Origin of the sequence: Petrotoga sp. 8T1HF07.NaAc.6.1 (assembly GCF_016772115.1) — a bacterium.
Classification (GTDB): Bacteria; Thermotogota; Thermotogae; order Petrotogales; family Petrotogaceae; genus Petrotoga; species Petrotoga mobilis.
Genome location: NZ_AUPG01000001.1, coordinates 173,015 through 288,357, shown reverse-complemented (window position 1 = coordinate 288,357; position 115,343 = coordinate 173,015). Strand labels below are relative to the sequence as shown.

The following is a 115,343-nucleotide window of genomic DNA, read 5'->3' as shown; positions in this document are numbered from 1 at the left end:
GAATATAAGTAAGTTACAATTAAGTAAAAATATAAAATTAAAAATCTTTTAAGATATTTTATAATATAATTAGTTTGCTAATAGTATGTTTTCAAAAATCTTGTGGGGGGACGTTTAAAAATTTTTGAATTCTAGAAATTCTCTTTAAAATAGGTTTTAGAATTTCTAAAAGCTGTATAATAAAATATAGTGAGATTGGAGGTGAAAACTTTGAATGAAAATGAGAAGAAATGGGAAGCTATAGATAAGAAAGCTTTATTAGACTTGGTATATGAGATTAAAAAAAGAAGGTTACAAATGGGAATTACACAAAAAGATTTAGCTGAGAGGATGGGGACAACGCAGGCGATAATTTCTAAATTTGAAAAAGGGAACTACAATCCAACATATTTGTTTTTGCAAAGATTGGCAGAGGTATTGGAGGGGAATATCAAATTGTATTTTGAATTTAAAGATAATAAAGAGATAAACACAGATGAGTTTTCTACAAATGATAATTTTGAAAAAATCTTTCACATAAAATTATAAAAAGCCGTTATATATAAAGTTTTAGAATTTCTAAAGACAATAATTGATAAACTGTGGGAGGAGTTTTATGAAAAATGATGAAAAAAAAATAAACCTATTGAAAGACATAATTCTAAAGAATATATTTTTGGAAAGTGAATTTTTGGAGAGAACAAGCAAAGAAGTAGTTGAAAAAATTACTGAAATAGCGATCGAAAGAGGATATGTATATGAACAAAAAAATAGAGACTTAAACTTAATTGTTACTTACAGAATTTTTTTAGAAGGAGAAAAAAAGAGGATAGCTTACTACGTTCTAACCTTCAGAGAAATTTTCGAAACGGATATGGATTTCGAAAGTTTTTCAAAAAACAAAAGGGCCAAAAAGTATTTCCTTAAAAATTTTGTTGATGATGTTCTTTGGCCCTATATTAGAATATATTTGAACGAAATTTTAATGAAGTCGGCATTGCCAAATGTTGTACTACCGTTAAGTACGGGTAATCAACAAATTGATCTTCAAGATAACAAACATTAATTATTAAGCTTTTTTTGAATTTCGAGAACTATTGCTTCAGCGGATGCTAAATTAGTAGCAAGTGGAATATTGTGTACATCGCAAATCCGTAAAACAGCGGATACATCAGGTTCATGGGGTTGGGCAGTCAATGGATCCCTTAAAAAGATCACAAAATCTATTTTCCCACTGACAGCTAGAGCGCCTATTTGTAAGTCTCCTCCCAATGGTCCAGATTCAAAAGTTTGTATCTCTAACCCCACTTTTTCTTTTAAAATCTTTCCAGTGGTTTTTGTAGCATAAAGTTTGCAATTTTTAAATACATCCTTCCATTCTTTGGCAAAGAGCGCAAGGTCTAACTTCTTTTTATCGTGAGCTATTAACGCTACATTGACCATGATTTTCCTCCTCAAACGTAAAAAATAAGCTTCTAAAAATTCGTTTTACTAAGCGTATTCAACAGTTTCACCGTGTTTTCAACATCGCTATAGGATAACATCTCGTGAGGTGAATGTATGTATCTAGTAGGAATAGAAATAGTACCACTAGGAATTCCAGATTTAGTTCTTTGATAGCCCGCGGCATTTGTTCCTCCGAAGGTTAATACCTCGAACTGATAGGGTATGTTGTTTGCCAAAGCAGCATTTTTTATCCATTCTACAACTTCTCTGTCACTTACAGAAAGATTGTCTTTTATTTTAATACAAGGTCCTTTTCCCAAAGCCATGCTCATTCTTTTAAGAGCCTTAGGAGTATCCAAGGAATCCGTGACATCTATAGCTATTGCTCTGTCGACTTCGTAATCATAAGCCGAAACAAAAGATCCGACTAAACCTACTTCTTCTTGGACAGTAAAAGCAAATAAAACTGTGTGTTGATTATCTTTCATATTTTTGATAGTTTCTATTAAAATAGCGCATCCAATCCTGTCATCCATGGCTTTTGACATACAATAATTACCATAATCGACAAAACCTTCGGCAAAGGTTCCAAAAGTGCCAATAGGGGCAATTTTTTCCGCTTCTTCTTTTGAAGATACGCCTATGTCAACAAATATATTGTCTAAAGATAAGTTTTTATAATTATCTTTTAATTCTTTTTCACTTTCTCCCTCAACTCCAACAACCCCTATTCTTCCATTAAAAATCAACCTGGAACCGATCAAATTTACAGGGTTTTGACCGCCGACTTGTTCTACTTTTAAAAAGCCTTTGTCTAAAATGTGTGTAACAACAACCCCTATTTCATCCATGTGAGCGTCAAATAATATGGTTTTTCCAGAGTTGCCTTTTTTTGTGGCGATAAGATTTCCTAACTTGTCTGTTTTAATATCATCCACATGATCTTTGATCTGTTCTTTTATAAAATCTCTCACTTGATCTTCTCTTCCACTTGGTCCATAAAGTTCCGTAATATTTTTTATTAGCTCTTTCAATTTTTTTGCCACCTCTCTTAAAATGGTGTATTAACGACTAATTGTTTTACCAATTGGTAGGTATTTTCATAATCTTGTAAATTCATTATAGATTGTGGAGAATGAATATATCGGCATGGAACGGATATTACCCCTGCTGGAATTCCATAAAGGGTCTTTGCGAGTCTGGCGGCGTTTGTTCCTCCTGCTGTTCGCATTTTGTATTGAAATTTAATACCTAATTTCTTTGCAGTATCTACAATTTTTTCGAAGATTTCTTTGTTGAGTACTAAACCGCTATGCATGAATGTTAAGACGGGCCCATTTCCGATATGGGTTGCCCATTTATCCGGGGTGTTTTCAGGGTTGTCACCAGCAGTTGTACCTTCTAATACGATAGCGAAATTTGGCTGTATTTTTGAAGCTGCAGTTCCTGTACCTCTCAACCCCGTTTCTTCCTGAGTAGCAAAATTGAAGTATGTATCGTAAAGAGGTTTCTCGTTGTTCTCAAAAAAATAGTCAATTATATCCATCATAATAGAACATCCAACCCTATCATCAAAGGCTTTGGCTACAGCATAGCTATTTTCCTCATAATAAGTAGTATCAAATGTAACCATATCGCCCAAATGGACCTTTTTAGATGCTTCCTCTTTGTTGGAAAATCCAGCGTAGACCTTTATACTTTCATACTGTTCAACTTTGTCGGTTTCTTTTTCTAAGTGAATGGGTGTAGAATTGACAACAGCAGATATTTTTTCTTCGATTTTTAATCTCTGACTTTTTACTACCCTTGGGTCAACTCCTCCAACGGGAGATATGCCAAAAGTACCGTCTTCATTTATTCTGGTGATCATAAAGCCAACTTCATCCATGTGTGCGTCAAGCATTAATTTTTTGGAAGAATCTTTACCTTTAATTAAACAAATTAGGTTTCCCATGTTGTCTTCGGTAATTTCATCGACCTTGTTGGCAACATTTGATTTGATGTACTCTCTTATTTTTTCTTCTCTTGAAGATATACCGGCAAGATTAGTTAAGTCTTTTAAATATTTCCTCATAAATTTCTACTTCCTTTCCAAGTTAAGCTGGTGTTTAAAGCAAAGAAAGATAATAATTTTGCGCTTTCTTCCACATCTTTTACATCTACAACCTCGTTGGGAGAATGCATGTTAAGGATTGGAACTGAAACAACACCTGTTTTTACTCCGGTAGAAGATATTTGAACTACATCCGCTTCGGTGCCACTGCCTCTAGTAAAAGTTTCTAATTGGTATTTGATATTGTTACTTTTTGCAGTTTTTGTTAGTTCTTCGAAAATACTTCTGGTAACGGTGGTACCTATACCTATAACTGGTCCTTCACCAAGCTTGATAGGCTCAAAGTTTTCTGGTAGTTTTTCGCCAAAAGTTACATCAACTACTATGGCAAAATCTGGTTTTCGGTGGTGAGCGCTACCTTGTGCTCCAACTAATCCCACTTCCTCACCTTTGTTAAAAGACAAAGTCAATTGTCCTTCAAATTTAAGATTTTGTAGGTACTCCAAAGACTTAATTAGTACCGCAGCACCTACTCTGTTGTCTAAAGATTTATTTGATATCTTTCCATTTTCAAGTTCAACAGCCTGGACTTGTATAACGCCCATATCACCAACGTTGATATTGCTTGTTCCCCCTGAAATTGAAAAATCGACGAAAAGCTCATCAAAGGAGGGAGATTTTTCTCTATCTTCCTTTTTTTGAAGGTGAGGGGCTAAAAACCCTATTACACCTATTTTTTCTGCATCTTTCGTTTTAAAAAGAACCCTTTTTCCTACCAAGGTTCTTGGATCGACTCCACCAACGGGAGAAATACGAGCGAAGTGTTCATCGATTATTTTTGATATAACTATTCCAATTTCGTCTACATGTGCGAAAAAGGCAATTTTGGGACTCTCATTTCCATAAGTTGCCACTAAATTACCTATTCCTACTTTTTCTAATTTTATATCTGGTGAGATGTTTTTTAATTCTTCTTCAATCAAAGGAAAGGTGTAATTTTCAAAAGAAGACACCCCAAAAGTATTGGATAAATTTTTTAGTAAAGTAGAAGTATCCATTCGTGACCTCCTTTTTGGTTTTAACACAGCATAAATAGTGTTTTAAAGATTAAAAAAAATTGATTTAATATCTCTTTGCTCCACTATATTTTTACAGTTCAACCGGTTCAACCAATGCTTTATTTTCTTCTATTCTTATAGAAACAGGTGACTTTGGCCATTCATAGTTGAAGAAAGGGATACCCGCTATTTCTACTAATGGTGAATTCAATTCGTAGGCTATAATGAAAGCGTTTTTTTTGTTGGTAATTCCTGCTCTTAAGGTTCCAAATACCTTTCCAAATATTATAATACTTCCACCCGCGTTGACTTCTGCGCCTTGGTTTACATTTCCAAAAACTATTATGTCTCCAGGATTTTGTATTACTTGGCCGGATCTTAAATGTTTTCTATAAATTTGGGTACTCGAAAGGGTTAACTCTTTGTTTCCTACTTTCCCTTCGGGAAGCTTTCCAAAATATGCTCCAGCAACGTTCAATTCAAGACTGTTGGCAAATTTTACGATTTTATTTAATAAATTATGCTGAGAGCCGTCTTCAAAATATACGTAAAAACTATCCCCAATGTTAAAAAAACTTTTCATCTTAACAAGTTCTTTTTGAAAATGTTCGAAAAGATCTTTTTGCGTGTTTCCCTTTGAAAAATAAAAGATTATGTCTCCGTCCATAATTTTTGCGTATACGGGTTCATCCATCTAAACCCCCCCTAATACAATTTTAAGTCACCATAAAAAATTTATGACCATATATATAATAACATAAAATATAAGAAATATTACATAAACAAAAATTATTTGACAAGTTGGTTGTAAAGAATTCATTGACCATAAAAGAAAAATATGATACAATCTAACAGTAAGCAATTTTTGCATTAACTTATATTATAACAAAAACGCTTAACGACAAAATTCTTTAAAGAATAATTTTGGAGGTGTATTTATGTTAGAAAGAGTATTAAATTTTATAAACTTTGGCCCAGCAGGCGCTACTGATGCTGCCAACACGGTCGAACAAGCACAAGCGGTCCCGGCAAGTGGTGGTGGATTAAGTGGAATGTTGTTTTTTTTAATAATCATAATCTTGATGTGGGTCTTGTTGTTCCTCCCACAAAGGCGACAAGAAAAAAAGCATAAGGAAATGCTTTCTGCTTTGAAAAAAGGTGATAAAATTGTTACATCATCGGGAATCATAGGAAAGATAATATCTATAACTAACGAGAGAATCAGAATTTCAACGGCAGACAAAACAGAAATCGATATAACAAAGAATGCCATTGCAGGGGTTCTTTCTAAAAGTGATAAACCCGAAGCAACGCCAGAAGAAACTGAAACTGAAACTGAAACTGAAACTGAAGATGATAAATAGTTCTTTAACATTGATTTTGTTCAGGGGGTGAAATAGTTGAGAAATCGAAGAATAAGGATACTATTTACTGTAATAGTTTTTGTTTTTGCACTATTAGGATTAATTCTACCTTTATCGGGTAATGTGAATGATATAAGCATACTACGGTTTTTCCCAAATATTAATTTAGGCCTGGATATTCAAGGTGGGGTGCTTTTAGAATATAGCTTTGATGTACCTGAAGGTGTCAATACTTCTGAGGTTGTAGATAATGTAATCACAGTTCTAAGGAGAAGAATGGACAATGCTGGTTACACAGAGGCGATAGTTTCCGAAGTTGTTTCCGGTGGAGAAAGCAGAGTTCGGGTTGAGATTCCAGGTATATCAGATACTCAAAGGGCTGAAGAACTTATAGGTAGCAAGGGGAAACTTTACTTTGCAGAAGTATTGGAAGTTGTGGAATCTACAACAACTCCAGAAATTACAAGAAATAGAACTATACAAATAAATGGTGAAGAAATAGAAATGTATAGTTACGTTAAGGATAGTAATAACCCTAACCTTTGGTATAGGGTAAAAAATGTTTTCGAATTTGGAGATGCTCCATTTCAGATTACCGGTTTAGATGTCACTGATGCCGTAGCTTCTCTAAACAGTCAAGGAGCAGGATTCGTAGTTAATTTGAATTTTAGTAATGAAGGAAGACAAAAATTTGAATTAGCAACCGCGAATTTAGTGAATGAAAGAATTGCGATTATTTTAGATGACGAGGTTATAATTGCACCTGTTGTTAGAGAAAGGATTTCACAAGGAAGAGCCGAAATCAGCGGAATAGAAAGTATGGAAGAAGCACAAAACATTGCTGTTTTGATAAAATCTGGGAATTTACCTGTAGATTTGGTTAAATATCAAGAAAGGACACTTGGTCCTACTTTGGGAAGAGATATTGTAACTACGATTATAAACGCTGGAATCATTGGGCTTATAATAGTAATGATTTACATGATTATATTTTATAGATGGATGGGAGTAATTGCTGATATTGCGCTAATATATAATACATTTTTGTTAATGGGAATTTTAAGTTGGACAGGAGCGATATTAACTCTACCAGGTATTGCTGGTATAATTTTAACTTTTGGTACCACAGTAGATGGAAATATTATTATATACGAAAGAATAAAAGAGGAACTTAGAATAGGAAGGCCCCCTTTAACCGCAGTAAAGTTTGGATTTAATAAAGTTTTTTCAACTATTTTTGATGCCAATATAACAACTATTTTAGCAGGATTAGTTTTATTCTTTGTAACAAGTGGAAGTATTAGAGGCTTTGCGGTCACACTCATAATAGGTGTTTTAGGTGCTATGTTTACTAACTTGGTGGTTAGTAGGTTGCTATTAGAAAGTACTTCCCACTTTTTGAAGCCTGAAAAGTATGTGAAAGGAATTGTTGTGGAAAAAGGGGGGACTAAATAATGCCAAATATAGATTTTGTTGGTAAGAGGAGTTTTTTCATTTATTTATCAATTGCTTTGATACTTTTTTCTGTAATAGTGATTTTTGTAAAAGGATTCAATTTAGGTGTTGATTTTTCTGGTGGTAGTGAAATCATCGTGTCTTTTGATAAAAGTTATACAATTGATGAATTGAGAAACGGTTTACAAACGATAAATCAAGAGTATGCTACCGCTAAGATCATTCAAACTAACCCAGGTGGAGGAGCTTCTGATCAATTCTTTTACATAATTACCGTAAGAGATTCTTTCCCTACGTTGGAAGAAAAACAAATGTTCATAAATAGTTTAGAAGAATCTTTTTCTGATTCGAGCTTAAATATTGAACAATTCAACGATGTTTCAGGTTATGCTGCTAGGGAAATTCGATCGTATGCTTGGTATGCTGTAATTATTTCTCTGATAGTTTTGCTAGCTTATATAACCATCAGGTTTCAATTTTCCTACGGTGTGGGAGCGATTTTAGCTTTAGCTCATGACGTTATAATCACCTTAGGATTTTATTCCCTCTTTGGTATAGAAATGAACTTAACCGCAATAGCCGCATTTCTTACTTTAGCAGGTTATTCCCTAAACGATACTATCGTTGTTTATGATAGAATAAGGGAAAACAGATCTAAAAATCGTGGGATGGATATAGAAAGTATAACAAATAAAAGCATTAACGAAGTTATTGTAAGGTCATTGAACACTTCCTTGACAACATTCCTAGTTGTTTTTATGATGTTCCTTTTGGGAGGTAGGTCAATAGCTTCATTTGCTTTCGGATTAACTGTGGGAGTTATAATTGGGACTTATTCTTCGTTATATATTGCGAGTCCAATTGTCATAGGTATGGTAAAAAGACGTAAGAAAACACAAAAAGCTTAATTAATAAGATAATAAAATTAAAAAGCCCTCATCTTTGAGGGCTTTTTTAAAACACGACAAATGCTTTTTTAATATATCCCTCTTTGTCAATATATTCTACTTTATAAGTATCTCCTAAGACTCCTTTTAATTTTAGGATGTCTCCACGAGTTGCAATCGCTATTATTTCTCCTTCCTCGTTTGTAATTTCTGCTTGATTAGTGAATACTTGAAGATATATATTCTCAAACTTCAAATGAACGTATTTTGTGGATTTATTTCCATCGTTGTCATAAGCAGATATTTCAAGCATATTTGATGTAAGTTTTTCAGGATTTATTTCTAAAGATAGATAGTAAGATTGGCTGTTAACTAAAAAAGTTTGACCTAATATTTCAACTTTTGTAATTAGATTATTATCAAAAACGCTGAGAAGCAAAGAGTTGTTTTTATCTGATATCAAAAATTCTGACGGTACATTTATAACAGGACCCTCTAAGATAGGAATGCTTATAAATTCTTTCCTTTCGAAGGTTACAGCTTCGAAAAGGCTTATAGGATTATTTTTGTAGAAAAATTTGCTTTCTTCTTGTTCAGGGATATTAGTGGTATACTCCCCATTTTTTCTATAGGAAACAGAATAGCCTTTTTCAAAAATAATACTTTGCAAAGGTATATTGTTTTGCTGAAGATCTATAAGGCTCAATAAATTTCCTTTACTCAAGGCATACAAATACCTTTCATCATTACTCCAAGTTAAATCAACAATTTCACCATTCGAAATATTCATAGTTGATTCTAAGTTTCCATTTTTACTGTTCCATATATAGACATTTCCATCAGTTGTTCCAGTGGCTACGTAATTATCATCAGGGCTCCATTCAATTGCCTTTATTGGAGCTGTAATAATCTCAAATCTCTTATAGAATTGATTAAATCTTCCATCCCACAGTCGTAAAGCCCCTTCAAATCCTCCCATAGAAAGAAAATTTGAATTACTAGCCCAATCCAGTGACCAAATAATGTAGGGGAATTCTTCGATGTAAATTGTATTTTCAAAGTCGGGAAAAACTGATATGCTTACTTTTTTATCTAAGCTTGCCACTGCTATCTTAGTTTCGTTGTAATTAATAGAAATATCTTTTATCCAATTGCTATGAAGATTTTCAACTTCCTTATAAACGCTCAAATCAGGTAGGGTAACTACATAAACATTATTTTCCCATCCCCCTGCAATTAAAAACTTTTCCGAAGGGGAAATCTCCAAAGTGGTTAATTTAAAATCACTTATCTTCTTATTTTCTATTAATATACCCTCAGGGTCGTAAAGCGACAGGTATCCAGAATTTTCTGAAAGTATCAAATATCCATTTTTTGTTATTTCAAAGTCAACTACTTCTTCAGAAAAAGAAAAATGAGTCTCAACTACTCCTGAATCAATATTAAAAATACCTATTTCACTGTTGGAAGTTAAGTAATAAATAAGATTATTATTTCTTGTAATTTTTAGAACATCGGGTTTTTTTAATTCCAATAATTTTTCAATTGATTTTGAATAGACATTTAAAGAGTATAGACTAACTCCATCGTTTAGGTAAAGTGTATCGCTTTTGTCATGACTCCATTCAAGAGATTTTATATTAAAATTATCAAGCTTTAGTTCTTGGAGTATTTTTAAAGTTGAAGAATCAAAAAGGATGATCTGATTATTCGTAGTCAAAACAGTAAAATTTTCATTCGATGGTGAAAATGCGACCTCTTTAATTGTTAAACCTAATGAAAAAGAATTTATTATCTTCAAGTCTTTATCCAATACATAAATATTTCCATTCATTGAAAAAGCAAGTGTATTATCATTTACCATCGCTAATTTAATTATTGAATAATTATCAATTTTGATGGATCTTACTTCTTTATTGTTTAAATAATCAATCAAATAAATATTACCTAAATGGTCTGCTACCAATATTGTACCCTCATCGTAAAATTCTGCAACCGTTGGTATAGTTGAAAACCTCCGTTGAAATTCTACCCTTCTTTTGGTAATATTGTATACGTAGACCGTTTTATCTAAGGAAGTAAATACTATTTTATCTCTAAAACTGGATAAAGAGGAAATAGATTCGTCGGTTACGTTTATTTTGTAATTAAGAAGAGAGGTATCGTTGTTAAACACTTCTATTGTTCCATTACTTTCTGCGATTATAGTATATTTATTGTCGAGGATCCATTCTACATGTGTCGGTATAGAAGAAGCTGAGTAATAACGATTAATGCACTTTTCCTTCAAATCATAAGTTTTAAGGTAATTATTCTCCACAATTGTGGAAATATCGCCGGTGTTTTTATTTACAAAAAAATCAATGATGTTGGTATGTTCAAAGTTATTTACTATTAAATTGGAGAAGATGTTTACACTGAAAACAGTTAAGAAAAAAATTAAGAAGAATTTTCTCAACGCACTCAACTCTCTCTCAAAGATTTTTGATTCTCTACTAACTATTATATTATATAATAAAATGATCTTAAAAGGAATCCCAGAATAAAAACTAAAGGCTTTAGAAATTTAACAGCGCTGAAATAACTTTTGCTGTTCAATGCAAAAAACTTTTTGCTGATCTGTGCAAAATGGTCTTTTTCGTAGTGCTTTTGAATAACTTTCCTAATCTCATTTGCTTTCCAAATGATGTGTCGAATTTGGGGATCTTAAGGGGTTTACCCCTTAACGTTTGGCGAAGGGGGCGCTATATATAAAGTTTTAGGTTAAGACCAAAAGGAGGCTTTAAATTTGAGTGAAAAAGTAAAGGTAATTAAGGTAATAAAAGAAGGAGATAACTATTTTGCAACTATAGAGAATAACCCTTTTTATCCTGATGGAAAAGGGGGGCAACTTGGAGATAGGGGTAAAATTGATACTGTTGACGTTTTAAATACCACAGAAACAGGCGTTGTATTAAGCAAACATTTAAACCCCGGTGAATATTTTTATGAAATAGACGAAAAAAGAAGATACGATATAGCTCAGCAACATACTGCACAACATATATTATCAGCCGCTTTTGAAAGAATAGCTTCGTTAAAAACCCTTAGTTTCAAGATGGGTGAAGAATATTCTACTATAGATTTGGATGAACAAAATATTGGAGAAGAAACGTTAAACAAAGCAGAAGAACTTTCAAACGATATAATTTCTAAATGTATCAAGGTGGAAGAAATATTTACGGATAAAGAAGGGGCTCAGAAATACAATTTGAGGAAACCTCTAAGTGATAAAGTGAGTGGTCAAGTGAGGCTGATAAAAATCGATGATTTTGACATATCTGCTTGTGGTGGTTTTCATGTAAAAAATACAGGTAAAATCAACCTTTTAAAGATAACAAATACAGAAAGAGTAAAAGGGAATTTAACGAGGGTGTATTTTTTAGCAGGACTTAGAGCCATTAAAGATTATTCACAAAAAGATTCAATTTTAAAAAATATTTCTTCCATATTAACGTCTGGATTGTATGATTTGGAAAGCAAAGTAGAAAGTTTATTAAATGAAAATAAAGATTATAAGAATCGTATAAAAAAGTTAGCAGAAAAAAATGCATATTATCTCGCAAGAGATTTAATCGAAAAGCCTGTGGTTGTGAACAATACTAAAGTAGTTTACCATAAAAAAGAGGACGAAACAGCGGATTTCTTACACAAATACGTGGATTTAAAAGATTATACACTCATTATTGAAGATGAAAAGAACAAAACCTTTTCTATTTTCTCTAACAATATTAACTGTAAAGAGCTTATAGAAAAATTAAAAATGAATAACAACATTAAAGGCGGTGGAAGTGAAGTAAGAGGCAACATAAGCGGAGACATAAAATTCGAAGACATTCTCAAAATATTAGAAAAATAGCCCAATCATGGGCTATTTTTCAGAAATAAATTTTCTAATTCTTAGATTCAAATATTTTCACGTAAAAATTTTCTATATTTTGTTCGTTTGTATTGTTTTGAAGTAAAACTATATTTGTATATGGATCATAATTTTTACCAGGTTCATATACTTTGGAATTTGGATCCATGTCCAATAATTTTTCAATTTCATCTTTTGATAAATAAACAGTTTTTGGAAGAATATCGATATCTTTTCCCAATCCATCTTCAATAAATTTATCAAGACTAATCTCTTCATTTTTTTCATAAGAGACATATTTTAGGATATCTATAAATATCTCAGCTGGATACCCACCTGTAATTGCTCCAAAAGGATTTTGTTGTTCGTCAAAGAATACAAAGGTTGGTGTATATCTTGCACCAAAGGCATAAAACAACTGGCCATAATTATATTCTTCTCCTTGAAATGTGGCTTTTTCAGTGGTAGGAAAGATTTCAACAAAAACAAATTCTGTGCGTAGCCATTTTTGAATCTCTTCATCCAACAGTGTTGTTTCTTTGAATTGAGTACACGCTGGGCATGTAGGTGATGAAAACATGACTACTACTTTTTTGTTTGTTAATTCGGCAACTTCGAAAGCTTCATTGAAATTTTCAAAAACAAATTCCTCTAATGGGACAGAAAATATTGTAATTACTGATAAAATAAATAACGATACAACGAAAAATTTTTTCATAAGGCACACCTCCGTTTTATATTACACTTATATTGTTAAAAAGCCCAAAGGAAACCATAGTACCCACTACCATAAGCAAAATACCACCAATAATTCTCAGAGATTTTTGCCATTTTGGTTCTCCTAAGGTTACTTTAGATAATATTTTACTGACAATGCCACTAAAGAATAAAAACGGGATGGAAATACCCAGAGAATAAACAAAAAGTAAAAGAGCGCCTCTCATTGCTTCTCCAGTAGTCGTTGCTAAGGTAAGAATCGAAGCCAAAATTGGGCTTGCACACGGGATCCATACTAAAGAAATTAAAATCCCAATTAAAAAGGCGGAGAAAAAGGAATTATTTTTATTGTATTTTCTTAGGTCTATATTCTTTGCAGAAATCAAACTTTTATTCATCAAAAACAGAAATCCAAATAATATTATTAAAACACCAGCAACTATGTTAATAACGCTTTGATACATTGCAAGCATCATACCAATACTACCAGAAATACTGCCTAACAAGGCAAAAAAGAGAGAAAGGCCAAGAAAAAAACCCAAACTCCTTTTGATGACCAAAGGGGTGTTTGAGATATCAGGGATCACCAATGCAAAAAAAACGGGTATTAAAGGGAAAACACATGGGCTAAAAAATGATAATAACCCACCAGAAAACGCAGTTAAAAAACTAACAGAATTTGTTATGGCAAGAGAATTCATAGTGTTGGCTCCTTTGCTAAAATTATTAAAAGTTAGCCATACCCTACTAAGGTATTTTAATTATATCACATTAGATGGAATTTTAGCAACAAAGATGAGGATAAGGATTTCTTGAGGAAGTAGTAATGTTATTTACTCAAGGAAAGCAATAGGTGATTAGATGAAAAAACTAAAAGAAAGTTCTCGGACATATTGCAAAAAACAAATATAAGATGAGCGTTGATGAAGAAAAGATATTAAAAAATTGGGAATTTCTCTTTTTAAAGAAGTATCAATAAAATTTTTAGGCAGGAAGTAGATGATAGATTTAGTAACTTCCTGCCTAAAAAAGTTCATTCCTTTATCCAATCGAAAACTTCTTTTTTTGAAATAGTTGCCAAAGCTATGTAGTTATCCGCTCCACCATAGTAAACATAGTATTGATCAACATATTCAACCAATGCATCTGAGAATACAACGTTTGGAACTCCTCCGAAAATCTCCCAGTTTTCCTGAGGTTCCAAAATGGGTTCTTCTGTTCTTTTTAAGACCTTTGTTGGATCTTTTAAATCTAAGAGCATAAAGCCCAACCTGTAGATAGGCCTGATATCTTCTTGAACGCCATGATACAAAAACAGCCAACCATAAGGAGTTTTTAAAGGTGGGCCACCTGCTCCGATCTTTAAGTTATCCCAATAATCTTTCCTTGGTGAAGCAATTTTTACATAATTGCCCCAATGTATTAAATCATCAGAATATGCAAACCAAATATCTGGTTCCAACCTATGAATTAAAATATATTTTCCATTAACCTTTTCTGGGAACAAGGCAGCATCTTTATTAGGACTTTCGGGCAAAATACTTCCATATCTTTCCCACGTGAAGAAATTCTCTGTGGAGGCTAAGGATATTTTAACATTTTTCGGAGAATAAGCTGTGTAACACATATAATATTTTCCATCTATATGCGTTATTCTTGGGTCTTCGACACCGTATAGTTCCGATAAATCTGAGGGTTCAAATACAGGTTTTTCCATTCTATTAAAGTGTAGACCATCTACACTTACAGCATAACCAATCCGAGAAACCATATCTTCTCCTTGGGCGCGGTACAACATATGGAAGACTTTGCCGTCATAAACTACTGCAGGATTAAAAACAAACCTAGATTCCCACAAATGCATTGGATTTGGACCAAACAATGGGTTTGACAAATGCCTTTTCAACTTCAAATTCAATATATATCCCTTCCTTATAACTACAGTTTTTTAATTGTGATTATTTCAAAGACATTGAAATTCCTTGCAAAAATGCCTTTCTGAAGATTATGAAAATGAGCACCATTGGTAAAGTTTGAATCACCGAACCTGCCATTACTGGTCCAATATACGCACCGTACTCGTGATTAAAGCTTGCAAGTAAGACAGAAAGAGGCATTTTATAATAATCCTGAATAACTATGAGTGGCCACATGAAATTATCCCATACTCCGATAAATGTGAATAGCCCAACAATGGCCATAACGGAATTGTTTAAAGGTAACATAATTCTAAAAATGATGAATAGATCAGAGGCTCCATCCATTTTTGCTGCTTCGATGTAGTCGTTTGGTGTCCCTCTAAAGCTTTGAGTCATCATAAAAATGCCCCAACCGCTCATAATAAAAGGAACGATTAAAGCTGCCAGCGAATTTAACAGATGCATGTTTCTCATTAGAATGTATAAAGGTATGGTAAACATGAATCCAGGGAACACCATTTGGAAAATAATAAAATTAAATATCCCCTCTCTTGCCTTAAATCTATACTTTGATAAGGCAAAAGAAATGATGGCTGATGTTATTATAACACATACTGTAACGGTGATAGACACAAATAAACTTATGAAAAATGCCCTTATAAACGGTCTATTCATCCTTTCGGCGCTTTCTAGTATAAATCTAAAATGCTCTAAAGTGAACCTCGTTGGTAGAAATCTGGTATAGATTTCAGCAGAGGGTTTTACCGATGCCAAGAACAGCCAGGCATAAGGGTACAACCAGATTAGTGATAAAAAGAACATCACTATGTGAAGAATTACATTTCCAGCCTTTGTTTTTTTAGTTATCATACTAAATCAACTTCTCTCTCCATAGTTTTTCTTACTACCCAAATCATTGCAAAGCTTATCATAGCTACAAACACTGCCATTGTTGCAGCGTAAGTTGGGTCCATTCTTTGGAATGCTGTAGTAATCATATGCATCATCGGGGTTAAAGTACTTCTCATTGGACCACCCCCAGTTATCATATAAGGTTCTGTGAATATTCCAAAAGCCAAAGTAATAGCCAAAACCAAGACCATTATTATAGAAGGATTTAATAGTGGCAATGTAATTCTAAAAAACTTTGTAAGACTTCCTGCACCGTCCAACTCTGCTGCTTCATATAAAGATTTTGGTATAGCGGTTAAGCCGGCATATAGTATTAAGCCATAATAGCCAATGAATTTCCAAATAACAATCAACGCAATGGAAAACATCGCCCATTGTGGGCTTGTAAACCAAGGAATAGTGATACCAAAAAGACTATTTAGCGCTTTATTTACTGGTCCATTGACAGAAAAAAGGTTTGAAAACATAATTGAATAAGCAACTCCTGATGAAACATTGGCTACCAAAAAAGAAAGGGCTATAAAGGTTTTTCCATATTTTATTTTGTTCAGGGCAATGGCAAAGAGTAAAGCTCCTATTAACACAAGAGGAATATAGTACATCATAAAACGAAAAACATTGATTACTGTTTTCCAAAAAAGAGGGTCGGTTAAGACCCTCGTAATATTGCGAAAGCCAACGAATTGAGGTGACCCCACAAACCTCCATTTAGAAAAAAGAAGTATAAATAACCATACAAAAGGATAACCCCAAAATATTGCCGCATAAATTAAATATATTGAAGAAATACCAAAGCCTTTCCTTGCTTCTTTTTTTGCTAACCCTATTTTTTTACTCATTGTTTTAACCTTCCCTTACCAGAGGATTCTGTTTATAGCCTTAATTGCATCATCCAAAGCTTCTTGAACATCTTTGGTGCCATGCATTAAAGGTTCAATCAATTCAACAGTCATGATATCTTGTACGTCAACAGTTGTTGTAATTGGTGCGGGAGGAACAGCATAAGGGACATATTTGGCATATTCAGCTGCTAAAGGATTTGTCTCCCAAAAATCAGCAAATATTTCATTAGTTAATAAGTCTTCTCTTGCTGGTGGCATTTTGGTATATTCTAACCATTTCGAATCGAAATCTTCTCTCGAGAATACCCATTTAACAAATTCCCAAGCTTCTTCCAAGTTTTTTGTAGTATTAAAAATTACAAGCCCTTTTGCATCAGCAAAAGTATAAATCGGTTGATCACTTGGATAATTGTCAGGAACTGGTGGCGGTGTAATAACAATATCATCAACGACGTCTGGATACTGATTCTCGGCATAAGCGATGCTCCAAGGACCCATCAATGTTCCAGCAATAGCTCCGTTATAAAATGGATCAGAACCTAAGTCTACAGCAGTCCATTGGTTATCAAACATTGTTTTGATAAACTGAGCTACTTCTTGACCAACTTCGTCGTTGAATGTTGCTCTCATCCTATCAGTATCTATATATGATTTTCCTTGACCTGCTGCATAGTAATACGTAATAAAGTCAAACCATCTATCCCACCAATTTCTTCCTGCAATTACTTGGATGGAATATCGTTCCATGGGTACCACAAAGTTTTTAGAAAATTCGTAGATCTCTGAGTACGTTCTTGGGGGATTATCAAAGCCGGCATCTTTCAATAAAGAATCTCTCCACCACATCAGAACAGGGTTTGAATAAATAGGTATAACATATGCATTACCGTTTATTTCCCAGCCTTCTATGATACTTCCCATCTTTCTTGTTTCAACAAGTTCATCGAAACCTTCTAATTCATTTAAAGCTACTAATTGTCCTATATCCGCTAACTGTGCAGCAAATCCTGAAAAAATATTGGTGGAGATATCTGGGGCTCTTCCCGAAGCTATAGCTGTTAGTATAGCTTCTTCTGAGCTTCCTGCTGCAGGAATGGTAGACCACTCGATATCGATTTCAGGATGTAAAGTTTCATATTCAGCAACGACTTCCTTCCAAAACATTTCTTGTTGTGGATTAGGCGCGGTCCAAAAAACGAGTTTTGTCTGGGAAAAGGCAAAAACCGTCAACAATAACACAATAAAAACCACTGTTAACTTTTTCATACTGATCATACCTCCTTTGAATTATGTTACTACCCGATAATAATTTATAATTTTTTAAAATAAGTCATTTTATTTCTTATATTGCTTGATCACTATTCCTAATTCTTAGCTCTTATCGTACTATCCCTTTCGATAAAGGTGGTGAATAACGAGATCATTGCTGGATGAGGATTCTTTTCATTGATCAAATCTATTAGTCTATTTAAAGCGATATTCCCCATCTCAAACTTGAAAACTTTTACCGTTGACAGTTTAGGTTCAGAAACTGAAGAAGAGATAATATCGTCAAATCCAATTAGTTGAATATCTTTTGGGACATGAATTTTTTTCTTTTTTAAAAAATTTAAAATTATTAAAGCTATAACATCATTTGAAGCAAAAATTACATCAGGTTTTTTGGATAAAGATAAATTTAATGCATATAATATACCTTCTGGAGTTTCGTCACACTCAAATGTTTGAGGCAGCAATCCAAATTCAGTCATCGCTGCCGTGTATCCTTCAAATCTATTTCTAAATCCCCAATATGTAAGTGGACCGTGAATATGTACAATCTTTTTATATCCTCGTGAGATCATTTGTTTTATTGTATAATAGGCGCCATCAAAGCCGTTTGAGATTACGGAATCAACTTTTAAAGCAGGAATGTAATTATCTACAAGTACCTTTGGTAAATATGAATTTTCGACTAACTTAGGTAGACGGTCTCCTCCCATTATAAGCAAGCCATCTAAACCTTCCAGTAATTTTCTGTTTCCATTATCAAAGGTTTCCAATTTTATTTGGATGTTGTTTTCTTTTGCTAAACTTTCTATTCCTGCTAAAACAGTTGTGTAGAACTCTCTTATACCAAATGAATCATTCTCCTTGAGAATTTTGTCTATCCTTTTACTAATGACTAAACCAATGTTATAAAAACTTTTTTTGTTGGCTAAATTTCGAGCGATTCTCGAAGGTTTATAATCTAATTCTTCGATAGCTCGCAAAACTTTTTCTTTAGTTTTTTTTGAAACATTGTCTTTTGAATTCAAACTCTTGATACTGAGGCTATCGATACACCAGCTAATTTTGCAACATCATCTATCTTTGACATTTAGTAATACCTCCATATTGTAAGCGCTTACAAAAAAATTATAACAGCATCCTAAAAGAAAGTCAAACCTGGTTATAACCAAATAAGGCCAATTAAAGGTAATTATTCTCAATTATTTGAAAAAATCTCCATTTTTCTAATAAATCGGGTTTGAGGAAATGTATTTAGAAAATCAAAAAATAAGAAAATAGGAGATTTTGACTGCTAAAGGTCTATAATTGCTTTTAATTACATTTAAACAGTTATAATCGACTTTGCATAGATTCTTTTTAGATGCTATAATTATTAAGGAGATTGTAAGCGTTTACATAAAGATAAGACAGAAAGTCTGTTTAGTTTGGAGTATCCCAATAAATATATTTATGAAAGAGGAAAGGAGGAGGAACAAAAGTGAAAAAAGCGAGGATCTTTGTAACTTTAGTAACGGTTCTTCTTGTTACATTCACCCTTTTTGCAGAGGAAAAGGTGTTAAAAGTTTCTACCGAGCAAATGACAAACCTTGAGGTTCCATTTGTGGTGAGTTTTTCTGAGTTGTTGGATTTTGTTGGATATGATTTCGATGCGAACTGGAATTCTATCAGAATAAAAGATTCGAAAGGGAACGATCTTCCCTATCAGATTGTGGATGTAGATCAAAACGGAAGAATTTCTTCTTCAGATTTTCTCCAATTTGTATTTAAGAATGAAGCCAATATCGTTGTCTCGGATGATTGGGATTTAGACTTACTACAATTCGAACCAGCTTTCACAATCGAGGAAAAAGACGGGGAATACAATGTAATAAACAAAAATTTTATGGTCAAGGTAAATAACCACGGATTAGCAAATTTTACTAAATATGGAAATGTTGAAGGAATCTTGTACAATGAACTCGGGACAGCAAGAATTGCAGGCTGGTCAGGTAGCACATACTATGTAGACGGGAAATTAGGCAAACACGTTGAAACAACATCTATGGGATTAACCGTGAAGGATTTAAAAGTTTTTGATCCAGGACCTGTCGCTGTAACTGTTCAGGCTGTACTTTCCTATGAAGATCTTCCTGGTCTCACACAAAATTTAACCACACATATTTTTAAAACTGGTGATGTGTTAGTGGAAAATGAATTTTCATTCTCCAATTACGTGGACATAATGAAATTACAAGTTATGGCTACAGCACCTTTAACAACCGTTGATGATAGTTCTTTGCATATCACTCCTATATTTAGAAGAATGATTTGGTCAGAGCAATTAGGAGTAACTCCATATGAATATTGGAAGGAAAGAGATGCAGTAAAAATAGTTGATGGAAATGCTTATGTTGTTTTTCCAGCAATCGATTCAATGAAGCCTTTATGGTGGGGAGCAACCTATGCCTTTGTTTCTATGGAAGATTGGAGGGCTAATTTTTCTGAGAAATATAGTTTGATAGCTGCCGAAATATTACCCGAGACAGCCGTTGTTTATTCTGACCTTAAAAAATTTGTTTATAATGATTTTTGGTTTTACGAAAGTAGAGAATTTAGAGATGGAATTTTTAGATGGATCCCAGGAGAATTGAATAATTATGAAGCTACAAAAGGCACCTTTGAAGGAACTAATGAAGCTGATTGGATGATGAAATTCAAAGCCGGAGACAAAGTTACTTATACGAGATATTTCTCAATCTATTCCGCAAAGGACACTGTAGAAGCTATAAAATTGCTTGAAGGAAGAACACACGAGATACAAAACTTAAAACTTATTATTCAGTAAACCTTTTATTTCTGCAGCATTTATAAATGCTGCAGAAATATTTGTTAGCACAAAGTTTATAGGGAGGAACAATTATGAATCGGAGGAAATTCTTCATGTTTTCTTTTCTTTTTTTATCTGTAATTTCCTTTGGTGTGAAGGAGATGAATCTTAATCATCTTGAATTCTTAAGGGACGAATTCATAATAGAAGGCGAGACAAAAATTGGTTATTGGATATATGCCGAAAAATTTGGAGATACATACATTCACACAGAGGCAAAAGGCGAAGGAGTAACTTGTGTAGATGATGTAGCTAGGGTTGCAGTTTTGTACACAGAACTTTATAAACTTTATCACAACGAATTTTACCTTCAAAGAGCAAAAGAAGCTTTAGATTTTGTGATGGCACTTCAAGATTCTGATGGGGATTTCTACAACTTTATTTTTGATAATGGGAGTATTAATAAGCAAGGGGTAACGAGTAGAAAATCAGCAAATTGGTGGGCGGCTAGAGGATTTTGGGCTATCTCAAACGCACTAGAAATCTTTAATGAGGATCAGGATTTCCAAAAGAAATTAGACAATTCTGCCAAATTAGCTTATAGTTTTTTATCAAAGAGCTTGGATGAGGATTATTTTTTAAATAAAAATTCGGATGTTTCTTCCGTTTTCCTTTTAGGGGTTATTGAATATTACAAATATACGGGGTATGAAAGTGCAAAAGAATTGGCTATGAAAATTGGAGATTCAATTCTTAATACACAGATAAAAGAAGGACTATTGAAGGGCGCGTTCAACGAAGGAACGGATTACCAATTATGGCATAGTTGGGGTAGTAGACAAGGAGAATCTCTGATTGAATTGTACAAGGTAACAGGAAATACTAAATATTTAGATTCAGCAATCTTTCTAGCGGATGAATTCTATCCAATATTGCTTTCTCTAGGTCCTGTTTATGAAATAGGAAAGTATATAAAAATGTATCCTCAAATTGCTTATGCAGTTGAACCAATAATTTCAACTTTGGTTGAATTGTATCCAGTTACCCATGAAGAAAAATACGCCTACATGGCTGTATTGGTTGGAGGTTTTTTTGAAAGGAACAACCATTTATCTGTTCCTATGTACGGACCCAATGGTGAGGGTTATGATTCTTTACACTCGATATATATAAACAGCAATGCTGGTGCTGAGTCGACAATATCTGCTTTGCTAAGTTTAGTTAGATTAAATACCTTACCTTCCCAGGTTCAACCATTAACTTCATCTAAGATAGTTGGTGGACGAGAAACTCTATTGTTTGAAGCTGAGAAAATGGATACGGGCATTTATTATTTTGAATTGGACAATGCCAATAACATTCGGATTAAAACTGAGGAAAGCATAAGGATCAGACAGAAAATTGACAACTTTTATTCTGGGGAATATGAAGTTTACTTATCCGGGTCTTTTGATTCTAAAACCTACGTTAAAGCTTCTTCTGGAGATAATTCAATAGATAAAAACTTAGATCCAAATGATGGCATCATGTACATTGGAAACTTAAATATGGAGGAAAATCAAATTACTTTGTACTTAAAACCTGTAAGTGGTTTTATTCACATTGATCAAGTTATTTTGAAACCAATTGATCCCATTTTTATATTTGACTTTGACCAATCTTATTATGAATTCTCAAAGGGTAAAATTGAAAAAACAACTTATGAAACAAAAACAGAAGAAAGTTTATATACTCAAACCGCGCAAGTTGAAGGTGTTTTTATTGACAATAGCTTTTTATTGACTATAGAAGAGCTATTTAACAACGACGGTATAGTAAGTTTTTCCGACAGAAAATCCGGCAATTTTGATAATTACGATGGAATAATAGGGGCAAAATACCCATCAGAGGAGCTTATAAAATATTTAACGAATAATGTGTTCTTTTATGAAAAGGAAGATGTTTATTTTAAATTTAAAATTGATGGAAAAGACAACCTAATACTAACTTCTCAAGTTATAAATCTAAAAGATATAGAAAAAATATCTGATTACATGTACATTGTAGGAGCGAGCGACCATGGAAATTATACAGGTAAAGTAATGATCCTTTACCAAGATGGATCAACTCAAGAAGTGAACATTGCCTTTTCCGATTGGTGCCAGACTCCAATTTATGGTGAAACTGTTCTTTTGGAATTTGGTTATAGATACGATAGCTTAGGAATAACAGAAAATATAAATCCGAAAATGTACTTGTTGAAGATTCCTTTAAAATCTACGCCTGTGCAATCTATCTTTTTGCCTCAAATTCCAACGATGCATATCTTCGCCATATCTTTAAAGTGAATTCGATTTAAGAGCCCACTTATACTTTTTGAAAATAGAAAGATGAAACTCATTAATGAATAATCGATTCTTATTCAAAAAAAGACTTGGGAGTATCCCAAGTCTTTTCTAAAGGATCATATCTTTTTTGATGACACTTCCATCAATGTCGTATATTTCGAAATGGATCTTTTTTATTTTTAAGATATTTGTTGGATCGTATGTTTTCACATCTATTTTGAAATCATTACCTACTTTTGTTATATCTATCTTTAAATTACCAAACTCACCTTTTGTAAAGTTGTAAGTGGTTCCATCGTCATCATAATAATTGTAAATAGCGTGATCGCTTACCAAACCAATAACTGTTAGTTCTGTAATTTCTTTTTCACCAACATAATTCATAGGTTCGGAAAGAAGTATTAAGTTATTTTCTTTTATGAAGAGAGGAATTTCGTTTAAATCTGCCTCAATGTAATAATCTCCTGGCTCATAAACTTTCATATTTCTTTCTTCGTATTTAGAAGCCGTCCAATTTAACCAATTCACTTCCGGCAAGTGTACATATCTTCCCTTTTTGTTTTGTTCGTGAACCGGTGCCACCATCAAAGAATCTCCGTACATGTATTGATCTTCTATATCTTTCACCCTATCCCCTTCAAATACAAAAGATAACGGTTTTACAAATGGAACCGATTCTTTCACGGAGTTCATATATTCTGAGTAAGTATACGGTAGAAAAGCGTATCTGAGCCTTACTATATCCCTCATGATGTTCAATGATTCTTCATCGAACTGCCAAGGTTCTTGAGGCCTTGTATTTAGTGCAGTATGGTTTCGATAAAAAGGTGTGAACGCACCTAACTCCATCCATCTTATGACTAATTCGGCAGATGAATCTGCTCCAAAGCCACCAACATCAGCTCCCGTATAGAAAAATCCCATCATGTTTAAAGATTGCAGCATTCTTATATTAACAAGCATATGTTCCCACCAAGATTTATTATCTCCCATCCATATTGAAGCCATCCTGTGAAGACCAGGATAACTGCTTCTTGACAGTAGCAAGTATCTTTCATTCGGTAATAACTCTTTAAGCTCATCCGCAGTTGCTTTTGTCATGTTGAATCCGTATAAGTTATGAACCGTATCGTGATTTATTAAACTACCGTTGTCTAGTTTGTGGTAAAAACTTATATAATCTTCTCTGTTACTGGCTATGTTCAAAAGTGTTTCTCTTGCCAAGAAAACTTCTATACCAGCATTTTCCTTATTTTCCTCTAAATATTTTAACATTTCCAAAAGATTGTCTAAACCTTTAGGAGTATAAAATATTGAAGGTTCGTTCATATCGTTCCAAAAGCCTTTTATTCCCATATCTGTAAAGAGTTTATACTTCTTACCCCACCATCTTCTAACTTCTGAGTTCAAAAAGTTTGGAAAGTGCGTGGGCCCTGGCCAGACAGCTGCAACAAAGTTATTACCGTTTTCATCCACGCAGAAAAAGCCTTTTTCCTTACCTTCTTCGTACATTTCATAATCCTTTTCTATTTTTACTCCAGGGTCTATAATCGGTATAATTCTTATTCCCATTTCTTTTAGGTCTTTTACCATCCCTTCGTAGTTAGGAAATTTTTCTTTGTTTATGGTGAAAACCTTGTAACTATCCATGTAATCTATATCGGTGTAAATGACATCACAGGGTATTCCAGTTTCTCTGAATTTTTTTGCTACATTTCTAACTTCCTCTTCAGAGAAGTAACTCCACTTTGATTGCTGAAACCCAAAGGCCCATTTTGGAGGGATATAAGGTTTCCCAGTTAAATCAAAGTATTCCTTTATTATGGATAGCTTTTCATCAGAATCAAAGATATACAAATCAAAATCTTTTGAAGGGAGGGTTATCTGTAAAATATTTTTATCTGTGAATCCTATGTCAAAGATTATTTCGGAAGGATAATCAATGAACAATCCGAAAGTACTTTTTCCATCCAAGATCATAAAAGGATGAGAACCGTATAAAGACATCTTATCAGGGGTGTGTTCGGGATCATCCGTGTTGTAGAATCTATAAATTTTACCTCTTTTGTTCAATGCCCCTAGAGTTTCTCCTAATCCATATACAACATCTTCTTTTGACATCTTGTATATGAAATTTACTTTGTTATCTTTTTCTTCAACTTGAAAATATGGGATGGCATCGTTCTGTTGGAAATCTTTGCTTTCTAAGTCAACGATCACCGCCCCGGTTTTAAAAGGTGTGCCGCTTCTGTACAAAGTAGTGTATTGCGTTAACTGCGTCTTTGCGAACATAGATAAATCCTCCTCCAGCCAAAAAAATATGTAGTTTTTAAAAACTTTAAGACTTGATAGATAGTATTCCTACATCCTGTAGGCTTCCCTGAGGAGTTAAAGAATATTTATCTTTTCGCTCTACACTTGCTCAGGGAGAAGATGAAGTTGTAATAGTATTTCTTTTAGAATTTTTTATATTATACTATAAAAAGTATTAATGATATAAATAGAGCCATTTGATTGACAAAACTCTATCTTTGTTTTCATTTGTCTTTTCTTTAGGATAACCTATTTGAAGTTCTTGGACATTGAAATCTTTTTTTTATTTTTGAGATTTCCTTCTCATATTTTTTAATAAATAAGTTTTCATCTTTGAAATCTTTTGGATCATCGATTATCAATAAAGAATTTATCTCTTGGTTCCAATGAGGAACACCCAAAACTCCAGAGTTATTAACACTTAAAGGGATTACAGAATATTTCTTTAAAAAGATTGAGTGGAAATGCTCACCATCAAACCCGTAAGTTGAAATTTCATTTCTATGCCATTCTCCATTCCATAAATCTAACCATTCACCCTCGGGTAGTTTAAGTTGGTTTTGTTCATTTTCAAAGATTGATGGGTAAACTAAAATGTCTCTACCGAAATAATATGCTAATTTTTGACCCTTAAGATTGGGATTGATTAAAGAAATTGGAATAGTTAAAGGTAAATTATTTTGGACGCAAAATCTAGCTTCTTGTACAATATAAGGTGAAAGGTTCATTCTTAAAGAAGCACAAAATCTGTAAAAATTCATTATTTTGTAATCTTTATAATATTCGGAAATATTCCAAGGGGATCTTTCAGCACTAGGGACCGGGTTTCCAGAATCTTCGGAATGAAATTGAAAGATAGGGGTAAAAACAGCTAACTCACAAGATCTTTTATATAGATCGGGCTCTGGGAGATCACCACTAAAACCTGCAATATCCCATCCCCAAAATGGATTACCCGAAATCGATACATTTAATCCAGCTATAATGTTTGCCTCTAATGCTTCGTATTCTGAGTCTTCGTCGCCTACCCAAAATAAAGTACTCTTTGGGGAATGGATATATCCAGAACGACTAAATAAAATCTTGTCTTTATCTAAAAGTGATTTTAAGGATTGAAAATATTTTTCTGGATACAAGTTCCGAGCTTGAGAGTTTGTTTGAGGGATTTCGGTGACAGTTATATCCCTTCCCCATAAATGTTCCCCTCCATCTGTTTTGAAACCTGAAACACCCAATTCTTCTATTAAATATCTTCTTTTTTCTGCCCACCACGATGCAGCCTTTTTATTAAAAAAATTGACAACATAACTTCTTTCAAACCATCTACCTTCAGGGATTCCATATAAACTTCCGTCTGTTTTTTTTTATTAAAAAATCCATTTTAGATGCATAGATTAGATCGTTTTTGTGTTGCTTTTCAAACTCTTTATAGTATTTTATTACGGGAATTTGCCATAAAATTAATTTTATACCCATTTCATTGAGTTCTTTTATCAGTTTTTTAGGATCAGGCCATGGATCTTTGAAATGGAAATCATCTAAACAAAAATTTTCTCCTCCACTTTTTTCTTGATATTCAGCTCCATTGAAAATGTAAAAAGTTTCTTCATCAGACCATGCTTCTATAACAAGAACCGTCGCAGGGACATTATACTCTTTTACTTTCTTTAATACTTTTTCTATTTTTTTCTGGCTATTCCACTCATTTGCAGACATCCACGGTCCAAACACCCAAATGGGGGGTAGTTGGGGTTGAGAAATTTTATATATTTCTGGAATTATATCCATTGGAGTAGATCTGTTCCAAATGTAGGTTTCAATTTTTTCAGTTAAAGGATAACCTAAAGTGTCTACTTCTATTTCTATATATTTTTTTGAAAAGTTCCATTTTGTTCGAAACCCAGTGTTAAGAAAAATGCCAATACCTTTGTCAGAAAAGATAAATGGGACTGGAGCATAACCTCTTTCTTTTTGTACCTTGTATTGATCAAAAACGTGAACATGACGAACCCCATTTTGTATCTCTATTTCATCGTAATGCTCTCCTAACCCATAAAACTTCTCATTCTCATCTCTTTTAAAAAATATTTTTGTATTATAAGTATTAATCCCATCGGTTAAAGTTTGAATTTTATAAATTTTGCTTTCTTCTCCCGTTCCTTTGATGTTAAGTATTTTTTCTATAGATCCTTCTTTCCATTGTTTTACAGTATAGCTATACCATTGAGTAACTATAGAATTTTTAGTACTTCTTCCAAACCTTATTCTATATTTCACTTTCTCCCCCAATTTTGCAGGAGGTATATACCCTTCCCATAAGGCATGATTATCAACATTATTTTGAAATTGAGTCCTACACTTATAAGAGTTTTCATTAATTTTGTATTCTATCCATGCTCTTTGCCCTACCAATGGAGGTGTAGAAAAATTTATTTTAACTGATTCCTCAGCAAGAGGATCCCTGGGGTCCCTTTCAACCCCAGGGAAACTAATATAAGGATCGTCTACCCCGTAAGGTAAGTGATAAATTTTCATAAACTATCTCTCCTCACATATGTTTAGGTTATTTTTTTAATGTGATTGTTCTCTCAAGTTCAGCTTGAGCGTCGTCAAGTGCTTGTTTTGGTGATTTAACCCCATAACGTGCTGCTTCTAAATGCTTATCTACTATGTCAGCTATTTTCTGAAATTCTTCCAATTTGGGAGGAGTAACTAGGTAATTCAAGGAATCAAAAACCGCGTCTTTATTTTTTGGAGGAAAGTCACTTTTGTATAATTCAATAATGTCAGGATATAAAGCTACAGGTAATTCCCAATTGACTTTTACTCTACTTTCTGCTACTTCCTTGCTTGTAGAAAGGAAACTGAGCCATTTAAAAGCAGCTTCTGGGTTATTGGTATCTTTACTTATCACAAGGCCATTAGAAAAGAAATGTGTTGCTTTTTTCTTGTTGCCAGGTTCAACAGTTATATCCCAATCAAAGTCAACGTTTTCTTTGAAAGTTGGAAAAGCCCAGGATCCTGTAATTATCATACCTAACCTTCCTGACATGAATAAATCCCAATCTCCAATTCCTGCCAATTGGGCATCAGTAGGCATGACGTTGTATTTTAAAACTCTATCTACCATATATTGTAATGTTTCAATATTTTCAGGGGTATTGAAGGTAAAACGTGTTCCATCTTGATTTAAAAAACTACCGTTGTTTTGTTGAACCATTTTGTATAGTTCATTAAACGTAATAGGTTGATATATTCCAAAAATCATGGGATCTAAATCTCTTATTTTTTGTGCTGCATTTAACACATCTTCCCATTTCCAACTATCTGTAGGATAAGAAACACCCGCTCTATCGAAAAGATCTTTGTTGTAAATTAGAACAACCGTTGAAAAACTATACGGGAAACCGTACTGGACACCGTTACTTTGAAAGGCCTCTAAAGCGTTGCTGTTTATTATACTTGTATTTACTTTTGCATTGTTTATCAGTGGATCTAAGTTGTATAGAATGCCTTTTGAGGAATAGGTGGTAAAGTTCTCATAGTTAAGCTCATAAACGTCAGGGGCATTGCCACCAGCGATAACAGTTGCTAACTTTGTAAAATAGTCCCCATATCCTACTGTTTCTATCTCTACTTTTATATCAGGGTTTTGTTTTTCGAAAATTTTTTTCCATTCTTCAAGATACTTTTCATTGCCACCTGAAGACGAAAAATTCATGAATTTAATAGTGGTTACACTAAATACATTTACACCTATTAGAACAATAGCAAACACAACAAACCATAAGTAAACTTTTTTCATTTTAATTCCTCCTCGTATAATATGTATGAAACTTGTTCCAAAGAAAACTCGACGACCATAATATATTACATGAAGTTCATCCTTTTATGCCCCCACTAATCACCCCCGCTTCAAAATATTTTTGGGCGAATGCATACACAATTAGTATGGGGATTATAGAAATAAGGGCACCTGCCATTAGTAAATTATATTCATTCCCATATTGCCCATTCAATAAGCTAAGAGCAACTGGCATTGTCATTTTATTTTTATCTGTCAGTACTATAAGCGGCCACAGATAATCATTCCACGCTCCCATAAAGGTAATAACAGTTAGGGTAGCTAATATAGGTTTAGATAGAGGAATTATAATATTAAAAAAAATTCTCCATTGTGAAGCTCCGTCCATGACAGCTGCATCTATAAAATCATCAGGTATCTTTTTTATATGTTGACGTAACATAAAAATACCAAATATATTATAAAAAGATGGTAATACTATTCCTATATATGAATTCAACAAACCAAAATTTTTCAATATTAGATAATTAGGTATAAGAGTTACACTTCCCGGAATCATCATTGTTCCAAGGAAAATCCCAAAAAGTGCTTCTCTTCCTTTAAAAGGGATTTTAGCAAATACATAGGCTGCTAAACTTGCAGAGAATACACTAATAAAAGTAATAGAGACAGAGACAATTACAGAATTTAAAAAGGCTTTTCCAAAAGGAAATATTTCAAATAATTTAACAAAAGATTCGAAGGAGGGTTCCTTTGGGAGCCATTCTATTGGAATTGTCATAAGGGCTCCTTTATCCTTTAAGGAAGTACTGACCATCCAGAAAAATGGTAAAATCATAAATATTGAAAGGAAAAACATAACCAAGTAATATAATATTTTGTTAAATATCTTCTTACGATTCATAATGTACCCACCTTTTTTGTAGCTTCCATTGAATTATGGTCACTAATAAAATAAATATGAATAAGATCCAAGAATAAGCTGAGGCATAACCCATTTCATAGTAATCAAATGCATATGTATAAATTCTTTCCATCAAAACCTGAGTTGCTCCATAAGGCCCACCTTTTGTCATAATCATAACTTGTGGAAATAGTTGAAATGAGTTTATTAAAGTTAAAATCAAAACAAAGAAAATAGAAGAGGATAAAAGGGGAAAAGTTATATTTTTAAATTTTTCTATTTTCGTTGCCCCATCAATTTCTGCTGCTTCATAATATACTGGGTCAATATTTTGAAGCCCTGCAAGAAAGATTAAGCTGAAAAACCCTAAATCTTTCCATAGACTTGCTAATACTATAGCAGGCATAGCCCAAATAGGGTCGTATAACCAATTAGGCCCTTGAATTCCAAAATAACCAATCAAAGCATTAACTGGCCCATAATACGGACTTAAAAACCATTTCCAAACCATTGCTGCTGCTACCCAAGAGGTGAGAACAGGGATAAAAAAAATTGTTCTAAACACAACATTTAGTTTACTTTTTATATTTAGCAGCAAAGCAACCCCTATAGATAAAAATATTATTGAAGGTACATACAATGCTATATAATATAAAGTATTTTTCAAAACCCTCCAAAATTCCTGACTTTGTACAATGTTTATGAAATTTTGGAAGCCTATAAAATTAAATTCAGTTAAAATGTCCCAATCTGTAAAACTAAGTAAAAAAGAAAAAGAAATAGAAAAAACGGAAAATATACTAAATGCAATAAGAGTCGGCAGCAGAAAAATAAATATTGTTAGATTTCTTTTATGATTTCCCTTAGAACTCATTTTTTTACTCCTTTCTCAATTAAGTCGTTTCCCCATCTACATTCAAAGCAAAAGAGGAAAATATTTGATATAACATAAAAATAGTCAAACCTTGATATAAAACATCTCCTCTTGAATTACTTGATACACACCACCCAACATCCATGCTTTTGGTCCTAAGTTATCAACATCGTAAATCACCCTTTCACCTAAATTTCCGAAGGCATTTTTTCTTGCATAGTTTACAGAGTTATCTAAAAAATAATCTGAAAACTCTAAGGCTTCTCCGCCTATCAAAACGTATTCAGGAGTAAAAATATTGATTAAATTTTTTATGGCTGTTCCTATTAATGTTGAATATTCGTTGAAAACCTCGTGTGATACTTGAGGATCTTCTTTTATAGCTAATCTGATAAATTCAACTTCTGATAACTCCGTATTTTTAAACGTTTTATAATATTCTTTGAGAAGCGTGTTTTCACTTTTTGTGTAGATCTTATTAACCAAAGATTCAAACCCGGCTTCTGCTTCTAAGCATCCATAGCTGCCACAACTACATTTATTTCCATTCTCTTTTATAGTCATGTGTCCAATTTCTCCGGCGCCGCCGTTTCCAGTGTAAAGATTTCCATTTACAATAAGTGAACCCCCTATGCCTACCCCAAGAGTCATAACTAACGCATGTTTATATTTTTTTAATTTCCCTTTCCATAAGTGAGCAAGTGTGAAAGAATCAACATCGTTTATTATGTAAACAGGTACCTTTAAGATATTTTTTAAGATTTTGCCAAGTTCAACGTTTTTCCAATTTAAAATGAAAGAATCTAGAACAACACCTTTTGTTGAATCGATTGTACCTGAAACAGCTACAGAAGCTCCGACTAAATGATTTTTGTTTTTTTGTTCAACGTATTCTTTAATTAGGCAGGAAATTTTATGGGGGTCAAACTCTTCTCCAAACTCTTTTCGTTCTTGAGATAAGATATTTCCAGTTAGATCAGTTATAATTAGTTGAAGATATCCCAAACCTATCTTTGCTCCTAAAATGTTTCCGAAATCTGGATTAATGCATAATAGAATGGGTTTTCTTCCTCCGGTCGAATTGCTTTCCCCAATTACCCGGATCAAACCTTTCTTTAGTAAATCAGAGGTAATCTTTGTGACTGTTCCACCACTCAAACTTGTTTTTCTTGCTAGTGTGGCTCTGTCGATCTTTTTTTCTAAAAAGATTTCCTTTAATATGGTTTTCTCATTTATATCCCTAATTAATTCTCTGCTACCTACTAAAGCCAATTTTTCTCCTCTTTTCTATAAATTTTAGAATGATTTTATTATCTTACTTTCTTTACTATCGAAAGTAAGTTTATGAAAATTATAAACCTCTTTACAAAGATAGTCAAGTTTAAATACAGCAGATTATGAGCAATTAGGAGAGATTAGAACTAATTAAGAGCGTTTATCTTGCTTTTTCTTATAAATAGAAAATAGGCACTCATATAGAGTGCCTTAATATAATAGTGTAAATCTCACATTTCTATTAATTTTTCTTCTTTTAATCTTTGCAGATAATGTTCGACTTCTGCCTTTAAATCTTCCTCAATTCCCAACTCTGCTTTTGCTATTAAAATAGCTTCTTCTTTTGAAAATCCTAGTTCAAATACGTTCAAAAATACATCTAAGAAATCTCTAAAGTTAGGTACTTTTTCTCTAATTTGGTTCATCCATTTTATATCTTCGATATTGTACCACGAATCAGAAATTGGCCCAATATTTTTTCTTATCTTTCTTTTTTGTGAAGGGATCAAATTAAAGTCAATTTTTTCCTTAAAAAATTCAATTAATTCTTCTTCAACGTCTCCATATTTAGAGAGTTGCTGTAGTTTTAGGTACGTCATATAATTTACATAATTGGTGATGAGTTTGCTTTGAACATTGGCTAGCTTGAAATGATTGTTTATAATTTTGCCTTTTACTTGTGCCGAAACTTCTTGACTCATATTGTCTAGATCGTAGATAGTTTTTAAAACAGCTTTTCCTATCCAGTCAAGGGTATTTTTTGAACAATTATCAACCGTGTCGTCGCTTGAATGGTAATACCTATCCGGCCAATTTGTTAATGAGACAGCCGGTATTCCCAAGTTTGGATCTGAAAACATGTAATGGTCCGAACCTCCTGAATATCTTTCGAAAGATAATCTAAAAGCAGGATATTCTAAGTTCACGTAAAGAAGTTCTCCTAAAAAAGATGGTATTGCCCAAGGGGAAGGAGTTAATTTAAGAGTTGATCCTGTTTTAAATTGATCTTCCCCAACCATATCTAAGTTTATAACATAAGCGTTTTTTGGAAATTCTGTTGTTAAATAAGCAGCTGTACCGTACATCTCTGCTACCCAAAGACCAATAATTTTTCTGTTTAAGTGATTTTGGAATTTTTCTAATACTCTCATTACTTCTGACAGTAGTGCAGAGCCGCTTGCATTGTCGTTAGCTCCCGGTTTTGGATGACACAGATGAGCAGTTAAAATAATAGCTGGTTGGTCGGTATCTTTACCTATATTTTCTTGTAAGACTTCTAGGGTATTTGTTCCTTGATCTGCATCCAAAAAGGCTTCTATGTAAACTTTTTCTTTTTTAAGCTTTTCCCTTAATTCTTGAAATTGATCGTAAGATAATGCGTAACCATAGGCGTACTTATTTTTAAAACTTGGGAAAGAAGTATAATTAATGGTATCAGGTAAAAGATTCGGAGTTCTTCCTATAGATTTATCCTGAGCTTTCATATGGTAACTGAGGACACATCTTGCGTTGAATTTTTCTATAGCATAGTGGTAGACTAGGGTGGGATTACCGTCAGCCAATACCGCATTTCCCGGTTCAAAATTTTTGTAGTCTTCCTCTGTTTCTCCCTTTCCTACATCGAAGACTTCCAGTTTCTCTACTCCATCAGTTTTATCTGATAAGAATATTGCCGAGATAGGTGTTAGAGAAAGATCAGAGACGATGTATTTTCCATTTTGATATTTTAAAAAGCCTCCGTTTAGATTCCAACTTGGAGGACTTTGCCATGTGTTGTAAGTTTTATCCATAGGGAAGGTAAGCAAAGTTGAATTTTTCAAATAATTTTGAATTATCCCTCTCGCCTTGGAATATTCTAAGCTACCTTTTGCTCTGTGAAAACCAGAGATTTTTCTAATTAATTCCAAGGCATTTCTCGAAGAAAATTCGTAAAATATATCTTTTAAGTCTATCATTTCGTTCCCCCCCCGTTTTCAAAGAATGTCTTTTTCTTCTATAAGGTCACTGCAGGCTTGTTCGGGAGAAACATGGTTTATATGAAAGCCTGTACCCCATTCAAAACCAGCAACATTAGTTAATCTAGGTAATATTTCTATATGCCAGTGGTAATATAGTTCCAGTCCGTCTATAAACGGTGAAGTGTGTATGAATAGATTAAATGGTGGATCGTCAAGTTTCTTATCAAACCTTTTGGTTATAATCGAAAGGGTTTTTGCTAAATCTTCAACTAATGCCGGATTGTTTTCTAAGGACCCAAAGTCATGTGAATGCTTGAGTGGAAGTATCCATGTTTCGTATGGAAATCTGGAGGCGTAAGGTTCTATAACAATGAACTCATCCGTTTTGAAAACGACCCTTTGTTTGTCCTTTAACTCTTGGTTTATTATGTCACAATAAACACATCTTTCTCGAAAGTCATAATAAGATTTGGAGCCTTCTATTTCTGATTTAATAGTGATGGGAACGATTGGAGTGGCGATGAGTTGAGAGTGTGGATGTGAAAGGGAAGCGCCAGCTTCTTCTCCCTTGTTTTTGAATATTTGAATGTATTTTATGTTTTTGTCTTTTCTTATTGTTTGAAACCTTTGTATGTAAGCCCATATTATTTCTTTTATTTGATCCATTGGCATATCAGCTAATTTCGCGTTGTGTTGTGGTGTTTCTATAAGGACTTCATGGTATCCATAGCCAGACATTTGGTCATATATCCCGATACCCTGTTTTTTCAATTCGTTTTCAGAGTCGAGCGCTGGAAATTTATTCGGAACAACCCGAACCCACCATCCCGGGGAGTTTGGAGTGGAGTTAGCGTCTCTAAAGGCTATTATTTCTTCCGGTGTACTGTATTCATTTCCATAATCGAAAGGACAGAAGGAGTTTTCTATTTTTTGCTGTTGCTTTTTGAAATCCATGGGCCTTTTCGATCTTTCGGAAGATATTATAACCCATCTTTTTATTATAGGATCTTTTCTCAATTCCATCATTCTAATAACCTCGTTTTTTGTCAAGGGCGATTTTGTATAATTCGATGTATTTCTTGGCTGTTTTTTCGTAAGAGAAATCTTCTTTCATACAGTTTTCAAAAATATTCGTCCAGTCATCATTCCTTTTTTGATGAAAGTACACAGCATTCATTAAAGTGTATAATAAATTCGCTTCTTGGTATTCATAAAATCCGAATCCTGTTCCTTTTTTATCTTTGGGGTTGTATTCCGAAACCGTATCCTTCAATCCCCCTGTGTATCTTACAACGGGAACGGTGCCGTATCTCATCGAGTACATTTGGCCTAATCCGCATGGTTCATACTTAGATGGCATCAAAAAGATATCAGATCCGGCGTATATCTTTTGAGCTAGATCGACATCGAAGGTTATGTTGATGGAGACTTTTTTAGGATAAAGTTTTGTCAAGGTAGCAAAATATTCTTCGTACTTTTTATCTCCTGTTCCTAATAAAACAAATTGAATATCAGTGAGTAACAAAAGGTCTATTATTTTTGAAATTAAATCGATTCCTTTTTGCTCAAAGAGCCTACCAATAAAAGAGATTAGCGTTATATTTTCATCCTTAACGAGCCCTAAGTATTCCTGTAAACTTGTTTTATTTTTTAATTTGTCTTTGTATGATTCAATAGGATAAAAGATATGTGGATCCTTTAATGGGTCATAAATGCTGTAATCAATGCCGTTTAATACACCAAACAAATCTTCAGATCGAACCTTCAATATACCTTCTAGTCCGTATCCGTATTCTTCGGTCTGTATTTCTTTTGCATAAGTGGGACTCACTGTATTTATTATATTACTGAACAAAATTCCACCTTTCAATATATTTACTTTTCCATAATACTCCAGAGCGTTTATGTTGAATAGGTAATTAGGTAATCCAGCCTGATTTAATACCTCAGGGTTAAAAAGCCCTTGATAACCTATATTGTGAATAGTTAATATTGTGGCTATCTTTTTTAAAATGTTGTCTTGTAAATAAACGGTTTTTAGATATACAGGTATAAGAGAAGTGTGCCAGTCATTTGCGTTAATAACGTTTGTGTCGGGTTCACATTCTTTTGTGGTTTTTAAAACAGCATCACAAAAGTAAGAAGTCTTCAAAAAGATATTTTCTTCATCATATATGTTTTTTGAATCATAGAGGGTATCTGTTTTTATGAAATAAATTACTACAGAGGAACCTTCTAAATAACTTTTATAAACACTGAAAGGAGATTTATGTGTATGAGAATCAGGTATTAAGCCTGTTTTTACAACCTCAAATTTAGAAATATCATAATTATTTTCTATGTTTTTATGAAAAGGCATCACAACGTATATATCTTCTCCTGCATTTTTAATATATTTTGGTAAGGCTCCAGCTACGTCTGCCAAGCCCCCTGCTTTAGCAAATGGAGAGACTTCGTAGGATACGTAAGCTATTTTCATAATATGTATCGCCTCCTAGTGAGTAATTCTGTCTTTTCTTTAAAGATTCTAAAAACTTGTTTTAGCGCCCCTTCGCCCCGCTCCCCGCCCATAAGGAAAGGTGGAGTAGGGCTTTGCCCTTTCACCCCGCTCCCCACCCGTAAGGAAAGGTAGAGAGGGCTTCGCCCTTTCACCCCGCTTTTTACCTGTCTTTGTCTCCATTTTCTTCGTATATACCTTCATACTCTATATTTTCTTCGTCCAATATATCAGAAATGAGGTCGATATTTTTAATACCTAATTTGAGACTGATCATTCTCTTTTCGTCACTTATTTTGGCGGTCATTAGAGAGAGAAGGTTGATTTTTCGATTCGCAAATATGCTCAAGAGTTTGCCGAGTTCACCAGGAACGTCATTTATCTTTATTAAAGCTCGTGTTCCTGTTTCATCAATAGCTGAGATGGTTTTAAAGGCTTTTAAAACTTCAAAAAGTCCAAAGATTCCTACAGGGCGCATTTCATTGTTAACAACGGGTAAAACTCTAGCTCTGTTTTCTAACATCAAAACTAGAGCATCTTCTAATAAGTCAGTGTCAAATAAAAAAGAGTCGGTAGGATCTAATATTTCTATTAATTTCGTATCTAAGCCATAAGAAGAAAATGTAGTTGTTATATCGTTGAAAGTAATGAGGTTGTACAGAGTCCCATCTCGTCTCACAACGACCAAATTTTCTTCTTCACTGCTTATTTTATCAAAGGCTTTTTGCAAGGTTTCGGTATATTCAATTGCTTGAAAAGTATCATTTTGCCATAATTTTACATACATCATATAACCCCCAATATAATCTGTAAGACTAAAAACAATAATTATAAATTATTCATAAGGTATGCGAAAACTTGGGTATCTTTAATTAAATTGTCAATTTTCACGTATTCGTTAGGTTGATGTGCTGTTCCATCAATTGTTGACCAAACAGCAGCAGGAAACCCTGCCCCACGGACTATCGCTGCACAGGTACCTCCACCTATTCCACCAACTTCAGCTTCTATATTTCTAAGGTCCCTTATACTTTCTTTCAACATTTCTACACAGGGATGGTCTTTTGGTGTGGGTTTTGTTGATTTTTCAATATGTTCCCCTTCAATTATTATTTTGACATTCCATTTATTTTCGTATTCTTTTGACAGGTTTTTAAGGTTGTTTATTATTTGTTCAACGTCATAATTTGGAAGAATTCTTCCATCGAAATATATGATATCAGTGCCGGGAATGGTGTTTATGTTTTCAACATTTGATACTTTCTTTGTCGGTTCAAAAGAAGAGTAAGGATAATTAAAGAGGTCGTCTTGTAGGTTATAAGTTTCGTGGAAATATTTATCCGCTGCAATTGCAAAATCCATACCAGCTCTATGGGCGTTAATGGAGATATTGGGCATAGATGCATGGCCTTGTTTTCCAATAGTTGTTATTTTTAACCACATAATCGATTTTTCCGCAACTTCGATGAAACTTCCATCAGATTCTCCTGCATCTGGTACGTAGAACCAATCCCCTTCTTTAAATAATCCTTGTTTTAATAAGTATTTTATTCCAAATTCTGAACCCGTTTCTTCATCTGAAACCAAAGCTAAGGCAATGTTGTTTTTTGGCCTCACTTTTAAATCCATGATGCTTTTCACGGCATATAATGTTGATATTAAAGAGGCTCCATTGTCTTCGCTTCCCCTTCCAAAAATCTTTCCGTCTTTTACTACCGGTTGAAAAGGATCTGTTTCCCACAATTTGATATCTCCAGCAGGTACCTTGTCCATATGCGTTACAAACCAAATAGTTCTTTGTGGATTTTGACCTTTATAGGTTGCAACAATGTTTGGCCTGTATCCGTATTCAACAGCATCGTCTGGAGCGTCGTATCTTTTGATTTCATCGAAATTCCATCCTCTAATCAAAGATTCCAGCCATTCTGCAGCTTCCTTTTCTCCAGGTCCTCCCGCACGTGGGTTGACAGAGTCAATTGATATGAACTTTTTTGAACTTTCAATAATTTCTTCTTTTAATTCTTCTACTTTTTTAATTATACTTTCCTTCATGTAATTAGACCCCCTTATATGTATTTGTAATTCAAAACCATTTTTTCTTTTTGAATATAATTATCATAATCACAGCTATAGTCGCCATGATACCTAAGATTAGGAAATAGCCAAATTTCCAATGCAGTTCTGGCATATTCTCAAAATTCATGCCGTATATTCCCGCTATAAAAGTTAGTGGGATGAAAATAGTTGATATTATGGTGAGTATTCTCATTATTTCATTTAAACGGTTGCTCACTATCGACAAGTAAATCTCTGTTAAGTTATTTAAATTCTCTCTCAATAAATCGATAGATTCGTTTATCCGTATGGTATGATCGTAGAGGTCGATAAAGTATACCTCATTATTTTCATTTACGAATCCCTTTTCTTTTTTTTGTATTTGAAAGAGTATGTCTTTTAAAGGGAATACAAATCTTCGGAACCTTAATATTTCCTGCTTGATTTTCTTTATTTTTATAAAATGCTCTTCTTCAATCTCTTCTGTGATTTTTTCATCAATTTCTTCCGTATGTGAAATATAGTTATTTAATTTTGATAAGTAACTATCAACTACTATATCCATTAAAGAGAAGGTTAAGTAACCTACGTCTTTTTTCCTTATATCTCCTGCGTTTGCCTTGAGCTGTGTTTTTAACAAATTTGTGGCAAAATTCTTTTCCTCTGAGAAACTAATCATTATGTTTCCTTTTATAATTATACTGAGTTGTCTAAATTCTAGCTTTTCGTTTGAATCGGAGATTAATTTTATGACTAAAAATGTGTAAGAATCATAGAACTCGATCTTAGTTCTTTGATTGACATTAATTATATCCTCTAAGGTTAACTTGTGAATATCAAAGATTTCGCCGATGGCTTTTAATTGATTTGAATCAGAGACGTTTTCAAAGTCGATCCAGTGAATTTGGTTTTTATCTAGGGTTTTTATAAGGTCAAGATCGACATTTTCAAATATGTCATAAGAGTGTTGATCATAAGAAAAAACGTTGATAATTGCGTTTGATGGTTCTAATTTTCCTGTGTAAATAAGCTCACCTGGAGGTTTCCCAACTTTGCTTAAATTTTTTCGTTTAGCTGAATTCATAATAATTTCCCTCTTTCAAAAGTTGTGAGATCAATCTCTCTTCAAACTTGGGATCGTATTCAAAAGTTATGGGATCTTGTAATGTTTTGATACTTATTATGTGTCCCCTTTTTGGATTCCCAAAGTCGGATAATAGATAAAGATAGAATAAAATTTGAAATTGATAATCGTTGATTTTTTTTGGATCCCTCAATTCTGAGTATTTGTAATCCAAAATCTCGATATCACCGTTTTCTATGATAACTTTATCAGGAATGCCAAATAACATGTATTCTTTTTTTCCTAAATTCAATTTTTTCATGAGTCTCCATTCATTTTTTATTATTTTATTCTCATTGGGTGTGAAAGCTTTTTTCACTATATCTAATTCATCAAAACGCTGTGGTAACTCCCCATTTTTTATCATGTTTTTTATGTGACTTATGTTTTGAGCGCTTCTTAGTTTAGAGTGTAAAAAAGACCCTCTGAAGATAAGCTCTTGGTCTGAAAAAATGTCTGTTGGATCAAAATAAGTTGAAGGAGATGTAATGGTTCCACTGAGGTCTTCGATTAAATCTAATTCTTCAGTTTTTATTTCCTTGATTATGTAAGTTGGGGCTATATACTTTTTATATGAGAGATTGGTTAAGTCTTTAAGATTCTGTTGAGGTATATCTTCAAACAAAGAATTTTCTTCCTCTTGGTTTAGAGTTTCGGTAGCGTTTTCTTGTGATTGCTGAATATGATCAGATTGAATTATGTCTATCATATCTGAATTTTTTACAGTTAAGAAGAAATTATTTAAAGTATCAGCTTTCTCGTTGGACACTAAAATGGGTATCAGCAAGTCTTTCGCTCTTGTTACTCCAACGTACACTAATCTATTGGCTTCGGTTTTATCCAAAAATTCGTTGTTTTTAAACCATTTGAGAAGCCAGTGATCACTGTTTTCTACGCTCTCTTTATATACATTGTTTAAGATGTAATATCTATTTCCCTCCGCATCAGGGATCGAAAATTCTGCATTAGAACCATTTTTTGTGTTTGAGATGGAGTTGTGTAAACCAATCATTAATACAATAGGGAATTCCAAACCTTTAGATTTATGAATGGTCATTACTTTCACACTGTTAGATGTTTCATCTTCTATAGAAGCCTCTTCTTCAGAGATATTAGAGGCATTTTTCAAAAATCTGACCAATTCAGAAAAAGAATTCGCCATATTGTTGTATTCTTCGGCTTGGTTTATAAGTTTTTTTATATTGGATATTGAAACTTCAGGATCGTTTGTTAAAGCGAGTTTAGAGAAGTAATTGTTGTCGTTTATTATACCTTTCAGTATAGAAGATGGAGTTAAATAATATTTGAGTTCCTTGTACTTTTTAAGCACTTTATAACTTTCTACTACATCTTCAGGGAATTCGTTTTGTATGTTTTCAAAGGTTTCAAAAAAACTTCCTTGCCTTTTTTCTACTAATTTGGAAAGATCTTGAAAGCTCATACCTACTAGAAGTGACATCATATACCTTACAAACTGGTAGTCGTTGAATGGATTTTGAATTGAGTTGAGGGCAGCGAAAATAGCTTGAATTTCTGGTCTATTGTAAAAAGATTTGCTGCCGAATATATAAAAGGGTATATTATATTTAAAAAAGGTTGTTCTAAGTATTTTCTCTGTATTTTTTAATTCTTTTGAAAGGATAGCGATATCTTTTGGTTCGATTTTTCTTCTTTCATAATATACTTTATCGTTTTTTCTTACTTTGAAATCCATTTCTTGTCCTAACAATTTTTTTATCACTTTTGCCAACGTCTCTATTTCAATAGCAAGACGAATTTCTTGGTTGTTTAATCCATTTTCCTCTGTAGGTTCAATTATTATGTATTTAACTCTTTTAGCATCATCTTCACTCAATGTAGGGATCTTTTCAGTCTCTTGGGGTGGGATTTCGGGTTCTGATATATCCTCTTCTTGGAAGGATAGATTTTCTAAAAGTTTGGGATCGATATCTGGCATCTGTAAATTATCTCTTTTAAATAAAGAAGCTTCTGAAAGGTGATTTGCGAAATTTATGATTTGTTGATGGGATCTTCTGTTTTTGGTTAATTTTCCTAAAAGAACTTCTTCATCGGAGTTTTCAGCTTCTGTTAAAGAACGAGAAAATACAGACACATCCGCTCCTCTGAAACGATAGATAGATTGTTTTCTATCTCCTACGTAAAAAAAGTAATTATCTTCGGTATGGAGTTTGTCAAAGATTTCTTTTTGAAGATAATTAGTATCTTGAAATTCATCTACTATAATATATTTAAATTTATTTTGATACTTTTTAAGAAGATCGGGGTTATTTTCGAATTCTTCTACAACTTTTTCTAAAACCGCTTTGAAATCGTATAAAAAATTATCGATGGTTAATCCCAAATAGAATTCACTAGCAATAAGAGAAATAATTTTTACAAGCCATAAAAAGTTCTTGTAAAGCTTGGAGAGTTCTTTATCTGCTAATTCTAAATCACTTGTTAATAAGACTCTTGACATTTCAATGCGCCAGTTGGAAACAATATCTTGAATTATTTTTTCAAACTTGTCCAGTCCTATTTCAGAAAGTATATTTTTAAAGGTTTCTTTAAATTTTGTTTTTTCTCTATTCAAAGTTTCAATATACTTTTCTATTTTTTCCTTTCTTTTTATGGACAAGAAATTGAGCCAATCTATCTCTTTATCTTGATATAGTTCTAAGGCGACCCTTAAAGCAGAATAAACCGATCTTTCAACTTCTCGATCTCTTTGAAAATCGCTTATTATATTAAAATTTGGGTCCACTCCCATGGAAATGTTGTTTTCTCTTATTATTCTTGAACAAAAGCTGTCTATAGTTTTGATCCAGGAGCGTGATAAATTAATTTTTACTTCGTTCCAATATTGATACCATTCTAATTTGCTGGTGCCATATGGAGGTTTTTTATCCAATTTGTTGGGAACCTCTTCCATAATTCTATTCTTCATTTCAGAGGCAGCTTTATTTGTAAAGGTCACCGTAAGAATGTTATCAACTATGTCAGCATTTGGAAAATTCTTTTCTAATATTTTTATAAAATATTGTGTAAGAAGATAAGTTTTGCCAGTTCCTGCTGATGCTGAGATGAAGAAATTCCTATTTGGATCATCTATCTCTTTGTAAACATCAACTTTTTTTACAGTCATTTAGTATCTTGTCCTTTCAAATTTTGAACCAATTCGTTTTAAATATTATACCATAATTATATTATTGATTAAAAAGTAAAGACGCTCTATAGCATAGAGCGTCTTGATGATAAGTTAGAATTGTTCTATTTGTTAATTAGCCGTAATTTTTTTTAATTCTTCTTTGTTATGTATTTTTTCGTAGACAAAATCTTTAGTAACTTTACCGTCTTTGACTTCCACTATTCTACTTGAATATTTTTCCACAATTTTCATATTGTGTGTGACCATTATGATGGTTAGTCCTAGCTCCTCATTTATCCTCATAGTTAGTTCCATCACCTTTTCGACATTTTGGGGATCAAGAGCAGCGGTATGTTCGTCTAATAGTAGAAGATCAGGCTTTGTTATAGAAGCAAGGACCATGGCGAGAGCCTGTTTTTGTCCTCCGGAAAATTCTCTGACTTTTGTTTTAAGTCTCTTTTCTAATCCCATGTTTAAAGATTTCAACAACTCTAATCCTTCGTATTTTCCAAATGAAAAGAATCTATTTCCTTTTTTAGATCCCAAGATCAAATTTTCTTCAAGAGTTAGATCAGGGAATACTCCTCTGTCAGGTTCTTGATACACTATACCAACATTTCTAAAAAGTTTGTAGGGCTTGGTTCTTTTTATGCTCTTATTATTTAATGTAAAACTTCCTTGATCTAACACCACTTCACCGGTCAAGACTTTAAGAAGCGTCGTCTTCCCTGCACCATTGGGACCTATGATAGTGACGAATTCTCCCTTTTTAATACTTAGCTCAAATTTGTCCAATGCTTTTTTTTCATTAACTTGATTTTTATTGTATACTACTCTGATGTTTTTAAGCTCAACCATTTTTTAAATTCTACCCTCCTTAATCCTATTACTATTATTATGAACAACGCGGTGATTAGCTTCATATCGCTTGATTGGAAGCCGATTATGTAACCATATCTCATGGCTAATGCCAGTAAAAATTGATAGACAACAGCTCCAATGATGGGGCATAACATGTTATAGAAGAGATTTAACCTACCAAATATGATCTCTCCCAATATAACCGCCGCTAAAGAAGTTACAACGATGCCTTGTCCCATATTTACATCTGAAAATCCACCGTACATAGAGAACAAGGATCCCGAAAGCCCGGCGAAGAAATTTCCTAAAAATAATCCGATTATACTCATAATTTCAGGGTTCATACCAAGGTTTTTGATTCCTGCCTTGTTACCTCCGTATCCCCTGAGAGCTATTCCTAATTCTGTTCTCAAAAAGATTATCGTTAGAAGAGCAGATACAAATACCACCGATGCTATTAAGATGGTAGAATTATAACCGGAGTTTTCTCTGAATGGAGATAAGGTTTTTTTGGTTTCGTTTGTTTGTAAATTAGTTTGACTTTCATTTAAGCTACTCATACCTAAAAGGTCGTCTAACTTGGTTTTTTCTGTGTATTGTGCCTCTTGTTGTGCGGTTATTTCTTTAGGAACAGAAACGTTCGGCCCATTCATGACCCTAATATTTATCGAATAGAGCATGGTCATAACCAAAATGCTGGCTAACAAGGAATTGACTTTTAATTTGTTATGTATCAGAGCGGTTATTATCCCAAAAAAACCAGCCATTAAACCACCAAGAATCATACACAGTATCCAAGGCAGGCCAGCATACATAAACGCGACGGTTACGGCTCCTCCCAACACATACGATCCATCCGGGGTTAAATCCGGAAGGTCGATGACTCTGAAACTTATAAACACGCCCATCGCAACTAGGGAGGCTATCAATCCTTGTTCTAATATACCCACTAAATCCATAATTTTCCTCCTAAAATTCTTTCATGATCATAGTGTATCTACTATTTCATCTGCAATATCTAAAAATTGTTGAGGTATATTTACATCTAAATTCTGGGCTCTATCCAAATTTATATAAAAGGTTAGAGCATCTGCTCCTACTATCTTAGATTCGATTTCATAAGGTTTTTTGCCGTTTATGAGATCAAGGACAATTTTTCCCGTTTCTATTCCTACTTGATAATAATCAAAGCCAAAACCTAAAACTGATGTTTTTTTTGCAATATCAATGTCACCTGCAACTACCGGAATCTCGTTCTTTTCAAATACTTGGCCTAAGATTTCAGCTGATGAAGCAACCAAATTATCTGTGTATAGATAGGCAACATCTATCCTGCTTGCCTGGGCATTTAAGGAAGTTACAAGTTCATTGGCGTTCGTTCCAGTAATTTCTATAACATTGAATCCAAGTTGAGGTGCAAATTTCTTAGTTTGATCCGCTAAAAAAACCGAGTTAGCTTCTCCAGTATTGTAAAGAATTGCCAAATTTTTAGCATCAGGAAATATGGTTCTCATAAGGTTTACATGAGTTTCAACAGGAACCATATCGCTTATTCCAACAACATTTCCTGGATTTTTACCAAATTTAGGGATCAAACCCGCACTGATTGGATCCGTAACTGCGCTGAATACCACTGGCTTGTCTTTTATTTCCGTCGCAGCTGCTTGAGCGGAAGGTGTAGCTATTGCAACTATTATATCTACATCTGTTTTGAACTTGTTAGCTATAGTTATTGCATTTTGAAAGCTACCTTGAGCGCTTTGATGCTCATACTCAAAATTTACACCGGAATCTTCAAGATAATCAATTACTCCCTGATAAATCTTGTTTAAAGCGGGGTGTTCCACGATTTGTGTGATACCTATCTTTACACCAAAAGTAAATGTGAATAGAAAAACAATGACCACCGTTGTTAATACTTTTTTCATACCCTCACACCTCCTGGAGATTTTGTTTTTTCCCGTATTTATTATAAAAAAAAGGTGTCTACTTTTTTCGTAGACACCCACTTGTTTCTTCTTATACCTACTTGCTAGCTAATAGGTAATGGAAGGCACCAAGTTGGGTGTCTTTCCAATACCAAAAGTTGAAATATTGATTATTTTTTGATTCTAAAGTATTGAGGGGATTTGTTAATAATCGTAATGAAATTTTTTTCATAGTAACCCTCGCTTAATTGAAATTTAATTTTTCAAATTATACAACAATCAATAAGGATTGTCAAGTAAAAATTTTAATTTTTACAAAAGATTGGAGAAAATCCGGCTGAATGCTTCTGTAAATTTTATAGGGAAAGGTTGATTATTGAAGTAATTTTGAGAAATGTGGGAACTGATTTTTAAATCTTCAAGAAAAATATCTTCTATTTGTTGAGTTTTTTCCCTATCGTATATTAAGAGATTTGCCTCGTAATTCAGTTCAAAACTTCGAATATCTATATTTGCTGTTCCAACGGTCGATATTAAACCATCTATGGATACGAATTTAGAATGTATGAATCGATCTTTTTTGTAAAAATATACTTCAACACCGTATTTTATAATTTCCTCCAAATACGTTCTTGAAGCAAAATAGACTAAAAAATGATCCATCTTTCCTGGAAATAAGATTTTTACTTTAATACCCGAAAGCGCAGCTATTTTCAAAGCCGAAAGAATGCTATCATCTGGAATGAAGTACGGGGTAGCTATGTATATATGGTCTTTAGCAATAGTAATCATCTTATGGATGGTTTGCATTATCGATGAATTTTCTGATTCTGGGCCACTCACCGCTATTTGTATTAATGAGTCTCCTTTTCTCTCTTGTTTTTTAAAGTATTTACTAGGATCTATTTTTTCTTTTTTTCTCTCTGCCTTTACAATTGTTTGATAGTCTTCAAAGAAAATTTTTTGAAGTCCGTTTACAGCCTCTCCCCTAACTTTTAAATGAAGATCTCTCCAATACCCCAAACTACTTTTACCAATGTATTCATTTCCAATGTTTATTCCTCCGATGAAGCCGATTTCAGAGTCAATTATAGCTATTTTTCTGTGATTTCTGTAATTCACTTGGGTATTAACAAATTTAAGCACTGGGGATAAAAAATAGCTATAAAAAGCAATTTCAACTCCTGCATTTTCTAATTGCTTTATATAGCTTTTCTTTAGACGCCCTGAACCTATTTTATCCATAATAAATTTAATTTCTACGCCCTCTTTAGCCTTTTTTACCAAGAGATCTTTGAGCTTTTTGCCTGTTTCATCATCTTTTACAATATAGTACTCCAAATGGATAGATTCTTTAGCATTTTCAATTTCTTTAAAGAAAGAAGCGAATTTTTCTTTCCCATTTTTAAAAATTTCTATGTCGTTTCCCAAGAATAAAGGCGATTTAGAGTTCTTTTTTAAAAGATTAATTAGTTGCAAATATTGAGTATCATTTTCTCCAAGTACCTTAATTAGCCAATTTTTTTCTTCTTGTGACAAAGTAGGTTCTGAATCCAAATAAATATCGCTGGTAAGCTTTCTTCTTTTCCAGTTTCTTCCAAAAAAAAGATAGATTACAAATCCTATAAGTGGGATTACGGCAAAAATTAGAAGCCAACTTATGGTTTTTTCGGGTCTTTTTCTTTCTAAGATGACAATAGTCGTAGCAACAAATGAATATATTAATACAAAAAAAGTCCAAAATCCAAATTTGAAAATTATTGCGAAAGCCATTTTATACTTCTCCTAAATCTCTTATGTTTTGCCATATAGAGTAGATCTCTTCGTGAATTTCTTCGATTGATTTTAATTCTCCATTTTCTTTTAAACAGTTTATTATCTTCCAGTTGTACTTCTGGGCGATATATTTTGCATTTTCGTATGTTTTGTTTATGTACTCGATGTTTTTTTCGTGGATATCTTTTCCGGTTAGATCTATTATCTTTTCCTTTCTTTTTTTCAACAATTCTATACTAATTTTAGGAGGAATATCTAAAAATATTACGTAGTCGGGTTTTGGCAAATTAAATTTGTTGAATTCCAAATCCCAAAGCCATTCTAAAAATTTATCTTTTTCACTTTGATTTTCGAATTTTGAAGATTGATATATCATGTTGGAGGTTGTGTACCTATCGGATATTAAAATTCCACCAGATTCATATAAGGGTTTCAATTCTTTTTGATAAGTTGCGAATCGGTCCACGGCAAAAAATGTGGAAGCAGCGTATGGATTTATTGCTTCAGGGTTTTCCCCAAATTCACCTTTTAAATACATTTTTATCAAAGCGGAAGAGTCACTTTTGTAATTTGGAAATTCAACTTTGTATGCCTTAATTTTTTCATCTTTTAATCTTTGTGATAATATTTCTGCTTGCGTGGCTTTGCCACTTGCGTCTGTCCCAGATTCTATTACAATAAGCATTCCTTTTTTCATAAAATATCCTCCTACCGTTTAGGTGCTTGTACCAAAGTAATTTAACCAATTTACCAAGTTAAAACTTAAAAATTATTCCCACAGCCGCTCCTAAAGCCAAATAAACTACAGGATGCTTTCTAAACCGTTCCATTAGATAAATGATGATTACAAACAATATTATAGCCTTGAAATTGAAAATAGAAACAAAAGTTTGAGTTTCTGAAAGTCTTTCAAGATGAAACAAGGAAACTTTTGCTACTTCATACGCTGCTGCACCTATTAGACCAACTACCGCCGGTCTTAAAGCATAAAATCCATTTTGTATAAATGGCTTTTCATTGAACCTTTGAAAGTAATGGGCAATTATAGTAATAATTATTATTGAAGGTGTAATTATCCCCAGCACAGCTATTATACCACCAAAAATACCTCCCGAGTTATAACCAACAAATGTTGCTGTGTTTATTCCAATAGGTCCTGGAGTAACTTCGGAGATAGCTATATAATCTGCTAAATCATTAAGGGTTAGCCAATCATACTTGTAGGTTAGATCTTGAAGAAAAGGTATAGTCGCCAAACCTCCACCTATAGAAAAAAGTCCTATTTTAAAGAATTCAAAAAAGAGTATAATGTAATTCACTTTCTATCATCCTTGGACCCCTTTTGGGGCGGTTCTATCCTATTTTGCTTTATAATCAATCCGACTATGAAAGATGTTATCACAACTACAACTGGCGATAATTTTAAGAAAGCAACAACAATAAAGGAAACTGAAAATATAATTATACCTATGTAATCTTTGATGGACTTTTTCCACATATTTATTATAGCGTTCAACATGAGCGCAACTACCACTACCCTAATGCCGCCGAAAGCATGTTGTACTATTGTTAAATCTTGAAACTGTTGGAAAAATATGGCAATAATGGTTATTATTACGATAGAAGGAAAGACCATCCCTAAGGTTGCGAATATTCCCCCGATGATCCCTTTTAGTTTGTAACCTACGAAAGTAGCTGTGTTTATAGCGATTATTCCAGGTGTACTCTGACCAATGGCATAATAGTCGATTACCTCTTCATCAGTTGCCCAATTGTGTTTTTTAACGACTTCTTCTTGAATCATTGGTAACATTGCGTAGCCTCCGCCAAAAGTTAGGCTCCCGATTCGAGCAAAAGTTATAAATAAATTCCATAAATCTTTCATAGATACCGTTAGCTCCTTCTGTATAAGTTTTTTGAATTGTTTGTGTTCACATTAAAAAAGACTTATGTATAGTATCGAACAGACTATACATAGGCCTTATTTAGAAAGTATGTAATCGAATTAAATGGTCTTAAGACTTTCTAATACTAATTTTGTAGCTCGACAATCATCTTCGTTGTATTTAAAAATATTTTTCAAAGCATTTTTATTGCCATTCAAATAGCTTTTGTACTCAAGTATGACGGCAAAACCATTTAACTCTGTTTTCCAATTAAAACCAAAGTATTTACTTATATCTTTTAATGAATAAGAGACAACGGGTAAACTGTAATTTTTTCTTATTATTTCGTATAGATCACACGTTTTTGAGGAAATTTTACTTAATTTATCTCTCAATAGAGGATATTTAGATGAAAGTTTTTTTAAGGCTGTGAGATCATTTTTATCGTAATGCAATAGCACTTTGTCTTTTTCATACAGGAAATCTACCATTTTTGCAGCGATTTTGTATGTGTTTTTTTCTAAAAAGAAAGGAACGTAAGTTTCGTTTTCCAAAAATCCGAATAAAAAGTCTTTGTTTAAGTAAGTTTCTACGTCAAAGACTATATAATCTTGTGGAAAAGAATGCTCATCAATAACGTAAACTTGGTTTTCAATTAGAGATTTTAGATTGTATAAAGGTTTTTTGAATCTTTTGTCCAATTTTTCTATTTGATTGGTTTTTATAACTGTCAATGGTTCCAAATTCATATTTTTTAAATCCTCAACCATAGATTTACTTAAGTTAGGGACTATGGAATAATCTCCTTCCCTTAAAAATTCCAAATGGCATTGGTTTTTAATTTTGCAGAATTTACAATGTGGCCCATGGACTTTTTTAGTTGATTTAAGATCGTTAAGTTCTTTCGTTATCCATTTTTCTCTTAAAAGAATATCTGAAACATTTATTTCATAACTTCCATTGGATGTTTCTAAAACAATTCTTTTTATAGGTTCACACTTATCTTTGAAATATTTATATACGGTATATATATGTAACCAATAAGATTTTTTAAAATTGTTCCCCATTCTGATGATTTTTACTACACCGTTGTTGATGCTTTCATAATTAGCTTCAACGTTCAAACCATTTATATTAATATCAAAGTATGAACCTTGTCTTTTATAGGTAGGAACGAAATAACTGCAACTTTTAAAATTTTCATAGTAAAGTAAATCCATTGTTTAAACACGCCTTATCTTAAAATTTATCCTTTGTATAATTTTTCCACGTCTCCAATTTCATAAAACAGTGCTGATAATGATTTTAAAAAACCTAGTCTATTGCTTCTTATAGATTCATCTTCAGACATAACAAAAATGTTATCAAAATATCTGTCAATATTTTCTTTTAAAGAGATTAAGCTTTCAATCGCCCCGTCGTAATCTAATTTTTTCAAACAGTTTTCAAATTGAGACTTCACTTCCAAATATTTTTGAAATAACGTTTTTTCCTCTTCTTCTACGAATAGTCTGCCATGATATTCTTGGGAATAATGGTTTTTTGAAATGTTGTTTACCCTTTGAAACGCTGTAATAAAATCTTGAAATTCTTCTTTTTTTATAAACTTATCCAATGATTTGGCAGCCAAGTAAGCTCTTAAAGGTTTATATACATTTATTAAAACCGAATTTATTGCCTCTGCGGATATGTTTTCTCTTTCTAAGATGGTTCCTAAACGGTTGGATAAGAAACTTTTTAACTCAACTTCTACAGGTTTTATAGATATGTTAGATTTCCCACTTTCGGCGAACACTTTTTCTGATAAGTCGATAAGTTCTTTAAGGTTCAGGTCCCATTCCATCGATATCAAAATTCTTAAGATTCCAAAAGCTTTTCTTCTCAATGCAAAAGGATCTTTTGATCCTGAAGGGATCTTTCCTATACCAAAATATCCGATTATGTCATCTATTTTGTCCGCTATGGAGACGATATTAGCAACTAAATTTTGAGATATTTCATCATTTTCCGAAAGAGGTTTGTAGTGTTCTTCGGCTGTTAAGAAAACATCTTCATTTTCTCCTTTGTGTTTCAAATAGATTCTTGCCATAATTCCTTGCAATTCAGGAAACTCATATACAACTTTTGAAGGGATGTCAATTTTACATAACAAGCCGGCTCTTTTAACTACATCTAAATTTTCAAAACCAAGTTTTTCGGCAATTTTTGAACTGAGTGTCGATATTCGCTCACATTTTTCTCTGTAATTTCCTAATTCTACTTGATAAGTAATACTCTTTAAATCTTCAAGCCTCTTCTGTATATCCGTTTTTAAGTCGTCTTCATAGTAAAAAGCTGCATCGTCTAATCTTGCGTTTATTACTCTAGTATAGCCATTAGTAACGTTGCTTTTTCTGCCAAAACCGTCTTGGAAAGCTACGTATTTGTTGATTACCTTTCCATCTTTCATCGCCACAAAACTTCTTTGATGGTGTCTTACAGTGACAATGATGATTTCTGGTGGTAGAAAAAGATATTTTTCATCAAAACTTCCAACTACCCCTTTGGGGAATTCTGTCATTTTGGCAATTTCTCGAATTAAATCCTCGTGCTCTTCCAAAGAAATCTTGATATTATGTTCATCTTCTAGCTCTTGAATTTCTCTCTCTATTACTTCTATTCTTTCTTCATATAGAGGGATTACATAGTTCTTTTTTAATTCACTAAAGAAAGTTTGAGGATTTGTAATTATTATCTCTTCGCCAAAAAAACGATGGCCATAACTTTTGTTAGAGGATTTTTCATCGAATATTTCGAATTCTAAAATCTCTCTATTGTACAAACCTAAAACCCAATGTACCGGTCTTACAAAGGTGTAATTACCTTTTCCCCACCTCATACTTTTGGCAAAATTCATGTTTGTTATCAATTCTGGAATGATATTTTGTAAAATAATTTTGGTAGGCTCTCCCGCTTTAACAAACTCTATATATGCGTATTCTGCGCCGTCATTATTTTCAAATTTTACATCTTTTACCTGAACACCTTGGCCTTTTGCAAAACCTTCGAGTGCTTTTGTAGGTTGGTTATTTTCATCGAAGCAAATCTTTTTTGGAGGACCTTTTCTTTTTTCTTTTTTATCGGGCTGTTTATCTGGAAGGCCCACGATGTAAGCTCCAAACCTACGAGGGGAAATGAAGATATTCATAGACAAAAAATTCAAATCATTTTTTTCCAAGGATTTTTTTAATCCTTCTTCCAATTGAGCTAGTATATTATCAAATTCTGATGGGGGTAAATCTTCAACACCTATTTCAAAAATTGCCCTATTCAACATCAATTACCTCCGCATTTGAACTGTCGATATATAGTTTTGCACAGCTTTTCGCCATATTCCTTATATCCAGTATGTATTGATGCCTTTCGTTAACTCCAATGGCATTTCTTGCGTCCATTAAGTTGAATACATGTGCTGATTTTGCTAAATAGTCGTATGCAGGTAAATATAATTGTTTTGCAATTAGCCTTTGAAATTCTTTTTTATACATATTGTAAAGTGTTTTAAGCATATCTATATCAGCTTCTTCAAAATTATAGTAAGAAAACTGCCTTTCGTTTTCTTTGTATATGTCTTTGTATTTTACATTTTTATTCCATTTAGTTTCATAAACGTTGTCGATGTTCTGTAAATACATAGCTATTCTCTCAATTCCATACGTAAGTTCAACGGGAATATAAGTTAATGGGATGCCTCCCATCTGTTGAAAGTACGTGAACTGAGTGATCTCCATACCATCTAACCATACTTCCCATCCAACCCCCCACGCTCCTAAAGTAGGAGATTCCCAATTATCTTCTACGAACCTTATGTCATGTTCCTTAGGGGATATCCCTAAAGATTCCAAAGACCTAATATATAGATCTTGGACGTCTTTGGGTGAAGGTTTGAGAACTACCTGGTATTGATAAAATCGTTGCATTCTATTTGGGTTTTCACCGTATCTACCGTCTGTTGGCCTTCTACAAGGTTGAGTATAGGCAACTCTCCATTCATTTGCCCCAAAAGATCTAAAAAAAGTGGCAGGACTGTATGTCCCTGCCCCCATCTCTATATCGTAAGGTTGGTCTATAACACATCCAAAATCGGACCAAAATTTTTCTAAGTTCATAATCACATCTTGAATGTACAAATCAAATCCTCCATTCTTCCAGCAGAATTAATTGTTTATTATTTGTCAGATTTTACTCAACGGAAATAAGCAGTGGATAATGTCTCTGCCCACCGTTGTGAATTTCTATCTCTATATTGGCGTATTTTTGGGTCAGATTTTTTACTAGTTGATCGATCTTTTCTTTTTTGGCACCTTCACCGTAAATTATGGTAATGATTTCATAACCTTTTTTTATTAGTTCCTCTAAAACTTTTTCCGTTTCTTTATAAACGTTCTTTCCATGAGCTTTTAACTCTTTTCCAAGAAATATCAAGTACTCGCCTTTTTTTATCTTTTCACCCTTAATGGTGGAATCCCTAACCGCATAAGTAACTTCAATCGGGACGATAGATTTAACGTATCCCATCATGGATTCTTTTAATTCTTCTTTGTCCATATTGTCATCGAAACCAAGCAAGGCACTTATGCCTTCTTGAATGTGTTTTGTAGGTAATATCAATATCTCTTTATCAGTTAACTCTGCGGCTTTTTCAGCAGCCAGAATTATATTTGGGTTATTGGGGAGTATGATCACTTTTTTTTGTGGAACTTTATTAATCGCATCTGAGATGTCTTTTACACTAGGGTTAGTGGTTTGACCTCCAAAAATAACTTGATCCACTCCCAAACTTATAAAGATATCTGAAATACCTTTTCCTGGAGAGACTGCAATCACACCCCAATTTTTATTATTCAGATTATTGTTAACAGCCACTTTGGCTTGCTCTATATCGCTGTTTTGCCCTCTTTTTGTTTTTCTATAATATGTTCATGTTGTGATTTCATATTGTCTATCTTTGTTTTGATCAATTCGCCATGTTCTAAAAACTTTTCAAAGACTAATCCTGGATGATTTGTGTGTATGTGTGTTTTTAATATGTCATCCTGATTAACTAAAACAATGGAATCTCCGAGACCTTCCAAAAAGCTCCTTATTTCTTCTAAGGTCTTTTTTTGTATAGGCTGTTTCTGGAATTTTACTATCGCTTCTGTGCAATACTGGTATGTTAGTTCTTCATAGGCTATTTCTGTTATTTGTTCAGGTGTGGCAGACTCTAATTCCTCAAGTTCTACTTCAATATCGCCGTGAAGTGCATCATTCATACCTTTTAAAATGTAAGCAAGTCCTTTTGCTCCAGCATCCACAACATTCGAATCGCGTAATTTTTTTAAATATTTTGGGGTTTCCTCTACTATTTCAAATGAATACTTTACTATCGCATCGAAAAAAACCAAAAAATCCTTTTCTTCGGACATACTTTCTTCCATCTTTTCTGACAATCTTCGAATTAAAGTCAGCATTGTTCCTTCAACTGGTTTCATAACGGCGTTGTAAGCTCTATCTTTAGCGTTTTGAAGGGCTTTTATAAAATCTTGGGTGTTGATTCTTTTCTTTTTTTCGAGAATTTCAGTTATTCCACGAAATATTTGTGACAAAATAACACCTGAGTTACCCCTTGCTCCTAGTAAAAGACCTCTTCTCAAACTTTCCATCATAGATTTCATATCGTTTTTATCTTCAACTTCATCCATACTTTTACAAGCTTCGAGCATACCTGCTAACATATTATTACCAGTGTCTCCATCTGGGACAGGAAAAACATTAAGGGCATTAATTTCATCTTTGTTTTTAGCTAATTCTGCTGCACCTTTTTTTAGAGCTAAATATAGGTCTTTTGCATACAAAAACTTGGGCATTCAACAGACACCTTCTCTCAATATTTCAAGCCAGATATGCTCACATTTACTTTGATATTATCAAAATTTAGCATAGATGTGACTCTATGGTGAACATTCTCTTGTATATTTTGAGCTACCTTTTTAATGGGAAGGCCATATTCAAAAACGAGGAAGAGATCAATTACTATACTTTCTTCATTTTCTGATACGTTTATTCCTCTATCTTCACTTTTTGACCAAAAACTTGATATCCTATCAAAAAAACCTTGCTTTCCAGAGATTTCAACCGTGCCGTAGGATTCGATAACAGCCTTATAAACCAATTCTTTTATAACATCGTTTTTGATATCTACAGTACCAAATTCTGTTTCTATTAACATGAGGTTCACCTCCGTAGTTTGTTATTTTTGCAAATTACTAACTATTGCGGAAAGGTATCCAACTACCGCTTCATAATCGCCGCTTATTAGGCCACTCGTAGTGTGGTCAATTATTTCAATATCAGTAAATCCTATACTTAAAAGAGCAGCCACGGGACCGTATCCACACATACTTATATTATATCTTCTTATTGTATCATACATTTCTTGCAGATTCATATTTTTTAATGTTTCTATAACTTTTTCATCTTTTAGCAACGTCTTTTCGTGACTTTCGTAATGATTCATGTCAGAAGAAGCTATGATCAAATCTCCTTCTTCTATGATGTCTGCTAAAATTTCTCCAAGGTTTTTGGAGGTTTCTAAACTTTGATCCATCATACAGATAGGTACAATTTCAAAATCATTTCCTATAGCATACTGAAGAAAAGGTAGTTGTACCTCTAATGAATGTTCTCTCGAATGTGCAGATTCATCGTTATAAATGTCTAACTCTTTCAAAATTTTCCCTGCGATTTTTCCGTCAACATTTATCTTTCCCAAGGGAGTTTTCCAACTACCGCTTGTGAAAACTGATATTTTAGAACCAAATCCTGTATGATTAGGCCCTAACAAAAATACTCTTTTTGCTATACCTTTCTCAAATACCTTTTTGTAAGCTTTTGCTGCGGTTTCTCCAGAATATATATAACCAGCATGAGGTACTATTGCTCCCATAGGGGGAATTAATTTTTCGGTATTTACTTTAAAACTATCACCAAAAAAACTTTTTAGAAGGTTTTTTAATTTTTCTGGATTCGAAGGGTAAAAAGTACCTGCAACCACAGGATTTCTAACCTTCTCCATATTTCGAATCGCCTCCTGAGAGACTGATGTTTCAGAAATAATTCTCAATTTCAGGTTTATTAGATACTTCAACATGTATGAGTATAACTAAATCGTATACATTTTCTGTTTTTTCATACGAAGTGAACAACTGTCCTATTACGGGTATTTCTTTAAAAATAGGAATACCGGTTTCGTTTTCAACTATGCTGGTAAAATTAAGCCCACCTAATTTTATAAAACCACCGTTGGGGATGATAAATTTACTGTTCATATTTCTTTCATCAACTATGTTTTTATCTTCATTTTTCAATTCGCTTATGCTTATATCTAATTTAGTGTTGACCATTTTTGTAATATTGTCATATTCACCACTTATTTCCATTATAAAACCTGATTCTATTTTTGATACTATCTTACCTTCATCATCGAATACGGGAACCGACAAGACGGATTTTATTGATGCTGGTTCACCTTCATTAACATATATTACTGGTTTTGATATTAATGAAGCCCTATCTTTGCTACCATTTATTATACCATCAAATTGTAAAGTTAATAAGTAAAGTTCTTCTACAGAGAATCTATCGACATTTTGTCCAGAGAAAACGAAAATCTCGTATTTTAATAGTTTTTTCTGTTCATAAAATCTAAGGGTATTATGCCCGATATTCTCATACCAAATGTCTTGGGATACCAAATAAGGCTGTAACGATGACATATCTAAATTAAAGTCATTGATGGTTACCTTTTTATCGTTTTCAAAATCTGATATAACGTTTATAGATTGAGCTTTTGCTACCAAGGAAATTAACTCTTTTAACGAAATTTCAACGTTGCCCTCTTCATAAGGAAATGAATCCAGAATATTTTTCAAAAAGCTTGTTTTGGATTCTTCGTATTCTAACATGTATAGAACATAATCTTCCTGCTCTGTAATATTTGAAAATTTGATATTCTCCTGGATTAATACTTTCTCAAAAATTGTACTCTTTTCAAAAGGAATGGTAACGAGTTCTTTGTTAATTATAGGTTTAAACATTTCAGGTATAATTTGAGGTTGAACAAGTTCATTTATTTTTTGGGCTATTTTTATAGATTCACTACTTCCCATTAAAAAGAAATGTTGTTCGTCTAACTTGTAAGTCTTTACAGGTAGAATCTCTTCTAAAAATGTCATGTCGTAGGCAGAGGTTAAAACAACATAACTTTCATCTTCGTAATTTTCTTTCTTTTCAATAGGAGTAGGTGTTTCACTAATTTCTTGTGGTGTTATAGGTAAAACATCTTTTGTCTCTGGAATTTCGTTTAAATAATTTATCAATTCGTTAATTTGGTATTTTTCGCCTTCTCTGGCAAGGATTGCGTAGTAATTATCCTCAAAAAAGGCTACTTTACAATCAAAGATTTTTTCTAAACGGGTTAGGTCATACTTTGATTCAAAGAAAAGCAAATATTCTTGGTTTCTATCTAAAGAATCTTCTTTTGAAGAGGCTAGCATAAAATTGGTTGAGGAACTTTGTTCAGAGATATTTTCATTTTCAATGAATAAAGGCAGATCATTTTCAAAGGCAGAGGCTTGTTTACCTACCAATACTGTATCTTCATCGTAAAAAATTGCGTTTAATGAATAAACTTCATTCAGCATTCTTAAAAAATGTTCTATGTGTATTTCATTTGAATTTATAGCGAAAAAAGTGTCGGACAATTCTTCCGTTTTTATCCAATTCCAGCCAATGTAAGTAAACAACAAGTCTATAGCATCATCTAACTTTATTTTTTCAAAGTTTATCTTTTGAAAAGTGTATGGTTCATATCCATAAAAAATTATCCTATCGTCCTTTATTTCTAAATTTTTCATCGGATAAAGAAATTTAATCGTAATTACATTTTTTGAAGTAGAGACTTCTTTTACAGGCCCTTTACTGATTTTGTAATTTGCTTGCTCAAAGATTTCCCCTTCGAAAAAAAGTTTGTAAATGGTCTTTGAATCGTTTGAATAAATTTCAAACTTACTTTGCGTTTCAAAAAATACGATATTGGCGTTAATGGTTGAATCATAATCTATAAAAAAGCCAAAGAAAAATGAAGGTAATAATAAAAAAATAAAGAAAAGAGCTTCCTTCGGTTTCGGCATGAGACCCCCTTCAAAATATTCCCTTATTACTTCAATTATACCATAAAAACTCAAAAACTCTGTTTAATAGTCTTTCACCCTGTAACCTTTTTAAAAATGAAAAACGCCCATTTGGGGCGTCTTTAATTTTTTATTTTATCATTAGCTTTGTTATGAGTTTTGCAAATGTAGCTTTATCTTCGATTTCTAATCCTTCAAGTAACAAAGATTGGTTGTAAAGTAATTCGGCGTAATCTTTAATCTCTTCTGAGTTGGGATCTTTTTTGTATATATCTGTTAATATTTTAAATACTTGGTGGTCAGGGTTTAGCTCTAAGATCTTTTCAGCTTCAAATGGTAGTTGCTCTAAATTTTTTAAGGTCTTTTCCATGTTTAAGGATATTGCTTCATTGGCGCTTACTATACATGCAGGGGATTCCTTCAATTTATCTGTTAGTCTAACATCTTTTACTTTGTCTTTAAGGTATTCTTTTATTTTTTGAAGTAAGTCTTTGTTTTCTTCTTCTTTTTCTTTAAATTTCTCATCTATTTTTACATTTGAACTGCTGATCGATTTGAATTCTTTTCCTTCATAGTCGTGCATCAATTTGATGAGAAATTCGTCTATTTCATCTGTTAAATACAATACCTCATAACCTTTTTCTTTGAAGGATTCCATTTGGGGCAGATTTTCAATAATATCTTTACTTTCCCCTACAGCGTAATATATGTAATTACCTTGATCTTCTTTCATTCTTGAAATGTATTCTTTAAGGGTTACCATATTTTTATCAGACGTGGAACTTTCGAATAAAAGCAGATCTTGAACTTTTTCTTTTTCCTGTATATTTTGGTACAATCCTGCCTTTATAACCTTTCCAATTTCTCTCCAAAATTCTACGTACTTTTCTCTTTCGTTTTCGAGTTTTGATTTTAAAGTATCTAATATCTTTCTTTCAATATTTTTTCTTATTACTTTTAGTTGTTTGTTTTTCTGAAGTATTTCTCTTGAGATGTTCAAAGAGAAGTCTGGAGAGTCTACCAATCCTTTAACGAAACCTAAATAATCGGGGAGAACTTCTTCACAGTTTTCCATTATAAAAACGTTCTTTGAATAGAGGTTCAACCCTCTTTTGTAATCTTTGCTGAAAAAGGTAAACGGCAACTTAGAAGGAATATAAAGCAATGCGGTGAATTCAACCGTAGTTCCTTCAGCTTTGAAATGAATAACATCGAAAGGATCGTTCCAATCGTAAAAATGTTCTTTGTAGAACTCGTTGTATTCGTTTTGAGATATTTCTTCTTTGTTTTTGTTCCATAAGGGAACCATCGAATTAAGTATTTTTTCGGTTATCTTCTGTTTACCTGCTTCCACTTCTTCTTCCCATTTCATTTTTATGGGGTATTTTATATAGTTGGAGTGTTTTTTGACTAATTCTTGAATTTTATATTGGTCCAAATAATTTTCATCCTCATCTAAATCGTCTTTCAATATTAAGGTAATCTTAGTTCCTCTATTGGCTTTTTCACATTCTTCAACTGAATAAGTTCCTGTTCCATCGGATTCCCATCTTACACCTTTATCTTGATCCCACTTTTTGGTTTCTACAATAACTTTTTTTGCAACCATGAATGCGGAATAAAATCCAACACCAAACTGTCCTATGAGGTTTATTATAGTGTTTTCCTTATCTGCCGTGAGGCTGTCTCCCGTTTGAGCCTGTTTTAGTTGGTTCAGAAAGTTTTTGGTGCCTGATTTTGCAATAGTTCCCAAGTTTTCGATTACTTCTTCATAAGACATTCCAATACCGTTATCTTCAACTATCAAAGTGTTGTTATCTTTGTCTATTTCAATCCTTATCCGCAAGTCAGTATCGTTTTGTAAAACGTTAGGGTCTTTTAAAGATAGGAATCTAATTTTATCAAGTGCGTCTGATGCGTTAGAAATCAACTCTCTTAAAAAAATGTCTTTGTGGGTGTAAATAGAGTTTATTATTAGGTTAAGTAATTGTTTTGTTTCAGCTTGAAATTCTTTTACTTCTGGCATTTTTGTCTTTCTCCTCCCGTTTTTTAGACTCTTAGTGTCTTTAGAAACTCTAACCAAAAAATTATATCGAATTTTTTTGAAGGTTAATTTTCTTTTTTTTTTATTATTTTTATATAAAGAACTTTCTTGAGCGCACGAATTCATTTTAGAATGTAGTGAATTTTGATATATTTTTTGTAAAACTATAGTATTTTTGAACGTAATTTGATAAAATAACAATATACACTGAAGAACGCACTTTTGGGAGATGGTTTAGTGTTTTTTTGGAAATTTGCCTTTCGCAATTTTTTAAAGAGATGGCAAGTGAGCATTTTGTTAGTTTTGGGGGCTATCATTCCTTCTTTGTTAACTGTTTCTTCTCTTTCACTTAATGATTCGATAGTTTCTTATAGAAAAACTCAGCTTGAGGTTAATTTTGGTCAAGCAGATGCCTTTGTTGTTAATAACAGGACATCACTATTTCTCTCTTTTCCCTTGTCACAAATGATATTAGATGATCTAAAAAGCAATCCCCAAGTAAAAAACATTTTACCGGCTTCAGAAAGTTTCGGAAGAATAGAAAATAATGGACGTTTTTTGGAAGTTTTGGTTGTTGCGGTTGAAGGAGAAGATCTTTCGAACTTTATAGGTCAAAATATTGATTTAAGTCCAGGTAAAGTAGTTGTCTCTCAAGAGATAGCTAACGAAATTGGAGTTAATGAAGGAGAAACCATTGTAATTCATATGCCAGGGGGTTCAAAGAATTTAGAGGTTTCCCATGTTGGTGAGAAAGGTTTTTGAATTACCGAGGAGAGATGGCGCAATATCCGGGATCGGTTTTTGTTAATGTGTTGGATTTCAAAGGTAATACAGTTTATCCTTCAAAGGCGTATGTGGATTTTGTTGAATCCGAAAATGTTGATATTTCCAATATTTTCCTTCCTTCAAATTTAGAGATTAATAATATAAAAGAAGATTTTTTGAATTCCCCAGTAAATGAAATTCTGGGATATATTGTTTTTGCCTTTAGTTCTTTTTCAATATTGGCGGGTTTAATATTAGTTATTGTTTTCGGGAACAATTTTGCAAACGAGCAAGAAAAAACGGTAGGTATTTTAAGAATTTTAGGTTTTAAAAGATTTAAGATCTTACTTCTTTTCTTTATGGAAGCTTTGTTATATTTTGGGATATCTTCAGCAATAGGAGTTATTTTGGGGGCGAAAATAGGAGCTGTTCTATTAAATCAACTTGGTGAAATTGCATCAGGTCTAACTTTCGAAACTTTGGGAAGTTTTACAGTCGTTCCTTATGAATTAAGTGTTAGAACAATAATATTTGGTTTTTTAATAGGTATTGTAATACCATTGATCATTTTTATGATTAAAGGGTTACAAATTTCCAACAACTCTCCTGTAGAATCCTTGAAAAAAGATGTGGAGGCATATGTGCCTCATGGTATTAACGGATGGTTTTCTCTTCTTTTTATTATATCTGGTGTTCTTTTAATGTCCTTTGCAAATGAGTTTGAAATTCTGGCATTAATTTTGATTTCAGTGGGATTAGTATTTGTATTCAAAAACCCCTTGTTTAATGTTGGGTTATCCGTTTTTCTTATGATCCTTAGTAAAACATTTTTTTCTCTCTCTTCGGGAGCATTATCTTTTAATTTTATTTTTCAAAGATCTTTTTTATTCGGTTTCATCGTTGTTCTTTTTTTTACTTCTATAATTCCAATTTTAAAAAGGTTTTCTAAAGTGTTTTCCTCAAAGAAGAGTGTTCCTTTTCTTTTGGGATTTTCGTATGTTGAAAGATTCCCAGTTAGAGTTTTAATGCTTTCTTTAATGTTTGGTATAATTATTTTTGGTTTGATTGTTATTTCTTCCATACCAGCGAATTTGGTTAGGTTTGTTGATACTTCTATGCAAGAAGGATTATTTGGATATAATTTTTTGGTTGTATCAAATCCTATAAAAAACCTATTTTTTTCTGATGATATAGCTGTTTATGAAGGGATAGAAAAGCCAACAAAGGTTCAAATTGCCATTCTCGATTCACAGATTATAGCTTTTGTAGACGATACTTTTCTTGAATCGGCGATAATTCCATCGGAATCAGTAACAGATTGGAGAGAGGAACTGAAAAGTAAAAATACCGTTCTTTATGGAAAATTTAGTGATGAAGAACAAATTCCAGAGTACGTGAAGGGTAATCTTTCCTCCATTACACCCTTAGGTGGAGTATCTAATGTTTCTTACGATGTCGTTGGTTTTTTTAACTTAAAAGATATTACAATTCCTGTAAAATATGTAGCAAGTATAGTATCCAAACCTAATAGCGTAAAAAGTGTCGATATACTTTTAGGGAATGTGCCTAAAGAAAATATTGACGAAGTCAAGCAGAAATATATGTCAACTTTTGATTATCCTATTTTTATAGAAGAGGAATTACAGACTATTTATAATGGGATAGATGGTATAATTTCTCTAGCAACTGGAATGCTTTATCTTGGATTGATTAGTGGATTTTCAGGACTGGCACTGTACTCTGTAAGATCATGCATAATTCGCCAAAGAATAATCGGAACTCTAAGGGCAATCGGTTCAAGTTCAAAAGATATAACCAAGGGGCTTCTCATTGAAAATTTCAGCATTGTTTCAGTAGGAGCTTTCATAGGTCTTGTTGGAGGTTACTTAGTCGCAAAGGATATTATTTTCGCCATCTTTCAGTTTTTAGGAAATGTTGATTTTTATTTTCCATTGTTGAATGTAGTGGGAATAATTGGAATGGTGTATTTAGTCACTTTTCTAACCTTGATGATACCTTCTTTTTTGATAACTAAAATCACACCAGCAGACAGTTTGAGGGAGATAGGATAATGGAAGTTGAGAGTAAAAATAGTGCTTTGATAAAAGCGATTGAATTGTACAAAGTTTACAACGATAAGAGGGTAAAAGTAGAGGCTTTAAAGAACGTTACCTTAACGATTAAAAAAAGTGAATTTATTGGTATATTAGGACCTTCAGGTTCAGGTAAAACGACCTTACTTAATTGCCTTTCTGCAATAGATAATCCTACAAGAGGCGAGATTTACTTTAAAGGGGTCCCATTCCAAAATTTGAAAGAAGAAGAACGAACTTCCTTCAGGGCCAAAAACATGGGCTTTGTTTTTCAATTTTTTAATCTAATTCCTGTTTTGACGGTTTTAGAAAATGTCCAATTGCCTTTGTTAATCTTAGGAGAAAAGAATAAGACCTCAAAGGACAAGGCTTATGAAGTTTTAAAGAAAGTTAAGCTTGAGAATAAAGTAGAACGATTCCCCTATGAGCTATCAGGTGGAGAGCAACAAAGAGTTGCTATTGCAAGGGCTATAATACATTCACCAGAGGTTATATGGGCTGACGAACCAACTGGAAATCTTGATACCGAAAATGGTGAAATAATAATAGAACTGTTAGAGGAGATAAGAAAAGAAAAGGGAACAACACTTGTGGTAGTTACCCATGATTTGAATATTGCAAAAAGAGCCGATAGAATTATCCAAATTAGAGATGGAATTATACAAGAAATTTAATTCTTTGATGAATTTTGATATAATGTAAGAAGAGGGGGTTGTAGCGCAGCGGGAGCGCGTTGCCTTCGCAAGGCAAAGGTCGTGGGTTCGAATCCCATCAACTCCACCATATTGAATTAGCCGACCCAACCTCAGCGTCCAAATTTCCCAAATTTTACTCTCTTCTGTCGAAAAACTTCTCATAAGCCAAAATGTTAGTGAAATTCCTTATACAGCCGAGATATGAGGACAAAAAGTTGCATTTTCACTGTTACGCTTTCTATTAGATTTAGCTGTCTACTTTCAAAGCTGGTAAAGTCTAAACTTGAGGCTGTTAAAAAACGAGTCAAAGAAACGGATAAAAGCTTAGGGGTTAAGAACCTTTGTCAAAATTGTCGTGGGTCACTTTTATTCAGAGAATGTTATACGCAATGTCGTGCCTAAGGAATATGATTAAAAATAGTCTAATTTTAACTGGAAAGTGGAAGAGGGTTTTACCATGGTAAAAAAGTTAAAATATCCAAAGGCGATAGTAAATTGGCCAGAAGATGAACGGCCACGAGAGAAATTATTAAAATTTGGAGCTGATAAACTTTCTGATACTGAACTTTTAGCAATTCTTTTAAGGGTGGGCTCAAATGGTAAAAGTGCTGTAGATATGGCAAGGGAATTGATAAACGAGTTTGGTACATTTAGAAATATAGGCTCAAAAAGTTTTGCTGAACTTAAAAGAAAAGGGTTAGGAATTGCAAAAATTGCTCAGATAAAAGCAGCTATAGAAATTGGCAAAAGGTTCTTGAAAGAGAAAAGTTTGACTAAAATCAAAGTTGAAACCAGCAAAGATATAGTTGATTATTTCATCCCTTATTTGAGGGATATGAAAAAGGAAATTTTCAAAGTCGTTTTACTTGATGGGAAAAATAAAATAATCAAAGATGTAACCATATCAGAAGGAACACTTACTAAAAGCATAGTCCATCCGAGAGAAGTTATAAAAGAAGCAATTGTAGAATCCTCAGCTGCATTAATACTAATTCACAATCACCCAAGCGGTGAACCCCAGCCAAGCCAAGATGATATAGAGATAACCAATAGGATAATTTCCGCTTGCGAACTTGTAGGGATAAGAGTTTTAGACCATGTCATCATTGGTGATAACAACTATTTTAGTTTTTTTAATGAAGGACTTATTAAGGAGGGAGAAGATGGAAAAATGGGATGAACATCTAACTTCCGAACAAAGAAAAGCAGCGAGTCATAAAGGATCACATGCAAGACTCCTTGCCGGTCCTGGAACTGGGAAAACATTGACCATGACCAGAAGAATTTTATGGTTAACGACGACACAAGGTGTTTCTCCAAGTCAAATTCTCGCCCTTACCTTTACCCGTGCTGCTGCATCAGAATTAAGGCGCAACCTCAGGTATAACCTTGAAGGTACAGGAATTGATCTCCCAAGGGTTTCTACTCTTCACTCCTTTGCATTGAGACAGATACTACGTAATGCGTCTTTAACCAAGCTTCCACAACCTCTCAGAATTGCAGATGACTACGAGGAGCGACAAATCATAATCGAAGAATTAAGCGATTTGATCGGTGAGAATGTGCGGAAGACCCAAAATTTATTAAATGAACTTTCCTCTGATTGGCAAAAGCTAACGGCTGATACGCCGGATTGGGAGCGGAGATTTCCAAACCCACAATTTTTAGGAGCTTGGGAAGAACATAGAGAGGTTTATGGATATACTCTAAGAGCAGAACTTGTCTATCAACTAAAGCGGGCATTGGAAGAACAGGGGGAAAGTCTGGATTTAGAGGGACCACCGAAATATGTGCTCATAGACGAATATCAAGATCTAAATCCCTGCGACTTATCTGTTATCAGATCATTGGCCGACCTCAATAGTGAGATTTACTCCGCTGGCGATGATGACCAAAGTATTTACAGTTTTAGATTTGCAAATCCAGATGGAATAAGAAGATTCACTGATGATTACACTCCTTCAGCAGATTTAAAATTGGAGATTTGTCAACGATGCCCTAAGGAGATACTCAACTATGGACTTTTTGTTGCTAGACAAGATCCTCGCCGTATTGATAAGCCTATTGAACCTAAAGACAAAGCTGAACAAGGTGAGGTTCATGTATTGAGATTTCCAAATCAAATTAAAGAAGCCGAAGGAGTTGCTATTTTATGTCATTGGCTTATTAAATCACAAAATATCCTGCCGGAAGAGATCCTTATTCTTTTACGAACTGATAGAAATAATCAATTCTCTGATCCAATACGGGAAGCCCTTACAAAAAAGAGTATTCCTGTAGGAGCTGTATCAAACCCTCTAGAACCGCTAAACCATGAACAAGCTCGTGAGATGCTTTGTTTAATGCGATTAACTGTTCAGCGTGCTGACAATCTTGCTTGGAGAACAATCCTCTCATTGGGTAACAGCGGAATTGGCAAGAAAGCATTTTCTGAACTTTATGAATTGTCAAGAAAAAATGGAATTATATTTTCAGAGACACTTCAACAGGTTAAAGAATCACCGAACTTATTATCCGAAATGGGAATAGAGTTTCTGAAAAGGTAAAAAAAATAGAAAGTTTTCTCCTAGAAATTGATACACCAGAAAAGGAAAAATTAGATAGTTGGATTAATAATCTTGCCACTAAAATTATTCAGGATGATGGTGAAAGGCAAGAAGTACTCGGTCTCTTTTCAAAAGTAAGGGGGCTTGGTGAGGCGGAGACTTTGGAAGAGCTATTACGTGCATTAAATGTATCTCTTGGCGATGTAGAACAGGAAAAGGAAAAAGGTAAAGTTGCTATCATGACAATGCATCAAGCTAAGGGACTGTCTGCTGATGCAGTAATTTTAGCCGCTGCTGAGGACGAGTATATCCCAGGACGAGCAACTGGCGAGGCAGTTGATGATGAAAGGCGTCTATTGTATGTGTCGATCACTCGTGCAAGGAAGTATCTCTATGTAACTTTTTGTCAAAAAAGAACGGGGCAACAACGCCATTCAGGGAAAAATACTGGTAAATTGCAAAGAACATTTACCCGATTTCTTAGCGGTGGACCCTATAACCCACAGGATGGTCAAATTTTTATAAGAAACTTGGTGGATAAAAATGCCTGAAAAAGAATATAAACCAACTGAAGAACTTGAAGTAAAAGAAGGGTATGTAAAGGATTTTTTAACTAATCGACTAATCCGTTTAACACCAGAGGAACAAGTTAGACAGATTATGTTAATGAGATTGGTTGAAGAATATGAATATCCTAAAGAATTGATAAAAACCGAGTTTGAAATACAAAAAGGCAGTAAAAGAATTGGTCCTGCTGACATTGTTGTATTCAGGGATGGTAAAAGTAAAGACCAAGAGAATATTTGGATTATTGTAGAAACCAAACGAAAGGAACGTTCTGATGGTGTTGAACAATTAAAGACTTATCTTTCTCCTTGCAAAGGTGCAAAATTTGGCATTTGGTTTAATGGGAATAATATTGCATATCTGGAAGTATTAGACCATGCTCCTTATTTCCGGGAAGTTCTTAAAATACCTAAAAGTGGTGAAACTACAATCCATCTTCCAGAAAAGAAAGATTTAAAGCCAGCGCCAGAATTGCGAAGCATTTTTGAAACCTGTCATAACTATATTTACGCCAATGAAGGTTTGCTTAAAGAAAAAGTTTTTAACGAAGTTTTAAAACTTATTTTTATAAAAATGGTTGATGAAAAAAAAATTTCTGCAAAATGTGAATTTGGAATAACGACAGAGGAAGAAGAAGAAATAAAAGAGGGCAAGTCAAGTGTTTTTACAGAACGAATTATAAAACTTTTTGAAGAAGTAAAATCAAGGTATAGTGATGTCTTTGAACAGAATGAAAGGATAAATTTAAAGCCAATTACTCTTGCCTTTGTTGTAAGCCAACTTCAAGAATACAGTCTTATAGAAACTAAAGTAGATGTTAAAGGAACCGCCTTCCAGACATTTGTTTATGCTCATCAAAGAGGAGAGAGAGGAGAATTCTTTACTCCACATCCTATAGTAGAATTAGCTGTTGAAATGCTTGATCCAAAAGATGATGAAAAGTTTATCGACCCTGCCTGTGGTTCCGCTGGATTCCTTGTCAGTGGGATGAATTATATTAAGGGAAAATTTATAAAGGAAAGACCTGACAAAAAATCTAAAGCAAACGAATTTCTAAAAGAATATACTCAAGCCCATATAGCAGGTATAGATGTTAATCCAGATCTATCAAAAGTTGCCAAGATGCATATGATTTTATACGATGATGGACATACTGGGATTTTCTGTGCAAATAGCCTTTTACCACTTGATGAATTAGAAGATATATCTATAAAATCGGGTGTTCCACGCTCTTTAAGGCCTTATCCTAACTGGTTTGATGTTTTAATGACTAATCCTCCTTTCGGCAGCAAGGGTAAAGTAACAGATAAAAGAATTTTAAAGCAGTTTGAGCTTGGCTATAAATGGAAATTGGACAAAACTACTGGAAAATGGATAAAAACAGATACGCTTCAAAATGGTCAGGTCCCAGATATTCTGTTCATTGAAAGAAGCCTGCAACTATTAAAAGATGGTGGCAGAATGGCAATTGTTTTGCCTGATGGCAATCTAAACAATTCTTCTTTGGGCTATGTAAGAGAATTTATCCAGCAGAAGGCAAGGATTTTAGCGGTTGTTTCAATGCCAGTTGGAACCTTTATGCACGCAGGAGTTAATCCAAAAACAAGTGTTTTGTTTTTACAGAAACTTAATGAAGAAGAATTGGACAAATTAAAGAAAATAAATTATCCAATTTTTATGGCAGTAGTTGAAAAGATTGGGTATGACCTCAATTCAAAGACACCTAAAGTTATGTATAAAAAGAATGAGCGAGGAGAGATTATAAAAGATGAAGATGGCAAGCCAATTATAGATACAGATATTCCTGATATAATTTCTGCATTTAAGGGATTTAAAAGAAAGTATCAGTTAGGATTTTAAAAATGATTGATGAAAATACTATTAAATTGATGGCTAAAATAATGCAAGAGGGTATGACAGGATACAAAATTGCTGAACTATTAAATGATGCTAATAAAAAGTTTAATTTTTATAAAGGCGAATTTTCACCACCAGGAAAGACTCGAGAACGAAAGGAATCATACGCCCAAAAATGGTTAAATGCATTAAGAGAAAAAGGATGGGAAGAAGTGTTGTCTTATATAGCTAATCAACTTTTGGATAAAACCCGTGTATACTTTGAAGAAGATGAACAGCATCCTTATCCAGAAGAATTATTGAATAGATTGAGAGAAAAAATTCAAGGGACCAAAATAAAAGAAGATAAAAAGACCAAAAGACAAATCACACATGGAAAAACTATCAGGAGAATGTTAAAAGGAATTAAAAATGAAAAATTAGCTGAGTTACTATATCAAGATCTGAAAGATGTTGATTTGTGTATTTCTGTTGGAGCATGGAAGCCTGCACTTGTTTTATGTGGAAGTATTCTTGAAGCGATACTTTCTGACTGGCTTGAGAGTATGCCGCCAGAAGAAATACAAAAAGCATTTCAAGAGTTATACCCAAACAAAAAAATTAAAAAGGTTTTCGATTATACATTAGAACAGCTCATTGACATTGCAGAAAAAAACAGAGCTTTTACACGGATATCATGCCACAATCAGTGATGGTATAAGAAATTTCAGAAACTTAATTCATCCTAATTTCGCTCTTCGTCAACAGATAAAACCAAATAAAGCAATTGCCGAAATAGGAAGACAGATTACTTTGGCTATATTACAGGAGGGGCAAAAAATAAAATGATTCTTTCAGAAGTAAAATATTCTCAAGTAATGGAAAAATTGAGATTTGATGCTGAGTTTTATAAACCAGAATATCTGAAAGTAGAGGAACTTGTAAAAAAATCCACTAATATAAAAACACTTGGCGAGTTGGTTACTTCAATTATTAACGGTGTTGACATAAGAGAATTTGTTCCAGAAGGGATTCCTTATTTAAGAGTTGGGGATATGAAAGAATTGTTTATTGATGTAAATAATGCATCGAGAATTAGAAACAATTCAATTATTTCAAAAGGTATAATACTAAAAGAAGGAGATTTACTATTTTCACGAAAGGGCACTGTTGGTATAACTTGTGTTGTTACGCCGGATTTGACTGGTTCAATTATAAGCACAGAGTTGATAAGAGTTAGACTAAAAGAAGTCAACTCTTATTATACTGCTGTCTTTTTTAACTCGGAATATGGACGGAAGCAACTTTTAAGAATAAGCAGTGGTGCTGTTAATCCAGTGATAACAAGAGAATTATTTAAATCGGTTTTTGTTCCCATCCCTCCTCTATCCTTCCAACAAAAAATAGAATCTTATATCAAAGAATCATACGAAAAACGAAAATTAGCAGATGAAAAATATAAACAAGCGCAAGATTTATTGAATAAAATACTGGAAATAGAAAAATTTGCATTGAAAGAAGAAAAAGTGTTTGAATCAAAATTTGATGAGATTGAACAAACCTTACGTTTTGATGCAGATTATTATTTACCAAAATTCACAGATGCAATAAAAATCTTAAAACAATCTAAATTTGAACTCAAGAAATTAAAAGAATTATGCAAGGAAGCGATACGCAAGGTTAATCCTATTAAACAACCAAATAAAAAATTTACCTATGTTGAAATCGGCGATATAGATATTTCTACAGGTGAAATAAAAACAAAAGAGATATTAGGATATCAAGCACCACCAAATGCAAGAAGACTTTTTAAAAAAGGTGATTTGGTCATTTCTATGGTAAGACCAACAAGGGGAGCAATAACAATAATTCCAGAAGAACTGGATAATTCTTTAGGTTCAACAGCATTCTACATTTTAGAAATCCCATCTCCCTTTAGAGAATTTTTATTTCTTTATTTAAGGTCTGACATAGGATTGAATCTGTTAGGAAGGTCAGTTGTTGGTGCAATGTATCCAACTTTGAAGAAAGAACACATTGAAGAAATTATTATCTCCATTATTCCAGAACAAAACCAAAAACAGATTTCTGACCTTGTAAAACAATCATTTTCCCTTCGCAAAGAATCTAAGGAATTTTTAGGAAAAGCCAAGAGAGAAATTGAAGAATTTATTGAGAAAGGGTATCAATGCAGTAACTGACCAGCGATTTTTTGGAAAGGAATTAACCATGAAATTTGAAAGTCAGTCCATAACATTAAAGAAAGGTACGGCACATGCATATAACAGCGGATAAATGGCTATGATGCTACGCATCTTCGCCCAAATCTCCTTCAGCAACTTCTTTTATCCAGAGAACGTTAGGCGGGCGACTTTCAATAGACACTTTAGAAATAGAAAAATTTTGAAAATGGTAGTGAGTTTTTAGAAGGGTTAGAGAATGCGATAAAATAACTCGCTTTTCAGAAAATTAATAAAAAAGAGTTTCAAATACTGAATAAAAGAGCATGAGGAGAAAGGAGGTATTTTGTAAAAATCGTTTTTTAAAACCACGATGTAAGTTGTGTTTTAGAGTTTCTAAAGGAAATAGCCTTTGCAAGTTTGGGAGGAGAATAAGATGAGTATACTGAATGAGTATATCGAGAAAATGAAAAAAGGTTGGGGTAGCATTGAATTTGAATCTGAATTGTTGAAATTAATATCGGAATACAATAAATTGAGAAATACCTATTTATTTGTATACGCCGCTGCAGTTGGGAAGCCAATCCCAGCAGTTCCATTGGAGCAAGCAGACTTTTACGTAATTCATGATTTATTGTCAGGCAAAAAAGACCTTCAGAAGGTCGATATGTATATTGAAACACCAGGAGGCAGCGGTGAAACAGCAGAAGAAATAGTGCGGTTCTTACGCAATAATTTTGATACAGTTTCATTTATTGTATCTGGAGAGGCTAAAAGTGCAGGCACAATTATTGTTTTATCGGGTGATGAAATTTTGATGACTGAAACGGGGAGTTTGGGGCCTATTGACGCTCAAATAAAAATTGGACGATCTATAATATCAGCATATGACTATATTGAATGGGTAGAAGAGAAAAGGAAAAAAGCTGAAGAAGATGGCACTTTAAACCCATTTGACGCCACAATGGTAGCACAGATCACTCCTGGTGAATTAGGTAGTGTATTCCATGCATTAAAATTTGCTGAGGAGTTGGTAGTTGAATGGTTGATAAACTACAAATTCAAAAAATGGACCATTACAGAAACTCGTAAAATACCTGTAACTGAAGAATTGAAGAAGAAAAGAGCCGAAGAGATTGCTAGAGAATTAACAAATCATTCAAAATGGAGATCACATGGGAGATCAATAAAAATTAGTGGTTTAGAGGAAATAGGGTTAAAGATAACAAGGGTAGATAATGACCCAAAATTGGCTGAAATTGTATATAGAATCCAAATGGTATGCAGACTACTTTTTGAGAATACTGCTTGCTTTAAAATATTGGCGACTCAAGATAACAAAATATTTAGACAGGCTGTTCCTATAGGAGCTCCGATAAGGATACCAGAGAAGCCAAGAATTGATGTAGTTGAAATCGAGCAAAAATGTCCAAAATGCGGTGAAGTTTACAAAATATATGCAAAACTTGTGTCTAACCCCCAAATAGATGTAGATTTCAAGAAAAAAGGATTTATACCGTTTCCAAAAAATGCTAAGATTATTTGTAAATGCGGCTTTGAAATAGATTTATTAGGTATTAAGAACCAAATTGAAATAGAAACAGGGCGAAAAATCATTGTTGAATAAGCTAATCGGTGATATGTCAAGTGGTAAAAATCAAAAAATTGTTAAAAATTAGCGTAACTGACAATACCCATACTTTCAGTAAAACACAAAATAGGCTTGAAAGATGAAAAGAGGAATAATTCCTTGATTGACGTTTTCTCCAAGTCAGTCCTGCGAATTTGGCCGAACTATCATGAGATTGAAAGGGAGCTATCTGTACGAATTATTGGCTGTTTGTTTAAGAAGTGCTGCAACAATGCAGATAAAGGATAAAAGCAAAGAGTCAAGTATAATAGACCCCTATTTAATAAAAAAATTTTAAATGTTTTCTATTTAAAAAATCCTTATTCAGTCATACTTCTAGGTTGAAAGTGGCGGTTGTTGTTTATTCAGGTTACTATTTTTCTTTTTGATATTTTTTGCTGTATAATTGTTATGAACTCTCATTTCTTGATTTTGTAATGATAATTAGGATCATATTTTTTCACCCCACTTTAGTATTGTTTAAGGATCTGCCTTTTACAATCATCCTTCTGATACGGCCTTGAAAGGTCAATCAAGTATCGGATTTATGGGCGGAAGGTGGGTAGCGAACAAACTTTAGAACGAACTTAATAGTTCAGAGAGTATAAGCGTTCTACTACCCACTCATTTTTTAAAGAAAATAGTTGTTTATGCTTATATTGTATCATCAAATATCATAGAAGATACCCTAATCTTAGCAGCCAAAGGCAACCTCGCGCTCTATGAGCATCCACCAATGAAAAATAGCCTTGCTGATGGCCTAATCAAAGGTGATGCAGTAATCGGTTAGCAAGTTGACTGCTAAGTCAGGAAACAAGCTTTTTAAGCAACGACCAAAAGGTCTTGCAAGGGGGCGAGGAATCTTCACTCGCTAATCATCCTGGTACTATTTTAGCATTAGGGTATCTCTTTACAAAAGAAATAATGAAAAAGAGCAAAAAACAAATTTTTAGTACCATTTTTTGAGTTTCATATCGATACATATTATACGAGGAGGAAGGATTATGGAAGCAAAGAGGAAAGAATTAAGGCAAAAAGAAGAAAATGCATTGTTAACCTTTTTAAAACAAACCCGGGAGGGAAAGTACGCAAAAGTGGATGAAAGTTCCCTGCCCTATTCCAGACTTAAAGAACAAAGAGAAGAACCTTATTATGAAGATGAATATTACTACAGCGTTAGATAGGAGTAAATAGTAAGGTTGCAACGTCGCCTACCACAGCATATACTGCTTACTTCGTCCACCCAAATTTTCAGCTACGCTGAGACTTCGTATATGCTGGAAACATTGTCTGAAATGCTGTGCCTAAGAAAGATAAAAAGGATAAGTAAAAAATCATGTCGATAAAGGATATATATTTATTTTACTACCACGACACCCAGAGATCCAAATGTTATAGGGGCTTCCTGTGTAATATTGGGATTTTTCTCAAAGAAAGTTCTAACGTCGTTTAGTAAATACCACCAAAATAAAACCCCAGGTTTTGATACTACCTGGGGTTTTGATAATTTGATAATTATTACTCATTATTCAGCGTATTCGCCTGTCTCCTTTAATCCTGTTTCTAAAGTATTCACGATGGCATCGTATGTCTCATCTACCGTCGCCATATCGTTTAAAAAGTTAGCAAATAATGTACTGATATCATTTCTTATATCGTTCCATGCGGCTGGTTTTGGATCTGGGATAGCGGTTTCTAATTCGTTAAGCGCAATAGTTGGCTTATCATCTGTTGCTGTATAGGCTTGCCACTGTGGAACCTCTTCAACATCTCTTCTTATCGGAACATATCCAGTATTTATTGACCAATACGCAACGTTTACGGGATCCATCAAAAATTTCAAGAATCTCCAAGCTGCGTCTTTTTGCTCTTGGCTTACCCAGTTAAACATTATCACATCAGTTCCAGCTATAGGAGAGTGAGGGACACCATCTACAGAAGGTAATGGAGCCCAAGCGACACCGTGTTTTCCTCTGGACGATTGTTCAGCATAAGTTAAACCTGCAACCGTTCCCATGTATGCGGCTATTTCTCCAGAGCCAAACTGGGGATCCAAATATGCGTTTTGGAACAAAGCGTATCCAGAATCTTTCAGGTTCTTTATGAATGTTAAAACTTCTTTTGTTTCTTCTTCAGGTAAAACAACTCTGTATTTGCCATCGCCGACGTATTCTAAAAATGTTGCGTTATATGCATATAAGAATATTTGAAAATCGTCGATAAAGTTTCTCGCACCTAATCCATATTGATCCGTTTCTCCATCCATGTCTAAATCCATTGTTAAAAGTTCACTTACTTCCCATAATTCATCCATAGTTTTTGGGGGATCGATTCCAAATAAGTCAAATAGATCAGGGTTATAATAATAAACATAAACAGATTTGTTAAATGGGATTCCATATACTGTGTCTCCCCATGTAACTAAATCCTTTAGAACAGGGAATATCTGATTATCCCAAGCTTCTTTAAACTCAGGATCCTTTTCAATATATCCGTTGAGTGGTTGCACTACATCAGAAAATAGGTACATTGCGGTCCAGTTTCCATAAGCTTGAGATAAAGTTGGAAGGTCTGTGGTACTTCCTTGGGAGTATGCGGTGATCGTAGAAAGTAACTTTTGGTTTAATGCACTGTAGTTTCCCACATATATGGCTGACACATGAACATCTGGGTTTTCCCTATTAAAAGTATCGACTAAGGAATTCAGAGTTTCTCCCAACTGTCCTCCCATGCCATGCCAAAACTCTATCTCGACTTGAGAAAAAGCAAAAGAAACAAGTAAAACCGTAAAAAGAATAGAAACAACTTTCTTCATTCCGAACACCTCCTCATAAGTTTTGGATAATTTTTTCTGTTTCTTTGTACAATTGGTCAAAATTACCAATATTCAATATTTTGAAATCACAACGCTTAGAGTTTATGTGTTCTTGGGATTTGACGATGTTTTTTGCCTTCTCCAAGGGGATACCACGTTTTTCTGACAGCCTTTCAATACGTAATTCTTCTGGGGCATCTACGTAGATAATTTTATCGCATAATTTGTCCAATCCTATTTTGAAAAGCAAAGCTGCATCTACGATTATTATATCATTTTTATTTGAAATTTCTTTCAGTATTTGTTCAGTTTTATTAAGAATTTCTGGATGGACTATCTGATTCAATAATTCCAACTTTTCTTTATTTGAAAAAACTATTTCACCAAGTTTTGATCTGGAAATATTGTTATCATCGTCGAATATTCCTTCTCCAAAAACTTCTTTCAATTTCTCTTTGATAAAAAAATAGGTTAAGACCTCGTGTCCTAACCTATCCACATCGATTATGAATGCCTTATCTTTGTATATTGTTTTTATTATCTTTGATATAGTGCTTTTTCCAGATCCTGCAGGGCCTGTAATTCCTATTACCATTTTTTACATCGTCACCTGTTTTTTGTTTTTAAGTTTATTTTCTACCTCGATACTGAAATCTTCGTAACCTTTTCTTCCCATCAAAGCATAGGTAACCTTTTTACCTAATTCGACGCCTGGTTGGTCATAAGGGTTTATATCTAATAGATTTCCCATTACTGCTGTTTGAAATTCGTATGCGAATATGAATTGTCCCACATTGAAGGGATTGATCTGAGGGAAAATAACTTTTAGATTTGGTCTATTGTTTTCTGTTAAAGCGTATTCTGTACCAGCTAATTCTGTATTCAAAAGGGCTGAAAGATTTTTACCTCCCAGATATGATAGCTCGGGAAGATCACAGTGTATATTAGGGATTTTTATGTTTCGTTCGAAATTTTCTAGTTGTATGAAAGTGATTACCTTATCGTATGGACCTTCGTTGTACAGTTGAACTTGGGAATGTTGGTCTGTTGTGCCTAATGCTTTTATTGGAGTTTGCCCAACGTTGACTACTTCACCTTTTAAATTGTATTTTTTTCCAAGGCTTTCTGCCCATAATTGTCTGTACCAATCAGCTAGTAGAAACAATTTGTTTGAGTAAGACATCATTACGGAAATATTATAACCTTTCTGGTAATATAGATAATGCACTAAGGCGTTAAAAGCCGCAGGATTTTCCCAAATGTTTGGATTGGTAACCCTTTTGTGCATTTCTTTGGCACCGTTGTATAGATCAATTATATCTATTCCACTTGCCAAAGCTGATAATAAGCCGACAGGGGTTAAAACGCTGAATCTACCGCCAATTGAAGGAGGTATATCCAAGGTTTTGATTCCTTCTTCTTCGGCTATTTTCTTTAATATACCTTTTTCAGGATCGGTGGTGAATAGGAAGTGTTTTTTTGGATCTAATCCGTATCCTTCGATTATTCCTCTTGCAACCAGATAATTTGCCATGGCTTCTGCTGTTGTACCGGATTTTGATATAACGTTGAACAGAGTAGTCTTTGGATCGATTTGGTCCAAAACTGATGCTATAAAATCGGGGTCAACATTATCCAGGATGAAAATTTTGGGAGTTTTTCTTATTTCTTTAGACAAAGCGTTATAATGCAATGGATTAAGGGCTGTTTGCAGCGCCTGATTTCCTAATGCAGAACCACCTATACCTAAAACTACTACACTTTCAAAACTTTGTATCCACGTTTTTAAATCCAAAACCCTATCTATGTAAACCCTTGTGAAAGGCAGATTTAAAAAGCCGGGATTTTTTTGTATTATCGTTTCCACAATATCTTGAACTCTGTTAGCTTGGTCGTTTATTTCTTCTTCCGTTAAGCCATTTTCAATATTAGGATGGAAAACATTTGAAAAATCAAATTTTATACCATTCATCTTTTTTCCCCCTTCTTGAGTTTAAATTATGCTTTCAATATCGTATCAAACTGGCAATTTCTAAATCGTTTAGATTTTCTCTTGGATTTAGATAGGTTAATTCAGCAAGGCAGACAACTCCAACGGTTTTGCCTCCGGCTCTGTCTACTAATTCTTTTATCGCTTTTGTAGTACCTCCGGTGGCTAACACATCATCAACGACTATCACCTTTTCTCCTTTATCTATCGCGTCAACATGCATTTCCAGGGATGTTTGACCGTATTCTAGTTCATAAGAGATCGAATAGGTTTTGTAAGGCAGTTTTCCTGGTTTTCTTATGGGAACGAATTCTTTATTCATGAGGTAAGCTAAAGGTGTAGCAAATATAAACCCCCTTGACTCGGGGGATACAATGCAATCAAAATCCCACTCTTTTATCAATTCAGCGATTTTTTCGACCGAATACTTAAAAACTTCTGGGTTTTTCAAAAGTGGTGTGATATCTCTAAATATAACTCCTTTTTCTGGAAAATCTGGTATATCTCTTATCCATTTTTTTAGGTCTACTATCTCCATGAGTTATCCTCCTAAAACATTTTTGTCTTTATTTTTGTGCCAATTCCAAGCGTCCAATATTATCTTTTCTAATTCTTTGTTTTGAGGGTGCCAGTTTAAAACTTCCTCTGCTTTCTTTGAGGAGGCTATTAAAACAGCAGGATCACCTGGCCTTCTTTCTACTACTTCGTAATTTATCTTTTTTGAGGTTACTTTTTCAGCTGTTTTGATAACCTCTAAAACGGTAAATCCTTGACCATTACCTAAATTAAAAACGTCAGATTTTTCATTCTCCTTCATCCATTTCATAGCTAAAATATGGGCTTCTATCAAGTCCATGACATGGATATAGTCTCTAACGGGTGTTCCGTCCTTGGTTGGGTAATCATTGCCATAAACGTACAGTTTGTCTCTTTTCCCTAAAGCTGTTTCAAGAACTAATGGGATCAAGTGAGTTTCCGGTTCGTGAGCTTCGCCTATACTGCCATCATAATACGCCCCAGCGGCGTTGAAATATCTTAAAGCTACATATCTTATAATATCAAGTTTAGAATACCAATTGAGAATATCTTCAATCATTAATTTTGATTGACCATAGATGTTCGTAGGGTTCTTGGGTTGGTCTTCAGTGATGGGGACTTTTTCTGGTTCTCCATAAACAGCTGCAGTAGAAGAAAAAACTATGTACCTACTTTTGTGTTTTTGCATACTGTTCAGAAGGTTCAATGTCCCACATATATTGTTTTTAAAATATTTATAAGGTTCTTTCATTGATTCACCAACCAATGAAAAAGCTGCGAAATGATATACTTCATCTATTTTGTAATTTTCAAATACATAATCAATATCTTTTTCGTTTCTAAGATCTCCTTCAACGACTTGTACATCTTTGACAGCCCACTTATGACCTTTTTCAAAGTTATCAAAAACTACTACTTCTTTATTTTGATCTTGCAACCTTTTGACCAAATGAGAACCTATGTACCCAGCTCCTCCTGTGACAAGTATCATTAGGTCACCCCTCTAATCAAGCATTAGCTCTAATGTTTAATATTTCTCCATCTTCTAATACTTCATCTTTTCCAGCTAATCTCCAAAGTCCTTGTTCTTTTACTTCTTCTTCGCTTCCGTATTTAATTAAATCCTCGTATTTCATAACCTCTGCGCGAATGAAATTCTTTTCAAAATCAGAATGTATTTTCCCGGCAGCTTCCTTCATTGTACTGCCTTTTTTTACGGTCCATGCTCTTACCTCGTCTTTTCCTACGGTGAAAAAGGAAATTAGTCCAACATGATTATACACAATTTTTGCTAATCTTTCAACACCAGGTTCTTTAATTGATAAATCTTCCAGGAATAATCTTTTTTCTTCTTCATTCTCTAGCTCGTTTATTTCTACTTCTATTTTTCCGTCAATTTCAATATACGCAAAATTTTGCTTTTCACATTCTTCGACTACCGGTTCCTTATATTCGTAACTATCTTTTGTAAATTGGTCATCGTCGACATTGACACATACGATAATGGGTTTTAAAGTGAATAAAGCTAAAGAACCAACTAATTTTTTTTCTTCCTCGCTCAAGTCCATTTTGGAAACGAAAACCTCATCCTCTAAAACTTCTTTTATTTTCAACAAAATTTTTTCTTCATTTTCTTCCGTCACTGAGAACTTTGTCTTTTTCTTTTGCGTTTCAAGCCTCTCTAAACGATTTTCTACAATTTCTAAATCTCTGAGAATTAGCTCTGTTTTCAAAATTTCTAGTTGTTTTATTGGATTATCAGCATTTTCTGGCCAAGGTACCGAGGGGTTTTTGAACGATCTTATAACCAAAAGCAAAGCATCAACATTTTGTATCATCTGAAAAATTCTCGTTTTTTCTTTTGGATCCCCCTTGTGGTCATAACTTGGTATATCGATAAAATCTAAGCTAGCGAAGATAACCTTTTTAGGATTGTATAAGCGTGCAAGAGAATTAACTCTTTCATCTTTGATAATAGCTGTTCTATTTATAGCCTCTCTTTTATAACTATCCTCTATTTTATAGTCGGTTAAAAGGGAAAAAATAGTAGTTTTACCTGTTAACGGAAGGCCGAATATGCCTATTTCCACCTAATTTTCACCTCTTTTCCTCTTTTTTAATTAATTCCCAATATTTATCTAACTCTTCTAAATTTAAAGCTTCAAATTCCTTTCCATCTTTTTCAATCGCTTTTTCCATCTGGTTGAAGCGTTCTATAAACTTCTCACTTGCCTTTCTTAAAGATACTTCCGGATCTATCTTTAAAAAACGAGCCAAGTTAACCAGCGCAAACAACAAATCCCCAAACTCTTCTTCTATCTCTGGTTGGGTTTTTGCTTCATTAAGTTCTTCCACTTCTTCTTTTACTTTATCGAGCACATCTTTAACTTCTACCCAGTCAAACCCTACCGCAGCAGCATTTTCTTGAATTCTTCTTGCTAAAGAGAGTGCAGGATCGCAACCTTTTGGTCCCCTCAATCTTTTCATGAAAAATATCTGCAGGAGACTCACCAGAGAACAGCCTTACGGCAGATAAGGAAGTGGTGAGAGGAATGCAGAATTTTCCCTCCTTTCCCATAATAGAGTTTTAGCTTTACTTACCAAGATTAAATCTTTGCTTTTTGCACTTCTATGAATTACTGTACCATCAAGTTTTCTTATATCAAAATATCCAGTTGAACGTCTTCCAAATATGAAACATTCAATACCCTTGTATTTTACTTTATCAAACAATCTAAAACCATGTACTAGATAAGGTGCTTGGTTTAGTTTTCTTATTCCTCCCTTTAGAATTTTAGCTTTGTGTATTTGTCTATTGTGTCGTCGAACTTCTTTAATGTGATAATAGTAATCTAATTGTTTTGCTTGAGGATGACCACTAATACATAAGGCGTCTATTCTATGTGTTTTAGTTAAACTATTTTGTATCCTTGTATTTTTAGTGATATATCCATAAGTTAGATGAACGTTAGAATACAAATCTTTCAATCTATTGTATAATGTCCATCTCATAATATTCATAGAGGTAGCATCTTTAAATTTTTGTCCTCTTTTAAAATCCAATTTAATTTTTCCATCGTGGTAATCCTTATGACATGTTTCACACAATGTAATTAAATTACTAGGTGCGTTCCCACCTATTTGTCTACTTTCGATGTGGTGAACATTGAGCCTCTTATCTTTGGACTTATCTTTGCAGCGTTGACAGGTATAATTATCTCTCCAAAGAACATATTCTCTTACATTCCAAAAATCTAATTGTTCACCTTGTTGGTATTGTTTGCCTTCAATGTTAGGATTCTTAATCTTTTGTATATCGAAACTTGCAACTTCTACTACAATCGTTGTAATAGGAAGTATGCTATGAACTAGATCGATCAGTTTAATGTGCGACTTTATTTTATGTTCTACTGACGGTGCAAGCCAGTTCCCTTGTCTGCCGTAAGGCTGTGTGGCGTCAGCCTGTTTCTGTTTTTTTCTACTGTGGACACGGTTTAAAAAGCGTGGTTTCCTATACCTTGTTTTTCTGAAACGTCTACCTTTACGATACTGTCGTTTCTGAGATATAAGTTTAGGTATATCATCTCTTATTTCAACTTCTGCTGCAAAAAGTTCCTTATTTTCAGTAGTAGCAGACAACCCTATACTTTTACTTCCTGCGTCTACTCCTAAAGTAATAGGTTGTTTATAACCACTACTACCATAGAGTAATTGAATAGTAAAAGGTTCTTTTCTAACAACCTTGGCTTTTCCCTCTTTAAGTAGTTTTCTTGCCTTTGAAGGTTTACAAGGCATAAGAGGTTTCCCGTATTTGTTTAAAACGTACACTAACATAAAGTGCATCTCCTTAATGGAGTTATTCTCCTTCCCCAATGTTATATAGGCTTTTTACGTTTAGCTCACTATCCCTACCCCTCAGGATTGTTTAAAGCTAAACAACAGAGCGACAGACTAGGAGAAACATCCGAAGGTGTTATGACCTATATAACGTAGCCCGATGATCTTCCTTTAGAGGCGTGAGCCCGTTTCTTCTTCCTTAAGAGGCGGAAGCCCGTTTCTTCAATCGGCTGAGGGTAGTCAACTAAGGCTTTTGCAAGCCCCCGTCTTTAGACGGTGGGTAGTTGACCACTTTCATAAGCTCTTCAAATTTTTCGCCTAATTCCAAAATAATTCCTCCTGTATTGTACTTATTAGCTTCCCTATTTATTATTCTGCTCTTTAAATATCCGATTGTGCTCCTTGATCTTCCTTTTTTTATCCAAATAATATAGCAACCATAATGCAAAAGCTACTCCTAACAGCAAGGGTAATAAATATTTAAGGAAAATTTCGAATACAACTCTCGATCTCAATTCTTTTAGAGCTTTTTCCATTTCTTCGGTGACATAGTTACGACTTTGAGCACCATTGAGAAAGTATCTAGCTAATTGGCCATATTCTTTTTTATCCCAATGATAGTAGGTTAATCCCAATTTAGACATTATTCTTCCATTTTCCTTGTCGTGGGTTAAAGCTTTTTGATAATATTCTATCTGTTTTCCGTAATTGTTTTCTATGTCACCTAAAAATTCGTATGTTTCAGATAGAATTGATGAGTCCTTTGAAACTGGAATTAAAGAAAGGGCTATTTCCTTAGATTTTTCCGTTTCTCCCATGTTGTAAAAAATTTTTGAAAAGTACAGTAAAGTTTGAGCATTTTGCCCTTTTAAATCCATATAACTATTATAAAGGTCTTTTATAATTTCGTAGTTATTTGTTTGAAAACTTATTTCTACCAATGATTCAATTATTTTTTTATCATAATTGTAAGTGAGATAGATTTCTTTTAAGTCATTATAAGCTTTTTGAGGATCATTATATATTTTAGATTTTGATAAGATTTGTCCTTGGTAATAAACAGTATAGGGAGTTTTCCCTCCCACAAGCCTTTCGATTTTTTCAGAATATTCAAAGATTTCTTTCGCTACAGATGGGTCCAAAGAATTTTGCCAATATTGGAAGTTGAAAAAAAGATACATAGAATTTATTATTATTGAATCAGGGTATTCTCTTAGGGCTTCTTCAAACAATTCGGTAGGTTCAAGGTAAAAATAAGGGTCTGACTCTTTTAATATCTTTAGGGTTGTCTCATCATCAGGAAACAGCACTAGATTTGAAAGTTGCAAATTATCTACATACATCGATAATCCCGTTTCCCATCGTTTCAACAAGCCTCCAAGGATCTTTAAATATGGATCATCTGATTCATACATTGTTTGAAGATCTACGTAGTAAACAAAATCATCAAAAACTGTGGCAAAGGTCGATAACGTAAAAATAATAAAAAAAAAGCAACACAAATAATTTTTGTCTCAAAACGTTCCTCCTACAATGTCAAATAGTTTTAAAAGCTTTTTGAAAAATTTTCATCAATACATTTTTGTAGTAATAATTATATCATAAAGCCACTTCTTAAGAAAGCGAACGCATTAGATAATATTACATGTCCGTAAAAAAGATTGGATAGATCATACATGCGCAATAGGGAGCGGAGGCTTCATCTATTATCTCAAGGGCTTCATCGTATTTAACATCCCATTTTAATTTTAAAACGTTTATGTAATTGATGATGTTTTTATTTTTATCTGATCTATCACTTTCTAAATAATGGACAACATAATTCAAAATAGGTCTTATGAACTGTCCTTTACTCACAATTTTATCCAGTAGTTTAATGTTCATTTCTCAACCCTCTTTCCTTTACCCAATAGCAACAAAAATATAAAATAAAATTTACTTCAAAAACCCTTCCTTTGGAATGTTAATAACACTTGAAGCTTCTATATTTTATTCTAAAGTTCATTATATCATAACTCTCTTATAATAACTAAAAGAAAGACAAATGCATTATATCCGATAAAAATCATCGTAAATAATTTTAACGTTAGTTTTTTGACCGATCTCTGCAATGCTTTATAAATACATATTTGAACCCACTTAAAAAACACTTGAAAATCATATGGAAAAGCGTATGATTAAAATGAGGGATGGGATTATTTGAGATATTAGTTTTAAATTAAAAGAATAGTCTAAGGGGGTGAGGAAGGATGAAGAAATTTTTTGTTGTTTTGTTAATCACTGTTCTGGTGTTAGGGGGTATATTTGTTTTTGGAGGAGATGATGATGGAATAGATAAGACAAGTGGTTTAAACCCACAGAGATTGTAAATGTTGTGGAAGAAGTAGAGTAAATGCTTGTTTGGGTCATTTACTCTCTACAAAAAACAACGCTTTTAAAAAGCTTAAAAGATTTAAGAAATTATCTAGATAAGTTTTTGAAGGAAAGAGAAAAAATTTAAGATTTTTTGCTACTAAGTAGTGTAGTAGAGATATTATCAACAATAACAAAATGGAAGGAGTGAAGAATTAAATGATAAGAGAAAGTAATTATAATTTCAAAATTCCTATAAAAGATGGAAAACTTCTTTTGTACAACACCAAAACAGGGGCAGTTGCAGCGGTGAAGGAAAATATTTTACAAAGTTTGAATAACCCAAAAGAAAACTTACCAAGCGATGTCATAATGATGTTGAAAACAGAGGGCTTTTTAATTCCTGAAGAAAAGGATGAAATAGTTGAAATACAAGAATGGCACAACAAACATATTAATGATTCGTCTTTAATTAGTTTAACCTTACTTCCGGCTGAAGCGTGTAATTTTGCTTGTCCTTATTGTTTTCAGTATCGAAAGCGGAATAAACTGATGAAGACGGAGGTATATGATGCTGTATTGCGATTAGTGGAACGGATGGCTTTAGAAAATTATAAACAAGGGAATAAAACATTTCTAAAGATTTTGTGGTTCGGTGGTGAACCTCTCCTGGCAACCAATGCAATTTTGAATTTCCATAAAAGGGTAAAAGAACTTTGTGAAAAATTCCCAATTAATATTAGTGGATCAATTGTAACAAATGGTTATTTTCTAGATTCAAATATATTTAAACAATTGGTCCATGCTGGAATTAATGATTTTCAAGTAACTCTCGATGGAGAAAAATCAACTCATGATAAACTTCGTGTACTCAAAAACGGAGGCCCTACTTTCCAAAGAATTTATAATAATCTGAAAAGCATTCACAATATCTCTCAAGAATTAAAATTCAATCTTGCAATAAGAGTTAATTTCCTAAGAAGTACGCTTCAATCCGTTCAAAATTTGGCTCGAAGATTTGTGAAAGACTTTGGAAACGACCATCGATTTATCATGTATTTTCGTCCAGTGTATAATTTTGAAACCACTAGAAATGATATTCATAGCTTATCAGAAGATATTTTAAGTTACAAAGATGGTATACGACAACAGTTATCTTTAGCTCTAGAGATGTTCAAAGAATTAAAGTCTCTCAGACCTGAGGCAGATCTTCTCTCTCCTTATGGAAAAATGCTTGAACTATTACCAATGCCCACTCCCTGTTGGTGCGAATCAGAACGAAGATATAGTTACATAATAGGAGCCGATGGTTTACTTTTCCCGTGTGATACGTATGTCGGTAGCAAAGAACACAGCATAGGGTATCTGGCTTCTAGTGGTGAGACTATTTACAATCAAAATTTTTCACAATGGAAAAAGTCCCTATTTTACAGTAGAGATAATCCGTGTTTAAGTTGCAGACTCCTTCCTATCTGCATGGGAGGGTGTCGTCGAACAAGAATGGCCTCTCCAAACAAAACAGCCTGTTTTCTTACAGAAGATGATATTATTTTTTCTATGCATGAGTACGCTAAGCTTTTAAATTGAAAAAAAGTTCTCTTCCAAAAAGTGTGGGTAGAAAAAAAGTAATATGAACAAATGATTAAACAATCAGGTACTATATAGGAGAACACAAAATACATAAGATGATACCAGATGAGAAAAGAGCTACCCAAATTCTTTGAACAGATACTGAATATAACAGAGCCATGGTTCATAAAAAAGATAGAGCAACAAGGAAATACAATCAACATATATGTGGATTTCAAAAAAGATGCAAAGTTTGAATACAACGGTAAATATTACAGTGCGTACGATACGGTTCAAAGAAGCCAGAAACACTTAAACCTATTCCAATATGAAACATACATACATGCGAGGGTAGCTAGGATAAAAACAGATGATGGGACAAAGACTGTAGAGGTTCCTTGGGCTCGAAAAAACTCTGGATTCACCTGATTGTTTGAAGCGTTTATCCTCGAGTTGTACAATCACATGACGGTTGCTGAGATAGCTAAAAAGTATAATATAACCCAAAATAGGTTGTGGAGAATATTAGACTTTTACTTTTCAAAGGATATGTCGGTACCTTTCAAAGTTGGAGCAAGGAAACATTTCCCCAAAGCAAAGATAATATTTGACAAATTCCATGTGCTTAATGTATTAAGTGTCCAACTTGATAAAGTAAGAGCCAGAGAGAATAAAGGGTACCATGAGATACTCAAAAGGACGAAATACTTGCTATTAAAAAATCCTAACAACCTTACCAAGAAAGATAAAGTTAAACTCGATGAATTGATGGAATATCAACATCTTGACACAGTTCAAGCCTACGGATTGGTACTTGAGTTTAAAAAGATGTTCGATTACAAAAAACCTTCTTATGCAGCTAAGTATTTTAATCGATGGTATGAAAAGGTAATGAAATCAAATATACCCGAAATGATTAAAGCTGCTAAGACTCTTTTAAATCACATAGAAGGTATCTTGTTGCACATGAAAACGAATATCTCAAACGGTAAAATAGAAGGTATGAACTCTAAACTTAGAGGATTTACTAAAAGGGCTTTTGGGTTTAAAACATTAAAGAATTTAAAAATCACTATCTTTATTGCCCTTGGTAAACTTAATTTAACTCCAGCTTAATTACCCACTATTTTCGTGATAGAACCATCTTTTTTATATATGTTTAAAGACTTGAGAAGTAATTAATTTCTAATAATAAGTTTTGAAGGGGTATATAGGAGAGAACTATCTCTACCATTGAAGTAGGCTGCTAGCCGAAGGAGAACTAGGGAAAATCAGGTGTATTACGTTGGTGGGTGTATTTTAAGAACTTTCGAATGCTCGAGATTTGATTTAAAACAAGCTTTAGAAATTCTAAAGACAGTAACTAAGCATATTATGGAAAGGAGGTGATTAGCATGGAAGTTCTCCGAAAGGGAGTGCATATTGAAGAGGATCTAAGTATTTTCGAGTGGGAATGCTTTCACTTCGCCGGTCTATGCTGCTTAGCAGGATTTTGTTGTAAAGGCGGAGGCGGTGGTAATTCCGCATTTTTTCCATGATCATAAAGTTTCAGGAGGGGAAGACTCCCCTCTTTTCCTTGTGCGCCCAGCATGTGCAATAGCTAAGCGGTGAAAGTCCGTTGTGGGCCAGGTAGCGGGAACCACTAGTCGAAGGCAAGGGTGTCCATCGTGAGGTGGAATCTGAAGGAAGCCCAAGGCAAAGTCCCGGTCCGATGAACAAGAACCAGATATAAGGCTAAGTGAAGTGGACGAGTTTGCCACTCAAAACGAAGTCCAACAGCTACCCTGAACTTCACGGAGTAGATCTGGCGGATAGATGGGATGAAAGTTATTGCACTTACCTGGGGAGATCTCAAGAATATGCTATTGAGGCAACCCATACAGCAATGTATGGCTGAATCTTGAGAAGTCAGCAGAAGTCATAGTACTCATTGAGAGATGAGGAAGGACTGAACAACAGAAGGTTTCGAATCTTGAAAGATGCGAAGGGATACGGAAAAGGCATACAACTTCGACTAGAAGGTTTCCTACATGAAGATAAGGGAGAGCCCGAAAATAATGTACCAAGCGCCTAGTATAACTTCTACATCTGAAAGAGGGAGAAACGATGTGAAGGGTCTTATACATCAAACCTGTTGAACCGCCGTATACAGAATGGTACGTACGGTGGTGCGGAAGGACGGCAGATAAATTAATTATCTACCTCCTACTCGATTTAAACATGATTTCCATTTATAAAGGAGATGATATGATAAAAATCAAGAGGTGACAATAACTCCGGATAAATAAGGTAAAATATAATAAAATATAATATCCGGAGTGGATAGGTAGTAGGTTGGATTCTTGACCGGGATAAAGATCCCGTAAAAGAGATTAATCAGACCTATTACCGAATGGTCACCATAGGGCAAAGACCCTGAATAGGAGGATGGTGAGTCACCAGTAAAGAATCTACTCCGAAAAAAATAGGAGGTAAAAGGGATGAAGTATGTAGGGGTAGATTTACACAAGAATCAGTTTAGTGTGTACTGGAAGACATAAGAAGGTAAAGGAATATTCAAAAAATATCCGATGACGAAAAAAGGAATAGAAGAGTTCAAAAAGAATTTAGACAAAGAGACAGAAGTGGCAGTAGAAGCAACGGGTAACAGCAGATTTTTCTACAACAGTATAGTTAGCCAGGTAAAGAAAGTTCGAGTAATAAATTCGTCGCAGTTCAAGGTAATAAGTGAGAGTGTGAAAAAGACTGACCGACATGATGCGGAAATAATAGCGGAGTATTTAAGCAAAGGGTTATTGCCAGAGGTAAGAGTAATGAGTAAAGAGAATAGGGAGTTAAAGAGTTTAATTCAGACAAGAAACAAACTAGTAAAGCTACGCAGTACCTTAAAAAATAAGATACATGGGATATTAATGGAATATGGAATAACGACTCGCCGGGAAATGTTTTCTAGTGAGAAGGCGTTAGAAGAAGTTAGAAATGCGGCAGTGAGTGAAACAAGCCGGTTTGAGATAGGGGTAATTGTTGACCAGATAAAGTCGTTAAATGAGGGTATAAAGAAGATAGAAGAGAAAATAAAAGGAAACGGAGAAGGATTGAAAGGCCAGAAAAATCTGCTGAGTATAACACGGATAGGTAAACTAAGTTCAACAATAATTCTGAGCAATATTGGTGACATTAATGATTTTGATAATTCTAAGAAATTATGTGCTTATGCTGAACTGGTACCCCGTGTATATGATTCAAATGAAAGTATAAGACATGGACGAATAACCAAACGAGGCGATAAGATATTACGTACTACCCTGGTACAAGTAGCGCTGATAGCGATAAGATATAGTCCATATATAAGAGGTTTTTACGAGCGGTTGAAACATAAGAAAGGTAGCGGTAAAGCAATAATCGCTACCGCACGTAAGATGTTAAGCATAATTTATGAGACCTTAAAAAACGATTGGGTCTTTGAGGATTTTAATAATTTCATATTAGCATAAAAAATAGGATAGATTCTTTACTAAAATCTTGATTTTCATCATAGGAGGAGAAATGAATTTAACAAACTTGCGTAAGATAATATCTTTTTATTCTTTGATTGGGAAACGAAGGCTTATACCCATATTGATTGGTGGCTTTCTTGCAACATCATCAGTTGTATTCGGTTTTTTCATTCCATTGCTGGTAAGAAACATCATAGACGGGTTAACTATAAATATGCAAATGGAATGGAACTCCATTTATCTTTTAGCTATCTTATACACTACCTCGTTTATCTTAACCTACATTGGCGATCAAATTTATTTACGTGAAAAATTCAAAGCTGCCGCGGATCTATCAAATCGTATTTTCAAACTCTCTTTCTTTTTCCCTTGGAAAAAACTTAAGCAACAAGGTTCGGCATACTATGCCTCTTTGATTAATAATCAACTTAACGAAGCTTTTGTCGTTCTTGATTATGGTTTTATTCGCAACATTTTTGTGCTTATACGAATGGTACTAATTTTGGTAATGGTTTTCGCTTGGAGTAAATTCTTTTTCTTCTTGTATGTGGTGAATGTGGCAATTGTAGGTCTATACACAAATATTATTGATCGAGTAAGCCATCGCCCTTACTCCCGAGGGTATGAATTAATGAGACAAGCAACGAATTTCATAGTTGAAACTTTCGAAAATCTCCATGAAATTTTTGCTGGAGAAGCAAAATCAAAACGTGAAAATGAATATGAAAGAATATACCAAAAGATTACAGACTCAGTGGTGGAAGCAGAAATACCAAGATCAAGGTTTGATAAATTGATGGTTGATCTGCCAGATTATTTTTCTCGTCTAATAATCTTGGTATATGGAAGTTTTTTAGTAATTAATGGACGTATGACCGTTGGAACAATATGGGCATTGTGGACATATTTTTCCTTTGTGACGGAACCTTTATACCTATTTAGGGAATTGGCCCGAATTGCAGTACGTGTTTCTGCAAATCTTGATACCATCCTTAATTATTTCGACGAAGCAGAACATGCACAAAAGAATTACACGAAGCATGAAATATTTCCGGTTCCAAAGGCTCCCGTATATAGTCTGAAAGATGTCAGTTTTGGTTTTGAACCTGATAAACCGTTTCTAAAAAAAATTTCCTTAAACGTTCAGCATGGGGAAACAATTGCTATTGTAGGTTTATCAGGAGAAGGAAAATCCACTTTACTCAATATACTACTTGGATTAGAGCAAAACTATGAAGGAGAAGTAAAACTCCTAGGTAATGAATTAAAAGGGACCTACCCCCTGGCAGTGTTCAAATATGTTGGATATTACTCTCAAACTGTTGGAATTTTCAATGAAACGCTTGAAAGCAATATCGTTATGGGAAGAAAGTTAGACGAGGAACGATTGGAAAAAGTAATCGATGATCTTAAATTGGATCATTTAAAAGGAAGACTTTTAGGAGAAGGAGGTAGTTTTGTTTCGGGCGGTGAAAAACAACGGATACAACTTGCAAGGTTATTTTACGCTGAAAAAGATGTAGTGGTGGTTGACGAACCACTTACTAATCTAGATACCATAAACGAAAGTATTTTACTTGAAAAACTTGAAGATTATTTATCCACACGTTCTGGGATTATTATTTCCCATAAACCAAATGTTATTAGTCTTGCAAATAGGGTATTTGTGTTAAAAAATGGAACGGTTGCAGCAACAGGTAGTTTTAGTGAGCTTATGTCTGGAGATGATACTTTCAAAGGAATAATTGAAAGCTATCTATCAAGTGCTAACGAGATCGGACGAAAGAAGATGGGATAAATCATTTGGATCTCTTTCAAAAAGTGAAGGTAGAAAAATTAGGAACTTGCGTACTAGACTATAATTAATTGTCATTCAAATAAGGAATTGGTTGGAATGTATTTATGTCTCTGGTCTAACCAATCTTTTTCACGGACATTTAATATTATCTAATGTGGACGGGGCTGTATAATAAAAATGGTTGATTAGGTACTTGACAAAAGGGGTAAAAAAAGATATCACTCCTCATAGAACAAAAAACAAAAAAATAAAAAGAGAGAGAGGAGTGATATCATGAGCAACAAAATTATAGCACAAATACTGGGTATTGACAAAGGTTTTAAGTTAAAAGATATTTAAATTCAGAATGTTCTTTCATATAATCAGAGTAGGCGAAATCGAAGTACAATTGAGAAGAGTTAGCGTTTGGCACAGTTCAAGCCGAGGGATTAGTACTTGAGTTTAAAAAGACATTCGATTACAAGAACATTCTTAAGTAAATATTTTCTATTTTCCTTTATTGCCGTTGATAAACTTAATTTAACTTTAGCTTAATTACCCACTATTTTCGTGATAGAACTTTGAATCTTTAATATTAAAGGTATTAAAAGTTAGTGAAAATCCATGTTTTAGACTTTCTGAAGACACTATTAATAACTTATAAAAAGGAGGAGATTTATCCAGTGAAATCAAAAATAATTTCTTCTAACGTTAAAAGATTTTTCGAATATTCAAAAAAGTACAAAAAGGTTCATCTTAATCTTTATCTTTTTTCAATTCCACTTACGTTTTTTTTCATAGCCAATCCCTATATCTTGAGATACATGATCGATGAAGTTATATTTCAAAACAAGTTTTCTCTTCTCTTACCTTCCATGTTGGCGTATTTAACTGTGGTAGTAGGCCAAGTGGTTTTGGGCTTTTTTGAAAATTATTATGCAAGTGCAAGTGAAGCAGATGTGATAAAGAATGAACAATTGACTTTATATGAAAAAGTTCAAAAGATTCCTTCTGCTTACTCCTCAGACAGCCAAATTGGAGATTTCCTTGCCAGAATCACATCTGATATAGCTGAAATAGCCAACTTTCTCGTACTAACAAAACCCGTGATAATATTAAACATCATAGATGTTTTCATTATTTTAATTGTTTTATCAACTTTTAGTTGGCAGCTTACTTTGTTAGTTATTGCAACGATACCGTTATATTACTGGATATTAAACCATTTCAATAAAAGATTATTAGATGCTTCAAAGAAGGAAAGAAAAGAATACAGCAAGGTCATGGAAAGTCTGAGAGAAAAGATTGAAGGGATCAATATTATAGAAACGAGATAGTTTTGAAAAACATAAATCTCTCCATTGACAAAAACGAAAAGGTAGCGTTGGTAGGAACGAGTGGATCCGGCAAAAGTACGATGGTGAGTCTTCTTGTGAGATTATATGATCCCACAAACGGTAAAATACTATTAGGGAATAAAAACATAATAGATTACAAATTACAAGAAATCAGAGAAAAGATAAAGTTAGTCAGAGGTAACGAACCCTTATTCAACATGACGGTCAAAGAAAACATAATGTTGGATGATGAATTCACTGAAGAAGAATTCATGAAGGCGGTAAAAAAAGCGAAGGTAGATAAATTCATAGGGCTTTTAGATGAAGGATACGATACTGTAGTAGGAGAAAGGGGAAGTAAGTTATCAGATGGGCAAAGGCAGAGAGTAGCGATAGCAAGAGCATTGATAAGGGAACCAAAGGTATTGATACTGGATGAAGCAACGTCTGGTGTAGATTCACAGACAGAAGAAGAAATATTCGATGAATTGAAAGAGTACGAGATGACTTTGATTATAATATCCCACAGACTATCGACGATAAGAAAAGCTGACAAAGTGATACTATTAAAAGATGGAGAGATAATGGGAGAAGGAGTACATGAAGAGTTACTAAAAAATTCTCCCCTTTACAAAGAAATAATAGAAAGTCAGTTGGTTGTATGAAAGACTAATTAGCTATTATTTTCGGGAGAACCTAATTTCTGAAAAGACGCCCAACATGGGCGTTTTTCAATTAAAATTTGCCAATAATTTCCACAAACTTTTCTCTTTCATCCCCTTCAAAAACATAAAAAGAAATGGCAGAAGGCTTTCTTTTCAACGTGTATTTTTTCACGAATGGATCAATCTCTTTTGGTACTTTCGGTGTGAATTCTTTGGGTATATCTTTTAAGTCATAGTACCTACCGTAATTCATTACGAACTTTTCTACTGTCTTTTTTTGTCTTGTATCAAGACTAACGTAATTTTCAATGAACTCTTTTAAATTCTTTTTATTTAAGTCTTTCATAAACTTCTTTACAATATCTTTCCTTCCCAAATAAAAAGGATGTCCGTTGAAAGTTATATTTTTGTCTGTGTAGATTTTTGGTTTTTGAACGTTTGTTAGTAAAAAATTAAAATCTATCTTTGGATTTCTTTCAAAGATAGAGTTTATTAACTCTTTCGTGTAGTAATCACATCTTTGTTCAATTAAACTGTCATCTTGTATCTCTTTAATTATCTTTTTTAGATCAATCTCTTCTTTGTAGTGATGAACGAGGTAAGATGTAAAGAATTCTGATATTTGTCTTTCTTTTGGAAGGTTTTTAAACTTTTCAAGGTTTATCTCAAACTTTTTATCTATATCCTTCTTTTTCAATTCTTTGATTATGCATATAGGTGTGGATGTAGTGATTTCAAACTCAAGAGCTTCTAATATGTTTCTCAAGGTACTTGGTTGAATGTACTTTGTCTTTGCAGATAAAAACTCTTTCAACGTTTTTTCAGAAACGTTCATTGAGTCTATGGGTATCTTTTCTTTTCCTATCTCTTTCCTTATGAAATCTCTTAGTTTTGGTGTACTTCTATGTTGGTTGTTATCCAAATTGAATACAAAGTATTTTAATTGGTTAATGATATCTTTAAAAGTATTTTTTATCGATTCACTTTCCGCTTTGTTTAGTTGAGATAAACACTTTGAAAAGATAAAGGCGGATTCATAAACCAAAGGATCGTTGTTATTCTTCTGCACTTGAAACATAGTATCGAGGGAATTGAAAACTTTAAAGTTATCATCATCAAAATAGTAACCAAGGTAGAATCCCAATGGAAAAGTAAAAGCTAAAGCCTTTTCTTTGTTTGTATCTTTCAACCACCAAGATAAATTATTTAAAGCTTGCACCATACCAGAAGGATGTGGAATAGTTTTTAAAACCTTAAATGCTTCGATGTTTAAAGAAACCGCTTCTTCGTATCTTTCTTCGTTCTTTTTTCCTCTTGCTTTTGATAGCATTATGAAGCCTTTGGTGGCGGGAGCATTTTCATAACTTTCACTCCAAATCCTAATGGCTTGCAGATCTTTCTCTTCAAAATTTAACTCACGAACATTCTTTAAATTCTCAACAACTATTCCTCTTAAATACTTAGGAAGTGTGGCGAATTCTTCCTTCAATTGATTGAATACTTCTTTAATTTCTTCATTTCTAGAAAGATTGACTAAAATATCTATTTTTTCAATTAAAATTAGACAATACAAACCACCCTTTTTCAACCCTTGTAACTCTTCATCTATTATCTCAAGGGCTTCATCGTATTTAACATCCCATTTTAATTTCAAAACGTTTATGTAATTGACAATGTTTTTATTTTTATCTGGTCTATCACTTTCTAAGTAATGAGCAACATAATTCAAAATTGGTCTTATGAACTGTCCTTTATTCACAATTTCAACCAATAGTTTAATGTTCATTTCTCAACCCTCTTATCCTTTACCTAATAGCAACCAAAATATAAAATAAAATTTACTTCAAAAACCTTTCTTTTAGAATGTTAACAATTCTTGAAGCTTCCATATTTTATTCTAAAGTTCATTATATCATAATTCTCTTATAATAACTAAAAGAAAGACAAAGGCATTATATCCGATAAAAACCATCATAAATAATTTTAACGTTAGTTTTTTGACCGATCTCTGCAATACTTTATCAATAGATATTTGAAGCCAATAAAAAAACAGTTGAAAACCATATGGAAAAGGGTATAATAAAAGTAGGAAAGATGAAAATTGCTTGTAACAAGTGCTTTTTAAACAAATCAAAAGATGGGACTAGAACGTTGTTGGATGAGAAAGATTAAATACGAGAAGGAGGTTTAATGAAAATGTTGAGAAGGTATTTTTGATAATGTTTATCTTGATTTCTGTCACCTTCACTTTTTCAGTGAGTTTAGAATTCGATGAAAGCTTTGTTGTTAATCTACTTGACAATGAAAACGAAATATTGGATATAGTTAGCCAAAAAGGTAAAGTATATCTTTTGTCAGAGAACGGCTTAGTGTATTTCATAGATTCAAAAGGAAATATCAACAATATAATTGATTTAAAATTAGAAAGTTACGGGAAAGCTCCTGTGAAAATCATTTACAATGGTAAAGAAATAGAAAAATACCTTTTGACTGCAGGTGGAATGGATACTTACGATGATTCTTTATATGTAGCTCTCTACAACGTAGTAAAAGTTTTCGATTCTGAAGGAGAAATTCTGAACACGATTGCATTAAACAACGATCTCAGTATAAGTGATATTAAAATAATTGATTCAAAAATATTCGTTTTAGATCAAATCAATGGCCTTTTTAAAGTGAAAGGTAATACAATAGAGAGGGTATTTCCTGAACTAGGTCAAGAATCACTTGGTATGAATTATACCAATTTAGAAGTAATAGGGGATACGATATACATAGGTTACATGTATGGTAAAACTGAACAAATTAATCAAGGAGCTTACACTACTTCTGAACCTTTTGTACAAGGGGTATATAAATTATCAAATAAAGATGGGAAATACATAGAAGAAGAAAATAAAGAATTAGGAGAAAATGCTGTTATCAATGAATCGTTTGTGACTTTTGAAAACCATTTAATCTTGTCAAAAGGAGAAGCGGAAATATTCGTATTAGATGAAGATTTGAATATAAGATTGTATATAAATAGTCCAAATTTGCTTTACTATCCGAAGTTTGCCTTTGATGAAAATGTAAATGCCGATGGGAAAAATATCCTCTACATATACAACCACAGGGACCTTAAGAGATATTTCTTTGAGTTTTCTCTACCACAAAAAATATGTAAATGGGAAACTTTTTAAATAATTAAAAAGTTGAAAGAGGAAAGGAAGCGTGATGGAATAAAATATGAGGAGGAGGTTTAATGAAAATGATTATCGAAAAGAGGATGTTGTTATTTGCTTTTTTATTTGTTTTTACCGCTTTTGGTGTTAGCAGTTTATTTGCTAACGAAACAAAGGTAGAAAAGGAGAATATGTTTATGAATATTTCTCCATCTTCTACTTTATCTTTTGCTCCGGCTGGTGATAATTCTTCCCCAATTACTGATGCATTTTCTTTTTTCGATAATAAGTTTTATGTTTACTCAGATCCGGATAACCTCCTTGTGGAAAATTTTATCGAAATCTATTCAGTTCTCAAACCTGATAATTATGCGACACATAGTATTTCTCATACATTTCCGAAAGAAGAGTATCAAGATTACGAATTAAGTAACTTAATTTTTGTAAAATTAGGATGGATACCAGGTGAAGGTTCAGAGTACTATGTTGGTTATTCGGAAAAAATAAAGGAAGTAGTTGTTTTCTCTTTAGAAGGTGATTTAGTCAATACAATAGACGTAGGAATTGATTCAAAGAATGACTTATTACTTTCCCCGCCTACTAATGTATTTATTCAAAATGGGTCTTTCAAGAAAGAAGATTTTTGGCTTATCGATAAAAAAAATAATGAAATTATCAGGATGACAATCTCAGGTGAGGTTCTTTCAACGGTAGGAATAATAAAATACGAGGGTATAGATATCCAACAGTTTGAAGAAGTCTTAACTACTGAAAGAAGTTTATTTGTTAGAGATTCTTCAAACCATATTTTTCAATACACTTACCCCCAAGGATTTTTTGAGGTAATATTTGTCGAAGAATTGAAAGATGATGAGATTATCAGTTTTGCTATCGATTCATTAGGAAATATCTTCATACTTTACCATTCTATATCGGATAACAAGCTCAAAATGGCTGTACTTGTTGAAGAAGATGATGGGAAATATACAGCTAAAATATTTCACGAGGAACCGTTTACAGAGAAACCGTTAAAATTATTGGCACACAGAGGATTTTTAATATTAGTTACTGAAGAAAACTACCAGATATATCAAACTTTACCAATAATAGAAAACCTCAATTTACACTCCTCTTTTCTTTTTTGAATTCTTCTTAGTATCTCTTTCTTCAAGCAGATATCTCTTTTTTTAAAAGATTTTTGTTTTCGGAGAGTTTGAGGGGGGTTACCCCCTCAAAGACATCGAATTATGATCTAACCAATCTTTTTCACGGACATGTAATATTATCTAATGCGAAAACTTGAAATACATTTTTGGTTGTGGTATAATCTTATAAAAGTGATGACCTTTGGTCATTTTTATTTTATTAGAGGATCAAAATATGAGGCGAAATGGTTTGGAGAAGAAAAATAAAGAGGGAAAATTGAATTTAATAATGAATGTCGCAGAAAAAATTTTTGTTGAAAAAGGTTATGAGAAAGCTACAATGACCGAAATTGCAAAGAAAGCTAATCTTGCAAAAGGGACGTTGTATTTATACTTTTCAAGCAAAAAAGATCTATATTTTACCTCTGTTGAAAGAGCGTTATCTGCTTTGCTCAGGTCTATTATTGAAAAATTTTCCTCTTGTAAAAACGGTTTTGAAAAGGTAGTATCAATGGGAGAAACATACGTATCATTCAGCCTTGAATATGTTGATTATTATAAGTTGATATTGAATTATGAAACCTTGGAAGTTCGTTTCGATGATAAAGATCCCCATGTGAAGAAGGCGTATGAAAAGAGTGAAGAGATTTTTAAATTATTAGTTAGCTCGGTTGAAGAAGGAATAAAAGATGGTTCAATAGATGAAAGATTAGAACCTTTAAAGATAGCAATGGTTTTATGGAGTGAGATAACAGGAATGGTTCAGCAAGTAAGCCTTAGAGAGACATTGTATGAAAAATGGACAGGCTTAAAGCCTCTACAAATATATGAATATTACATAGAAGTAACACAAAAGATGTTAGCTTCTTCATCATAATACCTCATCTATTGGGGTACTTTAACAAATTAATAAAATAACAGTCAGGAGGTATGCGGATGCACAAAGTCGTAATAACTGGAATGGGAACAGTAAACGCTATAGCAAAAAACACAGAAGAATTTTCAGAGGGTTTAAAAGAAATGAGAATAGGCATAGATAAGATAACTCAGTTTGATACCTCGGATCATAAAGTTAAGATAGCCGCTGAAATAAAAGATTTTGATCCTCTTCAGTATATGGATAGTAGAACCGCCAAACGTTATGATAGGTTTTTACAATTAGCTATTGCTGCCTCAGATGAGGCTATTGAGGATGCCGGATTGTCTCAAGATCAAGATTGGAGGGAAAATGCTGCAGTAATAATAGGTTCTGGGATTGGCGGTTTTAAAACCTTGTATCACGAGTTTGGAGTTCTGAACGAAAAAGGTCCGAAATATGTTAGCCCTTTTTTAATACCGATGATGATTGCAGATATGGCAAGTGGAGTTGTTTCTATAAAGCATAAATTAAAGGGACCAAATTTTACTACTGTTAGCGCCTGTGCTTCAGCTGTCCATTCAATAATAAGTTCTGTTATGTTGATAAGAAGTGGAGAAGTTGATGTGGCAATAACGGGAGGTTCCGAAGCGGTTATTGATCCTATGCCAATAGCAGCTTTTGCCAACATGATGGCTCTTTCTCAAAGAAATGATGAACCACAAAAAGCATCAAGACCTTTTGACAAAGATAGAGACGGGTTTGTGATGGGAGAAGGAGCTGGGATATTAGTTTTAGAATCAGAAGAACATGCAAAGGCAAGAGGAGCAAAGATTTATGGATATATAGCAGGATATGGAATGACAGGGGATGCTTACCATATTAGTCAATCTGATCCGCAAGGTGAGGGGGCTGCAAGGGCGATAAAGAACGCCTTAAAAATGGCTGAATTAGATCCTTCTAAGGTGGATCTTATAAATTGTCATGCTACCAGTACCCCTGTTGGAGATAATTCAGAAGTAAAAGCTATTAAAAAAATATTCGGTGAATTTGCGGATAAACCGTATTTACAGTCAACTAAAACCTTGATAGGACATACTTTAGGAGCTGCAGGGGCAATTGAATTAATAGCTTCAATAATAGAAAGCCATAATCATTTTGTTCATGGAATGCCAAATTTAGAAGAGCCTGATGAAGAGATGAAAACGCTCAATATCCCAAGAGAGACTCAAGACGCTGAAGTAAACGTAATTTTAAAGAACTCCTTTGGTTTTGGGGGACACAATGCGTCTCTAATTTTTGTTAAATCATAAAAGGGGGCACAATTATGCCTAAAATAGGAATAGTAACCGATAATACCTGCGACATTGATCCAAAACAATTAGAAGAAATGGGGATAGGCTGTGTTTCATTGTATGTAAAGATGAAAGACAAGTTTGAAAAGGCTGTGGATATTGATGTAGACGACTTCTATGAGTTTTTAAAAACGTCTGACTATATACCAGCCACTTCCCAACCGACGCCTCAAGATTTTGAAGAGGTATACAAAAAAATGCTTAAAGATTACGATGAATTGATATCTGTCCATCTATCAGGAAAACTAAGTGGCACCTATAATTCTGCTAGGATAGCCGCTAAGGAAGTAGATGAAAAAAGGATCCATATAGTGGAAAGTTATGAAGCTACATGGGGATTAGGTTATGTAGTACTAGAATTAAAAAAGCTTATAGATTCAGGAGATTATAGTATAGAAGAGTTGAAGAGTTTTGTGGAACATTTTCAAGAAAAAGTGAATGTATACTTTACCGTAGGAAGTTTAAATTATCTTGCAAAAGGTGGAAGAATAGGAAAAGCAACTGCTTTTGTGGGAAGCATGTTAAACATTAAACCATTGTTAAAACTGGAGAATGGTGAAATATTGCCCGTTAAAAGGATTAGAGGATACAATAAAATAATTAAAGAGCTTACTACATTGGCAATGGAAGAAAAAGGCAGAGGAGAGTTAAAGAATATAACCGTTGAACATACAGGGAGCTTAAAAATAGGTGGCGATTTGTTGGATGAAGTAGTTAAATTGGGAGTACCGAGGGAAAAGATAATCTTTGAACCGATGGATATAATAATAGGTATGCATTTAGGGCCTGATTCTGGTGGAATAGTAACTACATGGGAGTGAAAATTATGAATATAGAGGAAATAATGAAAATATTGCCCCACCGTTACCCTTTTTTGCTTGTTGATGGGGTTTTAGAATTAAATGAAGAAAAGATCAAGGCGTTTAAAAACGTTAGCATTAACGAACCTTTTTTTCAAGGTCATTTCCCAAATTATCCCATAATGCCAGGAGTACTCATTGTTGAAGGTATGGCTCAAACTGCAGGGTTATTGCTTCTAAAAGATACGGATGAGAATGTAATTCCTTTGTTTACGGGTATAGATAAGGCTCGATTTAAAAAGGAAGTAAGACCTGGAGACAAACTAATATACGATTTAGAGATTCTACAGAGGAAAGCAAACATGTTTAAATTAAAAGGAATAGCTACTGTTGAAGAACAGGTATGTGCACAAGCAGAGATAATGGTAGGTATCAAAAAGAGTTGAAGATGGAGGTGCTGATTTGGAACCAGTAAAAAATAGGGTTACTGATTTATTGAAAATTAAATATCCCATATTAGAAGGCGGAATGGCATGGGTGGGTACTGCAAAATTGGCTGCAGCTGTTTCAAATGCTGGTGGATTAGGAACTATAGGTTCTGGAAACATGGACGCAAAACTTTTAAAAAAACAGATCGATTCAATAAGAGTAATGACTGATAAACCTTTTGCGGTAAACGTAATTATGCTTAATCCTCATATAGACGAAGTCATAGATTTGATAATTCAAGAAAAAGTGCCCGTTGCTATTTTAGGAGCTGGAAATTCTAGCAAATATATTCCAATGCTTAGAGAAAATGGGATAACAACCTTAGCGGTAGTCTCGTCAGAAAATCTGGCTTTGAGATTAGAAAATGCTGGGGCAGAGGCTATAATAGGCGAAGGAATGGAATGTGGTGGACACATCGGCGATGTAACTACCATGGTCTTGATTCCAAAGCTTTCCAGTATGTTATCGGTTCCTGTAATAGCAGCCGGTGGGATTGCTAACGGACCTGGTGCGGTTGCAGCTTTATCCTTGGGGGCAGAAGGCATTCAGATGGGGACTCGTTTTATAGCCACAGATGAATGTGAAGCCCATGAAAATTATAAACAGAAAATAATAAATGCAGGTATTAGGGATACTATAATTACAGGTCAGAAAATGGGTCATCCGGCTCGCATAATAAAGACAAAATTTGGTAAAAAAATAGCTAAGTTAGAAGCTTCATCACCTGAAGAAGCAGAAGAAGCTTTGGTAGGAAGCCTTATGAGGGCTTTCTTGTACGGTGATGAAGAAAGTGGGTCTTTTATGGCAGGACAATCCTCTGGTTTGATCGATGAGATAAAAAGTGTTAACGAAGTTATAGAAGATATAATGTCGTATATCTTGAAAAATTACGACTTAGAAAACAATGTCGATGAAAGGAGGAGATAAGTTTTGCGATGCTTTGTTTTTACAGGCCAAGGATCTCAATACTTAGGAATGGGAAAGGATATATTAGAAAAAAAGCCTGAGTATGAATTATACTTTGATAAAGTTAAAAATAAGATTGGAGTAGATATAAAAAGTATAATATTTGGAACTGATGAAAAAGAGCTTACCTTAACCCAAAATGCCCAAGTCGCTATACTCACAATTAGCTATATGAAATATTTGAATGCTTTAGAAGAAGGTCTCATACCTGACGTGGTAGCTGGTCATTCTTTAGGGGAATGGACAGCACTTTTAGCTGCAGACGTGATCAATTTTGAAGAGGCAGTTGAAGCGGTTTATTATAGGGGATTGTACATGAGTGAAGCCTTTGAACCAGGAAAAGGCGGTATGGCAGCCGTGATAGGGATGGATTTAAATGATATTGAAAAAGTTTTAGCCAATTATCCAAACGTCCAAATAGCTAATTACAATTCTCCTTCACAGATTGTTATAAGTGGGGAAATGGAAGAACTTTTGATCTCTATGGAAAAGCTCAAGGAAGGAGGAGCCAGAAAGGTCGTACCGTTGAATGTAAGCGGTCCGTTTCATTCGAAATTTCTAAAAGATGCAGAAGAAAGGTTAAGAAGAAAAATTGAACATTTAGAATTCAAAAAACCAAGGGTTCCCATTGTTCAGAATGTGACGGCGAAGTTTGAAACAGATCCTGTTATCATCAAAGAAAATGTAATTAAGCAAATAACTTCTCCCGTTAGATGGATAGAATGTGTCGAAGAATGTGTGAAAAATGATGTGGATGAATTTGTTGAAATTGGACCTACAAATGTGCTCACAAAATTTATTAAACAAATAAATAAAACCGTTAAACTACTTAATATATAAAAATTGGGGGTGTTCCCTTTGAAATTAAATCAAAAGATTGCGATCGTAACAGGTGGCTCTAGAGGAATAGGGAAAGAAATATCTCGGAATTTCATAAAAGAAGGGGCCACCGTAATAGCGATCGCTATAGATGAAAGACCTCAAATAGAAGAAAATGAAAAAAGTGATTTTCCAGAAGATAGGTTCATTTATTACCAAGCAGACATAACCGATTTCAATGCGATTAGCGAAATTGTGACTGAGATATATAACAAATACCAAAAAATAGACATATTAGTAAACAATGCCGGAATGGCAAAAGATAACTTCTTGGTTATTATGAAAGAAGAAGATTTTGATAAGGTAATTCAGGTGAATTTAAAAGGAACTTTTGTTATGACAAAAGCGGTTGCAAAGATAATGAGAAAACAAAAGTTTGGGAATATAATAAGCATGGCGAGCGTGGTAGGAATTGAAGGTAACATCGGTCAAACTAATTATTCGGCAGCAAAAGCAGGTATAATAGGAATGACAAAATCTTGGGCGAAAGAACTTACAATGAAAGGAGAAAATATCAGAGTAAACGCTATTGCGCCAGGATTTGTTAGAACAGGGATGACCGAAAGTTTAAAGGAAGAATTAATAGAGTATGTTGTAGAGAATACGTGTTTAAAACGATTGGGAGAACCTCAGGATATAGCAAAATTAGCCGTATTTTTAGCCAGTGATGATTCTTCCTTCATAACGGGACAAGTTATAAGGATAGACGGTGGATTAAGAATTTAATTATACTGAATTAAAATCCCGAGGCAATTAAATGTACAACCTCGGGATTTTGTTTTCAAAAGAGATGATACACTTTAAAGATAGAAACGGTTATAAGGGAAGTTACCGCCATAATCTTGATTAATATATCTAGAGAAGGACCAACAGTATCTTTCAGTGGATCACCAACTGTATCACCCACAACTGCTGCTTTATGGGCATCGGTACCTTTCCCTTCTCCTTCAACGCCTCCAGCTTCTATTCTCTTTTTTGCGTTGTCCCAAGCACCTCCAGAATTAGCTGTAAATATTGCTAACATAACACCACTGAGAGTAGTTCCAATCAAAAGTCCTCCTACAAAGTTTGGTCCTAGTAAAAATCCAGAAATTATAGGGGTTAGAGTGGCGATAAGGGCAGGGAATTTTATTTGACTTAGCGAACCTTCACTACTAATCCTGATACATCTTTCGTAATCTGGATCTGTTGTGCCCTCCATCAATCCAGGGATTTCTCTAAACTGTCTTCTTACCTCATCCACCATCTTGTTAGCTGCATTTACCACGGCATTTATTAGAAAAGAACTAAAAAAGAAAGGTAATGCCGCGCCGAAAATAGCACCGGCTATTGTTCTAGAATCTATCATGTTCAAGATCAGAATATTTTCTAAATGCCCTACTCCTCCATCTCCAGGACCAGCTTGAGAATAAATAAAAGATGCGAAGAGAGCTAATGCCGCTAAAGCAGCCGAACCGATAGCAAAACCTTTTCCTATAGCAGCCGTTGTGTTCCCTACAGAGTCTAGTTTATCGGTTATCTCTCTAACTTCAGGCGGCAATTTTGCCATTTCGCTTATCCCACCAGCATTATCTGCTATTGGACCGTACGAATCAACTGAAACCGTTGTGGCAACGAAAGAAAGCATACCCAAAGCTGCCATTGCTACACCATACAATCCTGCTATTTCGAAGGACACAAGAATTCCCAACATCAAAAGGAAAACAGGCAAAAGAACGCTTTCCATTCCCAACGCTAATCCTTTTGTAATGACAATAGCTGAACCACCCTTAGCGAATTCACTCAATTCTTTTGTAGGATGGTATGCATCATTAGTGTAATATTCTGCTATAAGTCCCATAAAAATACCGTCTACTATGCCGATAACAGCCGCCAACCAAGGTGAGAAGTATCCCAATCTGAAACCAATATTTTGAAATTCGGTAATACTGATCCCCCTCAAGTAGAAAAAGCTAAGGAAAAAAGTTAAAATTACAGTTAAAAATGCTGATGTCATCAAAGATATATTCAAATCTCTATGGGGATCATTTGAAGGTTTTTTTAAGATTATATACAATATTCCAATCATCGAAGAAATTAATCCTAAAGATATAAAAAGTATAGGATAGTAAGTTAATCTCATTGTGGAATCATAAGAAAAGTTTTGAGGTCCCAAAAGGAAATGAGTATATAATATTAGAACTATAGATGAAATTACCGCACCTACATAACTTTCCAACAAATCTGCCCCAAGTCCTGCAACATCTCCAACATCATCTCCCACGTTATCGGCGATAGTTGCGGGATTTCGTGCATCATCTTCCGGTAAAGCCAATTCTGTTTTTCCAACCAAGTCTGCTCCCATGTCCGCAGCTTTTGTGTAAATTCCTCCACCAACCCTATCAAACATAGCGATTATTGAGCATCCAAGGGCATATCCTGAAACGGTCATGGTGAAAGGAATATAATTTATTCCCAACCAATTGACTTTGATTACCAAATTTTCCGCAGAAAGCTGTCCTAACCAATTTCCAAAGATAATATATACTAAAAATAAACCTAATAGAGCCAATCCAGAAACGCTTAGCCCCATAACACTTCCACCTTGAAATGCAACTTTCAGAGTTTTTCCAATACTTTTCTCTGTACGAGCTTTATTGCTAACTCTGACGTTAGCGTAAGTAGCTATTTTCATACCTATGTATCCAGCAAGGGCACTCATAAAAGCCCCCATTACAAAAGCGGCTCCAACATACCACTCTACCACGATACCTAAAGCTAAAGCGATAAATATTCCATAAATCGTCAATACTTTAAGCTCGTGGTTAACAAAGGCGGAAGCACCAATTCTAATAGCCTTTGCAATGTGTTGCATCTTCTCTGTACCTTCGTCTAAAACAACGACCTGTCTAAAGTTAACACTTGCAAATATTAAAGCTATTACTGGAACTATTGCCAAAATCCATAGACTACCCACTGTTTCACCTCCAAAGTGTTGTGAAATTTGAAGTATAACATTATACCCCATTTTATTATACCATCCTCTACTCAAAAAAATAAGTTTTAAAAATGGCAGTTAAATGTGATTAGGAACAATTAAACGACTTTAAAAACAATTAGAAGGGTATATCTTCCAAATGGTATTTATTGTTTTTCTAAATACTTTTGATAAAATATATAATAAAGAGCAGAAGTTTTACGGAAAAATAATATGTATATTGTGTTAAATATCACAAAAAAGGAGGAGTTAATTTGTTATCCGAAATGAGTTTAAAAGAATTTTTAGAAAAGCTTTCGTCCAACGAACCCGCTCCCGGGGGTGGAAGTGCAGCGGCATTATCGGGTTCTATAGCAGCTAGTTTGGGATGTATGGTAACAAATTTAACTATCGGCAAAAAAAAGTACGAAGAAGTTGAAGAAGAAATGAAAAATTTGAAATTAAAGTTAGAAGAGTACAGAGACAAATTCCTTCAACTTATGGAGGAAGATGCAGAAGCTTTCAACGGGGTGTTAGAAGCATTAAAGCTTCCAAAAAGTACTGAAGATGAGAAAAGAGTCAGAAATGAAAAAATACAGGAAAATACGAAAAAAGCCACACTTGTTCCGCTAGAAATAGCCAAAGACGCGTTGGAAGTCATGGAACTTTCGGGGATTACAATAGAAAAAGGTTATAAAATGGCTAAAAGTGACGCAGCTATTTCCCTTGTAATGGCAAAAGCAGCGGTTGATGGTGGATTATATAATGTAAAAATAAATCTTCCATCGATTAAAGACGAAGATTTTCTAAGAGACATCAACAGTCAAATTGAAAAAATTGAAGGAGAAGCAAACACTCTTGAATTAAGACTGCTATCCAAAGCTAATATATAATTTTAAAAAAGGGGGTGGAACATAATGGCTGAAGAAGAATATTTAAGAGAAGAATTAATGAAAAAAAAGAAAACTTTAGAAGCAGAAAAGAAATCTATAGAAAAGTACATGGGCCCTCATGAGCATGATGAATCTCTTGAGAAAGAATGGGAAAGGATTAACCAAGAATTAGAGCAAATAGAAAAACAGTTGGAAGAAATAGAGAAAGAATAAAAAGTTGGCCGGATTTTTCTTACCGGCCATATTTTATAATATTCATTTGGAAAGGATTTAGGGGTGAAAATAAGTTTGATTTTCTAGCAATTCTTCGTTTGGTACGTTTCGAATCTCTTTGGCGGGAACACCGACGTATATTTTTTTTGGTTCCAAATTTTTAGTAACCACGCTTCCGGCGCCAACCAACGCATCTTCTCCAATTATTTTTCCTGGTAATATTGTTGCGTTAGCTCCTATTCTTGCCCCCTTTTTGACAACTGGACCTTTGAAAAGCGTTTTTCTCTTCTCTGTTCTTCCTAAAAATTGATCGTTGGTAAAGGTAACTCCTGGAGCTATGAAACAATAATCTTCTATTGTAGAGATGGCCGTAATGTAAGCCTCTGTTTCTATCTTTACGTACTTACCTATTCTACTTTTATTTTCTATTGTAGCACCTTTTCCGATGATAGTATTTTCTCCAATTTCTACATCTTCTCTTATGCTCGTCAAATCTCCAATAAAAACGTCATTTGATATTTTAGTACCTTTATATAAGATGCAACATGCTCCCACGATGACATTATTGCCCAAAGTTATAGGAGAAAAAGTTTTTGTTTCTGTTGTGGCAGAATTTTTAGCTTTAAGAGGAGATTTCCCTATTATAGAATTATCTGATATTGTACAGTTTTCTCCAATAATACTATCTTCTTTAATTATTACATTATTTCCTATTATAGTACCTTTTTTAATAACAACATTTTCTTCAATTATAGCATTGTAACCTATTTTAACGCTAGTATCAATTTTGGCACTTTTGGCTATATAAGACGACATTTTTATCCCCCTTAGTCTTATAAAAATTGATTTTAACTGTACTCTTTTAAAACTTCCTCAAATATCTTATCGTCTATCAAACCTTTAACAGTTTTTCCCTTTTTGATCCTTTGTCTGATATAAGTGGAAGATATTTCAACAATAGGACTTTCCAATTTTACATAATCAAAATCTACACTGTATGAATTTTTTTCTTCGAAATATCTGGGATAAACTACTATTTTTACTTTCTTTAATATTTCTTCCCATTTATACCATTTGTGAAAGTTTTTAAGGGAGTCTTCACCTATCAAAAGATTAATGTTTTTATCAAAATTTGATAAATATTCTATGGTCCTTATTGTGTATGATGGTGAGGGTAGTTTATTTTCTATATCGCTTACTTCGAAATAATGTTCAAAAAAAACCCTCTCACACCAAGAATACCTCTTGTCGAAATTTGCTATGAAATCTATGCTTTTGTGTGGGGGATTTTTAGACGGTACTATTAAAAACCTATCAGGGTTAAATTCATCATAAGCTATTTCAGCAATTATTCTATGACCTATATGAGGAGGATTAAAACTACCTCCAAAAAGCATTAGCATGAGAAACACCTTTTCTTATGGTATGTATTCAAAAGAAAAATTTCCAATGTATACCGTGTCTCCTTCTTTAACTCCTGCATTTCTTAGAATTTTATTCAATCCGTTTTTTTCTAATGTATTTAAAATTAACAGACGAGAATCTTTTTGATGGATATCGTATCTACTTAGCAACTTTTCAATGCCGTCTCCCACAACTTCAAATGTTTCATTATCCAACTTTACAACGTTGATTTTTATAAAAGGATCGGGTTCATAGTTGACAGGTTGTATTTTTATTTTTTCTGTGACATTGGATTTTAACCTTTTTTGGAAGAACTTTTGCTGTTCAATTTTTTCTTTGCTTATACTATTCCATACAATAGTTATGAGCTCTTGAATGTTTTCACCAGTATAAGAAGATATAGGATAAATATCTTTACCCGTTCTATTTTTGAAATCCGTCAATCTCTTTTCGAGGGTGTCTTTGTCTACCGCATCTATCTTATTTGCAACAATAATCTCTTTCTTTTTCAAAAGAATATGAGAAAAAGACTCTAATTCTTTTCTAATATTTATATAATCCTCTACTGGGTCATCTCTTTCAAAGCAAGATATATCTATAAGATGTACCAAAATAGAACATCTTTCAATATGCCTTAGAAATTGATCTCCTAGACCTTTTCCCAAATGTGCTCCCTCTATAAGGCCGGGGATATCAGCTACTACGAAAGAATAATCTGTGTCGACTTTTACCACACCTAAATTTGGAACTATAGTTGTAAAAGGGTAATCAGCGATTTCCACTTTGGCGTTTGAAATCCTTGAAATTAATGTTGATTTACCAACGTTAGGATAACCAATCAAGCCAACATCTGCGACAATTTTTAAAATGAGCTTTAGATTTTTGACTTCACCTTCCACACCTTTTTCAGCGATCCTTGGAACTTGTAGAGTTGAAGTTGCAAATCTGGCATTTCCCTTGCCACCCTTACCACCACGAGCAACAACCAAATATTGCTGTGGAGCTTTTAAATCTGAAAGCAGTTCGTTGGTTTCAAGATCATAGATACAAGTGCCAACAGGTACCTCAATCAAAACATCTTCTCCGGCTTTTCCAGCTTTATTTTTATTTTTACCGTTTTCCCCGTTTTCTGCTCTAAAAATCTTCTTGTATTTAAAATCTACCAATGTATTTTTATTGAGGGTTGATTTGATGATGATCGAACCACCATCTCCTCCGTCTCCACCATCTGGTCCGCCTTTTTCTACAAATTTTTCTCTTCTAAAGCTTACAGCTCCATCGCCTCCTTTTCCAGCAATCACTTTGATGTTCACCTCATCTACAAAATCACCGATCAAAACGTTACACCTCCACTTATTTATCAAAAATTCTTTTAATAGAATTTTTATCGAATCCAAATTCTTCTTCCTCGTTGTTCCCTAAAGGTTCTACGTGGATCATCACATCTTTTATGTAAGGATTTATTTTCTTTAATTCCTTTTCAACTTGCGACGCTATTTCATTAGCTTCTTTTACGCTCATTTCTTCTTCGACTTCGATATGAAGTTCGACAAAATAAACATATCCTGCTTTTCTCACCCTGATTTTATGAGGATTATTGGCTTTGCTAACTTTTTCAACGGCTTCTAAAGTATTGTAATAAATTTCTCCTAATTCTTTTGAACTACCCATAAACTCATCTGAGGTTTCTAGAAACATCTTTATTCCAACTCTGAATATGAACGCGGATACAATAATCGCCACCAGCGAATCCACCCACATTATGTTTAACGTAAGGTAAAATATAATGCCAATTAATACAGACAAAGAAGTTAAAATGTCATTTCTCATATTTAAAGCATCCGCCACTATAGAAGAGTTTCTTATTTTATTTCCGACGGAGAATTTATATTTGTATAAAAAATATTTGGTAAATATCGAAATCAAAGAAATCCATAGCACTAAATAAGGCCTATAAATTGAAAAACTATGGGTTATTATACTTTGAATAGCACCTATAAGAACCTGAAAACCGGCGTAAATAATCACTAAAGATAAAACCTTAGTAACTATCGTTTCAGCTCGTTCATGGCCAAAAGGATGGCTCTCATCTGCGGGTTTACTTGAAATTTTCGATGCAATTAAAGTTAGTATGGAAGTTATTATATCCGTTGTAGTATCTATTCCATCAGCTAAAATCGCCATGCTCCCCGTAATGAAAGAGATAACTAATTTAAAAAAAGCAAGAGCACCGTTTATTATTATTCCCATCCAGGAGGCATTTGCGGCTAATTTTTCTCTTGTTGAATTAATCTGAAAATTTTCTTCATTTAGTGTTTTCTTCAAATAGTATTCTCCTTTGTTGACTTCAGTGAATGTCAGCTAAAATTGAAATTCAATACACCTATGTGCATTGCTTATTATACCACAAGTAATATTCTTTGAATGCAATTTTTTTTCACATAAAGTTCTTTTATGATATAATTTAAATGAGTAATTAAATGGGTGAGCAGTGGGGCGAAAAGTGCCAAAGCAACTAAAAGCTGTATAGAAGACAAAAAAGGAGAGTGAATCTAATAAATATTTTAAACATCAATGGTTTAGTTCCAAAGTTGCCAATAATCCAAGGGGGCATGTCCGTTGGTATTTCCCTTGATAATTTAGCATCTGCGGTAGCAAACGCCGGAGGGATTGGAGTAATAGGTACTGCAGGAATCGGCTTAATAGAAAATCCTGAAACGAGAAAAGTGAAAGAAGCTAATATAGAAGGCCTCAAAAAGGTTATTAGAAAGGCAAGAGAAAAGACAAAGGGAATAATTGGCGTTAATATAATGACCGTTTTGACTGATTATAAAGAGCTTGTGAAAACAGCGATAAAAGAAGAAATAGATTTAATAATATCTGGAGCAGGATTGCCGTTAAATCTGCCTGAATTTCTAAGTAAAGACTCTAAAACAAAGTTAGTTCCTATAGTGTCTTCTTTAAAAGCTGCCCAAATAATATTCAAAAAATGGTGGATGAAATATAAGTACATTCCTGATGCATTTATAGTGGAAGGCCCAAAAGCTGGAGGACATTTGGGATTTAAAAAAGGGGATCTAGAGAATCCCGATTTTCAACTCGAAGTTACCGTTCCTCAGATAGTAGGTTTCTGTGAGGAAATTAAAAAAGAATACAATAAAGAAGTACCCGTAATTGCCGCAGGTGGTATAGACACACCCGAAAAAGTAAAAGGGATTTTTTCGTTGGGGGCGAAGGGGATACAAGTAGGAACTCCTTTTATAGCCACCAAAGAGTGTGATGCCGATATAAAATTTAAAGAGGCTTTGATAAAAGCCAAAGAAGAAGATATAGTAATAATTGAAAGTCCCGTAGGTCTTCCGGGAAGAGCTATCAAAAACAAGTTTATAGAAGATGTTTCAAAGGGGATTAAAAAGCCTTTCAAATGCCCTTATCACTGTATCAAAACGTGTAATTTTGTTGATGCTCCTTATTGTATAGCCCAAGCTCTGCTTAACGCAGCAAAGGGGAATTTAGATGATGGATTTGTTTTTAGTGGTAAATACGGTTACAAAATCGATAAAATTACAACTGTACAAGAGGTAATAAACTATCTTTTTGAACTCAATCTAGATAAAGCGAAAGAACCGTCTCCTCAACGCTCATAGATACAGAAATTTGTAATTAATTAGGTCGCAAACAAAAGTTGAGAAGATTCATTCCATGCGAAGAGGTTCTAAGGATAAATTTAAAAAATTAAAGACAAAAAATAAAAAAGAGGAGGTCGCGTTATGTTAAATTTTGACTTTGTAAGTCCTACACGAATAATCTTCGGGAAAAATACCGAGGAAAAGGTGGGAGAAGAGGTAAAAAAGTACTCCGGTAAAATTTTATTACACTATGGGCAAGGAAGTATTAAAAAAACTGGCCTGTATGATAAAGTGGCAAAATCTTTGAAAAATGCGGGCGTTGAATTTGTTGAATTGGGTGGTGTTCAACCCAATCCAAGATTAAGTTTGGTGAGAAAGGGTATTGAAATATGTAAAAAAGAAAATATTAATTTTGTACTTGCTGTGGGTGGAGGAAGTGTAATAGATTCTGCAAAGGCCATAGCAGCTGGAATGAAGTATGAAGGAGACGTTTGGGAATTGTACGAAGGGAAAGGAACTTTGAAAGAAGCGCTTCCAGTTGGTGTTATTTTAACCATACCTGCTGCAGGTAGTGAAGCTAGTATGGGATCGGTTATTACAAATGAAGATGGATGGTACAAAAGAGCAATAAATTACGATGTTTTAAGACCGGTTTTTGCAATAATGAATCCTGAACTGACTTATACACTTCCACCTTTTCAAACAGCCGTTGGAGCGGTGGATATGTTAACCCACGTTATGGAAAGGTACTTCACCAACACGAGGCATGTGGAATTAACGGATAGATTGAGTGAAGCTACAATGAGAACTATAATTCACAATGCACCTTTAGCCCTCAAAGATCCCTACAATTACGACGTCAGAGCTGAAATTATGTGGGCTGGTACCGTTGCTCATAACGGTTTATTAGGAACCGGAAGGGAAGAAGACTGGGCAACTCATGATATAGAACATGAGGTGAGTGGCATTTACGACGTCGCCCACGGAGCAGGTTTGGCTGTCTTATTTCCTGCTTGGATGAAATATGTTTATAGGCACGATTTAAACAGATTTGCTAGGTATGCTGTAAATGTTTGGAACGTTGAAGCTGATTTCTTCAACTTAGAAAAAACAGCTTTAGAGGGTATCAATAGACTTGAAAAATATTACAAAGAAGATTTAAAATTACCAATAACTTTGAAGGAATTGAAAGTCCCCGATGACAGATTCGAGGAAATGGCACAAAAGGCAACGGAAAGAGGACCTGTCGGTAACTTTGTAAAACTTTACAAGGAAGATGTTCTAAATATCTTAAAATTGGCAAGGTAAAAAAGGGCTTTAAGCCCTTTTTCCATTTTTAAGGATATGCTTTTTGTTATTATTGCTTTTTAACGTTCATAAGACTTAATCTGTTTATCAAAATTGTTGACTAATTCTTTAAAAAGCGATAGAAACTTTTGATTTTCTTCTTTGGTTCCAACGGTTACTCGAATTTTATTTTCTAAAGTCCCAGAGTATTTTCTCAAAAGAATTTTATTTTCTAAAAAGTAGTTGTAAACATCTTTAGCTGTTAAGCCTTCTATTTTATCAAAATCCAGAAGTACAAAATTAGCATCACTTTTTAAGGCGACTCGTCCAAACTCTTTTGAAAGTTTATTTCTTTCTTCGATAATGTAATCAATTTTTTCTAAAACAGGATCGTAATTTTCTATTATGGTTTCCACCATCTTTTCAGTTAATACGTTGAAACTGTAGGGGGATTTTATTTTCATTATTTGTTTAACTATTTCTTCATTGGCTATTAAGATACCTGCTCTGATACCTGCCAATCCAAACGCTTTGGAAAATGTTTTTAATATTATAAGATTTGGGTAGTCTTTTAAATGTTGTATCATGCTTATTTTTGAGAAATCTGCATATGCTTCGTCAACAATTACAGGGACCCCTGTTTTTAAAGCTTTTAAGATCTCTTTTTGGGGTTGTAAATTTCCAGTAGGGTTATTTGGCGAACAGATGAATATCATACCCGTTTGATCATTTACGGATTTATCTATGTCTTTTATTTCGTAATTGGTGTTCAAAGGGATTTTTTTACTGAAAAGCCGTTGAGTAGAGAATAAAATTCGTACATTTCAAATGTAGGTGGACAAACTATTACCTCGGTTCCAGAAAAGATTTTAACCAAGTAAGAAATCATCTCATCGCTGCCATTTCCTACCACTATGTTGTTTATGTCAAGATCTATATTATATTTTGAAAAATATGAGTTTAAGAAAGTCGCTATTTTTTGTCTGATGTTGTCAGCGGTTAATTCGGGATACCGATTTATGTTTGTTTCTGTTATCTTTTGGAAAAAGATCTTTTTAAGATCTAAAGAAAGATCGAATGGATTTTCATTTTTGCTGAGATCTATGAATCCTTCATTGATATTAATATTAGAAGGTTTATATTCCTCAAAACTTTCTAAAATTGGGTTGAATTTCAACTTTGCTTACCCCCCTCTGGTGAGTGCCTCTTTTTTAATTCTTGAACAACTTCTCCTATATCTATTCCTTCGTAGGTTAATAACACCAACAAGTGATAAATCATATCGGCGGTTTCATATATGGTTCTTTCTCTATTTGGAGCAACCAAAACTTCGACCGCTTCTTCTCCAAACTTTTTATAGATTTTTTCCTTTCCTTCATTAAACAGATAAGTTGTGTAAGATCCTTCTTTTGGGTTCTTTTTTCTCTCTTTTATAATTTCCTTTAATTGGTTCAGAAAATCTAGTGAGTAATCTATATTAGATTCAGGTAGTTTGTCAATTTGTTCGATTTTTCTAAAACAACTTTTCGTTCCTAAGTGGCAAGCTGGTCCTGTTTGATCAACTTTTAAGAGCAATGTGTCGTTATCACAATCTACAAACGCTTCTTTCAATTTTTGATAGTTCCCGCTTGTTTCTCCTTTCATTCTGATTCTTTCTTTGCTTCTTGAGTAATAATGAACATATCCTGTTTGTAGAGTTTTACTAAGAGCCTCTTTGTCTGTATAACCTAAAGTTAATACGTCACCATCGAGACCTTGAACTATTACAGGTATGAGGCCATTGTTTTTTTCCCAATCTAATTTGTCTATTATTTGTTTATAATCTAACATTTATTCCCACCTTCTTCAATTGGATTTTGAGGTCTTTTGCAGTGTAGATACCATAATGGAATATGGATGCAGCAAGAGCGGCATCTGCACCTATTTGAAAAACATCGATGAAATCTTTAACTTCTCCCGCTCCACCTGAGGCGATAACTGGGATTTCTACAGCGTCAACTATTTGTTTGGTTAAATTCAAGTCAT

General features: G+C 33.7%; 103 protein-coding genes, 1 tRNA gene and 1 pseudogene (1 of these 105 cut by a window edge). 42 read left to right on the top strand and 63 right to left on the bottom strand.

What is annotated here, in order from left to right:
* Positions 1 to 210: 210 nt before the first annotated feature.
* Positions 211 to 528 carry a helix-turn-helix domain-containing protein gene (locus tag NAAC61_RS01355; protein WP_158245438.1) on the top strand — a complete coding sequence of 106 codons (318 nt, stop codon included), beginning with the start codon at positions 211 to 213 and terminating at the stop codon, positions 526 to 528.
* A 67-nt stretch (positions 529 to 595) separates the two neighbouring features.
* On the top strand, positions 596 to 1,045 hold the full coding sequence (locus NAAC61_RS01350; protein WP_121515087.1) for a hypothetical protein: 450 nt from the start codon (positions 596 to 598) through the stop codon (positions 1,043 to 1,045).
* Here the strand turns inward: NAAC61_RS01350 and mgsA are convergent.
* From mgsA to NAAC61_RS01325, 5 genes are all read right to left on the bottom strand, one after another.
* The gene (mgsA, locus tag NAAC61_RS01345) at positions 1,042 to 1,422 is read right to left on the bottom strand and encodes a methylglyoxal synthase (RefSeq protein WP_121515086.1); all 381 of its coding nucleotides are present in this window, start codon (positions 1,420 to 1,422) and stop codon (positions 1,042 to 1,044) included. The two genes, NAAC61_RS01350 and mgsA, sit on opposite strands and share 4 nt — an antisense overlap.
* A gap of 32 nt (positions 1,423 to 1,454) precedes the next feature.
* Positions 1,455 to 2,459, bottom strand: coding sequence for a M42 family metallopeptidase (locus tag NAAC61_RS01340; RefSeq protein WP_121959579.1), 1,005 nt, complete (start codon positions 2,457 to 2,459; stop codon positions 1,455 to 1,457).
* A gap of 17 nt (positions 2,460 to 2,476) precedes the next feature.
* On the bottom strand, positions 2,477 to 3,499 hold the full coding sequence (locus tag NAAC61_RS01335) for a M42 family metallopeptidase (RefSeq protein ID WP_012208940.1): 1,023 nt from the start codon (positions 3,497 to 3,499) through the stop codon (positions 2,477 to 2,479).
* The gene (locus NAAC61_RS01330) at positions 3,496 to 4,536 is read right to left on the bottom strand and encodes a M28 family peptidase (RefSeq protein ID WP_012208939.1); all 1,041 of its coding nucleotides are present in this window, start codon (positions 4,534 to 4,536) and stop codon (positions 3,496 to 3,498) included. Before NAAC61_RS01330 ends, NAAC61_RS01335 begins: the two co-directional genes overlap by 4 nt.
* A 91-nt stretch (positions 4,537 to 4,627) precedes the next feature.
* Complete coding sequence (locus NAAC61_RS01325; protein WP_012208938.1) at positions 4,628 to 5,230, bottom strand: septum site-determining protein MinC; 603 nt, start codon at positions 5,228 to 5,230, stop codon at positions 4,628 to 4,630.
* A 244-nt stretch (positions 5,231 to 5,474) separates the two neighbouring features.
* On the opposite strand from NAAC61_RS01325, the gene yajC reads away from it, so the two are divergent.
* From yajC to secF, 3 genes are read left to right on the top strand one after another with little or no spacing between them, the layout of a single operon-like run.
* Positions 5,475 to 5,900: a preprotein translocase subunit YajC gene (gene yajC / locus NAAC61_RS01320; protein ID WP_012208937.1), complete on the top strand. Its 426-nt coding sequence runs from the start codon at positions 5,475 to 5,477 to the stop codon at positions 5,898 to 5,900.
* A 36-nt stretch (positions 5,901 to 5,936) separates the two neighbouring features.
* Positions 5,937 to 7,355 carry a protein translocase subunit SecD gene (secD, locus tag NAAC61_RS01315; protein WP_012208936.1) on the top strand — a complete coding sequence of 473 codons (1,419 nt, stop codon included), beginning with the start codon at positions 5,937 to 5,939 and terminating at the stop codon, positions 7,353 to 7,355.
* Positions 7,355 to 8,263, top strand: a complete 909-nt coding sequence (secF, locus tag NAAC61_RS01310) for a protein translocase subunit SecF (RefSeq protein ID WP_012208935.1) — start codon at positions 7,355 to 7,357, stop codon at positions 8,261 to 8,263. The genes secD and secF overlap by 1 nt, the downstream gene beginning before the upstream one ends.
* 46 nt (positions 8,264 to 8,309) lie before the next feature.
* On the opposite strand, the gene NAAC61_RS01305 is transcribed toward secF, so the two are convergent.
* Positions 8,310 to 10,700, bottom strand: coding sequence for a WD40 repeat domain-containing protein (locus tag NAAC61_RS01305; protein WP_202695005.1), 2,391 nt, complete (start codon positions 10,698 to 10,700; stop codon positions 8,310 to 8,312).
* Positions 10,701 to 11,030: 330 nt separating this feature from the next.
* Here NAAC61_RS01305 and NAAC61_RS01300 point away from each other — a divergent pair, with 330 nt between their 5' ends.
* A complete protein-coding gene (locus NAAC61_RS01300; RefSeq protein WP_202695004.1) occupies positions 11,031 to 12,140 on the top strand; it encodes an alanyl-tRNA editing protein in 1,110 nt (369 codons plus the stop codon).
* 34 nt (positions 12,141 to 12,174) lie between these two features.
* On the opposite strand, the gene NAAC61_RS01295 is transcribed toward NAAC61_RS01300, so the two are convergent.
* Both NAAC61_RS01295 and NAAC61_RS01290 read right to left on the bottom strand, forming a co-directional pair.
* The gene (locus NAAC61_RS01295; RefSeq protein WP_202695003.1) at positions 12,175 to 12,858 is read right to left on the bottom strand and encodes a thioredoxin family protein; all 684 of its coding nucleotides are present in this window, start codon (positions 12,856 to 12,858) and stop codon (positions 12,175 to 12,177) included.
* A 16-nt stretch (positions 12,859 to 12,874) separates the two neighbouring features.
* Entirely contained in the window at positions 12,875 to 13,465 is a 591-nt protein-coding gene (locus NAAC61_RS01290; protein ID WP_337919678.1) for a cytochrome c biogenesis CcdA family protein, read from the bottom strand.
* Here NAAC61_RS01290 and NAAC61_RS11165 point away from each other — a divergent pair.
* On the top strand, positions 13,422 to 13,673 hold the full coding sequence (locus NAAC61_RS11165; RefSeq protein ID WP_337919681.1) for a hypothetical protein: 252 nt from the start codon (positions 13,422 to 13,424) through the stop codon (positions 13,671 to 13,673). The genes NAAC61_RS01290 and NAAC61_RS11165 overlap by 44 nt on opposite strands.
* Before the next feature lie 217 nt (positions 13,674 to 13,890).
* Here NAAC61_RS11165 and NAAC61_RS01285 read toward each other — a convergent pair whose 3' ends face one another.
* The 5 genes from NAAC61_RS01285 to NAAC61_RS01265 all read right to left on the bottom strand — a co-directional run bounded on the left by NAAC61_RS01285 (position 13,891) and on the right by NAAC61_RS01265 (position 18,827).
* The gene (locus NAAC61_RS01285; protein WP_202695001.1) at positions 13,891 to 14,775 is read right to left on the bottom strand and encodes a glycoside hydrolase family 130 protein; all 885 of its coding nucleotides are present in this window, start codon (positions 14,773 to 14,775) and stop codon (positions 13,891 to 13,893) included.
* 40 nt (positions 14,776 to 14,815) lie between these two features.
* Complete coding sequence (locus NAAC61_RS01280; protein ID WP_202695000.1) at positions 14,816 to 15,646, bottom strand: carbohydrate ABC transporter permease; 831 nt, start codon at positions 15,644 to 15,646, stop codon at positions 14,816 to 14,818.
* On the bottom strand, positions 15,643 to 16,527 hold the full coding sequence (locus tag NAAC61_RS01275; RefSeq protein WP_202694999.1) for a carbohydrate ABC transporter permease: 885 nt from the start codon (positions 16,525 to 16,527) through the stop codon (positions 15,643 to 15,645). The genes NAAC61_RS01280 and NAAC61_RS01275 overlap by 4 nt, the downstream gene beginning before the upstream one ends.
* Before the next feature lie 15 nt (positions 16,528 to 16,542).
* Positions 16,543 to 17,796 (bottom strand): extracellular solute-binding protein, encoded by a 1,254-nt coding sequence (locus tag NAAC61_RS01270; RefSeq protein ID WP_202694998.1) that lies wholly within the window; start codon positions 17,794 to 17,796, stop codon positions 16,543 to 16,545.
* Positions 17,797 to 17,894: 98 nt separating this feature from the next.
* Positions 17,895 to 18,827: a LacI family DNA-binding transcriptional regulator gene (locus tag NAAC61_RS01265; protein WP_202694997.1), complete on the bottom strand. Its 933-nt coding sequence runs from the start codon at positions 18,825 to 18,827 to the stop codon at positions 17,895 to 17,897.
* 452 nt (positions 18,828 to 19,279) lie between these two features.
* Here NAAC61_RS01265 and NAAC61_RS01255 point away from each other — a divergent pair, with 452 nt between their 5' ends.
* Both NAAC61_RS01255 and NAAC61_RS01250 read left to right on the top strand, forming a co-directional pair.
* On the top strand, positions 19,280 to 20,626 hold the full coding sequence (locus NAAC61_RS01255) for a hypothetical protein (RefSeq protein ID WP_103078105.1): 1,347 nt from the start codon (positions 19,280 to 19,282) through the stop codon (positions 20,624 to 20,626).
* Positions 20,627 to 20,721: 95 nt separating this feature from the next.
* Positions 20,722 to 22,935 carry a hypothetical protein gene (locus NAAC61_RS01250; protein ID WP_202694996.1) on the top strand — a complete coding sequence of 738 codons (2,214 nt, stop codon included), beginning with the start codon at positions 20,722 to 20,724 and terminating at the stop codon, positions 22,933 to 22,935.
* A 108-nt stretch (positions 22,936 to 23,043) separates the two neighbouring features.
* On the opposite strand, the gene NAAC61_RS01245 is transcribed toward NAAC61_RS01250, so the two are convergent.
* The 30 genes from NAAC61_RS01245 to htpG all read right to left on the bottom strand — a co-directional run bounded on the left by NAAC61_RS01245 (position 23,044) and on the right by htpG (position 60,576).
* Complete coding sequence (locus tag NAAC61_RS01245) at positions 23,044 to 25,227, bottom strand: TIM-barrel domain-containing protein (RefSeq protein ID WP_202694995.1); 2,184 nt, start codon at positions 25,225 to 25,227, stop codon at positions 23,044 to 23,046.
* 260 nt (positions 25,228 to 25,487) lie between these two features.
* Positions 25,488 to 26,585 carry a TIM-barrel domain-containing protein gene (locus NAAC61_RS10965; protein ID WP_202695032.1) on the bottom strand — a complete coding sequence of 366 codons (1,098 nt, stop codon included), beginning with the start codon at positions 26,583 to 26,585 and terminating at the stop codon, positions 25,488 to 25,490.
* Positions 26,578 to 27,783: a TIM-barrel domain-containing protein gene (locus NAAC61_RS10960; protein WP_202694994.1), complete on the bottom strand. Its 1,206-nt coding sequence runs from the start codon at positions 27,781 to 27,783 to the stop codon at positions 26,578 to 26,580. Before NAAC61_RS10960 ends, NAAC61_RS10965 begins: the two co-directional genes overlap by 8 nt.
* A gap of 28 nt (positions 27,784 to 27,811) precedes the next feature.
* Positions 27,812 to 29,053 (bottom strand): ABC transporter substrate-binding protein, encoded by a 1,242-nt coding sequence (locus tag NAAC61_RS01230; RefSeq protein ID WP_202694993.1) that lies wholly within the window; start codon positions 29,051 to 29,053, stop codon positions 27,812 to 27,814.
* Positions 29,054 to 29,129: 76 nt separating this feature from the next.
* Positions 29,130 to 29,957, bottom strand: a complete 828-nt coding sequence (locus tag NAAC61_RS01225) for a carbohydrate ABC transporter permease (protein ID WP_202694992.1) — start codon at positions 29,955 to 29,957, stop codon at positions 29,130 to 29,132.
* Positions 29,947 to 30,831 (bottom strand): carbohydrate ABC transporter permease, encoded by an 885-nt coding sequence (locus NAAC61_RS01220; RefSeq protein WP_202694991.1) that lies wholly within the window; start codon positions 30,829 to 30,831, stop codon positions 29,947 to 29,949. Before NAAC61_RS01220 ends, NAAC61_RS01225 begins: the two co-directional genes overlap by 11 nt.
* Positions 30,832 to 30,915: 84 nt before the next feature.
* On the bottom strand, positions 30,916 to 32,103 hold the full coding sequence (locus NAAC61_RS01215; RefSeq protein WP_202694990.1) for an ROK family protein: 1,188 nt from the start codon (positions 32,101 to 32,103) through the stop codon (positions 30,916 to 30,918).
* A 233-nt stretch (positions 32,104 to 32,336) separates the two neighbouring features.
* Positions 32,337 to 34,061, bottom strand: coding sequence for a DUF4910 domain-containing protein (locus NAAC61_RS01210; protein WP_103066013.1), 1,725 nt, complete (start codon positions 34,059 to 34,061; stop codon positions 32,337 to 32,339).
* 18 nt (positions 34,062 to 34,079) lie between these two features.
* Positions 34,080 to 35,090 (bottom strand): galactose-1-phosphate uridylyltransferase, encoded by a 1,011-nt coding sequence (galT, locus tag NAAC61_RS01205; RefSeq protein WP_103066012.1) that lies wholly within the window; start codon positions 35,088 to 35,090, stop codon positions 34,080 to 34,082.
* Between the two features lies 1 nt (position 35,091).
* Positions 35,092 to 36,543 (bottom strand): glycogen synthase, encoded by a 1,452-nt coding sequence (locus NAAC61_RS01200; protein WP_202694989.1) that lies wholly within the window; start codon positions 36,541 to 36,543, stop codon positions 35,092 to 35,094.
* A 181-nt stretch (positions 36,544 to 36,724) separates the two neighbouring features.
* Entirely contained in the window at positions 36,725 to 37,348 is a 624-nt protein-coding gene (locus NAAC61_RS01195) for a CBS domain-containing protein (RefSeq protein ID WP_012208924.1), read from the bottom strand.
* Positions 37,349 to 37,389: 41 nt separating this feature from the next.
* Positions 37,390 to 38,613: a M20 family metallo-hydrolase gene (locus tag NAAC61_RS01190; RefSeq protein ID WP_202694988.1), complete on the bottom strand. Its 1,224-nt coding sequence runs from the start codon at positions 38,611 to 38,613 to the stop codon at positions 37,390 to 37,392.
* Positions 38,614 to 38,644: 31 nt separating this feature from the next.
* A complete protein-coding gene (gene corA / locus NAAC61_RS01185) occupies positions 38,645 to 39,700 on the bottom strand; it encodes a magnesium/cobalt transporter CorA (RefSeq protein ID WP_202694987.1) in 1,056 nt (351 codons plus the stop codon).
* On the bottom strand, positions 39,687 to 42,884 hold the full coding sequence (locus NAAC61_RS01180; RefSeq protein WP_202694986.1) for a UvrD-helicase domain-containing protein: 3,198 nt from the start codon (positions 42,882 to 42,884) through the stop codon (positions 39,687 to 39,689). Before NAAC61_RS01180 ends, corA begins: the two co-directional genes overlap by 14 nt.
* 132 nt (positions 42,885 to 43,016) lie before the next feature.
* Positions 43,017 to 43,745, bottom strand: a complete 729-nt coding sequence (locus NAAC61_RS01175) for an ABC transporter ATP-binding protein (RefSeq protein ID WP_202694985.1) — start codon at positions 43,743 to 43,745, stop codon at positions 43,017 to 43,019.
* Positions 43,718 to 44,707, bottom strand: a complete 990-nt coding sequence (locus NAAC61_RS01170; RefSeq protein ID WP_202694984.1) for an ABC transporter permease — start codon at positions 44,705 to 44,707, stop codon at positions 43,718 to 43,720. The genes NAAC61_RS01175 and NAAC61_RS01170 overlap by 28 nt, the downstream gene beginning before the upstream one ends.
* Positions 44,708 to 44,734: 27 nt before the next feature.
* Complete coding sequence (locus tag NAAC61_RS01165; RefSeq protein ID WP_121959553.1) at positions 44,735 to 45,676, bottom strand: ABC transporter substrate-binding protein; 942 nt, start codon at positions 45,674 to 45,676, stop codon at positions 44,735 to 44,737.
* A 312-nt stretch (positions 45,677 to 45,988) separates the two neighbouring features.
* Positions 45,989 to 47,449: a cardiolipin synthase gene (gene cls / locus NAAC61_RS01160; protein WP_121959552.1), complete on the bottom strand. Its 1,461-nt coding sequence runs from the start codon at positions 47,447 to 47,449 to the stop codon at positions 45,989 to 45,991.
* 1 nt (position 47,450) lies between these two features.
* Complete coding sequence (gene tmk, locus NAAC61_RS01155; protein ID WP_121959551.1) at positions 47,451 to 48,149, bottom strand: dTMP kinase; 699 nt, start codon at positions 48,147 to 48,149, stop codon at positions 47,451 to 47,453.
* 58 nt (positions 48,150 to 48,207) lie between these two features.
* Entirely contained in the window at positions 48,208 to 48,771 is a 564-nt protein-coding gene (locus NAAC61_RS01150) for a chromate transporter (RefSeq protein ID WP_121959550.1), read from the bottom strand.
* Positions 48,768 to 49,337, bottom strand: coding sequence for a chromate transporter (locus NAAC61_RS01145; protein ID WP_121959549.1), 570 nt, complete (start codon positions 49,335 to 49,337; stop codon positions 48,768 to 48,770). Before NAAC61_RS01145 ends, NAAC61_RS01150 begins: the two co-directional genes overlap by 4 nt.
* Positions 49,338 to 49,457: 120 nt before the next feature.
* Positions 49,458 to 50,558 (bottom strand): TM0106 family RecB-like putative nuclease, encoded by a 1,101-nt coding sequence (locus NAAC61_RS01140; protein ID WP_202694983.1) that lies wholly within the window; start codon positions 50,556 to 50,558, stop codon positions 49,458 to 49,460.
* A gap of 26 nt (positions 50,559 to 50,584) precedes the next feature.
* The gene (glyS, locus tag NAAC61_RS01135) at positions 50,585 to 52,654 is read right to left on the bottom strand and encodes a glycine--tRNA ligase subunit beta (protein WP_202694982.1); all 2,070 of its coding nucleotides are present in this window, start codon (positions 52,652 to 52,654) and stop codon (positions 50,585 to 50,587) included.
* A complete protein-coding gene (locus NAAC61_RS01130) occupies positions 52,644 to 53,507 on the bottom strand; it encodes a glycine--tRNA ligase subunit alpha (RefSeq protein ID WP_012208911.1) in 864 nt (287 codons plus the stop codon). Before NAAC61_RS01130 ends, glyS begins: the two co-directional genes overlap by 11 nt.
* Positions 53,508 to 53,559: 52 nt before the next feature.
* Positions 53,560 to 54,243 carry a hypothetical protein gene (locus NAAC61_RS10955; protein WP_202694981.1) on the bottom strand — a complete coding sequence of 228 codons (684 nt, stop codon included), beginning with the start codon at positions 54,241 to 54,243 and terminating at the stop codon, positions 53,560 to 53,562.
* 11 nt (positions 54,244 to 54,254) lie between these two features.
* Positions 54,255 to 55,226, bottom strand: a complete 972-nt coding sequence (locus NAAC61_RS10950; protein WP_202694980.1) for a DAK2 domain-containing protein — start codon at positions 55,224 to 55,226, stop codon at positions 54,255 to 54,257.
* Between the two features lie 17 nt (positions 55,227 to 55,243).
* Entirely contained in the window at positions 55,244 to 55,588 is a 345-nt protein-coding gene (locus tag NAAC61_RS01115; protein WP_012208909.1) for an Asp23/Gls24 family envelope stress response protein, read from the bottom strand.
* Between the two features lie 21 nt (positions 55,589 to 55,609).
* Positions 55,610 to 56,434, bottom strand: a complete 825-nt coding sequence (amrB, locus tag NAAC61_RS01110) for an AmmeMemoRadiSam system protein B (protein ID WP_202694979.1) — start codon at positions 56,432 to 56,434, stop codon at positions 55,610 to 55,612.
* A gap of 31 nt (positions 56,435 to 56,465) precedes the next feature.
* On the bottom strand, positions 56,466 to 58,550 hold the full coding sequence (locus NAAC61_RS01105) for a hypothetical protein (protein WP_202694978.1): 2,085 nt from the start codon (positions 58,548 to 58,550) through the stop codon (positions 56,466 to 56,468).
* A gap of 130 nt (positions 58,551 to 58,680) precedes the next feature.
* A complete protein-coding gene (htpG, locus tag NAAC61_RS01100) occupies positions 58,681 to 60,576 on the bottom strand; it encodes a molecular chaperone HtpG (protein WP_202694977.1) in 1,896 nt (631 codons plus the stop codon).
* Between the two features lie 303 nt (positions 60,577 to 60,879).
* Here htpG and NAAC61_RS01095 point away from each other — a divergent pair, with 303 nt between their 5' ends.
* The 12 genes from NAAC61_RS01095 (at position 60,880) to NAAC61_RS01040 (ending at position 74,090) form a co-directional block, all read left to right on the top strand.
* Positions 60,880 to 61,356 carry a hypothetical protein gene (locus NAAC61_RS01095; RefSeq protein WP_202694976.1) on the top strand — a complete coding sequence of 159 codons (477 nt, stop codon included), beginning with the start codon at positions 60,880 to 60,882 and terminating at the stop codon, positions 61,354 to 61,356.
* A gap of 14 nt (positions 61,357 to 61,370) precedes the next feature.
* The gene (locus tag NAAC61_RS01090) at positions 61,371 to 63,431 is read left to right on the top strand and encodes an ABC transporter permease (protein ID WP_202694975.1); all 2,061 of its coding nucleotides are present in this window, start codon (positions 61,371 to 61,373) and stop codon (positions 63,429 to 63,431) included.
* Entirely contained in the window at positions 63,431 to 64,126 is a 696-nt protein-coding gene (locus tag NAAC61_RS01085; protein ID WP_202694974.1) for an ABC transporter ATP-binding protein, read from the top strand. Before NAAC61_RS01090 ends, NAAC61_RS01085 begins: the two co-directional genes overlap by 1 nt.
* Before the next feature lie 34 nt (positions 64,127 to 64,160).
* Positions 64,161 to 64,235, top strand: a tRNA-Ala gene (locus tag NAAC61_RS01080).
* Positions 64,236 to 64,604: 369 nt separating this feature from the next.
* Positions 64,605 to 65,327, top strand: coding sequence for a RadC family protein (radC, locus tag NAAC61_RS01075; protein ID WP_202694973.1), 723 nt, complete (start codon positions 64,605 to 64,607; stop codon positions 65,325 to 65,327).
* Positions 65,311 to 66,693 carry a UvrD-helicase domain-containing protein gene (locus tag NAAC61_RS01070; protein ID WP_202694972.1) on the top strand — a complete coding sequence of 461 codons (1,383 nt, stop codon included), beginning with the start codon at positions 65,311 to 65,313 and terminating at the stop codon, positions 66,691 to 66,693. Before radC ends, NAAC61_RS01070 begins: the two co-directional genes overlap by 17 nt.
* On the top strand, positions 66,645 to 67,244 hold the full coding sequence (locus NAAC61_RS01065; RefSeq protein WP_337919677.1) for a 3'-5' exonuclease: 600 nt from the start codon (positions 66,645 to 66,647) through the stop codon (positions 67,242 to 67,244). Before NAAC61_RS01070 ends, NAAC61_RS01065 begins: the two co-directional genes overlap by 49 nt.
* The gene (locus tag NAAC61_RS01060) at positions 67,237 to 69,120 is read left to right on the top strand and encodes a restriction endonuclease subunit M (protein WP_202694970.1); all 1,884 of its coding nucleotides are present in this window, start codon (positions 67,237 to 67,239) and stop codon (positions 69,118 to 69,120) included. Before NAAC61_RS01065 ends, NAAC61_RS01060 begins: the two co-directional genes overlap by 8 nt.
* Positions 69,121 to 69,122: 2 nt before the next feature.
* The gene (locus NAAC61_RS01055; protein ID WP_202694969.1) at positions 69,123 to 69,809 is read left to right on the top strand and encodes a hypothetical protein; all 687 of its coding nucleotides are present in this window, start codon (positions 69,123 to 69,125) and stop codon (positions 69,807 to 69,809) included.
* A gap of 132 nt (positions 69,810 to 69,941) precedes the next feature.
* Entirely contained in the window at positions 69,942 to 71,297 is a 1,356-nt protein-coding gene (locus NAAC61_RS01050) for a restriction endonuclease subunit S (RefSeq protein WP_202694968.1), read from the top strand.
* Positions 71,298 to 71,712: 415 nt separating this feature from the next.
* A complete protein-coding gene (locus NAAC61_RS01045; protein ID WP_202694967.1) occupies positions 71,713 to 72,903 on the top strand; it encodes an SDH family Clp fold serine proteinase in 1,191 nt (396 codons plus the stop codon).
* A gap of 1,007 nt (positions 72,904 to 73,910) precedes the next feature.
* The gene (locus NAAC61_RS01040; RefSeq protein WP_202694966.1) at positions 73,911 to 74,090 is read left to right on the top strand and encodes a hypothetical protein; all 180 of its coding nucleotides are present in this window, start codon (positions 73,911 to 73,913) and stop codon (positions 74,088 to 74,090) included.
* Between the two features lie 341 nt (positions 74,091 to 74,431).
* Here NAAC61_RS01040 and NAAC61_RS01035 read toward each other — a convergent pair whose 3' ends face one another.
* The 10 genes and pseudogenes from NAAC61_RS01035 to NAAC61_RS00990 form a co-directional block, all read right to left on the bottom strand.
* Entirely contained in the window at positions 74,432 to 75,721 is a 1,290-nt protein-coding gene (locus NAAC61_RS01035) for an ABC transporter substrate-binding protein (protein WP_121515044.1), read from the bottom strand.
* 13 nt (positions 75,722 to 75,734) lie between these two features.
* Complete coding sequence (coaE, locus tag NAAC61_RS01030) at positions 75,735 to 76,316, bottom strand: dephospho-CoA kinase (protein WP_202694965.1); 582 nt, start codon at positions 76,314 to 76,316, stop codon at positions 75,735 to 75,737.
* Positions 76,317 to 76,319: 3 nt separating this feature from the next.
* Complete coding sequence (locus NAAC61_RS01025; protein WP_121515042.1) at positions 76,320 to 77,693, bottom strand: glucose-6-phosphate isomerase; 1,374 nt, start codon at positions 77,691 to 77,693, stop codon at positions 76,320 to 76,322.
* Between the two features lie 34 nt (positions 77,694 to 77,727).
* A complete protein-coding gene (locus NAAC61_RS01020) occupies positions 77,728 to 78,249 on the bottom strand; it encodes an adenine phosphoribosyltransferase (protein ID WP_121959536.1) in 522 nt (173 codons plus the stop codon).
* 3 nt (positions 78,250 to 78,252) lie between these two features.
* Positions 78,253 to 79,239: a UDP-glucose 4-epimerase GalE gene (galE, locus tag NAAC61_RS01015; RefSeq protein WP_202694964.1), complete on the bottom strand. Its 987-nt coding sequence runs from the start codon at positions 79,237 to 79,239 to the stop codon at positions 78,253 to 78,255.
* Between the two features lie 16 nt (positions 79,240 to 79,255).
* A complete protein-coding gene (locus tag NAAC61_RS11160) occupies positions 79,256 to 80,338 on the bottom strand; it encodes a DUF933 domain-containing protein (protein WP_202694963.1) in 1,083 nt (360 codons plus the stop codon).
* Positions 80,339 to 80,345: 7 nt separating this feature from the next.
* Positions 80,346 to 80,702, bottom strand: a pseudogene (locus NAAC61_RS01005) (MazG nucleotide pyrophosphohydrolase domain-containing protein); the annotation flags it as partial.
* Positions 80,703 to 80,771: 69 nt separating this feature from the next.
* On the bottom strand, positions 80,772 to 82,082 hold the full coding sequence (gene iscB / locus NAAC61_RS01000) for an RNA-guided endonuclease IscB (RefSeq protein WP_012208881.1): 1,311 nt from the start codon (positions 82,080 to 82,082) through the stop codon (positions 80,772 to 80,774).
* A 365-nt stretch (positions 82,083 to 82,447) separates the two neighbouring features.
* Positions 82,448 to 83,587, bottom strand: coding sequence for a tetratricopeptide repeat protein (locus tag NAAC61_RS00995; RefSeq protein ID WP_202694961.1), 1,140 nt, complete (start codon positions 83,585 to 83,587; stop codon positions 82,448 to 82,450).
* Between the two features lie 139 nt (positions 83,588 to 83,726).
* A complete protein-coding gene (locus NAAC61_RS00990; RefSeq protein ID WP_012208879.1) occupies positions 83,727 to 83,969 on the bottom strand; it encodes a hypothetical protein in 243 nt (80 codons plus the stop codon).
* A 687-nt stretch (positions 83,970 to 84,656) separates the two neighbouring features.
* On the opposite strand from NAAC61_RS00990, the gene NAAC61_RS00985 reads away from it, so the two are divergent.
* The 8 genes from NAAC61_RS00985 to NAAC61_RS10535 all read left to right on the top strand — a co-directional run bounded on the left by NAAC61_RS00985 (position 84,657) and on the right by NAAC61_RS10535 (position 93,282).
* Positions 84,657 to 86,024, top strand: coding sequence for a radical SAM/SPASM domain-containing protein (locus NAAC61_RS00985; RefSeq protein ID WP_012208878.1), 1,368 nt, complete (start codon positions 84,657 to 84,659; stop codon positions 86,022 to 86,024).
* A gap of 108 nt (positions 86,025 to 86,132) precedes the next feature.
* The gene (locus NAAC61_RS00980; protein WP_049755288.1) at positions 86,133 to 86,435 is read left to right on the top strand and encodes a transposase; all 303 of its coding nucleotides are present in this window, start codon (positions 86,133 to 86,135) and stop codon (positions 86,433 to 86,435) included.
* Entirely contained in the window at positions 86,436 to 87,122 is a 687-nt protein-coding gene (locus NAAC61_RS00975; protein WP_041534075.1) for an ISL3 family transposase, read from the top strand.
* A gap of 637 nt (positions 87,123 to 87,759) precedes the next feature.
* Positions 87,760 to 87,903 (top strand): hypothetical protein, encoded by a 144-nt coding sequence (locus tag NAAC61_RS00970; protein WP_155811065.1) that lies wholly within the window; start codon positions 87,760 to 87,762, stop codon positions 87,901 to 87,903.
* A gap of 655 nt (positions 87,904 to 88,558) precedes the next feature.
* Positions 88,559 to 89,500: an IS110 family transposase gene (locus NAAC61_RS00960; protein ID WP_337919676.1), complete on the top strand. Its 942-nt coding sequence runs from the start codon at positions 88,559 to 88,561 to the stop codon at positions 89,498 to 89,500.
* A gap of 52 nt (positions 89,501 to 89,552) precedes the next feature.
* On the top strand, positions 89,553 to 91,301 hold the full coding sequence (locus tag NAAC61_RS00955; protein ID WP_012208876.1) for an ATP-binding cassette domain-containing protein: 1,749 nt from the start codon (positions 89,553 to 89,555) through the stop codon (positions 91,299 to 91,301).
* 662 nt (positions 91,302 to 91,963) lie between these two features.
* Positions 91,964 to 92,617, top strand: a complete 654-nt coding sequence (locus NAAC61_RS10540) for an ABC transporter ATP-binding protein (protein WP_012208875.1) — start codon at positions 91,964 to 91,966, stop codon at positions 92,615 to 92,617.
* A 2-nt stretch (positions 92,618 to 92,619) separates the two neighbouring features.
* Positions 92,620 to 93,282, top strand: coding sequence for an ATP-binding cassette domain-containing protein (locus NAAC61_RS10535; RefSeq protein WP_012208874.1), 663 nt, complete (start codon positions 92,620 to 92,622; stop codon positions 93,280 to 93,282).
* Positions 93,283 to 93,352: 70 nt separating this feature from the next.
* Here NAAC61_RS10535 and NAAC61_RS00945 read toward each other — a convergent pair whose 3' ends face one another.
* Complete coding sequence (locus NAAC61_RS00945; protein WP_202694959.1) at positions 93,353 to 95,068, bottom strand: hypothetical protein; 1,716 nt, start codon at positions 95,066 to 95,068, stop codon at positions 93,353 to 93,355.
* Between the two features lie 433 nt (positions 95,069 to 95,501).
* On the opposite strand from NAAC61_RS00945, the gene NAAC61_RS00940 reads away from it, so the two are divergent.
* The 9 genes from NAAC61_RS00940 (at position 95,502) to NAAC61_RS00900 (ending at position 103,662) form a co-directional block, all read left to right on the top strand.
* A complete protein-coding gene (locus NAAC61_RS00940) occupies positions 95,502 to 96,464 on the top strand; it encodes a hypothetical protein (protein ID WP_202694958.1) in 963 nt (320 codons plus the stop codon).
* Between the two features lie 62 nt (positions 96,465 to 96,526).
* Positions 96,527 to 97,591 carry a hypothetical protein gene (locus NAAC61_RS00935; protein WP_202694957.1) on the top strand — a complete coding sequence of 355 codons (1,065 nt, stop codon included), beginning with the start codon at positions 96,527 to 96,529 and terminating at the stop codon, positions 97,589 to 97,591.
* 235 nt (positions 97,592 to 97,826) lie between these two features.
* On the top strand, positions 97,827 to 98,468 hold the full coding sequence (locus NAAC61_RS00930) for a TetR/AcrR family transcriptional regulator (protein WP_202694956.1): 642 nt from the start codon (positions 97,827 to 97,829) through the stop codon (positions 98,466 to 98,468).
* Between the two features lie 59 nt (positions 98,469 to 98,527).
* Positions 98,528 to 99,760 (top strand): beta-ketoacyl-ACP synthase II, encoded by a 1,233-nt coding sequence (gene fabF, locus NAAC61_RS00925; protein ID WP_202694955.1) that lies wholly within the window; start codon positions 98,528 to 98,530, stop codon positions 99,758 to 99,760.
* Positions 99,761 to 99,774: 14 nt separating this feature from the next.
* Positions 99,775 to 100,623: a DegV family protein gene (locus tag NAAC61_RS00920; protein ID WP_012208861.1), complete on the top strand. Its 849-nt coding sequence runs from the start codon at positions 99,775 to 99,777 to the stop codon at positions 100,621 to 100,623.
* A gap of 5 nt (positions 100,624 to 100,628) precedes the next feature.
* Positions 100,629 to 101,048, top strand: a complete 420-nt coding sequence (fabZ, locus tag NAAC61_RS00915) for a 3-hydroxyacyl-ACP dehydratase FabZ (protein ID WP_121515037.1) — start codon at positions 100,629 to 100,631, stop codon at positions 101,046 to 101,048.
* 16 nt (positions 101,049 to 101,064) lie between these two features.
* Positions 101,065 to 102,018 (top strand): nitronate monooxygenase, encoded by a 954-nt coding sequence (locus NAAC61_RS00910; protein WP_202694954.1) that lies wholly within the window; start codon positions 101,065 to 101,067, stop codon positions 102,016 to 102,018.
* Between the two features lie 3 nt (positions 102,019 to 102,021).
* The gene (fabD, locus tag NAAC61_RS00905; protein WP_121515035.1) at positions 102,022 to 102,897 is read left to right on the top strand and encodes an ACP S-malonyltransferase; all 876 of its coding nucleotides are present in this window, start codon (positions 102,022 to 102,024) and stop codon (positions 102,895 to 102,897) included.
* A gap of 18 nt (positions 102,898 to 102,915) precedes the next feature.
* Complete coding sequence (locus NAAC61_RS00900) at positions 102,916 to 103,662, top strand: beta-ketoacyl-ACP reductase (protein ID WP_012208857.1); 747 nt, start codon at positions 102,916 to 102,918, stop codon at positions 103,660 to 103,662.
* A gap of 55 nt (positions 103,663 to 103,717) precedes the next feature.
* Here the strand turns inward: NAAC61_RS00900 and NAAC61_RS00895 are convergent, their stop codons facing one another.
* Entirely contained in the window at positions 103,718 to 105,943 is a 2,226-nt protein-coding gene (locus NAAC61_RS00895) for a sodium-translocating pyrophosphatase (protein WP_237729687.1), read from the bottom strand.
* Positions 105,944 to 106,167: 224 nt separating this feature from the next.
* Here NAAC61_RS00895 and NAAC61_RS00890 point away from each other — a divergent pair, with 224 nt between their 5' ends.
* On the top strand, positions 106,168 to 106,785 hold the full coding sequence (locus NAAC61_RS00890) for a cyclodeaminase/cyclohydrolase family protein (protein ID WP_202694953.1): 618 nt from the start codon (positions 106,168 to 106,170) through the stop codon (positions 106,783 to 106,785).
* A 24-nt stretch (positions 106,786 to 106,809) separates the two neighbouring features.
* Positions 106,810 to 106,998 (top strand): hypothetical protein, encoded by a 189-nt coding sequence (locus tag NAAC61_RS00885; RefSeq protein WP_202694952.1) that lies wholly within the window; start codon positions 106,810 to 106,812, stop codon positions 106,996 to 106,998.
* Positions 106,999 to 107,055: 57 nt separating this feature from the next.
* On the opposite strand, the gene NAAC61_RS00880 is transcribed toward NAAC61_RS00885, so the two are convergent.
* The 4 genes from NAAC61_RS00880 to NAAC61_RS00865 are packed head-to-tail and all read right to left on the bottom strand — an operon-like array spanning position 107,056 to position 110,727.
* The gene (locus tag NAAC61_RS00880) at positions 107,056 to 107,814 is read right to left on the bottom strand and encodes an N-acetyltransferase (protein WP_202694951.1); all 759 of its coding nucleotides are present in this window, start codon (positions 107,812 to 107,814) and stop codon (positions 107,056 to 107,058) included.
* A gap of 32 nt (positions 107,815 to 107,846) precedes the next feature.
* Positions 107,847 to 108,395 carry a nicotinate (nicotinamide) nucleotide adenylyltransferase gene (gene nadD, locus NAAC61_RS00875; protein WP_237729686.1) on the bottom strand — a complete coding sequence of 183 codons (549 nt, stop codon included), beginning with the start codon at positions 108,393 to 108,395 and terminating at the stop codon, positions 107,847 to 107,849.
* Between the two features lie 21 nt (positions 108,396 to 108,416).
* Positions 108,417 to 109,739 carry a GTPase ObgE gene (obgE, locus tag NAAC61_RS00870; RefSeq protein WP_121567550.1) on the bottom strand — a complete coding sequence of 441 codons (1,323 nt, stop codon included), beginning with the start codon at positions 109,737 to 109,739 and terminating at the stop codon, positions 108,417 to 108,419.
* A gap of 16 nt (positions 109,740 to 109,755) precedes the next feature.
* A complete protein-coding gene (locus NAAC61_RS00865) occupies positions 109,756 to 110,727 on the bottom strand; it encodes a cation diffusion facilitator family transporter (RefSeq protein ID WP_121567544.1) in 972 nt (323 codons plus the stop codon).
* A gap of 221 nt (positions 110,728 to 110,948) precedes the next feature.
* Between NAAC61_RS00865 and NAAC61_RS00860 the strand changes: the two genes are divergently transcribed.
* On the top strand, positions 110,949 to 112,049 hold the full coding sequence (locus tag NAAC61_RS00860; protein WP_121567545.1) for an NAD(P)H-dependent flavin oxidoreductase: 1,101 nt from the start codon (positions 110,949 to 110,951) through the stop codon (positions 112,047 to 112,049).
* Positions 112,050 to 112,172: 123 nt separating this feature from the next.
* Positions 112,173 to 113,339 carry an iron-containing alcohol dehydrogenase gene (locus tag NAAC61_RS00855; protein WP_202694949.1) on the top strand — a complete coding sequence of 389 codons (1,167 nt, stop codon included), beginning with the start codon at positions 112,173 to 112,175 and terminating at the stop codon, positions 113,337 to 113,339.
* A gap of 59 nt (positions 113,340 to 113,398) precedes the next feature.
* On the opposite strand, the gene NAAC61_RS10945 is transcribed toward NAAC61_RS00855, so the two are convergent.
* The 4 genes in view from NAAC61_RS10945 to hisF are tightly spaced (each overlapping or abutting the next) and all read right to left on the bottom strand, a layout consistent with a single transcriptional unit that may run on beyond the window.
* Positions 113,399 to 114,091, bottom strand: coding sequence for a pyridoxal phosphate-dependent aminotransferase (locus NAAC61_RS10945; RefSeq protein ID WP_202694948.1), 693 nt, complete (start codon positions 114,089 to 114,091; stop codon positions 113,399 to 113,401).
* Positions 114,088 to 114,495 (bottom strand): aminotransferase class I/II-fold pyridoxal phosphate-dependent enzyme, encoded by a 408-nt coding sequence (locus NAAC61_RS10940; protein ID WP_202694947.1) that lies wholly within the window; start codon positions 114,493 to 114,495, stop codon positions 114,088 to 114,090. Before NAAC61_RS10940 ends, NAAC61_RS10945 begins: the two co-directional genes overlap by 4 nt.
* A complete protein-coding gene (gene hisIE / locus NAAC61_RS00840) occupies positions 114,492 to 115,148 on the bottom strand; it encodes a bifunctional phosphoribosyl-AMP cyclohydrolase/phosphoribosyl-ATP diphosphatase HisIE (RefSeq protein ID WP_012208846.1) in 657 nt (218 codons plus the stop codon). Before hisIE ends, NAAC61_RS10940 begins: the two co-directional genes overlap by 4 nt.
* Positions 115,135 to 115,343 carry the end of an imidazole glycerol phosphate synthase subunit HisF gene (gene hisF / locus NAAC61_RS00835; protein ID WP_012208845.1) on the bottom strand. Its footprint extends 550 nt past the window's final position, so only the last 209 of its 759 coding nucleotides appear in the window; its start codon lies off the right edge, out of view; the stop codon is at positions 115,135 to 115,137. The genes hisIE and hisF overlap by 14 nt, the downstream gene beginning before the upstream one ends.

What these genes read in the sequence shown, in the direction of transcription:
- NAAC61_RS01070 (WP_202694972.1), top strand. Translation starts at nt 65,311, where the DNA reads ATGGAAAAATGGGATGAACATCTAACTTCCGAACAAAGAAAAGCAGCG.
- fabF (WP_202694955.1), top strand. Translation starts at nt 98,528, where the DNA reads ATGCACAAAGTCGTAATAACTGGAATGGGAACAGTAAACGCTATAGCA.
- NAAC61_RS01020 (WP_121959536.1), bottom strand. Translation starts at nt 78,249, where the DNA reads ATGGAGATAGTAGACCTAAAAAAATGGATAAGAGATATACCAGATTTT.
- amrB (WP_202694979.1), bottom strand. Translation starts at nt 56,434, where the DNA reads ATGGAGAAGGTTAGAAATCCTGTGGTTGCAGGTACTTTTTACCCTTCG.
- NAAC61_RS01105 (WP_202694978.1), bottom strand. Translation starts at nt 58,550, where the DNA reads ATGCCGAAACCGAAGGAAGCTCTTTTCTTTATTTTTTTATTATTACCT.
- iscB (WP_012208881.1), bottom strand. Translation starts at nt 82,082, where the DNA reads ATGTTAGTGTACGTTTTAAACAAATACGGGAAACCTCTTATGCCTTGT.
- NAAC61_RS00945 (WP_202694959.1), bottom strand. Translation starts at nt 95,068, where the DNA reads ATGAACATTAAACTATTGGTTGAAATTGTGAATAAAGGACAGTTCATA.
- fabZ (WP_121515037.1), top strand. Translation starts at nt 100,629, where the DNA reads ATGAATATAGAGGAAATAATGAAAATATTGCCCCACCGTTACCCTTTT.
- NAAC61_RS01115 (WP_012208909.1), bottom strand. Translation starts at nt 55,588, where the DNA reads ATGTTAATAGAAACAGAATTTGGTACTGTAGATATCAAAAACGATGTT.
- NAAC61_RS01245 (WP_202694995.1), bottom strand. Translation starts at nt 25,227, where the DNA reads ATGTTCGCAAAGACGCAGTTAACGCAATACACTACTTTGTACAGAAGC.
- NAAC61_RS01035 (WP_121515044.1), bottom strand. Translation starts at nt 75,721, where the DNA reads ATGAAGAAAGTTGTTTCTATTCTTTTTACGGTTTTACTTGTTTCTTTT.
- yajC (WP_012208937.1), top strand. Translation starts at nt 5,475, where the DNA reads ATGTTAGAAAGAGTATTAAATTTTATAAACTTTGGCCCAGCAGGCGCT.
- NAAC61_RS01085 (WP_202694974.1), top strand. Translation starts at nt 63,431, where the DNA reads ATGGAAGTTGAGAGTAAAAATAGTGCTTTGATAAAAGCGATTGAATTG.
- NAAC61_RS01335 (WP_012208940.1), bottom strand. Translation starts at nt 3,499, where the DNA reads ATGAGGAAATATTTAAAAGACTTAACTAATCTTGCCGGTATATCTTCA.
- galE (WP_202694964.1), bottom strand. Translation starts at nt 79,239, where the DNA reads ATGATACTTGTCACAGGAGGAGCTGGGTACATAGGTTCTCATTTGGTC.
- NAAC61_RS10960 (WP_202694994.1), bottom strand. Translation starts at nt 27,783, where the DNA reads ATGAAAATTTATCACTTACCTTACGGGGTAGACGATCCTTATATTAGT.
- NAAC61_RS01025 (WP_121515042.1), bottom strand. Translation starts at nt 77,693, where the DNA reads ATGAATGGTATAAAATTTGATTTTTCAAATGTTTTCCATCCTAATATT.
- corA (WP_202694987.1), bottom strand. Translation starts at nt 39,700, where the DNA reads ATGAATTCAGCTAAACGAAAAAATTTAAGCAAAGTTGGGAAACCTCCA.
- NAAC61_RS01090 (WP_202694975.1), top strand. Translation starts at nt 61,371, where the DNA reads ATGGCGCAATATCCGGGATCGGTTTTTGTTAATGTGTTGGATTTCAAA.
- NAAC61_RS01280 (WP_202695000.1), bottom strand. Translation starts at nt 15,646, where the DNA reads ATGATAACTAAAAAAACAAAGGCTGGAAATGTAATTCTTCACATAGTG.
- NAAC61_RS01275 (WP_202694999.1), bottom strand. Translation starts at nt 16,527, where the DNA reads ATGAGTAAAAAAATAGGGTTAGCAAAAAAAGAAGCAAGGAAAGGCTTT.
- NAAC61_RS00885 (WP_202694952.1), top strand. Translation starts at nt 106,810, where the DNA reads ATGGCTGAAGAAGAATATTTAAGAGAAGAATTAATGAAAAAAAAGAAA.
- radC (WP_202694973.1), top strand. Translation starts at nt 64,605, where the DNA reads ATGGTAAAAAAGTTAAAATATCCAAAGGCGATAGTAAATTGGCCAGAA.
- hisIE (WP_012208846.1), bottom strand. Translation starts at nt 115,148, where the DNA reads ATGTTAGATTATAAACAAATAATAGACAAATTAGATTGGGAAAAAAAC.
- NAAC61_RS00990 (WP_012208879.1), bottom strand. Translation starts at nt 83,969, where the DNA reads ATGAACATTAAACTACTGGATAAAATTGTGAGTAAAGGACAGTTCATA.
- NAAC61_RS01225 (WP_202694992.1), bottom strand. Translation starts at nt 29,957, where the DNA reads ATGAATCGTAAGAAGATATTTAACAAAATATTATATTACTTGGTTATG.
- htpG (WP_202694977.1), bottom strand. Translation starts at nt 60,576, where the DNA reads ATGCCAGAAGTAAAAGAATTTCAAGCTGAAACAAAACAATTACTTAAC.
- NAAC61_RS01050 (WP_202694968.1), top strand. Translation starts at nt 69,942, where the DNA reads ATGATTCTTTCAGAAGTAAAATATTCTCAAGTAATGGAAAAATTGAGA.
- NAAC61_RS01140 (WP_202694983.1), bottom strand. Translation starts at nt 50,558, where the DNA reads ATGGATTTACTTTACTATGAAAATTTTAAAAGTTGCAGTTATTTCGTT.
- NAAC61_RS01190 (WP_202694988.1), bottom strand. Translation starts at nt 38,613, where the DNA reads ATGAAGGAAAGTATAATTAAAAAAGTAGAAGAATTAAAAGAAGAAATT.
- galT (WP_103066012.1), bottom strand. Translation starts at nt 35,090, where the DNA reads ATGATGGAATTGAGAAAAGATCCTATAATAAAAAGATGGGTTATAATA.
- NAAC61_RS01295 (WP_202695003.1), bottom strand. Translation starts at nt 12,858, where the DNA reads ATGAAAAAATTTTTCGTTGTATCGTTATTTATTTTATCAGTAATTACA.
- NAAC61_RS00920 (WP_012208861.1), top strand. Translation starts at nt 99,775, where the DNA reads ATGCCTAAAATAGGAATAGTAACCGATAATACCTGCGACATTGATCCA.
- NAAC61_RS00955 (WP_012208876.1), top strand. Translation starts at nt 89,553, where the DNA reads ATGAATTTAACAAACTTGCGTAAGATAATATCTTTTTATTCTTTGATT.
- NAAC61_RS01045 (WP_202694967.1), top strand. Translation starts at nt 71,713, where the DNA reads ATGAGTATACTGAATGAGTATATCGAGAAAATGAAAAAAGGTTGGGGT.
- NAAC61_RS00935 (WP_202694957.1), top strand. Translation starts at nt 96,527, where the DNA reads ATGAAAATGATTATCGAAAAGAGGATGTTGTTATTTGCTTTTTTATTT.
- NAAC61_RS00980 (WP_049755288.1), top strand. Translation starts at nt 86,133, where the DNA reads ATGAGAAAAGAGCTACCCAAATTCTTTGAACAGATACTGAATATAACA.
- NAAC61_RS00940 (WP_202694958.1), top strand. Translation starts at nt 95,502, where the DNA reads ATGTTTATCTTGATTTCTGTCACCTTCACTTTTTCAGTGAGTTTAGAA.
- NAAC61_RS01330 (WP_012208939.1), bottom strand. Translation starts at nt 4,536, where the DNA reads ATGGATACTTCTACTTTACTAAAAAATTTATCCAATACTTTTGGGGTG.
- NAAC61_RS00855 (WP_202694949.1), top strand. Translation starts at nt 112,173, where the DNA reads ATGTTAAATTTTGACTTTGTAAGTCCTACACGAATAATCTTCGGGAAA.
- NAAC61_RS01165 (WP_121959553.1), bottom strand. Translation starts at nt 45,676, where the DNA reads ATGAAAAAAGTATTAACAACGGTGGTCATTGTTTTTCTATTCACATTT.
- NAAC61_RS00895 (WP_237729687.1), bottom strand. Translation starts at nt 105,943, where the DNA reads ATGGGGTATAATGTTATACTTCAAATTTCACAACACTTTGGAGGTGAA.
- NAAC61_RS01325 (WP_012208938.1), bottom strand. Translation starts at nt 5,230, where the DNA reads ATGGATGAACCCGTATACGCAAAAATTATGGACGGAGACATAATCTTT.
- NAAC61_RS01270 (WP_202694998.1), bottom strand. Translation starts at nt 17,796, where the DNA reads ATGAAAAAGTTAACAGTGGTTTTTATTGTGTTATTGTTGACGGTTTTT.
- NAAC61_RS01170 (WP_202694984.1), bottom strand. Translation starts at nt 44,707, where the DNA reads ATGGATTTAGTGGGTATATTAGAACAAGGATTGATAGCCTCCCTAGTT.
- NAAC61_RS01220 (WP_202694991.1), bottom strand. Translation starts at nt 30,831, where the DNA reads ATGAGTTCTAAGGGAAATCATAAAAGAAATCTAACAATATTTATTTTT.
- secF (WP_012208935.1), top strand. Translation starts at nt 7,355, where the DNA reads ATGCCAAATATAGATTTTGTTGGTAAGAGGAGTTTTTTCATTTATTTA.
- NAAC61_RS01040 (WP_202694966.1), top strand. Translation starts at nt 73,911, where the DNA reads ATGGAAGCAAAGAGGAAAGAATTAAGGCAAAAAGAAGAAAATGCATTG.
- NAAC61_RS01060 (WP_202694970.1), top strand. Translation starts at nt 67,237, where the DNA reads ATGCCTGAAAAAGAATATAAACCAACTGAAGAACTTGAAGTAAAAGAA.
- NAAC61_RS00985 (WP_012208878.1), top strand. Translation starts at nt 84,657, where the DNA reads ATGATAAGAGAAAGTAATTATAATTTCAAAATTCCTATAAAAGATGGA.
- NAAC61_RS00930 (WP_202694956.1), top strand. Translation starts at nt 97,827, where the DNA reads ATGAGGCGAAATGGTTTGGAGAAGAAAAATAAAGAGGGAAAATTGAAT.
- NAAC61_RS01180 (WP_202694986.1), bottom strand. Translation starts at nt 42,884, where the DNA reads ATGACTGTAAAAAAAGTTGATGTTTACAAAGAGATAGATGATCCAAAT.
- NAAC61_RS10950 (WP_202694980.1), bottom strand. Translation starts at nt 55,226, where the DNA reads ATGCCCAAGTTTTTGTATGCAAAAGACCTATATTTAGCTCTAAAAAAA.
- NAAC61_RS01055 (WP_202694969.1), top strand. Translation starts at nt 69,123, where the DNA reads ATGATTGATGAAAATACTATTAAATTGATGGCTAAAATAATGCAAGAG.
- NAAC61_RS00880 (WP_202694951.1), bottom strand. Translation starts at nt 107,814, where the DNA reads ATGTCGTCTTATATAGCCAAAAGTGCCAAAATTGATACTAGCGTTAAA.
- NAAC61_RS01195 (WP_012208924.1), bottom strand. Translation starts at nt 37,348, where the DNA reads ATGTATGTAAAATTATGGCAAAATGATACTTTTCAAGCAATTGAATAT.
- NAAC61_RS01175 (WP_202694985.1), bottom strand. Translation starts at nt 43,745, where the DNA reads ATGGTTGAGCTTAAAAACATCAGAGTAGTATACAATAAAAATCAAGTT.
- glyS (WP_202694982.1), bottom strand. Translation starts at nt 52,654, where the DNA reads ATGTTGAATAGGGCAATTTTTGAAATAGGTGTTGAAGATTTACCCCCA.
- tmk (WP_121959551.1), bottom strand. Translation starts at nt 48,149, where the DNA reads ATGAAAAAAGGAATGCTTATTGTAATAGAATCTGGGACAGACGCAAGT.
- NAAC61_RS01230 (WP_202694993.1), bottom strand. Translation starts at nt 29,053, where the DNA reads ATGAAAAAAGTTTACTTATGGTTTGTTGTGTTTGCTATTGTTCTAATA.
- cls (WP_121959552.1), bottom strand. Translation starts at nt 47,449, where the DNA reads ATGGCTTTCGCAATAATTTTCAAATTTGGATTTTGGACTTTTTTTGTA.
- nadD (WP_237729686.1), bottom strand. Translation starts at nt 108,395, where the DNA reads ATGCTTTTTGGAGGTAGTTTTAATCCTCCTCATATAGGTCATAGAATA.
- NAAC61_RS01200 (WP_202694989.1), bottom strand. Translation starts at nt 36,543, where the DNA reads ATGAAAATAGCTTACGTATCCTACGAAGTCTCTCCATTTGCTAAAGCA.
- NAAC61_RS01210 (WP_103066013.1), bottom strand. Translation starts at nt 34,061, where the DNA reads ATGATAGACTTAAAAGATATATTTTACGAATTTTCTTCGAGAAATGCC.
- NAAC61_RS01250 (WP_202694996.1), top strand. Translation starts at nt 20,722, where the DNA reads ATGTTTTCTTTTCTTTTTTTATCTGTAATTTCCTTTGGTGTGAAGGAG.
- coaE (WP_202694965.1), bottom strand. Translation starts at nt 76,316, where the DNA reads ATGGTAATAGGAATTACAGGCCCTGCAGGATCTGGAAAAAGCACTATA.
- NAAC61_RS01350 (WP_121515087.1), top strand. Translation starts at nt 596, where the DNA reads ATGAAAAATGATGAAAAAAAAATAAACCTATTGAAAGACATAATTCTA.
- mgsA (WP_121515086.1), bottom strand. Translation starts at nt 1,422, where the DNA reads ATGGTCAATGTAGCGTTAATAGCTCACGATAAAAAGAAGTTAGACCTT.
- NAAC61_RS01145 (WP_121959549.1), bottom strand. Translation starts at nt 49,337, where the DNA reads ATGAAAGATTTATGGAATTTATTTATAACTTTTGCTCGAATCGGGAGC.